The sequence below is a fragment of the Pseudonocardia petroleophila genome, assembly GCF_014235185.1.
GTDB lineage: Bacteria > Actinomycetota > Actinomycetes > Mycobacteriales > Pseudonocardiaceae > Pseudonocardia > Pseudonocardia petroleophila.
Map to the genome: position 1 here is coordinate 2,533,412 of NZ_CP060131.1, position 112,495 is coordinate 2,645,906.

Below are 112,495 nucleotides of genomic sequence, written 5' to 3' on the forward strand. Positions count from 1 at the left end.
AGCTGGCGCACGGTGTAGCGGCCGCCCGGCCCGATCCCCGCACGGCTGCCGTCGATGCGCAGGTCCGCGGCGGTGCCCTCGACGACGAGATCGGGGTCGAGGTCGCGCAGTGCGACGAGCGCGGTCAGCACCTTGATCGTCGACGCCGGCCGGTGCCGCGCGTGCGGGGCGCGGACGGCCAGCACGTCACCGGTGTCGAGGTCGGCGAGCACGAACGACGCCACCTGCACCTCCGCCGGCACGGCGCCGGACCCGGCCACGAGGTCACCGCACGCCGCGACGCCCCCGACCGGCTCCGCGGGCACCGGCACCGGCGCCACGACCGGCCCGGCCGCCTCCTCCGCGGCGGGCGGGCCCGGGGGAGCGGCCTGCCCCGGACACCTGGGCGCCTGCGCGGCCGCCGCGGCCGCGATCGGCCCGACCAGCAGCCCCACCACCACCGCCAGCACCGCGACCCACCGCACGGCGCCGCACTCTACGGACGCGACCACGCCCCGACCGGGCTGCAGTGGGGTGGCTCCACTCCGAGCGGGTTGCAGCGGAGCCACCCCACTGCGGTCGAGCGGGCGGGACTCAGCGCTCCGCAGCCGCCTTCACCGCGGCCACCGTGCGGTGCATGCCGTCGACCATCAGCTGCTCGCGGTCGCGCCCCAGCAGCCCGCTCGCGACCAGCGCGCGGACGGCGACGTTCGGCGTCGCGGTGCGCTCGCGCCACTGGGTCAGCCGCGTGCCGCCGTCGACGGGCTCCAGGCGCCAGCCCCACGTCATCGCGTTCTCCGCGACGGTGAACGCGAACCGCGACGGCGCCGCGCACTCGACGACGCGGCAGTGCGTGCTCCAGCGCACCCAGCCGTTGCGGTTGCGGCCGACGAACCGGGCGCCGGGGGCCGGGCCCGTCGCCCCTCCGCTCCAGCGGCCGCCGGTGTTCTCCGGGCTCCACTCGCCCATCCGCGTGATGTCGGTGACCAGAGCCCAGACCGTGTCCGGCGGGGCGGCGATCGTCGTCGTGACCTCGTCCATGGGCCGAATGTCGCACACCCGATCACCGGGCGCGCAGGGGGCGCTCACCCACCGGAGCCGACGATTCGGTCACGGCCATGGTCAACCCCCGCCCGCCCGGTTTACGGTTCCCCGTCGCGCGCACCGCAGCGCCGCTCCCAAGGAATCCCGGGCCCACGAGGTGCACCGGCCAGAACAGGAGGCACCCTTCCGTGCGCAACAGAAGAGGTTTGGCTGTCGCAGCCGCAGTGCTGAGCAGTGCACTGGTCCTCGCGGGCTGTGCCCGCGACACCGGAACCCCCGCCGCCGGTGGTGACGCGGCCGCCACGGAGTGCGCCCGCAACCCCGCCCCCGCCGCGGCGGGCGGCGCGGCCCCGACCGCCGCCCCCATCGCCCCCAACGCCGACGCCAGCGCCCTGCGCGTCGGCCTCGCCTTCGACGTGGGCGGCCGCGGCGACCAGTCGTTCAACGACTCCGCCTACGCCGGTCTGGAGCAGGCCGTCGCCGAGCTGGGCCTGGTGCAGGCCAACACCCGCGAGGTGGCCGCGGCCACCGGCGAGAGCGAGGACGCGCGCGTCAGCCGCCTGCGCCAGCTCGCCACCGACGGCTTCAGCCCGATCGTCGCGGTCGGCTTCGCCTACTCGGAGTCCCTGACGACGGTGGCCGCGGAGTTCCCCGACACCCAGTTCGCGATCGTCGACTCGGTCGTGGACCTGCCCAACGTCACCAGCCTGACCTTCGCCGCCGAGCAGGGCTCGTTCCTGGTCGGTGCGGCGGCCGCGCTGCGCACGACGTCGTGCCAGATCGGCTTCGTCGGCGGCGTCGAGGTGCCGCTGATCCAGGCGTTCGAGGCGGGCTACGTGCAGGGCGCGAAGGCGGTGGCCCCGGACATCCAGGTCGACGTCGACTACATCTCGCCCGCGGGTGACTTCTCCGGCTTCAACGACCCGGCCCGCGGCACCGAGGTGACCCGCGGCCAGCTCGACGGCGGCGCCGACGTGGTCTACCACGCGGCGGGCGGCTCCGGCCAGGGCGTGTTCGAGGCCGTGGCCTCGGCGACCACCGCGGACGCCCCGAAGTACGCGATCGGCGTCGACTCCGACCAGTACAACACCGTCGCGGCCCCGACCAACGAGGTGATCATGACCTCGATGCTCAAGCGCGTCGACGTCGCGGTCTTCAACTACATCAACGCCGTGGCCGGCGGCGACACCACGGTGATCCCGCCGGTGTTCGACCTGTCCGTCGACGGCGTGGGCTACTCCACCACCGGCGGAGGGGTCGACGACATCGCCGCCGATCTCGACGCCTACAAGGCCGCCATCATCAGCGGCGACATCACGGTGAGCAGCACGCCGTAAGGCGCTGGGCGATAGGGCATCATCGCCGTACGCGGGGGGCCGGGGCCGATCGCCCCGGCCCCCCGACGCACGTCCGACGCCCGCACGTTCGACAAGGAGTGGCATGACGGACTACGCCGTCGAGCTGGCCGGGATCACCAAGCGCTTCCCGGGGGTGGTCGCCAACAGCGACATCCACCTCGCGGTGCGCCGCGGCGAGGTGCACGCGCTGTGCGGGGAGAACGGGGCCGGCAAGTCGACGCTGATGAAGATCCTCTACGGGATCCAGCAGCCCGACGAGGGAACGATCACCGTCGACGGCGGGCAGGTGCGGTTCCGCTCGCCGGCCGACGCGATCAGGGCCGGGATCGGCATGGTGCACCAGCACTTCATGCTGGCCGACAACCTCACCGTCGCGGAGAACATCCTGCTCGGCGCGGAGGCGCAGCTCGGCATCGGGGCGAAGGCGAAGGCCCGGATCACCGAGCTGGCCCGCACCGTCGGTCTCGACGTGCGGCCCGACACGCTCGTGGAGCGGCTCGGGGTGGCCGACCGGCAGCGCGTCGAGATCGTCAAGGTGCTCTACCGCGGCGCCCGCACGATCATCCTCGACGAGCCGACCGCCGTGCTGGTGCCGCAGGAGGTCGACGACCTGTTCGACACCCTGCGCGGCATGCGCGCCGAGGGCTTCACGTTCCTGTTCATCTCCCACAAGCTCGACGAGGTGCGCGCGATCGCCGACTCCATCACGGTGATCCGCCGCGGCACCTGTGTCGGCACCGCCGACCCGAAGGCGGTCACGAGCCGCCAGCTGGCCGAGATGATGGTCGGCAGCGAGCTGCCCAGCCCGGAGACCCGCGACTCCACCGTCACCGACCGCGAGGTGCTGCGCGTGACGGGCCTGCAGCTGGCCTCCGACGACGGGGGCCGGCCGCTGCTCTCCGACGTCGACCTCGTCGTGCACGCGGGTGAGGTGCTCGGCATCGCGGGCGTCGAGGGCAACGGGCAGACCGAGCTCGTCGAGACGATCATGGGGATGCGCCGGGCCGCGGACGGCGCGATCACGCTGTCCGGCAAGGACATCACCCGTGCGGGCACGCTGGCGCGGCGCGAGGCCGGCATCGGCTACGTCGCGGAGGACCGCACCCGCTACGGCCTGCTGGCCACGCAGCCGCTGTGGGCCAACCGGATCCTGGGCTACCAGAGCCGCCGCCCGGTGGCGCACGGCGGCCTGATCGACCGCGAGGCGGCCCGCCGCGACACCCAGCGCATCGTCGAGGAGTTCGACGTGCGCACGCCCGGCGTCGACGTCGCCGCGGCCGCGCTGTCCGGCGGCAACCAGCAGAAGCTGATCGTCGGGCGCGAGCTGTCCGGCGACCCCGTGCTGCTGATCGCCTCGCACCCCACCCGCGGCGTCGACGTCGGGGCGCAGGCGGGGATCTGGGAGGTGCTGCGCCGGGCGCGCGCGAACGGCCTCGCGGTGCTGCTGATCAGCGCCGACCTGGACGAGCTGATCGGTCTGTCCGACACGATCAAGGTGATGCTGCGCGGGCGCCTGGTGGCCGACGCCGACCCCGCCACGGTCACCCCCGAGGAGCTGGGAACCGCCATGACCGGTGCCGACGGAGCCGCGGCATGACCGTCAGCCGCATCCGCACCGCGCTGCTGCCCCCCGTACTGGCGATCCTGTTCGCCGCCGCGCTGTGCGCCGTGGCGCTGGTGATCAGCGGGGCGTCGCCCCTGACGGCGCTGGGCGTCATGATCGGCCAGGTCGGGCAGGGCACCACGGCCGTCGACATCGTCAACAGCGCCGCCATCTACTACTTCGTCGCGCTGGCCGCGGCGATCGGCTTCCAGATGAAGCTGTTCAACATCGGGATCGAGGGCCAGTACCGGCTCGCGGCGTGCGTGGCCGCGATCGTCGGCGGCCTGATCGTCCTGCCGCCGGTGCTGCACACGCTGGTGATCATCGTCGTGGCGGTGCTCGTCGGGGCGGTCTGGGCCGGGATCCCCGCGCTGCTCAAGGCCTACCGCGGCGTCAGCGAGGTGATCTCCACGATCATGCTGAACGCCGTCTCGCTCGGCCTGATCGCGTTCCTCATCCGCCCCGACTCGTTCGGGGTGCTGCAGGGCAACAACATCTCCACGAAGCCGATCGAGCCGAGCGGGCAGTTCCCGGGCGTCGACACCGGAGCGGGCACCGTCTTCGGGATGGTGTTCGTGGCCGTGCTGCTCGGCATCGGCTACTGGTTCCTGCTCAACCGCACGCGGTTCGGGTTCGAGCTCAAGGCGTCCGGCGAGTCGGCGACGGCGGCCACCGCAGGCGGTGTCGACGCGAAGCGGATGGTGATCATCGCGCTCGTCCTGTCGGGGGCGGTGGCCGGACTGGCCGGTCTGCCGGAGGTGCTCGGGCGCGACTTCGCCTACACGCTGACCTCGCCGCAGGGCTACGGCTTCACCGGCCTCGCCGTCGCGCTGCTGGGGCGCAACCACCCCGCGGGCATCGCGTTCGGCGCGCTGCTGTGGGCGTTCCTGGACAAGTCGGCGATCGCGCTCGACAACGTCGGCGTGCCCCGCGACATCGTCCTGATCATGCAGGGCTCGGTGGTGCTGTCGGTGGTCGTCGCGTACGAGATCGTGCGGCGCTACGAGCTCGCCGCCGAGCAGCGCCGGGTGGCCGCGCAGCTGCGCGGCGTCCCCGGGACCGAGAACACGTCAGCGACCGAGAAGGAGCCGTCGGCATGACCGCCACCCTCGCGAAGGCGGGCCGCAGCTTCGGCGCGCTGCCCGGCTGGGCGCGCTCGGCGATCGTCGTGGCGATCGGCGTCGGGCTGCTGGCGGTCACGGCCACGCTCACCGGCCAGATCCAGCTGACCTCCAGCGGCACCACCCAGGCCGCGGTGCGGCTGCTGCTGCCGATCCTGTTCGCCGCGCTGGGCGGGCTGTGGGCCGAGCGCGCGGGCGTCATCAACATCGGGCTCGAGGGCATGATGATCCTCGGGACCTGGGGCGCGGCATGGGCCGGCTACCAGTGGGGCCCGTACGCCGCCGTCGTCGGCGGGCTGGTGTTCGGGGTGCTCGGCGGGCTGCTGCACGCCGTCGCGACCGTGACGTTCGGCGTCAACCACATCGTCTCCGGCGTCGCCATCACGCTGCTCGGCCTCGGCGTCACCAAGTACCTCTCGACGCTGGTCTTCCTCCCGATCTCCGGCAACCCGCGGCAGAGCCCGCGGGTGGAGGGTTTCGAGACGTTCTCGGTGCAGCCGCTGGCCGACGGGCTCGCCGCCGTCGAGCGCGAGCAGCGGGTCGTGCTCTCCGACGTCGCGGGGCTCCTCGGCGGGCTGCTGTCCGGGCTGACCCCGCTCGTCGTGCTCGGGTTCGTGCTGGTGCCCGCGAGCTACCTGCTGCTGTGGCGCACCAGCTTCGGGCTGCGGCTGCGCTCGTGCGGGGAGAACCCGGTGGCTGCGGAGTCGCTGGGCGTGCAGGTCTACTTCTACAAGTACGTCGCGCTGATCGTGTCCGGCGGGCTCGCGGGGCTCGGCGGCGCCGCGCTCACCCTCAACCCCGGGCAGCTCGGCTACCTGGAGGGGCAGACCGGCGGCCGCGGCTACATCGGACTCGCCGCGATGATCTTCGGCAACTGGCGGCCCGGCGGGCTGCTCGCCGGCTCGGCGCTGTTCGGCTACGTCGACGGCGTGCAGCTGCGCGCGGGCGGCGAGGCGGTGCACGCTCTGCTCTACGGGGCGTCGATCCTGGCCGTCGGGCTGGCCGTCGTGTGGGTGCTGCGCCGGCGGTGGCAGACCGCGGCGATCGCGCTCGGTGCGGGGGCCGTGGTCTACGCGATCTACTTCTCGACCGAGACGGTGCCGCGCGAGTTCGCCTCCTACGCGCCGCAGATCGTCACGCTGCTGGTGCTGGCGGTGGCGTCGCAACGGCTGCGGCCGCCCGCCGCGATCGGCGTCGAGTACCGGAGGGGCGAGGGTGACTGACCGTGGATGTGACTGACTGGGAGGCGCTCCGGTCCGCCGCGGTCTCCGCGGCGGGGTCGGCGTACGCGCCCTACTCGCACCTGCAGGTCGGCGCGGCGGCGGTCTGCGACGACGGCCGCGTCGTCACCGGGTGCAACGTCGAGAACGCCTCCTACGGGCTCGGGCTGTGCGCGGAGTGCACGATGGCCGGGCAGCTGCGGCTCACCGGCGGCGGCCGGTTCGTCGCGGTCGCGTGCCGGTCGGGCACGGGGGAGCTGCTCATGCCGTGCGGCCGGTGCCGGCAGGTGCTCTACGAGTTCGGCGGGCCCGACTGCCTGCTCGACACCCCCCGCGGCGTCCGGCCGCTGAGCGAGGTCCTGCCCGACGCGTTCGGCCCGGAGCACCTCCCCACCTGACCCTGCAGGGTGCGCGCGGGGTGCGACGGGGCGGGTCGTACGGTCGGCGCATGAGCTTCTCGACCGTCGACGTGATCACCGCCAAGCGCGACGGGCGCCGGCTCACCGACGAGCAGATCGACTGGGTGCTGGCCGCCTACACCCGCGGCGACGTCGCCGACGAGCAGATGTCAGCGCTGGCGATGGCGATCCTGCTCAACGGCATGGACGCCGCCGAGATCGCCCGCTGGACCCAGGCCATGATCGACTCCGGCGAGACGCTGTCGTTCGGGGACATCGGCCGCCCGCTGGTGGACAAGCACTCCACCGGCGGCGTCGGCGACAAGATCACACTGCCGCTCGCGCCGCTCGTCGCGGCCTGCGGGGCGGCGGTCCCGCAGCTGTCCGGGCGCGGGCTCGGGCACACCGGCGGCACGCTGGACAAGCTGGAGTCGATCCCCGGCTGGCGGGCGTCGCTGACGCTCGACGAGATCGCGGCCCAGCTCGCGGCGGTCGGCGCGGTCGTCTGCGCCACCACCCCGACGCTCGCCCCGGCCGACCGCAAGCTCTACGCCCTGCGCGACGTCACCGGCACCGTCGAGTCCATCCCGCTCATCGCGAGCTCGATCATGAGCAAGAAGATCGCGGAGGGCACGGGCGGGCTGGTGCTCGACGTCAAGGTCGGGTCGGGGGCGTTCATGAAGACCCTCGACCGGGCCCGGGAGCTCGCGCGCACGATGGTCGACATCGGTGGGGCCCACGGCCTCGCCACCACGGCGCTGGTCACCGACATGTCGGTGCCGCTCGGGCGGGCCGCCGGCAACGCGCTGGAGGTCGCCGAGTCCGTCGAGGTGCTGCGCGGGGGCGGGCCGGCCGACGTCGTCGCGCTGACGGTCGCGCTGGCCCGGGAGATGCTCGCGCTCGCCGGGATCACCGACGTCGACCCGGCGCAGGTGCTCGCGTCGGGCGCCGCGTACCCGGTGTGGGAGGCCATGATCGCGGCCCAGGGCGGCGACCCGTCCGCGGCGCTGCCGGTGGCCTCGCACGTGGAGACGGTCGCGGCCGACCGGTCCGGCACGTTCACCCCCGACGCCCTCGCCGTCGGCGTGGCGGCCTGGCGCCTCGGGGCCGGGCGGGCGCGCAAGGAGGACGCGGTGCAGGCCGGGGCCGGGGTGCTGCTGCTCGTCGACCCGGGGGCCGAGGTGGGGGCCGGGACGCCGCTGCTGGAGCTGCACACCGACACCCCCGCCGCCGTGGCCGGGGCCCGCGCCGCCCTCGACGGGGGGCTGCGGATCACCGACGGCCCCGCCGAGCGCCCGGAGCTGCTCCTGGACACGATCCGCCCCTGACGCGCGGCCGCCGGGATCGCCACCCGCGGCGGACTCGCGGGGTGGCGTCGGCCGACTCGCCGGGTGGGAGCGGCACACTCGCGGGGACGACGGAGGGCCCCGACTCCGTCGAGTCGGGGCCCTCCGTGGTGCGTGCCGCGGTCAGTCGTCGTCGGGGTCGTCGGTGACGGTGTCGCCCGCGCTCGCCCCGTTCGACGACTTCACCGTGACCTTGCGCGAGCGGCGCTGGGTCGGGCGGGGCGGCGGGGGCGGGGACTGCGGCTGCCCGCCCCGGCCCAGGATGAGCTCGGCGAAGGTGGCCATCGCCTCGTCGAGCTGGCCGCCGTTGCGCCGCTCGGACTCCTCGTTGGCCCGCTCCACCAGCGCGCGCACCTCGGCGGCGTCGGGGCGCTCGACGAGCACGGCGTCGATGCGGCCGAGCTTCTCGTCGAGGCGGCCGTCGAGCGAGCCGAACTTGCCGTCGACGGCCTTGTCGAGCGACTCCAGCCGGTCGGTGACGGCCTGGTCGACCGCGTCGAGCCGGGCCGCGAGGGCCTCCAGGCGGGCGGCGAGCCCGTCGAGCGGCTCCGTCGGGTCGACGGCGGGGCGCCCGGCCAGGTCCTCCAGGCGGCGGTGCAGGCCGACGCTGGTGTCGCCGAGCAGGTTGCGCAGGCCCTCGCCGGTCTCGTCGAACGCACGGGAGGCGCCGTCGAGCTGCTCGCGGACCACGCGCTCGATGCCGTCGATCCGCTCCTTGATCGGCGTGCCGACCGAGGACGGCATCGCGTCGAGGCGCATCTCGTGGCGGTCGAGCCGGTTGTCGAGGTCGTCGAGGCGCTTGTGCAGCCCGCCGAGGCGGTCGTCGAGCCCGTCCATCCGCCCGGAGATGCCCTCCATGCGCCCGGCCATGCCGTCGAGGCGGCCGTCGAGCTGGGCGAACGGCTTCGCCAGCTTGTCGGGCAGCGCCTCCAGTGCCCGCATCACCGAGGCGAGGGTGGCGTCCTGGGCGTCGAGCTTGGCGACGGTCTCGTCGAGGCGCTCGGCGAGGACGCTGACCTCGGTGCGGTCGGGCAGCTCGGTGAGGCGCTTGCGCACCGTGCCCAGCGCGTCGAGGGCGGCGAGGCGGGCGTGGATCTCGTCGAGCGAGTCGAAGATCTGCTGCTGCTCGCTGTCGCGGATCTCGGCGGCGCGCACGAGCATTCCGCGCATGCGGTCGAACGACTGGATGGAGTCATTGCTCATGGCGGCGGGGAGCTTCCTCTGAGCGGACGGGGAGCACTCAGCGTAGCGATGGCCGGTGATCACCCGTCCGCGGCTCCCCGTTCGGCGGTGGCGTCGCCCGTACGGACGAGTCCGACCGGCCGGGGAGGGCGCCGTGACGTGGTGTTCTAGGTTCAGCACGTGCCCGTACCCCTGAACCTCGAGACCGTCCGCGACGCGCCCAAGGTCCTGCTCCACGACCACCTCGACGGCGGCCTGCGCCCGGTCACGGTGGTCGAGCTCGCCGACGCCGTCGGTTACGGCCCGCTACCGACCGTCGACGTTCCGGCGCTGGGCCGCTGGTTCCTCGACGCCGCGCACTCCGGGTCGCTGGTGCGCTACCTGGAGACGTTCGGGCACACCGTCGGCGTGATGCAGACCGCCGACGCGCTCGTCCGGGTCGCCGCCGAGTGCGCCGAGGACCTCGCCGACGACGGCGTCGTCTACGCGGAGGTGCGGTTCGCCCCCGAGCTGCACGTGGACGGGGGGCTGGAGCTGCCCGCCGTCGTCGAGGCGGTGCTGGAGGGCTTCCGCGTCGGCTGCGCGCGGGCGGCGCAGCGGGGTCGCCGGATCCGCGTCGGCTGCCTGCTCACCGCGATGCGCCACGCCGCCCGCAGCCGCGAGATCGCCGAGCTCGCGATCCGCTACCGCGACGTCGGCGTGGTGGGCTTCGACATCGCCGGGGCCGAGGCCGGGTTCCCGCCCACGCGCCACCTCGACGCGTTCGAGTACGTCCGCCAGCAGAACGGGCACTTCACGATCCACGCGGGCGAGGCGTTCGGGCTGCCGTCGATCTGGGAGGCGCTGCAGTGGTGCGGCGCCGACCGCCTCGGGCACGGCGTCCGGATCGTCGACGACATCACCGTCGACGACAACGGCGACGCCTCGCTCGGCCGGCTCGCCGCGTACGTCCGGGACATGCGGATCCCGCTGGAGATGTGCCCGACGTCGAACCTGCACACCGGCGCGGCGAAGTCGCTCGCGGAGCACCCGATCGGCCTGCTGGCGAAGCTGCGGTTCCGGGTCACGGTCAACACCGACAACCGGCTGATGTCCGACATCTCGATGAGCCGGGAGATGGCCGGGCTCGCCGAGACGTTCGGCTACGACTGGGCCGACCTGCAGTGGTTCACCGTCAACGCGATGAAGTCGGCGTTCATCGGGTTCGACGAGCGGCTGGCCCTGATCAACGACGTGATCAAACCCGGCTACGCGGCGCTGCAGGCCTAGTTCTGGTGCAGGCGCCCGGACAGGTCCTCGACGAGCTCGCGGAACCGCGCCGACTCCCGGTCGAACGGCGGGCTCGGGGCCAGGCGGGTCGGGTTCGGGCGCACCACGAACGACACGAGCCAGCCCAGCGGCTGGTTCTCCGCCAGCGCCTCGGCGGGCTCGTCGTCGCCCGCCCACTCGGCGACGTCGCGCAGCAGCTCGGTGGCCTGCTCCAGCTGCGTCGCGTCGACCGCGACGACACCCTCGGCGATGTCGTCGGCCAGCCCGGTGAGGACGTAGGTGTCGAGCTCGTGGACCTCGACCTCCAGCTCGCCCACCGCCGCCTTCGCGACGACGTCGGGCCAGGTGGACGCGACCGTCAGGTCGTGCCCCTCGGCCCCGTCCTCGCCGATCCAGCGGGCCAGCGCGCGCTCGCTGCCGAACACCTCGACGGTGCCGCCGCTGCCCAGGAACACCGGCTTGTCGTCGAGGAAGCAGCGCAGCGAGACGAACTCGCCGTCGCGGGTGGTGATCCGGATCGGGTGGATGCCGACCTCGTCCCAGAAGCCCGCCGCGGCGTCCTCGTCGTCGGCGGTGTCGTCGTCGGTGTCGACCGAGTCGTCGGCGGGGAGGACGGCGTCGACGTCCTCGACCGGCACGACCTCCTTCTCCGCGACCGCGAGCGCCGCGGCGTCGACCTCGGGGGTGTCGACGAGGTCGTCGAGCGCGTCGATCACGTCGTCCCAGCGCGCGGCGATCACGCCGACCATCTCGGTCCACAGCCGGGCGCCCTCGCGCCCGACGAACGGCTGGGTGCCCTGGCGGAGCAGGTCGAAGCCCGGCGCGGAGTCGAGCACCTCGGTGACGACGTCGAGCCCGCAGACGTCGGAGATCGAGCGCAGCATCTCGACGATCTCGCTCAGCTCGCCGATCGTCCACTGGTCGGCGTCCTCGGCGGCGATCTCGGGCACGCCGATGACGTCGTAGACCTGGGTGTCCTCCGGCGTCAGCTCGGCGACCGTGAGGTCGGGGACCACCGACCACGCCGGGTGGTCGATCAGGTCGTGCTCGCGGACCGTGCGGACGAACGCCGCGAGCTGCGCGACCTCGGGGAAGGCGAACAGCGCGTCGTCGTCGCCGAGGAAGGCCTCCCACTCCTCGCCGTCCTCGCGCCACCTCGGCGCCCACAGGGTGACGAGGTCGCCCTCGGTGAGGGAGAGCTGGATCGGGACGATGTCGCTGGCCACGGCGAGAGCCTAGGACCCGCCCCGGTCAGCGACCGACCGGGTGCCAGACGGTCTTGATCTCGGCGAACGCGCGCAGCCGGCCGATGCCCGGTGCGCGAGCCGGATCCGGTTCGGCGGCCGGGCGGGGCAGCACCCGCTTCACGGTGCCCGCCGCGGCCCGCTCGCAGTCGGCCGCGACCTCCTCCGGCGCGCCGACGAGGTCGAGCGCCTGCACGTCGCCGTGCGCGGCGAGCCAGGGGGCCAGCTCCGCGGTGGAACCGGTGAGGACGTTGACGACGCCGCCCGGGACGTCGGAGGTGGCGAGCACCTCGCCGAGGCCGACCGCGGGCAGCGGCCGCTCCTGCGACGCCACCACCACGACGGTGCAGCCGGTGGCCAGCACCGGGGCGACGACGTCGACGAGGCCCAGCAGCGACGACGACTGCGGCGCCAGCACGCCGACCACGCCCGTCGGCTCGGGGGTGGACCAGTTGACCAGCGGCCCCGCGACCGGGTTGACCGAGCCCAGCACGGAGGCGATCTTGTCGGTCCAGCCCGCGTACCAGACCCAGCGGTCGATCGCGGCGTCGACGAGGCCCGACGCCTTCCGGCGCGTCCCGCCCTCGGCGGCCAGCACGTCGTCGACGAACTGGTCGTGGCGGGCCTGCAGCATCTCGGCGACGCGGTAGAGGACCTGGCCGCGGTTGTAGGCCGTCGCCCCGGACCAGCCGCCGAACGCGCCGCGGGCGGCGGAGACGGCGTCGCGGAGGTCCTTGCGGCTCGCCTGCGCGGCGTGGGCCAGCAGCCGGCCCTTCGTGTCGGAGACCGGGTAGACGCGGCCGGACTCCGACCGGGGGAAGGCACCGCCCACGTACAGCTTGAACGTCTTGGCCACGGGGAGGCGGCCGTCGACGGCGGGGGAGAGGCTCACGGGGTCAGCCTACGGCCGGGCGCCGACGGGGTCAGGCGGAGAGGTAGGCCTCCAGGCCCGCCCGCCCGCCCTCGCGGCCGAAGCCGGACTCCCGGTAGCCGCCGAAGGGGGAGGTGGGGTCGAAGCGGTTGAAGGTGTTGGTCCAGACCACCCCGGCCCGCAGGCGCTGCGCGGTCCACATCGCCTTCGCGCCCTTCTCCGTCCAGATCCCCGCCGATAGTCCGTAGGGGGTGTTGTTGGCCTTCGCCACGGCCTCCTCCGGCGTGCGGAAGGTGAGGACCGAGAGCACCGGGCCGAAGATCTCCTCGCGGGCCACCCGCATCGTCTGCTCGACGCCGGAGAACACCGTGGGCGGGAAGTACAGGCCGCGCTCGGGCAGCGGGCAGGAGCTGGTCCAGCGCACGGCGCCCTCGGCGTCGCCCGCGGCGGCGAGGTCGACGATCCGGCCCAGCTGGGCGCGGGAGTTGATCGCGCCGACGTCGGTGTTCTTGTCCAGCGGGTCGCCGACGCGCAGGGTCTCGACGCGGCGCAGCAGCAGCTCGGAGAACTCCTCGGCGATCGACTCCTGCACGAGCAGCCGCGACCCGGCGCAGCAGACGTGGCCCTGGTTGAAGAAGATCCCGTCGACGACGCCCTCGACGGCCTGGTCGATGGCCGCGTCGTCGTAGACGATGTTGGCGGCCTTGCCGCCGAGCTCCAGGGTGAGGCGGCGGCCGGTGCCCGCCAGCGTCCGCTGGATCTCCTTGCCGACGTCGGTGGATCCGGTGAACGCCACCTTGTCGAGCCCGGCGTGCCCGACGAGCGCCGCGCCGACGTCGCCCGCCCCGGGCAGCACGTTGAGCACGCCGGCGGGCAGCCCGGCCTCGGCGGCGATCTCGGCGAGGACCAGCGCGGTGAGCGGGGTGGTCTCGGCGGGCTTGAGGACGATCGTGTTGCCGCAGGCCAGTGCGGGGGCGATCTTCCAGGCGGCCATCAGCAGCGGGAAGTTCCACGGGATCACCGCGCCCACGACGCCGACCGGGCGGGGATCGGGGCCGAGCCCGGCGTAGCCGAGCTTGTCGGCCCAGCCGGCGTGGTGGAACAGGTGCGCCGACGCGGTGGGCACGTCGACGTCGCGGGACTCGCGGATCGGCTTGCCGTTGTCGAGCGTCTCCAGCACGGCCAGCTCGCGGGAGCGCTCGGCGACGATGCGCGCGATCCGGTAGAGGTACTTGGCCCGCTCGGCGCCCGGCATCGGGCCCCAGGTCTTCTCGAACGCGCGTCGGGCGGCGGCGACGGCCCGGTCGACGTCCTGCGCCGACGCGGTGCCGACCTCGGCGAGCACCTCCTCGGTGGCCGGGTTGACCGTCTTCAGCGCCTCGCCGCCCCCGTCGACGAACGCGCCGTCGACGAAGGGGCGGTAGGTGGGCGCCAGGTTCGCCAGCGCCGCGGACTCGGGGGCGGGGGCGTAGTCCCAGGTGGTCATCAGGCGGTGCCGATCCGGTCGGTGTTCTCGTAGTGTCCGAGCGCCTGGGTGCGGCGCTGCCGGAGCAGGTCGCCCAGCAGGGACGACGCCCCGAACCGGAACAGGTCGGGCGTCAGCCACTGCGGTCCGGCGACCTCGTTGACGGCGACGAGGTGCCGGATCGCGTCCTTGCTGGTGCGGATCCCGCCCGCGGCCTTGACCCCGCGCAGCTCGCCGGTGGCCCGGTGCCAGTCGCGGACGGCCTGCAGCATCACCTGCACGACCGGCAGGGTGGCGGCGGGGGAGATCTTGCCGGTGGAGGTCTTGATGACGTCGGCCCCGGCGAGCAGTGCGAGCCAGGAGGCGCGGCGCACGTCGTCGTAGCCGGCGAGCTCGCCGGTCTCCAGGATGACCTTGAGGTGGGCCGGCCCGCAGGCCGCCTTGACGGCGACGATCTCGTCGAACACCTGGCCGTAGCGGCCGGACAGCCACGCGCCGCGGTCGATCACCATGTCGATCTCCGACGCCCCCGCGTCGACGGCGAGGGCGGTGTCGGCCAGCTTCACCGCGCGCGACGAGCGCCCGGCGGGGAACGCGGTGGCGACGGCGGCGACGGCCACCCCGGACCCCCGCAGCGCCTCGACGGCCGTGCCCGCGAGGTCGGGGTAGACGCAGACGGCGGCGACCGGGGGCACCTCGGGGTGGTCGGGGTCCGGGCGGCGCGCCTGGGCGCACAGCGAGCGGACCTTGCCCGGGGTGTCCGAGCCCTCCAGCGTCGTCAGGTCGATCATCGAGATCGCCGCGTCGAGCGCCCGGAGCTTGGACTCCTTCTTGATGCTGCGGGTGGCCAGCGCCGCCGAGCGGCGTTCGAGGCCCACCTGGTCGACGCCCGGCAGGCCGCGCAGGAACCGGCGCAGGGACCCGTCGTCGCGCACGGCGTCGGCCAGGTCCAGCGAGGCCCGCGGGGCCGGAACGGTCGTCGTCACGCGGCGAGTCTAGGCGGGATCGACGCGGCCGACCCCGGACGCACCACGCCCGCCGCACGGGACGGGCGGCGGGCGTGTGCGGTGATGCGGGCGGAGCGGTGTGTCAGGTCGAGCTGGGCCTCACGTGGAGCTGTGCAGGCGGACGACGCCGACCGTGACGTCCTCCAGGCCGCCGCGGTCGAAGTCGCGGCGGAGCTGGTCGGCCTTGATCGTGGCCGTCAATCCGTCGAACGGCCCGTGGGCGTCGACCTCCCCGGTCTGGGGGTCGACGGCGAGCACCACGTATCCGTCGCACTGCGTGAGCTTCTCGGCCGCTGCGACGAGCGTCGCCTCGTCGGAAGTCGTGTTCTCCGGCACCGGATCACCTCCTAGTCATCTAGTACAGCGTCGGAAGGGCCTCCGGCGTGACAGTCTTTGCGACGTACCACCCGTTCGGGTCAGGGTGAATGTCGAAGTCGATCACCGATCGTGCCGGATCCACGACAGGGGGCGCATGAACCGGGCGACTCGTGCCGTCAACGTCACCATCCTGATACTCCTGGTGACGACGACGGCCACCGGCGTGCTCGCCTTCGCGGTGGGGGCCCCGGGGCCCGCCCGGTGGGTCACGGGGGTCCACGGGGCGTCCGGACTGGGCCTGCTGCTGCTCGTCCCGGCGAAGTCGCGCATCGCCCGGCGGGGTCTGCGGCGGCCCGGACGGTCGCGGAAGGTGATCGGCTGGGCGTTCGTGGGGCTCGTGGCGCTGGCCGTCGGCAGCGGGCTGCTGCACGCGCTGTGGGGCTGGGCGCCGGTGGTGCTCGGGCTGCTGCCGATGCAGGTCCACGTCGGCGCCGCGGTGGGGGTCGTCGTGCTGCTGGCGGCGCACCTGCGGGTGCACCGCAGGCGGCCGCTGCTGCGCCGCACCGACCTGGACCGCCGCCGCGCGCTGCTCGGCACCGGGGTCGTCGCGGGGTCGGCGCTGCTGTGGGTGCTCGCGCCGGGCCGGGCGCGGCGGGAGACCGGGTCGCACGAGGTCCCGACGGTCCCCGTCACCCAGTGGATGTTCGACCCGGTGCCCCGCCTGCCCGACCGCCCGCTGCGGACGCCCGCCGGGGAGGTCGACCTCGCGGCGCTGCCGACGGCCTCGGTCCGGGCCGTCCTGGACTGCACCGGCGGCTGGTACTCCGAGCAGGAGTGGCGCGGGGTGCCGGTCTCCGCGCTGGGCCTGCCGGCGTCCGCGTCGATCGACGTCGTCTCGGCCACCGGGTACCGGCGGCGCTTCCCGGCGTCGGGGGCCGGGTCGCTGCTGCTCGCCACGCACCTCGCCGGGCGGCCGCTGTCGGCCGGGCACGGCGCGCCGGTGCGGCTGGTGGCGCCGGGGCGGCGCGGGTTCTGGTGGGTGAAGTGGGTGGTGGCCGTCGAGGTCGTCGACGAGCCGTGGTGGTGGCAGCCGCCGTTCCCGCTGCAGTAGTCACCGCGCCGGTGGTCACCGCGCCGCGGGCTCCCCGCCGAGCGGGCGGAACATGACCGTCAGGCCGACGTCGCCGTGCACGGGGTGGGCGAACGCCCCGGGCACCACGCCGACGGTCGCGAACCCGAGCGAGTGCCACAGCGCCAGCGCGCGGGTGTTCGTCTCGACGACGGCGTTGAACTGGATCCCGCGGAACCCCTGCGCCGCCGACCAGGCGACCACGTGCTCGCCCAGCGCCCGGCCCACCCCGCGGCGCGAGGCCGCCGGGTCGACCATGAAGCTGCCCGTGCCGACGTGCGACCCCGGCCCCCGCTGGTTGGGGCCCGCCTTGGCGCTGCCGAGCACCGTGCCGTCGTCGTCGACGGCGACGAACGTCGCACCCGGGGGCCGGAGCATCCACGTCGCGCGGGCGTCGTCCTCGGTGATGTCGCGGGGGAGCGTGTAGGTCTCGCCCGCCGCCACGATCTCGCGCAGGAACGGCCAGATCGCGGGCCAGTCGTCGGGGGTCGCGTCACGGATCAGCACGGGTGCCAGGATCGCGGGCATGCGCATCCTCCGCACCCCCGATCCGCGCTTCGCCGACCTCCCCGGCTTCCCGTACGAGCCCCGCTACGCCGACGTGCCCGACGGCGACGGCGGCACGCTGCGGATGGCGTGGGTCGAGGACGGCCCCGCCGACGGGCCGGTGGCCCTGCTGCTGCACGGGGAGCCGAGCTGGTCGTTCCTCCACCGGACGATGATCCCCGTCCTGGCCGCGGCCGGGCTGCGGGTCCTCGCGCCCGACCTCGTCGGGTTCGGCCGCTCCGACAAGCCCGCCGAGATCGGCGACCACTCCTACGCGCGGCACGTCGAGTGGGTGCGGGCGCTGCTGTTCGACGTGCTCGACCTGCGCGGCGTCACGCTCGTCGGGCAGGACTGGGGCGGGCTGATCGGGCTGCGGCTGGTGGCCGAGCACCCGGACCGGTTCGCGGGCGTCGTCGCGGCCAACACCGGGCTGCCCACCGGGGACGTCGACATGCCCGAGGTGTGGTGGCGGTTCCGCCGCGCCGTGGAGGGCGCGCAGACGCTGGACGTCGCGCGGCTGGTGCAGTCGGGCTGCCGGACGCGGTTCACCGACGCGGTGCGCGCGGCCTACGACGCCCCGTTCCCCGACGAGTCGCACAAGGCGGGCCCGCGGGCGATGCCGCTGCTCGTCCCGACCCGGCCCGACGACCCGGCGACGGAGGCCAACCGGGCCGCCTGGTCCGTCCTGCGCGGGCTGGACCTGCCGTTCCTCTGCGCGTTCAGCGACGGCGACCCGATCACCGCGGCGATGGAGCCGGTGCTGCGCGCGGAGCTGCCCGGCGCCGCGGGCCGGCGGCACCCGACGATCACCGGCGCCGGGCACTTCCTGCAGGAGGACGCCGGCCCGGAGCTGGCCGCGGCGGTGCTGAGCCTGGTGCGGGGATGACCGGGGCCGGGGTGGGGCGGGGGATAACCTCCGCGGCATGGATGTCCGCGTCGTCGACCACCCGCTGGCCCTCGCCCGCCTCTCCACGATGCGGGACGCCCGCACCGACAACGCGGCCTTCCGGGCCGCGCTGCGCGACCTCACCCTCATGCTCATCTACGAGGCCACCCGCGACGCCCCCGTCGCCACCGCGCCGCTGCACACCCCGGTCGCCCGCACCACCGGCTACCGGCTGGCCAGCCCGCCGCTGCTGGTGCCGGTGCTGCGGGCCGGGCTCGGGATGGTCGACGCCGCGCAGGCCCTGATGCCCGAGGCGCAGATGGGGTTCGTCGGGCTGGCCCGCGACGAGCAGACCCACCAGCCCGTGCCCTACATGGAGTCGCTGCCCGAGTCGCTGGCCGGGCGGCCGGTGTTCGTGCTCGACCCGATGCTCGCCACCGGCGGCTCGATGGAGCACACGATCCGGATGCTCACCGAGCGCGGCGCCACCGACGTCACCGCGATCTGCGTGCTGGCGGCCCCGGAGGGCATCGCGCACCTGGAGCGCAGCGGCCTGCCGGTCCGCGTCGTCACCGGCAGCGTCGACGAGCGGCTCAACGACTCGGCGTACATCGTCCCGGGTCTGGGGGACGCGGGGGACCGGCAGTTCGGCGCGGTGCCCTAACCCCGCCCGTCCCGCCCCGCCCCGCCCCGCCCCCCGCATTGCAGGAAGGCCACCTTGCCGCCATGAGGTGGCGGGATGGTGGCCTTCCTGCGACGGGGACGGGCCGCCGCCTCAGGGATCGGCCCGCAGCCAGCCGTCCAGCGCGGCGTGCAGGGCGGCGGGGAAGCCGCCCGCCGCGGCGAGCCCGTGCCGCTCCAGGTCGACGAGCCCGTGCACCAGCGCCTGCACGGCCAGGGCGATCGTCGACGGGTCGGCGTCGGGGCGCGGGGCCCGGGCCGCCAGCGCCCGGCACACGGCGTGGGCGAAGGACGGCAGGACCGCGGTGGTCAGGGCGGTGCCGTGCAGGTGCGGGTCGGCGAGCGCGGTGTCGCGGTAGGCCAGCGCGAGGCGGCCGAGGTGCTCGACCGGGTCGGCCGCGGGTTCGACGGCATCGAGGCGCTCGGCGAGGTCGTGCACGGCACGGGTGTGCAGGACGTCGAGCAGCGCGGGCTTGCCGCCGAACAGCGCGTAGACCGCGGTGGTGGACGTCCCGCAGTCCTGGGCGAGCGTGCGCAGGCTCAGCGCCTCGGGGCCGCCGCCGGAGAGCAGCGTGCCCGCACGGTCGAGCAGGCGCTCGCGCAGCGCCGCGTCGTGGACCTTCGGGCGGGGCATCGCGGCACAGTAGCGCCGGTGGTGCTCAGCCGCCGGGCGCGATCGTCGCGGCGAGGGTGCCGCCGAGCTCCGCGCAGGCCGCCAGGTCGGACGGGCCCGGTGCCCCGGTGACCAGGACGTGGGCCGCGGTCTGCGTCCACCCCAGCCCGCCCGTGACGGTCTCGACCGAGCGCACCGCCCCCTCGACCCCCAGGTTCCCGTGCACGTAGAGGCCGAAGGGCAGGCCGCGGGTGTCGTCGGCGCAGACGTGGTAGACGGTGTCGAAGAAGTGCTTGAGCGCCCCGGACATGTACCCGATGTTGGCGGGCGTGCCGAGCACGACCGCGTCGGCGGCGAGCAGGTCGGACGCCGTGGCGGCCAGCGCCGCCCGGCGCACCACCTCCACCCCGGTGATCTCCGGGTCGTGCGCCCCGCGCAGCACGGCGTCGAGCATCTCCGCCGTCGACGGTGACGGCGTGTGGTGGACGACGAGCAGCCGGCTCACCCCGGCACCCGCGCCAGCGTCCCGGACTCCAGCGCCACCCACACCGCGCCGTCCGGGCCGACGGCGAGGCCGTGCGGTTCGCGGCCCGGCGCGAGGTCGACGCGGCGCCGCACCTCGCCCCCGGCGACGTCGACGACGTGCGCGGTGCCCCAGTCGGTGACCCGGCACCCGTCGGCCACCGCGGCGACGGCGTGCGGCTTCGCGCCGGGACCGAGCGGGACCTCGGTGACCGCGCCGTCGGCGGCGACGTGCGCGACGGAGCCCGCCAGGATCTGCGCGACCCACACCCCGTCCGCACCGGCCGCGATGCCGACCGGGCCGCCGTCCGCCGTCGGCAGCGCGACGACGTCGACCTCCCCGTCGGCGAACCGGGCCAGCGCCCCGGCGCCGTTGAGCGCGACCCAGACCGTGCCGTCGGGCGCGGCGGTCACGGCGGCGGGCCGGGATCCGGGCGGCAGCGCCCAGGTCCGCGCCGCGCCGTCGGGGGTGAGCAGCCCGAGCGCGTCGGTGCCCGTCGCGGTGAACCACACCCCGTCCGCGGCGGGCGCCACGCCGTAGGGCGCGCTGCCGGCGGGCACGGGGAAGCGGGTCGGGCGACCGTCGCGGTCGACGTGGCCGACGGCGTCGTCGCCGGTCCGGCTGAACCACACCGCGCCGTCCGGGGCGGCGCACAGGACCGACGGGCGGCAGTCCGGATCGTCCAGGTCGGTGACCCGCGGCCGCCCGGCCCGCCCGTCGGGGTGCACGGGCACCCGGGCGACGGCACCGGCGTGCACGAGCGTCACCCAGACCGCGTCCACGGTGGCGGTGACGCCGTAGGGCCCGGACCCGGGCGGGAACTCGATCGTCATCCGTCCCCCAGCAGTGCGGTGACGGTGGCCGCGAGCGCGTCGAGCCGGGCCTGCGCGCGGGCCCGGTCGCCGTGCTCGACCACCTCCAGGTACGCCTTCAGCTTGGGTTCCGTGCCCGAGGGCCGGATCACCAGCCGCTCCCCGTCGCGGCGCAGCACCAGCACGTCCGGGGCGGGCCGGGTGACGGCCCAGCCCGGCGGCGGGGCGTCGCGCAGCCGGGCCACGGCGGAGTCGCGGGGGCCGGGCTCCATCCGCACGGAGATGCCGCGGGTGAGGTGGACGCCGTGCCGGGCGGACAGCTCGTCGAGCCGGTCGAGCAGGCCCTTCCCCTCGGCGGCGAGACCGGCCGCGAGGTCGCAGGCGACGGTGGCGGCCGCGATCCCGTCCTTGTCGTTGACGGCCCCGGGGTCCACGCAGTAGCCGAGCGCCTCCTCGTAGCCGTACACCAGGCCGGGCCCGCCGCGGACGATCCACTTGAAGCCGGTGAGCGTCTCGGCGAACCGTGCGCCGTACCCGGCCGCGACCGACCGCAGCATCGACGACGACACGACCGTCGTGGCCACCAGCGGGTCGTCGTGGGAACCGGTGCGCAGCAGGTGGTCGCCGAGCAGCACGCCGGTCTCGTCGCCGGTGAGCATGCGCCAGCCCCCGGCCGCGGGGACGCCGAGGGCGCAGCGGTCGGCGTCGGGGTCCAGGGCGATCGCGAGGTCGGCCCCCACCTCCGCGGCCAGCGCGAGCAGCGCGTCGGTGGCGCCGGGCTCCTCCGGGTTGGGAAAGGTGACCGTCGGGAAGTCGGGGTCGGGCGCGGCCTGGGCCGCCACGACGTGGACGTCGGTGAACCCGGCACGGCGCAGCGCGTGCACCGCCGTGGCCCCGCCGACGCCGTGCATCGGGGTGAGTGCGACGCGCAGGGTGCGGGCGGTGCCCCGGGGGAGCCGTCCGACGCGGTCCAGGTAGGACTCCGTCACGTCCGCACCGGACACGTCACCGCCGGTGGGGACCGAGACGGCGGCCGGGGCGGCCGTGATGGCCGCCTCGATCTCCGCGTCCGACGGGGGAGCGAGCTGCGCGCCGTCGGCGAGGTAGACCTTGTAGCCGTTGTCGGCAGGCGGGTTGTGCGACGCCGTGATCTGCACCCCGGCCACCGCCCCCAGCTCCCGGACGGCGAACGCGAGCACCGGCGTCGGGAGGGGGGAGGGCAGGGTGCGCACCGCGAACCCCGCGCCCGCGAGCACGTCGGCGGCCGCCGCGGCGAACGCCTCCGACCCGTGCCGGGCGTCGCGCCCGACCACCACGGTGCCGCGGGCCCCGTCGCGGGCCAGCCAGGCCGCGAGCCCGGCCGTCGCCCGGCGGACCACGGCCACGTTCATCCCGGCCGGCCCGGCCCGCACCGGCCCGCGCAGCCCGGCGGTGCCGAAGCGCAGCATCCCGGACATCCGGTCGGCCAGATCGTCGTCGGGACCCCCCGCCATGACGTCGGCGAGCACCCGCTGCAGCTCGGCGCGCGTCGCGGGGTCGGGGTCGTCGGCGATCCAGCGCAGTGCCGCGTCCCGGAGCGCGGGCCTCATGCCCGTGCGCGGAAGGGGTCGCCGGGGCGGCCGTTCCCGCTCACGACCGCGCCACCAGCTCGCGCAGCAGCCCGCCCATCCGCCCGGCCGCCGCGGCGCCCGCCTCCAGCACCTCGTGGTGGTCCAGCGGGGCGCCGCTCAGACCCGCGGCCAGGTTCGTCACCAGCGACAGCCCGAACACCTCGACGCCGAGCGCGCGCGCCGCGATCGCCTCCAGCACCGTCGACATCCCCACGAGGTCGGCGCCCAGCCCGCGGAACATGCGGATCTCGGCGGGCGTCTCGAAGTGCGGACCGGTCAGCCCGGCGTAGACGCCCTCGGCGAGCGTCGGGTCGATCTCGCGGGCGAGCGCGCGCAGCCGGGGGGAGTAGAGGTCGGTGAGGTCGACGAACTGCGCACCGCGCAGCGGCGACGTCGCCGTCATGTTGAGCTGGTCGGAGATCAGGACCGGGTCACCGACGGCCATGCCCTCGCGGATGCCGCCCGCCGCGTTCGTCAGTACGACGGTGGAGACGCCCGCGGCGGCGGCGGTGCGCACGCCGTGCACGACCGGGTCGACGCCGTGGCCCTCGTAGAGGTGGGTGCGCCCGAGCAGCACCAGCACCCGCCGGTCGCCGACCGGGACCGACCGCACCGTGCCGCCGTGGCCCGTCACGGTGGGGGCGAGGAAGCCGGGCAGGTCGGCCATCGGGATCTCGTGGGTGGCCTCGCCGATCAGGTCGGCGGCCGGGCGCCAGCCCGACCCCAGCACCACGGCCACGTCGTGGGTGGGCACCCCGGTGGCCTCGGCCAGCGCGGCCGCCGCGCTCTCGTGCTCGCTCATGACGGGCAGCCTACGGGCCGCGCGATCAGTCCCCCGCGGTGGCGAAACCGTCCATGAGCACGTCGAACAGGGCCTCGGTGGTGCCCTCGCCGCGGTTTCCCGGGACGGTGAGCCGGGCCACCCACACCGCGTCGCCGTCGGCGGGAACCAGCGCCAGCCAGGTGGCGCGCTCCTGGCCGTGGCGCTCGGTGCGGTAGGTCAGGCGGTCGTCGAGGAGCGGGGTCTGCTCCAGCGACTCGACGCCGAGCACGTCGGTGGTGAGCCCGGCGAGCGCCGCGTCGCGGGACTCGGCCCGCTCCACCGTGAACTCCTCCGTGCCGTCCGGGCTGACGAACGACGCCGAGCGCGCGCCGTCGACGGTCTCGTGGGCGAACTGGGTCCACCCGACCGGCACGTCGGCGTCGAAGCCGAGGGGGTCGAGGTGCGAGATCAGCGCGGTGCCCGCCGAGGTCACCGTGATCGTGCCGAACGGCGACTGCCCGCCGACCATCCGCGTGATCGCCCAGCCCGCCGCCGTGCCGAGCAGCACGACCAGCGCCCCCGCGACGACGAGCGCCACGGCCTGCAGCGGCGACGCGGGCGCGGCGGGCGGCTGCGCGCGGGGGCGGGGCGGGCGCAGGAGGTCGGTGCGCGGGGGCTCGGCGTAGTGGGGGTCGCCGTAGTGCGGTTCGGCGTAGGGGGACTCGGTCCGGAGGGGGTCGGGCCGCGGCCCGAGCGGGCGTCCGGGCGGGCCGGGCAGCGGGCCGGGGTCGGCGGCGAGCGGGGCCGGGGTCGGGGCCCGCGCCTCCAGCACCGCGGAGCTGCGCTCGGGCGCGTAGTCGGGCGGCGGGTCGACCGCCGGGGTGACGAACGAGGCCAGCGTCGGCGCGTCGGGCGAGCCGGGGTACATGGGGTCGTCGGGGTCGGAGATCAGCGGCCGCAGCCGGATGCGCACCTCGTCGAGGGGCATCCGGGCGTCCGGGTCCTTCACCATCAGCGCCGCGATGACCTCCGCCACCGGGCCGCCGCTGCGGGTGCGGGGCACGTCGCCGTCGACGACCTCGGTGATCGTCTGCACCGGGTCGCCCCCGACGTCGTAGGGCGGGCGGCCCTCCACGGCGGCGAACAGCGTGGCGCCCAGGCCCCACAGGTCGGCGGCGGGCGTCACGGGCTGGCCGGCGGCCACCTCCGGCGCGATGTAGGCGGGGGAGCCGAGGACGAGGCCCGCGCTCGTCATCGGGGCGTCGGCGACGTTGCGGGCGATGCCGAAGTCGGTGAGCTTGACGCGCCCGTCGTCGGCGATGAGGACGTTGCCCGGCTTGACGTCACGGTGCGTGATCCCCGCGCGGTGCGCGGCCCGCAGACCCCCCGCGGTGGCGTAACCGACCACAGCGGCCTGCCCGACGGACAGCGCGCCGTGGTCGGCGATCATCTCCGCGAGGTTGCGCGAGGGCACCAGCTCCAGCACGACGACGGGCTCTCCGTCGGCCTCGACCACGTCGAACACCGTGATGACGTTGGGGTGCGACAGCCCGCCGACGGCCCGCGCCTCGCGCAGGATCCGTTCCCGCATGTCGAGCGCCTCGCGGTCGCCGACGCCGTGCGGGACGCGCAGCTCCTTCACCGCGACGCGGCGGCGCAGCACCTCGTCGTAGCCGGCCCAGACCGTGCCCATGGCGCCGCTGCCGATCTTGCCGGACAGCAGGTACCGCCCGCCGATGCGGCGCTGTCCGTCATCCGGCGTCGTCACCGGCCCATTCTGACGACCGCGTATCGCCCGGGTGCACGGGGTACTCCTGCCCGCATGACTCCCGCGGAACGTGCCGAGGTGAGACGAACGGCGAAACGGGCCGTTCGTCGCCGACGTGGATCACCACTCGTCGCGGCCCCGACGCCCGTCCGCAGCAGATCCGCGACACCTCGGCGAGCGTTTCCCTACGTGACCGATTTGCGCTTGGTACACCGCCGTCCGGGTGAGCACCATGGCCCGATGCAGGACAGAGCAGAGATGCACGTCCGGAGCGGGGGTGTGCAGTGACCTTGCTGGAATCCTCCCCGGTCATGCCCACCGCGCCCGCCGTGGTCGACCTCGGTGCGGGCACCGGACCGGCCTGGCTCGACAGCTGGCTCGCCGCCCACGCCGACGACGTCGTCGGCTGGCGCCGCACCCTGCACTCGGTACCCGAGCTCGGCCGCGCCGAGCACCGCACCACCGCGCTCGTCGCCCGGCAGCTGCTCGCCGCCGGTCTCGAACCCCGCACGCTCCCCGGCGGCACCGGCCTGGTCTGCGACATCGGCTACGGCGACCGCTGCGTCGCCCTGCGCGCCGACCTCGACGCGCTCCCGCTGCAGGAGGACACCGGCCTGCCGTTCGCGTCCACCGTCGACGGCGTCATGCACGCCTGCGGCCACGACGCCCACACCGCGGTCGTGCTCGGGGCGGGCCTCGCGCTCGCCTCGGCCCCCAACCTCCCCGGCCGCGTCCGGCTGATCTTCCAGCCGGCCGAGGAGGTGCAGCCCGGCGGCGCGCTCGACGTGGTCGCCGACGGGGCGATGGAGGGCGTGCAGCGGATCTTCGCGCTGCACTGCGACCCGCGCCTGGAGGTCGGCAGGCTCGGCACCCGCGTCGGCCCGATCACCTCGGCCTGCGACCTGCTGGAGATCCGGCTGACGTCGCCGGGCGGCCACACGGCCCGCCCGCACCTCACGGCCGACCTCGTCGAGGCGCTCGGCCTGCTGGTCACCCAGCTGCCGCTGCTGCTCGGCCGCCAGGTCGACCCCCGCTCGGGCACCGTCCTGGTCTGGGGTGCGGTGCAGGCGGGAGAGGCGGCCAACGCGATCCCGCAGCACGGCCTGCTGCGCGGCACGCTGCGCACCGCCGACCACGCCACGTGGAACGAGCTCGAGGACAAGATGCGCACGCTCGTGGCCGCGGTCCTCGCGCCCACCGGCGTCGGCTACGTCCTGGAGCACATCCGCGGCGTCCCGCCGGTGGTGAACGAGGCGGCGAGCAGCGCGATGCTGGCCGACGCCGCCGCCACGGTGCTGGGCCCGGAGGCGTCCGTCGGCACAGAGCAGTCCAGCGGTGGCGAGGACTTCGCCTGGTACCTGGAGCACGTCCCCGGCGCGATGGCCCGGCTCGGGGTGTGGCCCGGCCACGGCCCGATGCGCGACATCCACCAGCCCACGTTCGACCTCGACGAGCGCGCCCTCCCCTTCGGCGTGCGGGTACTGGCCCAGACGGCCCTGAACGCCCTGACGTCCACGGACTGACCTCGACCCGCCCCGCGCCCCGACCCGCCCCCGCGAGTCGGGGCGCAGCGCTGCGGCACCCCACCCCGCGAGTCTGCCGCCGCCACCCGGCGAGTCTGCCGCTGCCACCCGGCGAGTTCGCCGCTTCCGCTCGGCGAGTGTGCGGCTGCCGCCCGGCGAGTTCGCCGTTGGTGCCCGCTGAGCTGTCCACATCGGCCCGGGGCTGTCCACAGGATCGTGACTCGTCGCCGCAGCGGTGCCTATCGGCCCCATCGTCGGGGCCATGGACATCCCGATACCGGGTCTGCACGGTGCCTACCGCCGCAGGGACCTGACCGCCGCGGCCGGGCGGAGATCCGTCGAGAACGCACTCCGGTCGGGGCAGCTGCGTCCCCTGTGGACGGTGACGCTCGTCGAGTCCGCCCGGTTCCTCGACCCGTGCACGCGGGCCGCCGCCGCGCAGCTGGCCACCGCCGACGGGTCGGTGCTCGTCGACACCACGGCGGCGTACCTGCACGGCTGCCGTTCCGTCGACCGGTCGACGACGCACGTCCGCATCCCGTACGGCCGGGAGTTCCGCAGCCGTCCGGGGCTCGCCGTCCACCACGGGCGTTCCTTCGCCGCCGACGTCGAGGAGATCGACGGTCTCCGCGTGCTGGCGCTGGACCGCGTCGTCGCCGACCTGCTCTGCACGCCGGACGGACCGGCGGCCCTCGCCGTCACCGACGAGGCGCTCCGCATGGCGCGGCCGCAGCACGAGCGGTTCCGGTCGGCGGTCAGGACGCGTCTGCGCCGCCGTGAGGACCCACGGGGCACCGTCCGCGGAGGGGTGCTGCTCGGGCTGGCCTCGGCGGAGGCGGAGTCCCCGCCGGAGAGTTGGATCCGGTACCGGCTGCTGGAGGACGGGTTCCCGATCCCGGAGGTGAACTGGCGGATCCTCCACGACGGACGCGAGGTGTTCCGGATCGACCTGGCCTGGCCCGATCTGCGGATCGCACTGGAGTACGACGGCTACGAACCGCACCTCGGGCGCGGTGAGCAGGACGCTGTGCGTCAGGGGGAGCTGGAGCGTCGCGGCTGGATCGTGGTGCGCGCCGACAAGGAGGACCTGCGCAGCGCGGCCCGGGTCCACGCCGAGCTCCGGGCGGCCTTCGCCCGGCGTGGCTACACGTGGTGAAGTCGGGCCGGAGGGTGCCGGCGGCGCGAGATGCCGGGACACGTCGCGTCGTCGGCCGGTCCACAGGTCAGATCGGTGCGGGTCGGCCACCTCGCCGGGCGTTGTCGGCCAACTCGCCGGGTGGGGATGGCCGACTCGCCGGGTGGGGATGGCCAACTCGCCGGGCCTGAGCGGCCAACTCGCCGGGCGGCAGCGGCAAACTCGCCGGGTGGGGTCGGCCAACTCGCCGGGCGGGGTCGGCAAACTCGGCGGGGGGTGGGGCGGGGTGGGGCGGGCGACTCGCGCGCACGGCCCCCTCGGCCCGTGCGCGCGAGCCGTCAGGGGCGGGGCGCGCCCGTCGGGAGGCCCAGGAACGTCCGGCTCTCGTGGCAGACCGTCTTGCACGCCTTGTCCGTCGTGCAGCACAGCGAGCAGAGGCGGGCGCTGTGGAAGCTGCAGTCGACCATGTCCGGGCGCTCGTAGGTGAGGCCGCAGACCGCGCAGTCCAGCGTGGTGGTGGCCGGGCTGCCGTCGGGGGTGAACCGGGGCTCGGGCTGCAGGTCGGGGCGCTTGAGGTAGTACTTCCCCTTCGTCGCCACGGCCAGCAGCGGGGTGAGCACCAGCGCCAGGCCCAGGGCCAGGAACGGCGACCACGCCTTCGCCGGCTCGCCGAACGCCCCGAAGAACGCCGCGAACGACACCCCGGTCGCCACCAGGAACGACCCGACTCCGACGGGGTTGACCGCGTAGAGGTACGCGCGCCGGAACTCCGGCTCCTTCGGCGAGACGCCCAGCAGGTACTTGTTGATCGCGATGTCCGCCGCCACCGTCGTCACCCAGGCGATGGCGCAGTTGGCGTAGAAGCCGAGCAGGTAGTTCAGCGAGGCGAACATGTTCGCCTCCATCAGCGTCAGCGCGAACGCGAGGTTGACGAAGACGAACACGATGCGGCGCGGGTAGCGCTTGGTGACGCGGGTGAAGGAGTTGGTCCAGGCCAGCGAGCCGGAGTAGGCGTTCGTCGCATTGATCTTGATCTGGCTGATCACCACGAGGACCACGGCGAGCAGCACGGCGAGCCATCCGGGGACGATCTCGGAGAACGTCGCGTTGAACTGCTGCACCGGCTCCACGGCGGCGACCGCGCCGATCTGCCCGACGATGTAGACGGCCAGGAACGCGCCCGCGGCCTGCTTGATCCCGCCGAGGAGCACCCAGCCGGGCCCGGCGGCGATCACGGCGGCCCACCACGACCGCTTGTTGGCCTCGGTCTTCGCGGGCATGAAGCGCAGGTAGTCGACCTGCTCGCCGATCTGCGCCATCAGCGACAGCGCCACGCCCGCACCGAGCGCGATCGCGGTGATGCTGATGCCGCCACCGGCGCTGCCCTGGTACGCCAGCCAGGTCCCCACCGAGCTCGGCTCGGCGACGACCAGGTAGACGAACGGCCCGACCATGAGGATCAGCCACAGCGGCGTCGTCCACACCTGCATCGTCGACAGCGCCGACATCCCGAAGACCACGATCGGGATGATGATCAGCGTGGAGAGCAGGTACCCGAGCCACAGCGGGATGCCGAGCCCGAGCAGCAGCCCCTGGGCCATGATCGAGCCCTCGAGGGCGAAGAAGATGAAGGTGAACGTCGCGAAGATGACGTTGGTGAGCACCGAGCCGTAGTAGCCGAAGCCCGCGCCGCGGCTGACGAGGTCGAGGTCGATGTTGTAGCGGGCGCCGTAGTAGGCGAGCGGCAGGCCGGTCGTGAAGATCACCACCACCCCCACGAGGATGGCGATCAGCGCGTTCCCGGTGCCGTAGGTGAGCCCGATGCTGCCGCCGATCGCGAAGTCGGCGAGGTAGGCGATGCCGCCGAGCGCGGTCGTCGCCACCACCCCGGGCGTCCACTTCCGGTACGTGCTGGGCGCGTACCGCAGCGTGTAGTCCTCCAGCGTCTCGCTGGTCGCGGTCGTCGGGGAGGGACCGGTGGTGGTCCCGACGTCGTCGATGCTCATCGCATGCCTCCGGGGCACGGTGGTGGGGCGGCGGCGGGGGCGTCGCTGACCCCGCACGCAGGCAACACCGGACCGCTAAACGGCCGCCAAGCGCAGCCGGCGCAGGGCGTCGACGACGCGCCCGTGCTCGGCCGCGATCGCGTCGACGGTCCCCGCGGTCGCGCCGGTGGTCTCGGCGCGCAGGCACAGCTGCGCCAGCCTCGTGGCGCCGAAGACGGCGCCGACGCCGCGCAGGGTGTGGGCGGCCCGGCGGGCTGCCGCGGCGTCGCCGGACGCGACGGCGGTGCGCAGCGCGTCGAGCAGGGGAGGGGTCTCGGCTAGGAAGTCCTCGACGAGCCCGGAGAGCGCCTCGGGGTCGCCACCGACCAGTTCGCGCAGGTCGTCGAGCGCCGAGGGGTCGAGCACCGGCGGGTGGGGCGCCGGGAGGTCGGGCGTCGGCGGATCGGCTGCCGGCGGCACGCACCGGCGCAGCGCCGCCGCCAGCTCGGCGGGCCGCAGCGGCTTGGACAGGTGGTCGTCCATCCCCGCGGCGAGGCAGGCCTCCCGGTCGCCGGGCAGCGCGTCGGCGGTGACGGCGACGATCCGCGGCCCGCGCCCGCGCATCCGTCGACGGATCCGCCGGGTCGCCTCCAGCCCGTCGAGCTCCGGCATGCCGACGTCCATCAGCACGACGTCGTACTCCCGGCGCGCGACGGCGGCGAGCGCCTCCACCCCGTCGCTGACGACGTCGGCCCGCTGCCCCAGCTTCGCGAGCAGCAGCTGTACGACGCGCTGGTTCACCGGGTGGTCCTCGGCGACGAGGATCCGCAGCGGCGGGACGGTGTCCGGGACGGCCGCGGGCGTCGGGTCGGCGGGGCCGTGCAGCACCTCGACCAGCGTCCGCAGCAGCTGCGCGGGGCTCACCGGCTTCGTCAGGGCGACGTGGCCGGGGACGCGCGGCTGCCCGAGCGTGGTCAGCAGGACGACCGGCGGGTCGTGCGCGGTGGCCCGGGCGGCGGCGGCGAGATCCGGGCCGGGCGTGCGGACGTCGAGCAGGACCACGTCGAACCGCTCCGCCGTGAGGCGCCGCAGCGCCTCCGCGGGCGACCCGGTCGCCTCGCCCGACATGCCCCAGGACCCGGTGTGGCGCAGCAGGATCTGCCGGTTCACGGCGTTGTCGTCGACGACGAGCACGCGCCGGCCCGCGAGCAGCGGCGCCGCGTCCGGTGGGGGCTCGCGGCGGGGCAGCGCCGTCCCCGGCGCCCGGACGGTGAACGTGACGGTCGTGCCGACGCCGACGGTGCTGATGGCGGAGACCGAGCCGCCCATGAGGTCGCACAGGCGCCGGCAGATGGCCAGGCCCAGACCGGTGCCCCCGAACCGCCGGGCCGTCGACACCTCGGCCTGGCTGAACGACTCGAACACCGGCCCGATCCGGTCGGGCGCGATGCCGACCCCGGTGTCGCGCACCGCGAAGCTCCACTCGTGGACGCCGTCCGGGAGCGGGTGGGCCCGCACCGTCACCTGCACCTCGCCCGCCGCGGTGAACCGGACGGCGTTGGAGAGCAGGTTGAGCAGGACCTGCCGGACGCGGGTGACGTCGCCGACGAGCGCGTCGGGCACGCCGGGGTCGACGACGCAGAGCAGCTCGACGTCCTTGCGCGCCGCGTCGGCGGCCACCAGCTCCAGGGCCCCCTCGACGCACTCCGCCACGTGGAACGGCGTGCGGTCCAGGTCGAGCCGCCCGGCCTCGATCTTGGAGAAGTCGAGGATGTCGTTGATGAGCAGCAGCAGGGAGTCGGCGCTGTCGCGCACGATCCCGGCGAACTGGCGCTGCTCGGGGGTCAGGTCGGTGTCCAGGAGCAGGCCGGACATGCCGATGACGGCGTTCATCGGGGTGCGGATCTCGTGGCTCATCGTCGCCAGGAACGCGCTCTTGGCGGTGTTGGCGCTCTCCGCGGCCGCGGCGGCGTCGCGCAGCGCGTCGGCCACCCGGACGCGGTCGACGACCCGCCCGAGCTGCGCCCCGACCTCGGACAGCAGCGCGAGCAGCCGGTCGTCGCGCTCGGCGGGGGTGGCGGAGAAGAACTCCAGCACCGCGACGACCTCGTCCCCGGCGAGGACCGGGAACGCCATCCCGGCCCCCAGCCCGTCCGCGGCCGCGGCGCGCGAGAAGCCGGGGTCGCGCCGGACGTCGGGGATCCACGCCGCCGCGCCGGTAGCCAGGACCCGCCCCGGGAGCCCGGCCCCGACGGACGGCGGCGTGCCGGCGGTGGCGGCGCGGAACCCGGGCGACCCGCCGACCCAGAGGCCCGAGGGCACCAGCGCGCCCGAATCCTGCCAGTACACGTGGCTCACCGGCCAGCCGGTGTGGGCGCACACCAGGTGCAGCACCTCCGCGGTGGCGGTGGGCAGGTCGGCGGCCTGGTGCGCGGTGGCGGCCACCCGGTGCAGCAGGGCCAGCTCGGCGGTGCGCTCCCGCACCCGCTCGGCCATGCCGTTGAACCGGGTGGCCAGTGCCCGGATCTCGCCGACGCCGCCGACCCCGGCCCGCGCGTCGGGGTCGCCGTCGGCGATGCGGGCGGTGGCCTCGTCGAGGTCCTGGACCGGCCGGATCACCGCCCGCCGGGTCACGGCCGCGAACACGCCCATCCCGGCGAGCAGCAGCAGCGCCACCGCGACGGCGGCCGCCGACCAGGCCCGGGCCCGATCGACGCCCAGCGCGGTCTCGCGGGCGGTGCGGGCGTCGACGAGTGCGAACACCTCCCCGATGGGCTCCATGATCTGCGCCTTCGCGCGCAGGTAGCCGGTGTCGTGGAGCAGCGCGGTGGCCCGGTCGCCGTCACCGATCAGGGCGAACGCCTGCTGCTCGATCCCGGCGAGCGCGTCGGACCGCGCCTGCGCGACCGCGAGCAGTTCCAGCTCGGCCGGCTCGAAGCCGGCGCGGGCGGCGAGCGTCGCGAAGCTCACCGGAGGCCCGGACGGCGTCGGCCGCAGACCCGTGTCGGTGACGACGTCCCAGTAGATCTCGTCGTAGTCCTCCGGCCGCGGCGCGGTGCCGGCCCGGATGGCGAGGATCTCCTCGAACCACTCCCGGTACCGCGGCTCCCCGGTCGCGACGTAGCTGCGGGCCATCCGCGTCAGGTCGTCGGAGGTCTGGCGCAGCTCGTCGGCCAGGCGGAGCGAGGTCGAGCGCCGCGACTCCGCGTCGGCCGAGTCGTGGGTGCTGCGCTCCGCGGCCAGGCTCACCAGCAGCAGCACCGCGAGCAGGGCGACCCCGGTCCCGATGCCGATCCGGACGAGCCCGCGCAGCGAGGTCACGACGCCGACCTCCCCAGCTCCGCGCGCAGCGCCGCGATCTCCGCCCGCAGCGCCGACTCCCGGTCGGTGACGTCGCGGTGGAGCTGGTCGAGCCGCCGCGCGAGCCGGCCCACGACGTCGTCGCGCGCGGTCTCGTCGCCCCGGCCCGATCCGGAGACGACCTCGTCGACCCGGCGCAGGTGGTCGCGCTCGATGTCGCGCAGGCGCTTCGCCGCGAGCGAGGAGCGCAGGCGGGCCCGCAGCACGACCGCGCTGAACGGCTTGGGCAGGTAGTCGGTGGCGCCGAGGTCGATGCAGCGCACCACGGCGTCCAGCTCCTGCACGGCCGACACCATGATCACCGGGAGGTGGTCGAGCCGGGGGTCGGCCTTGATCGCCGCGAGCGTGGCGAAGCCGTCCAGCACGGGCATGACGACGTCGAGCAGCACGACGTCGACCTCCTCGGTGCGCAGCAGCTCCAGCGCCCGGCGGCCGTTCTCGACGGCCAGGACCTCGTGGCCCAGCCCGGTCAGCGCGGTGCCGAGCAGCCGCCGGTTCACCCCCGAGTCGTCGACGACGAGCACCCGGCCCGGCTCGTCGTCGGGCTCGGCGGGCACCGGACCGTCGAGCACGGGGCGCGGCGGCGCCCAGCCCAGCGCGGGGTCCTGGTGCAGCACGCCGCGCTGCAGCTCCCGCAGCGGGGAGCCCGGTTCCAGCCCGAGCTCGTCGCGGAGCAGGCGGCGGCCCGCGGTGTAGACGGCGAGCGCGTCGGCCTGGCGGCCCGAGCGGTACAGCGCCAGCATCAGCTGCGCCCGCACGCGCTCCCGCAGCGGGTGGGCGTCGACGCGCTGCTCCAGCTCGGCGACGAGCGCCGCGTGCCTGCCGAGCCCGAGCTCGGCGTCGACGCGGTCCTCCGCGCAGGTCAGGCGCAGCTCGTCGAGCCGGGCGGCCTCGGCGCGGGCGAACGGGGCGTCGGCGACGTCGGCCAGCGCGGCGTCGCGCCACAGCGCCTCGGCCCGGGCCAGCAGCCCGGCCGCCGGCTCGGCGTCGTCGTCGCGCAGGGCGGCCCGGCCGGCCGCGGCGAGCCGGACGAACTCGACGGCGTCGATCGCGTCCGTGCGCAGCACGTACCCCGGGGCGGCGGTGACCAACAGGTCGGCGGGTGCCCCGCGCGGCCGGTCGGGTTCGAGCGCCCGGCGCAGGTTGGAGACGAACACCTGCACGGTCGCGGCCGCCCGCGGGGGCGGGTCGTGCGGCCACAGGTCGTCGATGAGCTGGTCGAGCGAGACCACCCGGCCGGCCCGCACCAGCAGCGCGCAGAGCAGCGCGCGCTGCTTGCGGCCCCCGAGCTCCACCCGGCGGCCGTCGCGCCACGCCTCGACCGGCCCGAGCAGCCGGAACTCGATCAGCACGCGGCCCTCCCGTCCGACGACGGCCAGCCAAGTACGGACGTGTGTCGCCCGGGTTACGGGAGGGGAACGTCCCGCACCTCGTCGCCCGCCCACTCCTGCACGCGGACGAGGTGCCGCCCGAGATCGGGGATCCCGCCGGTCACGGCCAGCTCGACGGGCCGGTCACGGGCCGGGAACCCGTCGATCCCGCGGAACGTGGCGGTGCCGCGGCGGCCGCTGGGGAACAGCGCGGCCCCGGAGTTGATCCGGGTCAGCGCGATGCGGTCGCGGTGCGCGGCCACGAGCGACGCAGTGTCGAGGGTGAGCACGACGTGGGCGCTCGCGGCGTAGCGCGGCAGGCGGCGCAGCCGGTCCAGCCGGTCCCGGTCGGCCCACAGGAACACCATCGCGTTGATCCGGGCCAGGTACCCGGCGACGGTCATGTCGTCGAGCATCCGGGCGAGGTGCGTCTCGTTCATCGGGCGCTGGTCCCGGAGCCAGACCGCGCCGTGTTCGGGATCGACGAACCGGACGTCGGTGGGACGGCGGCGGGTCAGCAGCCGCTCGCGCTCGTCGGCGTCGAGGTGCGCGGTCAGGGCCGCGACGGGCAGCAGGCCGCGGCGCCGGATGCCCGGCCACGCCTGCGCGGGAGCGGTGTGGAAGACCTGCGGGGCTCGCCGGAGCAGCTCGTCGACGCGCAGGTCAGAAGGACTTGCTGCTGGGACGGCTGCGCAGGGCGGCGACGTAGTCGTCGGGGGCGCCGGCCTGCTCGGCGGCGTCGGCGAGCACCCCGAGGTAGCGGGCGCTGGGCTCGCCGCCCTCGTAGTCGTTGAGCACGTAGATCCACGCGAGGACGTCGCCCTCGAGCGTGTGCACGCGCAGGCGCAGCTTCTTGTGCATCCCGAGCTCGCCGCCCTCCCAGCGGTCGAGCTGCGAGGCGTCCTGGTCGGTGACGTCGTAGATGACGACGAACACCTGCTCACCCGGCGCCTCGACGACGGTGGAGAGAGCGCCCTCCCAGGCGTAGTCGGTGCCGCCGAAGGTCAGGCGCCACCCCTGCAACCAGCCCGTGCCCGCCATCGGCGAGTGGGGGGCGCGCTGCTTCATCTGGGCGGGGTCCATGTTCGACCCGTAAGCGGCGTAGAGCGGCACCGGCACAGGGTAGTGCTCATCCGCCCGCGTACGGTGATCGGGTGACTCGCATCGTGATCATGGGCGGTGGCCCGGCCGGATACGAGGCGGCGCTGGTGGCGGCGCAGCACGGCAGCGACGTCACCGTCGTCGAGCAGGAGGGCATGGGCGGCGCCTGCGTCCTGCACGACTGCGTGCCGTCCAAGACGTTCATCTCCTCCGCCGGCATCCGCGTCGACCTGCACCGGGCGCCCGAGCTCGGCCTCACCGCCGGCCCCGACTCGGTGGGCGTCGACCTGCCCCGGGTCAACAGCCGCGTCAAGGGCCTCGCGCTGGCCCAGTCGGCCGACGTCCGGGCGCGCGTCGAGCGGGAGGGCGTGCGGATCGTCCGCGGCACCGCGACCTTCACCGACGAGCCCGCGGCCCGCGCCCCGCACGTCGTCGAGTCGCGCACGGCCGACGGCAGCCGCGAGATCCACCCCGCCGACGTCGTGCTGATCGCCACCGGCGCCACCCCGCGCATCCTCGACGACGCCCGGCCCGACGGCGAGCGCATCCTCACCTGGCGCGACCTCTACGACCTCCCCGAGCTGCCCGAGCACCTGATCGTCGTCGGGTCGGGCGTCACGGGGGCGGAGTTCGTGTCGGCCTACGTCGAGATCGGGGTGCGGGTCACGCTGGTCTCCAGCCGCGACCGCGTGCTCCCCGGCGAGGACGCCGACGCCTCCGCCGTCCTGCAGGACGTGTTCGCCGAGCGCGGTGTGGAGATCCTCGGGCAGGCGCGGGCCGACTCGGTCCGCCGCTCCGAGGACGGCGACGGCGTCGTGGTGACCCTGGCCGACGGTCGCACCGTCACCGGCTCGCACGCGCTGATGACGGTCGGGTCGGTGCCCAACACCGCCGACCTCGGGCTGGAGAAGATCGGCGTCGAGACCGACCGCGGCGGGTTCATCCCCGTCGACCGGGTGTCGCGGACGAGCGTGCCCGGCGTCTACGCGGCGGGCGACTGCACCGGCCTGCTCATGCTCGCCTCCGTCGCCGCGATGCAGGGGCGGATCGCGATGTGGCACGCGCTGGGCGAGGGCGTCGCGCCGATCAAGCTGAAGACGGTGGCCTCGGCGGTGTTCACCCGCCCGGAGATCGCGACCGTCGGGATCAGCCAGCGGGCGATCGACGCGGGCGAGGTCCCGGCGCGCACGATCATGCTCCCGCTCTCGACGAACCCCCGCGCGAAGATGCAGGGGCTGCGGCGCGGGTTCGTGAAGCTGTTCTGCCGCCCGGCCACCGGCGTGGTCGTCGGCGGGGTCGTCGTGGCCCCGGTGGCGAGCGAGCTGATCCTGCCGATCGCGCTGGCCGTGCAGAACGGGCTCACCGTCGACGACCTGGCGTACACGTTCTCCGTGTACCCCTCGCTGTCCGGCTCGATCACCGAGGCCGGGCGCCAGCTGATGCGGCACGGCGACCTCGACTGAGGGTCGACTCGGGGGTTTCCCCGATACCACTGGCCCGGTGACCGCCCGACGATGGACGGCATGAGCATCCAGCCCGTCACGTCGTCGAAGATCCCCGTCGCCCCGGTCGCCGTGGCCGCGGTCGGTGCCCAGCTCGTGGACGACGCGGCGATCTTCCTGATCCCGCCGACCGCGTTCGTGCTCGGCCCGCTCGCCGGGCTGCTCGCGATCGCGCTGACCGCCGCGGGCGCCCGCGCGGTCACCCGCGGCCGCACCGGGCCCGTCGTGGCCCGCACCGGCCTGGCCGTGGGGGCCGGGTCCGCGTTCCTCGGGCTGCTGATCGGCGGGCTGGGGTTCGTGACCCTGCTGCTGGCCGGGATCACGGTGCTCGCCGGGGTCGCGGGTGCCGTCGCCGGGCGCGGGCTGACGTCCTCGCGCCTGCCCTGAACCCCTCGTGCGCGGAAACGGCGGCCGGGGCCGCCGTTTCCGCGCACGGGTCTCAGCGCAGCACGCCGGCCGCCCGTGCCGCGGTGATCCAGGACGGGAACTCGGCGAGCAGCCGGTCGTAGAGGTCGGCGTCGGGGACGTCGTCGATGTCGTCGACGGCGAAGAAGCCGACGTTGTCGACGCGGCGCCCGGTCATCGTGTCGAGCTTCTCCAGCACGCCGAACCGGTTGTGCCGCCCGAGCCCGACGAACTGCCAGAACACCGGCTCGTCGACGGCGTCGCGCAGCTCGCGCTCGATCTCGCGGTTGCGGGTGATCCCGCCGTCGGAGAAGAACAGCACGAGCGTCGGGACGGTGGTGGGTGTCGAGCGGACGTAGGAGCGGATCTGCGCGATCACCTTCGGCTCGTCGTTGGCCCCGCCCACCGCCCCCATGTCGACCTGCCCGGGTTCGAGGTTCCGCGCCGGGCGCCTGCGGATCCGGAACTCCCCGACCCGCACGTGCAGCCGGATCCACTCCGGCAGGTCGTCGACGGCGAGGTCGGGCAGCCGCGCCGGGTTCGTGGCGAACGTCCAGGCCTGCATGGCCCCGTCGTCGTCCAGGGCCGCGGCGACCGCGGCCATCCGCTCCACCACCCGCCCGACGACCCCGTCGCGGTAGAGCCGGCTCATCGAGCCCGACGCGTCCAGGGCCAGCACGACCCGGGCGGTGACCCCGCGGGCCCCGCGCTTCTCCAGCGACACCACGACCTGGCGCTTGCGCAGGTCCAGCCGCTCGCGCACGTCGACCGGCAACCGGTCCTCGACGACCGGCGGTGCGGGCTCGTCGTCGACGGTGATCCCGTAGTCCGTGGCGAGCCCGGCCAGGCCCGACGCGTAGCCCTGCCCGACCGCCCGGAACCTCCACGCGCCGCCGCGGCGGTACAGCTCGCCGCCGACGAACGCGGTCTCCGTCGACGCCGTCATGGCGAACTCGGCGACGGTCCCGCCGCCGTCGGCGTCGGTGAGCCGGAGCGTCAGGCCGGGGACGTCGCCGAACGTGCCGCCGTCGGCCGACGCGGCCAGCACCACCCGGTCGACGCCGTCCTCGACCCGCCCGAGGTCGACGCGCAGCGTGTCGGTGCCCGCGGACCTCCCGGTGTGGTGCACCGCGCCCGAGGGGTGCCCGGGCTGGTTGTAGAAGACCATGTCGGCGTCGGAGCGGACGCGGCCGCCGGTGTCGAGCAGCAGGGCGGAGGCGTCGATGTCGGGCAGGCCGGGCCCGGCCGACCAGGTCAGGGCCACGTCGAGGCGGCGGGCGGCGACGCCGGTGTTGGCGCCCTTCGTCAGCGCGGTCATGGGATGAGCATGCCGTGCGCGGGGACCGTGGTCCGGACCACGGTCCCCGCGCACGGGTCTCAGCTGGCCAGGGGCACTCGGCACGAGGCCAGCGAGCAGAACGCCGAGCAGTCGAGCCGGTCGTGCAGACCCGGGTCGAGGAGGGTGCCCGCGAACGGCCAGCGGCCGACGAAGCGCTGCAGGTACCAGTAGACGAACACGTAGTCCGGTCGTGCGGGGTCGGCGACGAACGTCGGGCTCCCGGGGAGCTCGTCGAGCCAGCGGGAGTAGTCGGTCATCGCGGGGGCGGGGGGACGGGAGGCCCGGCGGGTGTGCAGCCAGTCGTCGGCCCTGGCCCGCCAGTGGGACAGGGCGATCGGGTGGAGCGTGGCGCCGGGCAGTTCGCGCACGTTCGCGGTGAACGTGCTGATCGGGACCCCGTCGCCGGTGACGGCCGCGGAGGTCAGGGTGAGCAGGGAGTGCGGGCCCGGGATGGGCCCGTCGGTGTGGATGTGGGTCGTGACGAACGGGTCGGGGGGCATGACGGATCCTGGTCGCCTGGTGGGCCGGAGCCCTGTTGATCGGGGGCGTCCGCACGGCGCGGCCTGAGCCTGCGTGGTGCGGGGGATCCGCGGCGCGGTCGTCCGCGTGGCGGAGGAACCGGGCCCCGTGGACGTGGACACACGGGTGCTTCACTGCTGTCCGCTATGCACTTGTCCAGCACGGTGCGGGGTCGCTGTGGGTTGACCTGGCCCGACGACGTTAAGTGCGTGTGTGGTCGGCCGTCAACGGTCCGTCGCCAGGATGCTCGTGACGATGACGTCGTGGTAGGTGCCGTCGGCGAGCCAGGCGTCGCGCATCCGCCCCTCGGTCCGGAACCCGCACTTCTCGGCGACCCGCCCGGACGCGGCGTTGCCCGCGGCCCACAGGTAGCCGACGCGGTGCAGACCCAGCCCGGCGAAGGCGAAGCGCAGCACGGCCGACAGCGCCGTGGTGGTCATGCCGGTGCCGCGGGCGGCGGGCAGGGCCCAGCACGCGGCCTCGGCCTGCGCCATCGGCAGGTCGACGTGGTCGAGCGAGACCTCGCCGAGCATCTCGCCGGTCGTGGGTTCGCAGACGGCCCAGGTGTAGCGCTCGTCGCGGGCCCAGTCCAGGGCGCGGCGCCGGATGTAGGCGTCGGCCTCGGCCGGGTCGGCGGGCGGGCGGTGCCGCCAGCGCCGGATCTCCGGGTCGAGGCACGACGCGACGACGGCCGGGCCGTCGTCCATGCGATCGTCGGCGCGTGGCACCCGCAGGTACCACGCGCCGGCGTTGATCTCCACCGCGTCCAGGGAACTAGTCCTTGATCTCGCAGATCACGGTGCCCTGCGTGACCGAGGCGCCCTGCTCGGCGGACAGGCCGGTGACCGTGCCGTCCTTGTGCGCGGTGACCGGGTTCTCCATCTTCATGGCCTCCAGCACGACGACGAGGTCGCCCGCGGAGACGGTGTCGCCGTCGGCCACGGCCACCTTGATGATCGTGCCCTGCATCGGCGCGGTGACCGAGTCGCCCGACGCCGCGCCGCCGCTCTTGCCGCCGCCGCGCTTGCGCGGGGCCTTGGCCGCCGCCGCGGCGCCGCCGCCCCCGCCGCCGAACGCGATGTCGCCGGGCAGGGACACCTCCAGGCGCCGCCCGCCGACCTCGACGACGACCGACTGCCGGGGGGCGGTCTCCTCGTCGGCGCCCTCGCCGCCCTCGAACGGCGGGACGGTGTTGTCCCACTCGGTCTCGATCCAGCGGGTGTGGACGGTGAACTCCTCCTCGGAGGTACCCGTGAACGCCGGGTCCTCGACGACGAGGCGGTGGAAGTCCAGGACGGTGGCCATGCCCTCGACCCGGAACTCCTTGAGCGCGCGGCGCGAGCGCTCCAGCGCCTGGGCCCGGTCGGAACCGGTGACGATCAGCTTGGCCAGCAGCGAGTCGAACTGCCCGCCGATGACGGAGCCGGCCTCGACCCCCGCGTCGACGCGCACGCCCGGACCGGCCGGGAACGAGATCGCGCTGACCGTGCCGGGAGCGGGCAGGAAGTTGCGGCCCGCGTCCTCGCCGTTGATCCGGAACTCGATCGAGTGACCGCGCGGCTCCGGGTCCTCCAGCAGGTTGAGCTCGAGGCCCTCGGCGATGCGGAACTGCTCGCGGACGAGGTCGAGCCCGCTGGTCTCCTCGGAGACGGGGTGCTCCACCTGCAGCCGCGTGTTGACCTCCAGGAACGAGATCAGCCCGTCCTGCCCGACGAGGAACTCGACGGTGCCCGCGCCGTGGTACTCGGCCTCCTTGCAAATCGCCTTGGAGGCCTCGTGGATGGTGGAGCGCTGCTCGTCGGTGAGGAACGGCGCGGGCGCCTCCTCGACGAGCTTCTGGAACCGGCGCTGCAGCGAGCAGTCGCGGGTGCCGACGACGATCACGTTGCCGTGGGTGTCGGCCAGCACCTGGGCCTCGACGTGGCGGGGCTTGTCGAGGTAGCGCTCGACGAAGCACTCGCCGCGCCCGAACGCCGCGGTGGCCTCGCGGACCGCCGAGTCGTACAGCTCGGCGATCTCCTTCTCCTCGCGCGCGACCTTCATGCCGCGCCCGCCGCCGCCGAACGCCGCCTTGATCGCGACCGGGAGACCGTGCTCCTTGGCGAACGCGATCACCTCGTCGGAGCCCTGGACGGGGTCGTTCGTGCCGGGGACGAGCGGGGCGCCGGCGCGGGTGGCGATGTGCCGGGCGGTGACCTTGTCCCCGAGGTCGCGGATGGCCTGCGGCGTCGGCCCGATCCAGGTGATCTCCGCGTCGATGACGGCCTGGGCGAAGTCGGCGTTCTCCGACAGGAAGCCGTACCCGGGGTGGATGCCGTCGGCGCCGGCCTGCTTGGCGGCGTCGATGACCTTCTGGATGTCGAGGTAGGACTCGGCGGCGGTGGACCCACCGAGCGCGAACGCCTCGTCGGCCAGCCGGACGAACGGGGCGTCCCGGTCGGGGTCGGCGTAGACCGCGACGCTGCCGATCCCGGCGTCGGCGCAGGCCCGGATGACGCGGACGGCGATCTCCCCGCGGTTCGCGACGAGGACCTTGGTCAAGCGCGGCACGTTTCGGCCTCCCTGTCGATGACCGGGGATCCCGTGCCCCGGCGCAAGTTACCGGGGAGTCTAGGCATGACGCCGTCACGCGCCGGACGAAGGCGGGTGTGGCGTGGACGACGTTCAGCCGCCGAGCCGTCGCCGGAGCCGTGTGCGCAGCCGGGGGAGCGGGGTGCTCCGGCCGTCGTAGCGCAGCGCGGACTCGCGCCCGGCGAGCTCGCGGGCGGCGGCCGGGCCCAGGTCGTCGAGGGCGCGGGCCACGTCCCAGCCGTCGCGCAGCGCCCCGACGGGCTCGCACCCGTCGCGGTGCTCGGCGAAGACCGCGGGCCACCGGTCGCCGTGGGACGCGGCGAGCAGGGGCCACTGCTTCGCGGCCTCCCCGGCCCGCTTGCGCAGCAGCGCGCGGCGGACGGCGTCGAGGCGGGCGGGGTCGTGGCCCGCGGGGTACGGCCCGTCCGCGACCAGGCCCGCGACGAGCGCGGCCTGCCGGTCGGCGAGGCCGGTGGGCGGCCCCGACCCGTGCGCCGCGGGAGCGCGGTCCGTGGGCGGGGAGGCCGCGCCACGGTCCGCCGGCCCGCGCGGCGCCGCGCCCCGGCCCGCCGGGGAGGTGACGGCCCGGATCGCGGCCAGCTCGGCGAGCAGGGCCGCGGCCGGCGGGTAGCGACCGTCGCGTTCGAGCATCACCGCGGGCGGGGCGGGAAGGCGGTCGACGAGCGCGCCGAGGAGCCCGAGCACGGCGTCGGGGACGGGGGCGGTGTGCGTGTCGTGGTAGAGCCCGTCGTGCTCCGCGCCGCCTGCGACGTGCACGTACGCGATGCGGTCGAGCGGGAACGTCCCCAGCACCGCCTCCGGGTCCTGTCCGCGGTTGACGGCGTTGGCGTGCACGTTGGCGACGTCGAGCAGCAGCAGCGCGCCGGTGCGGTCGAGCAGCGCGGTGAGGAACTCGCCCTCGGTGTACTCGTCGTCGGGCCAGTCGTGCAGCGCCGCGATCGGTTCCAGGGCGAGCGGGACGTCCAGTTCGACCCGGGTCCTGGCCACGTTCGCGACGAGGACGTCGAGCGCGTCGCGGGAGCGGGGCAGCGGCAGCAGGTGCCCGGCGTCGCGGCCCCCGGCCCGGACGAACGCGACGTGCTCGCTCACCAGCGGCGCGCCCAGCGCCGCGGCGCACGCCGCGAGGTGGGTGACGCGGGCGGGATCGAGCGGGTCGGTGCCGCCCAGCGACAGCCGCACGCCGTGCGGCACGACCGGGACACCTCGCTCCCGCAGATCCGCCACCCCTCGAGGCGGATCCGCGGGAGCGAGAGACTCGGCGACGACCTCGCTGAACCCGAGGCCCTCGACCGCGGACACCACTCCGGCGATCTCGGACCGCCAGCCGATGCCCGTGCCGGTGAGGGCGTCAGCCCCCGCAGCCGCCGCCACCACCGCAGCCTCCACCGCCGCCGCAGCTCCCGCCGCCCCCACCGTCGCCGCCCCCGCCGACGTAGCCGCCGTCGCCCGACCCGGAGGTCACGCGCTGCACGGCGAGCTCCTCGGCGAACGCCGGGTCGGAGGCCCACAGCGCGCTCGCCCCGAAGATCCCGACGCCGAGCGCGGCCGTGGCCGGGCCGTAGGCGACCCAGTCGGGGCGCTGGGCGGGGGCGAGGGCGTGGTGCTCCTGCGCGAGTCGGGCCAGCAGGCGGTCACCGGCCCGGGTGCGCCGCGGGGCGCGCACCAGCAGCACGACGGTGACGAGCGAGACGCCGAGCAGGGCGACGACCAGGAACCCCACCGGCCGGCTCTCGGCCACCCCGGCCAGCAGGCGCAGCAGCCCGAGCAGCGCGACGGCCCCCAGCCACCAGCCCGTCGCCCGGATCGCCCGGCGCCGCGGTTCGGACAGCAGCAGGCCCGCGGCGACCAGGCGCCCGTGGATGCCGTCGAGGGCGGAGCGGACGGGCCCGTGCAGCGGCAGCCGCGACCGCTGCACGGGGCTGCCGGTGGTGAAGTGGACGGCCCGCTCCAGCGCGTCGGCGCCCGGGGCGAGCCGGCCGACCGCGTGGATCGAGCCCTTCGCGGGCGCGACCGTGCCGGTGAGGTGCATCGCCGTGAGCGCCGAGGTGACGGCGAGCTCGGCCCCGCCGTTGAGGTAGGCCACGTCGTGCCCGCCCAGGTCGTGGGCGGGACGATCGGGACCCTCGCCCAGCGCGCGGCGGTGGCGCACGGCCGCGACCCACACCACTGCGGCGAGCAGCAGGTAGCCGAGCAGGAAGGTGGGACCGCTGATCCCCCAGGTGTCGCCGTTCATCGCACACCTCCTGAAGCACGTCCTCATGAGACGTCTCACAGTGTTGCGACGGGCCCGGCGTCAGGGAACGTTCTTCACCAGAACTTGAGCTACCCGGTGGCGGCGCGCACCTGCTTCTTGATCCGGCCGAGCATCGCCGCCATCCCGCGCAGCCGCAGCGGGCTCACGGCCTGGGCCAGCCCGAGCGCGGTGTAGAAGTCGTCGGGCACGGCGAGCACGTCGGCGGCGGGCTCGCCGTCGAGGCCCGTGTGCATGATCGACGCGAACCCCCGGGTCGTCGGGGACTCCGGCGGGGCGGAGAAGAACAGGTGCACGTGCTCGGTGTCGTCGACCTCCACCGCCAGGAACAGCGGCGACTGGCACTCGTGCACCTGCTCCATGGTGTCGGCGGCGTCGGCGAACCGCTCCGGCAGCTCCGGGAGCTCGCGGGAGAGCTCCAGCAGCAGCTCGAGGCGCTGCTTCGGGGTGACGTCGGCGAAGTCGTCGACGAGCTCCTGGAGCTGGGGCGGGAGGGTCACACGGAGCCCCGGTCGGAGCCCTGCACGATCGGGACGCGCACGGCGTTGCCCCACTCGGTCCAGCTGCCGTCGTAGTTGCGGACCTTGTCGAAGCCGAGCAGGTGGGTGAGCACGAACCAGGTGTGGCTGGAGCGCTCGCCGATGCGGCAGTAGGCCACGACGTCGTCGGACGCGGAGAGCCCCTGCTCCTCCAGGTAGATGGCCTCCAGCTCGGCGCGGGTGCGGAAGGTGGCGTCCTCGGCGGCCGCGCGGGCCCACGGCACGCTCGCCGCGCCGGGGATGTGGCCGCCGCGGACGGCGCCCTCCTGCGGGTAGTCGGGCATGTGCAGCAGCTCGCCGGAGTACTCGCCGGGGGACCGGACGTCGACCATCGGCTTGCCGAGGTGGGCGAGCACGTCGTCCTTGAACGCGCGGATCGCGGTGTCGTCGCGCTCGACGACCGGGTACTCGACGGCCTCGGGCTTCGGCTGGTCGGTCGTCATCTCGCGGCCCTCGGCCACCCACTTCGCGCGGCCGCCGTCGAGCATCCGGACGTCGGCGTGGCCGAACAGGCTGAACACCCACAGCGCGTAGGTGGCCCACCAGTTGTTGCGGTCGCCGTAGAAGACGACGGTGGTGTCGCGGGTGATGCCGCGCTCGCCGCAGATCTGCGCGAACCGCTCGCCGTCGACGTAGTCGCGGGTGGTCGGGTCGTTCAGCTCGGTGTGCCAGTCGACCTTGACCGAGCCGGGGATGTGGCCGGTGTCGTAGAGCAGGACGTCCTCGTCGGACTCGACGACCACGAGCCCGGGGCTGCCCAGGTGCTCCGCGAGCCAGGAGGTGGTGACCAGGCGCTCGGGGTGGGCGTACTCGGCCAGCTTCGGATCGGTGTCGTTCGGGAGTGCCATGCCCCGGAGGTTAGTCCGGGTGGGACGCCCCTCGCAGGGCGTCCCACCCCGCGTCACGCCGTGACCGGTGCGGGCAGCAGGCCGAGCTGGGTGAGCAGCGCGAGGTCGTCGAGCCGGTTCCAGCGCTCGGCGACCCGGTCGCCCTCGAAGCGGAGCACCGTGATGCCCTCGACGTCGACGGCCTGGCCCGTGCCGTCGGCGCCCAGCAGCCCGCCGCGGTGGGTGCCGGTCAGGGCGAACCGCACGGCCACCCGGTCACCGTCGACGAGCAGGTCGCGGGCGGTGACGCAGGTGTCCGGCACAGCGTCGACCAGCGCGCGGAAGAACGCGGTGATGCCGTCGCGGTCGGTCCCGACCTCGGCGGGGAAGCCGTGGAACGTGGCGTGCGGGTGGTAGAGCGTCGTGACGTAGCCGTCGACGTCGCCGGCGTTGAGCCGGCCCACGGCGGTGGCGATGGTGGTGGCGTGATCGGACATGGTCGCTCCTCAGGACGTGGCGAGTGCGTGACGACCGGCGAGCTCGACGGTCGCGTCGGGGGTGAGCGGGTGGAACGGGCCGCCGCGCACGTCGCGGTAGGCGCGCTCGATCGGCGAGCCGCGGAAGAACGCGGGCCCGCCCGCCACCTCCATGGCCAGGTCGGTGACGGCCCGGGCCTCGGTGACGGCGTGCCGCTTCGCGGTCATGAAGGCGAGCAGCGTGGCCTCGTCGGCCGGGGGGTCCTCGCCGATCTCGGCGACCGCGGCGTGCAGGGCCCACCGGGCGACGCGCAGCCGGGCCGTCATCTCCCCGACGGCCCGCACGGACGTCGCGGGGCGGCGGGCCGCGAGCCGGACGGCCTCCTCGACGGCCCCCCGCGCGACGCCGAGGTAGGCGGCGGAGACGACCGGCGCGAAGTGGATCGCCGCGACGAGCAGCGGCCCGGCCAGCACCCCGTACGGCCGCTTCCCCATGATCTTCCCCTCGGGCACGAACACGCCGTCGAACACCACGTCGTGGCTGGCCGTGCCGCGCATGCCGAGCGTGTCCCAGGTCTCCTCGATCCGGACGCCCGGTGCGGCCATCGGCACGCCCATGTGCAGCACGACGGCGTCCGGGCCCGGCCGGCCCAGGACGGCGGAGGTCGAGATCACCCCCGCCGCGGGCGCCTGGGAGCAGAAGACCTTGCGGCCGTCGAGCCGGTAGCCGCCCTCGACCGGCACGGCCGTGGTCGTGGGGGAGACCCAGTCGGAGCCGCCGCTGGTGGCCAGCACCAGCCCCTCGTCGGCCACGCGGCGCAGCACGGCCTCGGCGTCGGCGGCGCCGTGGCGCAGGCGCCAGCCCTGCAGCAGGGTGAGGTAGAGGTGCATGGCGGCCGACAGCGCGGCCGAGCCGGACCACCGACCGAGCTCCTCCTCGGCCAGCAGCACCTGGCGCATCGACGCGCCGAGGCCGCCGAGCTCGGCGGGCACCGCCAGGCGCAGGTAGCCGTGCTCGGCCATCGCGGCGTAGGCCTCGACGACGAAGGTGGCGTCGCGGTCGTGGACGGCGTCGTGGGCGGCGGCGACGCGGCCGATCTCCGCGGCGAGCGCGCGGACGTCGGCATCGGTCGGGGCGAGGATCTGGGTCGTGGTCATGGACATCACGGTCGACCTGTCGACGCCTCACGGGAAGTTCACAAACTGCACCGCACGCGCGACCATCTCCCTGTGTCCCGCTATGGCCAGTACTGCCCCATCACGCGATCCCTGGAGCTGCTCGGGGACCGCTGGACCCTGCTCGTCGTCCGGGACCTCCTGGTCGGCGCCACGCGCTTTAACGAGCTGGCCCGCGGCCTGCCCGGGTGCTCGCGCGGGTTGCTGTCCAAGCGGCTCGGCCAGCTGGAGCGCGCCGGTCTCGTCGTCCACGACGGCGACGGGGACTACCGGCCGACGCCCGCCTGCGAGGACCTGCGCGGGGTCATCTTCGGCCTGGCGGAGTGGGGCGCCCGCTGGGCGTTCGGTGAGCCGCGCGCCGACGAGCTGGACCCCACCGTGCTGATGTGGTGGATCCGCGGCGGGATCGACCCGGCCCCGTTCGGCGACCGGCGCACCGTGCTGCACGTCCGCGTGCCCGACGCCCGGCGCTCCCGGTTCTGGTTCGTCGTGCAGCCGCACGACGTGTCGCTGTGCTTCACCGACCCCGGCCACGAGGTCGACCTGACGCTGGAGTCGTCGCTGTCGGTGCTCTACCAGGTGTGGGAGGCGGTGATCGAGCTCCCGGCGGCCGTCCGCGACGGGCTGGTCACCCTGCACGGCCGCCGCGACCTGGTGCTGCTGCTGCCCGACGCGCTGCGGTTCTCGCCGGTGGCGCCGTACGTCAGGCGGGCCCGGCTGGCCACAGCTCCGTGACCGTCACGCCCACGCCCGCGAGCAGCCGGCGGGTGAGCGGCAGGCTGATCCCGATGACGTTGGACGGGTCGCCGTCGACGCCCTCGACGAACCAACCGCCGAGCCCGTCGAGGGTGAACGCGCCCGCCACCTGCATCGGCTCGCCGGTACCGAGGTAGGCGTCGAGCTCGGCGTCGGTCGGCTCGCCGAAGCGGACCACGGTGACGGCGTGCCCCTCGGCGACGCGGTCGATCTCCCCGTCGACGACGCGGAGCACGGCGTGCCCGGTGACCAGCTCCCCGGTGCCGCCCGCCATCGCCCGCCAGCGGGCCCGGGCCTCGTCGGCGTCGGCGGGCTTGCCGACCAGGTCGCCGTCGATGTGCAGCATGGAGTCGCAGCCGACGACGACCGCGTCGGCCAGGTCGATCCGGCGCGCCACCGTGGTGGCCTTCGCCCCGGCGAGCGTCGTGACCTTCTCGGCGGGGGTGGCGTCGGGGACGGAGGCGAGCAGGGCGTCCTCGTCGACGCCCGCCACCTCGACGAGCGGGTCGAGCCCCGCCGCTAGCAGGACCGACAGTCGGGCGGGGGAGGCGGAGGCCAGAACGAGGAGCACGACGCCGGACCCTACGGACCCGGCACCGGGGCTCAGCCGGTGGCCGTGCCGCCGCCTGTCGGGGTCCGGTCGATCGGGCCGCCGCCCCGCCGGGCCGTCCAGCGCCGGTGCACCGCGGCGGGGACCTCCATCCAGACGAACGGGACGACGAGGGCGGCGACGAGCACGACGACGAGCAGGGTGAAGGCGGTCACGGTCGGTCCCTCCGGGCCGGGCGGTGTCGGGACGAGTGTGTCCCGGATCACGGGCCGGCGCCAGAGGGAGCCGGGTCAGCAGCCGCCGCCCCCGCCGTCGCCTCCACCGCAGGAGCCGCCGTCGCCGCCTCCCCAGCCGCCACCGGCCCAGATGCCGGCGGATCCGCCGTCACGGGAGGGACGGCCGGAGGAGCGGGTCGCACCTGTGCGCACGGCGGCCCTGGTGATCCCGACGACGGCGGCGATGAGCACCAGCGCGACGAACGCGACGATCGCGAGGACGCCCAGTACGGATGCGTTCATGTGCCACCTCCTCGGGCCGCGCCCCGCGTCCCCCCGGACGCCGGGCTGCTGCGGCCCTCGACCCCGAGTGTGGGCCCGGTCACCCGGCGGGACCAGGAACTTGATCAGGACTTAGGGAGTGACCGTGACGCCCTTCCGGAACGCGTAGTGGTCCGCTCGCGGTGCCCGGACCACGGGCGAGATCGACACCAGCAGGCTTTCCCGCTCCTCGAACCCCGCTGACGTCGGTCTCACCGGTCAGCGCGGCCAGTGGCTCGTGCGCCAGGCTCCGGGGCCCGCCGTCAAGGGGGTGCGCATCGCGGCGGCCGGGTCGGACCAGCGGTCGCGGGCCTTCACCGGGGCGTCGCCGCCGCCGGACGCGGCCGCCGCGAGCACGACGGTGAGCGCGGCCAGCTCGGCGTCCGACGGCTCGCCGCGCACCACGTGGAACAGCGCGCGTCGCTCCTCGGGAGTCGTCACGTCGGCCCTCCTGCGTCGGGCTCGTTCTCCGCGCACGGGCGGCGGAGCCGCGTCACAGCGGGATGTTCCCGTGCTTGCGGGCCGGCACGGCCTCGCGCTTGGTCTGCAGCGTGCGCAGCGCCCGCCCGACGTAGCCGCGGGTGTGCGAGGGCGGGATGACGCCGTCGATGTAGCCGCGGTCGGCCGCGATGTAGGGGTTGGCGAGGGTGTCCTCGTACTCCTGCTGCAGCTCCGTGCGGCGGTTCGCGAGCTCGTCGCCCTCCAGGTCCTTGAGCTCCTTGCGGTACAGGATGCTCACCGCGCCCGCGGCGCCCGTCACCGCGATCTGGGCGGTCGGCCAGGCCACGTTGATGTCGGCGCCCAGGTGCTTGGACCCCATCACGTCGTACGCGCCGCCGTAGGCCTTGCGCGTGATCACCGTGACCTTCGGGACGGTGGCCTCGGCGTAGGCGTAGATCAGCTTGGCGCCGCGGCGGATGATGCCGTCCCACTCCTGCTCGGTGCCGGGCAGGAAGCCGGGGACGTCGACGAACGTGACGACCGGGATGTTGAACGCGTCGCAGGTGCGCACGAACCGCGCGGCCTTCTCCGAGGCGTCGATGTCGAGGCAGCCGGCGAACTGCGTCGGCTGGTTGGCGACGATCCCGACCGACCGGCCCTCGATGCGCCCGTAGCCGCACACGATGTTGGGCGCGAACAGCTCGTGCACCTCGAGGAACTCGCCCTCGTCGACGACCCGCTCGATCACGCCGCGGATGTCGTAGGGGGTGTTCGCCGAGTCCGGGACGATCGTGTCCAGCTCCAGGTCGGAGTCGGTGAGGCCGTCGGCGATCGAACCCGCGACGGGCTCGGGCGCCGGGTAGACCGGCGGTTCGGAGAGGTTGTTGCTGGGCAGGTAGCCCAGCAGCTCCTTGACGTAGTCGATCGCGTCGGACTCGTCGCTGCCCAGGTAGTGCGCCACGCCGGACTTGGTGTTGTGGGCCCGGCCGCCGCCGAGGTCCTCCATCTCGACGTCCTCGCCCGTGACCGTCTTGATCACGTCGGGGCCGGTGATGAACATGTTGGACGTGCCGTCGACCATCACGATGAAGTCGGTGAGCGCGGGGGAGTACACCGCTCCACCGGCCGACGGGCCCATGACCAGCGAGATCTGCGGGATGACGCCGGAGCTGCGGACGTTGCGGACGAAGATCTCGCCGTAGAGGCCGAGCGCGACCACGCCCTCCTGGATGCGGGCCCCGCCGCCGTCGTTGATGCCGATCATCGGGACGCCGGTCTTCAGCGCCAGGTCCATGACCTTGACGATCTTCTCGCCGTACACCTCGCCGAGCGCCCCGCCGAACACGGTGGCGTCCTGGCTGAAGATCGCGACGGGTCGGCCGTCGATGGTGCCGGTCCCGGTGACGACGCCGTCGCCGAAGGGGCGCTTGGCGTCCATCCCGAAGTTGGTGGACCGGTGGCGCGTCAGCGCGTCCAGCTCGACGAAGGACCCCTCGTCGAGGAGCTGGTCGATGCGCTCGCGCGCGGTCTGGCGGCCCTTGGCGTGCTGGCGCTCGATCCCCGTCCCCGGGTCGACGGCCTCGGCGGCGCGTCGGTAGAGGTCGGCGAGCTTGCCGGCTGTGGTGTGGACGTCCGGCTCGTCGGCGGCAGCGCCGGACGCGTCCCCGATCGGCTCCGTTGCGGCGGTCATGGCCGGGGAGCCTAACCGGCCGGTAACCGGACGTCCGTGCGTGCCTGGTCACGTCCGGGCGAACCGGATCGCCCCGGTTGCACCACCGGGGTCGGCCGGGTTTGATCGCGCCGCCGGCTCCTGTGGTGCTGGTCACAGCCAGGTGTTCAACGTGAGCGGAGAGTCGCATGTCGCAGCCACCGTCCGGGCCCTACCCGGGCCAGCCGGACCAGGGGCCCCAGCAGGGCCGGCCGCCGCAGCAGGGGTACGGGCAGCAGCCGGGCTACGGGCAGCAGCCGGGTTACGGCCAGCAGCCCGGTCATGGCCAGCAGCCCGGCTACGGGCAGCAGGGCGGGTACGGCCAGCAGCCCGGCTACGGGCAGCAGGGTGGGTACGGGCAGCAGGGTGGGTACGGCCAGCAGCCCGGCTACGGGCAGCAGGGCGGCTACGGCGGCCAGCAGGGCTACGGCCAGCAGGGCGGGTACGGCCAGGGGTCTGGCGGCGGGCCCGCGACCGCCCCGCCCGAGGTGCGCACCGCGTTCCTGCTGTGGCTGGCCGACCTGGTGCTCGGCGTCATCGGCGCGGTGATCGCCTTCCTCAGCCTCGACGCGCTGATCGAGGTGGGCCTGCGCAGCGCGGGCCTGGAGGTCTCCGACGTCCCCGCGGAGGTGCTCGCCGCCGCCCGCGGTGGGGCGATCGGCGGGGTCGTCGTCTCGCTCGTCCTGCTGGCGCTGGTGGCCGCCGCGGTGTTCGCGATGCGCAACGGCCGCAACTGGGCCCGCGTCCTGCTGACCGTCCTCGGCGTGCTGACGCTGCTCAGCGGGGTGTACTCGCTGCTGACCGTCGGCACGACGCTCTCGCTCGGCGCGTTCGGGGTCGTCAGCGTGATCGCCACCGTGATCCAGATGGTCCTCGTCGCCGCGGCGATCTACTTCATGTTCCGGCCGGCGGCGAAGGCGTACTTCGCTGCGCGGTGACCGGAGGGGCGGTACTCTCTCGACTATCGAGATAGTTGAGGAGTGAGTCATGGACGAGCAGGACTGCGTGGTCGTCGGCGGCGGGCCCGGGGGTGCGGTGCTGGCCTACCTGCTCGCTCGGGCCGGGCGACGGGTGACGCTGCTGGAGGCGCGGTCGGACTTCGCGCGCCGCTTCCGCGGCGACTCGCTGGCCCCCGCCGTCATGGACTGGCTCGACGCGCTGGGCCTGGCCGACGACGTGCTCGCCCGCCCGCACGCCACGGCCGACGCGTTCACCTGGCACACGCCCACCGCGGCCTACCGGGTCGCCGACTTCTCCCGCGCCAGCGCCCGGTTCCCGCACTACGTCCTGCTCCCGCAGCCGGAGTTCCTGGGCCTGCTCACCGGGCGGGCGGCGGAGTACCCCGGCTTCCGGCTGGAGATGTCGGCGCGGGTGACCGAGCTGGTCGAGTCCGACGGCCGGGTGTGCGGGGTGCGCTACCGGGCCGCCGACGGGGGGACCCGCGAGGTCCGGGCCCCGCTCGTCGTGGGGGTCGACGGGCGGTTCTCCCAGGTCCGGCGCCTGGGCGGGTTCGAGACCGAGGAGCTCGGCGCCGGGCTCGACATCCTGTGGTTCGAGGTCCCGCGCCGCGCCGAGGACCCGCCGCTGTCGGGTCTGGACTACTTCGCCGTGCCGGGTGCGGCGATCGTCGCGCTCGGGCAGGGCGCCACCTGGCAGCTCGGCTACGTCATCCCGACGGGCACGGTCGCGCAGGCGCGGGAGGCGGGCGTCGGGCCGGTGGTGGCGCTGGCCCGCGACCGGATGCCGTGGCTGGGCGACCGCCTCGACGCCCTCACCGCGTTCACCGACCTCACCCTGCTCAACGTGCCGATCACCCGGCTGCCGAGCTGGTACCGGCCCGGGCTGCTGCTGCTCGGCGACGCCGCGCACGTCATCTCCCCGGTGGGCGGCAACGGGATCAACATCGCGATCGCCGACGCCGCCGACGCGGGCAACACCCTGGCCCCGCTCCTCGCGAACCGCTCCTCCGCCGCCCCCGCGGCGCTGGACGCCGCCTGCCGGGAGATCGAGGCGCGCCGCCGGGCGGTGTCCGACGTCGAGCAGCGCTCCCAGGTGCGCGCCGAGCGGGGGAGCGCGGGCCGGATCGAGCGGGGCGACCCGAGCCCGGTGTGGATCCTGCGCCTGGCCGCGGCGGTCCCGCCGATCGCGCGGGCGTTCGGGAGGCGGTCGGCGTCGGCCATCGCGATCCCGCCCCCGACCCCCGCGGTGCTGGGGGCCCCCGCGCCGCGCTGAGGGCCGCGGGTGCCACCGGTCCGCTCCCGGCGCGCGTCCGGCGACCCCGGGCGGCCACCGGTCGCGGATGCGGTGTTCCAGCCCACGTCGAGCGGGTGTCGCCGGTACCGTCCGTGCTCATGAACCGCACCGCGCATCCGCTCGACGCCGGGGCGCTGCGCGCCGCCCTCGTCGGACCGTGGGCGCAGCTCGACGTGGTCGAGCGCACCGGTTCCACCAACGCCGACCTGATGGCCGCCGCCCTCGCCGGGGCCCCCGACCGCAGCGTCCTCGTCGCCGAGCACCAGGAGGCGGGGCGCGGCCGGCTGGCGCGCAGCTGGGTGTCGCCGCCCGGGTCCGGGCTCACGGTCAGCGTGCTGTTCCGGCCGGTCGGGGTCTCCCCGTCGCGGTTCAGCTGGCTGCCGCTGCTGGCCGGGCTGGCCGTGCTCGACACCGTCCGCGCGTTCACCGACGTCCCGGCCGGGCTCAAGTGGCCCAACGACCTGCTCGTGGGCACCGAGCCGCGCAAGGTCGCCGGGATACTCGCGGAGGTGGCCGACCCGTCGCGGCCCGCGGTCGTCGTCGGCATCGGGCTCAACGTCGACTCGGCCCCGCCCGACCAGCCCGCCGCCACCTCGCTGGCCGCGGAGAGCGGCCGGGAGATCGACCGCACCGCGGTGCTCGTGGAGCTGCTCACCCGCCTCGTCGAGCGGGAGGCCGACTGGCGCGCTGGTCGCGGCGACCCCGACGTCACCCGCCTGCGCGCCGACTACCGCGCGGGCTGCCTGAGCCTGGGCTCCCCGGTGCGGGTGGAGCTGCCCGGCGGCACGTCGGTCAGCGGCATCGCCGAGGACGTCGACGGCGACGGCAGGCTCCTGCTGCTCGACGCCGCGGGCCACCGCCGCGCGGTCGCCGCGGGTGACGTCGTCCACCTCCGGCCGGCCGAGTAGGACCACTACGGTTGCCGGGTGGCCTATCCCGATGATCTTCTCGTCTCCGGCGAGCGGGTCGTGCTGCACAAGCACCCGCACGCGAAGATGCTCGTCGTCCCGGTCCTGGTCCTGCTGCTGGTCGTCGCGGTCTGCGTGTTCGTCGCCGCGCTCGTGCGGGAGCAGACCTGGGCGCCGGTCGCGTGGATCGCGCTCGCCGTCGTCGGGGTCGGGCTGGCCGTCTGGCTGACGCTGGTCCCCGTGATCCGGTGGCGCACCACGCACTTCGTCGTGACGACGCGCCGCGTGCTCGTCCGCGAGGGCGTGCTGTCGCGCACCGGCATCGACATCCCGATGAGCCGGATCAACAGCGTCCAGTTCCGGCACACGGCCCTGGAGCGCGTCCTGGGCTGCGGGACGCTCGTGATCGAGTCGGCGTCGGACGAGCCGCTGGAGTTCACCGACGTGCCGCAGGTCGAGAAGGTCCACGCACTGCTCTACCAGGAGGTCGCCGATGACACGTGAGCTGCCGCAGACCGTCCCGGGCACGGGTCTGCCCGGGGCCGTCTCCATCTACGATGTCGGGGCCCGCGACGGGCTGCAGAACGAGCAGGCGGTGGTCCCCGTCGAGGTGAAGGCGGAGTTCCTCGACCGCCTCGCCGGCACCGGCCTGCGCACGCTGGAGGCCACCAGCTTCGTGCACCCGAAGTGGGTCCCGCAGCTCGCCGACGCCGCCGACCTGCTCGCCCGGCTCACGCGCGCACCCGGCGTCGACTACCCGGTGCTCGTGCCGAACGAGCGCGGCCTGGACCGGGCGCTGGAGTCGGGGGTCGCGCACGTCGCGGTGTTCGCCAGCGCCACCGAGACCTTCGCGCAGCGCAACCTCAACCGCTCCCTCGACGAGCAGTTCGCGATGTTCGACGCCGTCGTCACGCGTGCCGTCGGCGAGGGGCTGCGGGTGCGCGGGTACGTCTCGATGTGCTTCGGCGACCCGTGGGAGGGGGCCGTCGACCCGGCGCAGGTGGCGGCGGTCGGGCGCCGGCTCGTCGACATGGGCTGCGACCAGCTCTCCCTGGGCGACACGATCGGCACCGGCACCCCCGGCCACGTCGACGCCGTGCTCGACGCGTGCGTCGCGGGCGGCGTGCCCGTCGACCGGATCGCGGTGCACTTCCACGACACCTACGGGCAGGCGCTGGCGAACACGCTCGCCGCGCTGCGCCGGGGCGTCACCACCGTCGACGCGAGCGCGGGCGGCCTCGGCGGCTGCCCCTACGCGGAGTCGGCGACGGGCAACCTGGCCACCGAGGACCTCGTCTGGATGCTCGACGGGCTCGGGATCGCCCACGGCGTCGACCTCGACGCGCTCGTCGCCACGAGCGCGTGGATGGCGGGGCAGCTGGGCCGGCCGTCGCCGTCGCGGGTGGTGCGGGCCCTGGCCGGGTGACCCGGCCGGCTCAGCCGCGCGTGCCGAACATGCCGGTGAACGTGCTGCGGAAGACCTCGGTGTCACCGCGGTGCAGCTGCGCGCGCAGCTGCACCAGCCCCAGCCCCGGCCGGCTCCGCGACAGCCGGGCCTCGAGGATCTCCATCGTCGCGCGCAGCTCGTCGCCGGCGAACACCGGAGCGGGCCAGGCGATGTCCTCGCCGCCGGGGGAGCCCAGCGAGGTGGCCCGGTTGAGCACGGCGTCGACGTAGAGGCGCATCCACAGCCCCGCGGTGAACCAGCCCGACGCCGCCAGCGCGCCGAACAGCGACGTCGCGGCCGCGTCGTCGTCGAGGTGGAAGGGCTGGGGGTCGAACCGGCGGGCGAACGCGACCATCTCGTCGCGGTCGACCACCGTCGTGCCCAGCTCGAACACCCGTCCGGGGACGAGGTCCTCGAAGGCCAGCTCGGTCACGGGGCCAGCGCCGCCAGACCGGCCTCGGCGACCTCCTGGTCCTGCGACCAGTGCCCGCCGCTGACGCCGATCGCGCCGACGTTCGCCCCGTCGACCTGGATCGGGTACCCGCCGCCGAAGATCACCAGCCGGTCGATGCCGGTGGGGGCGCCCGCGGCGAGCGGGGCGTCGTCCTTGATGAAGTCGTGCCAGCCGTGCGTCGGCATCCCGAACCCGACGGCGGTGTAGGCCTTGTCCTGCGCCACCTGCGTCGAGAGCAGCGGGGCGCCGTCCATCCGGGAGAACGCCTTGAGGTTGCCGCCGGGGTCGGCGACGGCGATGCACATCGGCACGCCGATCTCCGCGGCCTTCGCCTCGGCCGCCGCGATGACGCGGTGCGCGGCGTCGGTGGTGATGGTCGCGACGTTCAGGATGTCGGCCACGGTGCCTCCTGTGCTCGGGGTGGAGCCGATCTTCGCTCACGCACCGCCGAGGTGACCAGCCAGGGCGGCGTGCCGCGACGCGCTGCGGGGGTCCATGCCGGTGATCGTCACCGTGGTGTCGCGGGCCCGGTACTTCGCCGTGATGGTGTCGAGGACGGCGATCGTCGAGGCGTCCCAGACCTGCGCGCCGGAGAGGTCGACGACCACCGTCGGCGGGTCGCCCGCGTAGTCGAACGCCGTCACCAGCTCGCCGGAGGACGCGAAGAACAGCTGGCCGGTGACGCGGTAGACGGCCTTCTCCGCGTCGCGCTCCACCGCCACGTCGACGACGTGGGCGACGCGCCGCGCGAACAGCACCGACGCGACGACGACCCCCACCCCGACCCCGTAGGCCAGGTTGTGGGTGGCCACGGTGACCGCGACGGTCGACAGCATCACCGCCGTCTCGCTGTAGGGCATCCGGCGCAGGGTGGCGGGGGCGATGCTGTGCCAGTCGAACGTGCCGACCGCGACCATGATCATGACGGCGACCAGCGCGACCATCGGGATCGCGCCGACGACGTCGCCGAGCGCGAGCATCAGCACCAGCAGGAACGCACCCGCCAGGAACGTCGAGGCGCGGGTGCGGGCCCCGCCGGCCCGGACGTTGATCATCGTCTGGCCGATCATCGCGCAGCCGCCCATGCCGCCGAAGCACCCGGTGACGATGTTGGCGACGCCCTGGCCCCACGACTCGCGCGTCTTGTCCGACGGCGTGTCGGTGATCTCGTCGACGAGCTTCGCCGTCATCAGCGACTCCAGCAGCCCGACCACGGCCATCGCGAGCGCGTAGGGCGCGATGATCGCCAGGGTGTCGAGCGTGAAGGGCACGTCGGGCAGGCCGAGGACCGGCAGGCCGTCGGGCAGCTCGCCCTGGTCGCCGACCGTCGGCACGCTGACGGCGGCGAACACGGTGAACGCCGTCAGGGCGACGATCGCGACCAGTGGCGCCGGGACCGCGCTCGTGAGCCGCGGCAGCACCACCAGCACCGCGAGCGCGACGGCGAGCAGCACCCAGGCCACCCACGGCACGCCCACCAGGTACGGCAGCTGCGAGGCGAAGATCAGGATGGCCAGGGCGTTGACGAAGCCGACCATCACGCTGCGCGGCACGAACCGCATCAGCCGCGCGGTGCCGGCCAGGCCCAGCGCGACCTGGAACGCGCCGCCGAGCAGCACGGCGGCGATCAGGTACTGCAGTCCGTGGTCGCGCACCAGCGGGGCGACGACGAGCGCCACGGCCCCGGTCGCCGCGGAGATCATCGCGGGCCGCCCGCCGGTGAAGGCGATCGTGATCGCCATCGTCACCGAGGCGAACAACCCGACCCGCGGGTCGACGCCCGCGATGATCGAGAACGCGATGGCCTCGGGGATCAGGGCGAGGGCCACGACGAGGCCGGAGAGGGCCTCGGTGCGCAGGACGCGGGGAGCGAGCCAGGGAGGTCGAGACACGAGCCCGAACTCTACGGTCACGTCAGAGTTGGGCGACGGGAGGGTTCAGCGGTCGACGGCCCCCGCCAGCAACGGCTCCATCATCACGTCGGCGTGCTTGCGCCGGATCGTCTCCATCCGCCACTTGTTGACGAACACCGCGAGCAGCGCGCCGTCGACGGAGCGGTGCAGGACCTCGGTCTCGCTCTCCCGGTTCAGCACCTCCGCGCCTGCCTCGTCGGTGAGGCGGGCGACGGTGTAGTTGAGCTGCTCCAGCGTCACCGGAGCGCCGAACTCGTCGGCCAGCCGCGCGGTGACCACCTCGAACTGCAGCGGCCCGACCGCGGCCAGCACCGGCGCCTGGTCGCCGCGTCGGTCGGAGCGCAGGACCTGGATGACGCCCTCGGAGTCGAGCTGGGAGATCCCGCGGCGGAACTGCTTGTAGCGGCCCGCGTCCTTGGCCCGGACCACCGCGAAGTGCTCGGGGGCGAAGCTCGGGATCGCCGGGAACTGGACCGGGTCCTCGGCGTAGAGGGTGTCGCCGGGACGCAGTGCGCCCGCGTTGACCAGGCCGACGATGTCGCCCGGGAACGCCTCCTCCAGCGTGGTGCGCTGCTGGCCGAACACCGCCTGCGCGTACTTCGTGGCGAACGGCTTGCCCGATCCCGCGTGGGTGAGCACCATGCCGCGCTCGAAGCGCCCGGAGTTGATGCGCAGGAAGGCGGTGCGGTCGCGGTGCGAGCGGTCCATGCCCGCCTGCACCTTGAACACCAGGCCGGACAGCGGCGTGTCGAGCTCCCGCGGCGTCCCGTCGGCGTCGGGGCGCGGGGCCGGGGCGGGGGCGAGGTCGACGAGCGCGTCGAGCAGCCGCCCGACGCCGACGCCGTGCCGCGCCGCGCCGAACAGCACCGGCGTGGCCGTGCCGGCGAGGTAGTCGTCCTCGTCGAACTCGGCGCCGATCTCGCGCAGCAGCTCCAGCTCGTCGACGACCGTCTCGAGGTAGAGCGGCTCCTCCGCGGCGGCGCGGTCGGGGTCGAGCACCTCGACCTCGCCCTTCGTCGCCCCGCCCGCGGTGCGCGTGTAGCGGCGCATCTCGCCGGTGGCGCACTCGACGACGCCGCGCAGGTCGCCCGCGATCCCGACCGGCCAGGTGACGGGCATCGGCCGCAGCCCGATCGTCTGCTCCACCTCGTCGAGCAGCTCCAGGGCCTCGCGGCCGGGCACGTCCCACTTGTTGACGAAGGTGAGCACGGGGATCTTCCGGCTGCGGCAGACGTCGAAGAGCTTGAGGGTCTGCGCCTCCAGGCCCTTCGAGGCGTCGAGGAGCATCACGGCGGCGTCGACGGCGGCGAGGACGCGGTAGGTGTCCTCGGAGAAGTCGCCGTGGCCGGGGGTGTCGAGCAGGTTGATCACGTGGTCGCGGTAGCTGAACTGGAGCACCGCGGAGGTGATGGAGATGCCGCGGGCGCGCTCCATCTCCATCCAGTCCGAGGTGACGCCCTTGCGCCCGGCCTTCCCGTGCACCGCGCCCGCCGAGTCGATCACCTCGGCGTGCAGGGCCAGCGCCTCGGTGAGCGTCGACTTCCCCGCGTCGGGGTGGGAGATCACGGCGAAGGTGCGGCGGCGGTGCGCCTGGGCGGCGATCTCGGTGGCGGCGCGGGGGCGGGCGGGCGACTCGGTCATGGTGTCCCCAGGTTACGGCGACCCCGCCCGGTGCCCACCCGCGGCACGACCCCCACCCGGCGAGTGTGCGGCTGCCACCCGGCGAGTGTGCCGCCCCCGCCCGGCGAGTATGCCGCCCGCGCCCGGCGAGTTTGCCGACTCTGCCCGGCGAGTTTGCGGCTGCCGCCCGGCGAGTTTGCCGCCCGCGCCCGGCGAGTTCGCCGACTCTGCCCGGCGAGTTTGCGGCTGCCGCCCGGCGAGTTTGCCGCCCGCGCCCGGCGAGTTCGCCGACCCTGCTCGACGAGTTGGCCGGCACCCGCCCCGCAGTGTGGGCTCCGCTCCCGGCGAGGTTTGCCGCGATCGCGGGCCGAGTCGGCCGATCGGCGACGGCGGGTGCATGCGCCCTCGGCATACCCACCGAGGCGCAGCGGCCAACTCGCCGGGGTCGATCGGCAAACTCGCGCAGCGGCAGCGGCACACTCGCCGGGTGCGGGCGGCACACTCGCGGGGTGGGGGCGGGGGGTCAGGGGTCAGGGGCTGGTGAGGTGGTGCAGGGCGGCGTCGTGGAGCGTGCCGTTGCTCGACAGGCCGTCGCCGCGGGTGAAGCCGTCGACCCCGTCGAGGCCGCTCAACCGCCCGCCCGCCTCCCGGACGATCGGGACGAGGGCGGCGAGGTCCCACGGGCTCGCCCCGGCGTCGACGGCCAGGTCGATCGCGCCCTCCGCGACCAGGCAGTGCTGCCAGAAGTCGCCGAACGCGCGGGTCTCCCAGACCGCGGCCCCGAGTCGGGTCCAGCGTTCGCCGAGCCCGCGGGCGTCGGTGGTGGAGGCGTAGGCGTCGGCGAGGTCGGACACCCCGGACACCGCGATCCGCCGGGTCCCCGCGGCGTCGCGGGTCCAGGCCCCCCGCCCCGGCGCGGCCCACCAGCGCCGCCCCAGCGCCGGGGCGCTGACGACGCCGACGGTCGCCGTGCCGTCGGTCGTCAGCCCGATCAGCGTGGCCCACACGGGCACGCCGCGGGAGAAGTTCTTGGTGCCGTCGATCGGGTCGAGCACCCAGCCGCGCGCGGCCCCGTCGACGGTGCCGCCCTCCTCCTCGCCGAGCACGGCGTCGCCGGGCCGCTCGGCGGTGATCAGGGCCCGCAGCGCCTCCTCGACGGCGGTGTCGGCGTCGGTGACGGGGGTGCGGTCGGGCTTGCTCTCGACGCGGAGGTCGGCGGCGCGGAACCGGTCGAGGGTGATCGCGTCGGCGGCGTCGGCCATGCGGAGGGCGAGATCGAGATCGGAGTCGCTCACGGGGAGCAGTGTGCCGGGCCTACTGTGACGACCATGACCACCGTCCTGCTCGCCGAGGACGACGCCGCCATCGCCGAACCGCTCTCCCGCGCACTGGCGCGCGAGGGCTACACCGTCACGGTGGCGACCGACGGCGTCGCGGCGCTCGACCGGGTCCACGCCGGCCACGTCGACCTGCTCGTCCTCGATCTCGGCCTGCCCGGCATGGACGGCCTGGAGGTCTGCCGCCGCGTCCGGCTGCACCAGCCCGACCTGCCCGTCCTCATGCTCACCGCGCGCACCGACGAGGTCGACTTCGTCGTCGGCCTCGACGCGGGCGCCGACGACTACGTCGGCAAGCCCTTCCGGCTCGCGGAGCTGCTCGCCCGGGTGCGGGCGCTGCTGCGCCGGCTCACCCCGGAGGCCGTCGAGGTGGCGGGGGTGCGGATGGAGCTGTCCGGGCGCCGCGTCCTCGTCGACGGGGCGGAGGTCGGGCTCGCGAACAAGGAGTTCGAGCTGCTGCGGGTGCTGCTGCTGCGCGCCGGGCAGGTCGTCACGCGCGAGGAGATCCTGCGCGAGGTGTGGAACGACCCGGAGATGAAGACCTCCAAGACGCTGGACATGCACATGTCCTGGCTGCGTCGCAAGATCGGCGGGGAGCGCCGCATCGCGACGGTCCGCGGCGTCGGCTTCCGCTTCAACCACGACTGACCGTGCGCCGCCGCATCCTGCAGTCGACGCTGCTCGTCGTCGCCCTCACCGCGCTCGTCCTCGGCGGGCCGCTGGCCATCACCACCTGGCAGCTCGTCGACGACTTCGACCGCGCCGAGCTGACGTCGCGCCTGGAGCAGGTCGCCACCCGGCTGGAGGGCCCCGGCGCCGCCGTCGACATCGCGGGGCTGGAGCTCGCCGTGCCCCGTGGCGGGCGGCTGATCCTCGAGCAGGCCGGGCGCGCGCCGCTGGTGATCGGGTCCGACGTGGGCGACGACGCGGTCACCGAGACGCTCCCGCTCGGCTCCGGCGGCATGGCCACGATGCAGGAGCCGCGCGCGGTGCTGCTCGGCCAGCAGGTGCAGGTGACGCTGGTGGTGCTGCTGCTCGTCGTGCTGTCGGTGGCGACGGGCACGGTCGTCGCCACGCTGACGGCCCGGCGGCTGGCCGAGCCGCTGCGCGACGTCGCCGACCGCGCGGCCCGCCTCGGTGCGGGCGACTTCCGCTCCGCCCCGGCCCGCCACGGCATCCCCGAGCTCGACGCCGTGTCCGAGGTTCTCGACACCTCCGCCGCCGCGCTCGCCGAGCTGGTGCAGCGGGAGCGCCAGCTCGTCGGCGACGTCTCCCACCAGCTCCGCAGCCGTCTCACCGCGCTCCAGCTGCGCCTCGACGAGCTGACGACGCACCCGGACCCGAGCGCCCGCTCCGAGGCCCTCGCCGCGCTCGACCAGGCCGAGAAGCTCGCCGCCGTCCTCGACGAGCTGCTGGAGGCCGCCCGGGCCGCGCGCGCCGCGGGGGCCGAGCCGCTGGACCTGAGGGAGGGGCTGGAGGCCGTCGCGCAGGAGTGGCGGGCGCCGCTGCGCGCGGAGGGCCGGATTCTGAAGATGCGCGTCCCCGACGGCCTGCTGGCCCGCGTCACGCCGGCCCGCATCCGCGAGGCCGTGGGCGCGCTGCTGGACAACGCGGTGCGCCACGGCGGCGGCACGGTCGTCGTCGCGGCGCGGGCCACCGAGAAGAGCCTGGTCATCGAGGTGACCGACGCGGGCGACGGCGTGCCGGAGGAGCTGATCCCGCACGTGTTCGAGCGCGGGGTGTCGGTCGGGTCGTCGACCGGGATCGGGCTCGCGCTGGCCCGCGCGCTGGTGGAGGCCGACGGCGGCCGCCTGGAGCTCTCCCGCGCCCGCCCCCCGACGTTCACGATCTTCCTGCCGGCCGCCCGCGCCGACGACGTGGTCGGGCCCGGGCGCCGGGCGAGCAGCCCCCGCTAGCTCTCGGGGACCTGGCGGCGCACGTCCTCGTCGGGGAAGACGAAGCGGCGGAAGGCCCACCAGCGGAACGCCATGCCCAGCAGGACGCCGATGATCTGGCCGCTGACGAAGTCGGCGACCTCCTGGGTGAACAGGCTCACGTCGGGCACGCTGAGGTGCAGCAGGTAGCGCGACACCGCGAGCGGGGCGGTGTAGACGGCCACCCCGACGCCGCTGACCAGGAAGAACAGCAGGGCCTCGTGGTGGGTCTCGCGGCCGCCGCGGGTGCGGAAGGACCACTCGCGGTTGAGCACGTAGGACGCGATGGTGGCCACCAGCACCGCGATGATCTTCGCGGTGAGCGGCTTCTCGATCAGCACGGTGTTCTTGAGCAGCAGGAACACGGCGGTGTCGATGATCCAGGTGGTGCCCCCGACCATCGCGAACTTGATCAGCTCGCGGTGCTTGATCGCGACGGAGCGGTACGGCTGGGGGATCTGGGCCAGTACCGACTCGACGACGGACACCTGGTGAATCGTGCCAGAGCCCCCCGCTGGGTAGGCTCCCGGCACCGTGAACCCCTTTCCCGTCGTCGGCATGGTCGGTGCCGGCCAGCTCGCCCGGATGACCCACCAGGCCGCGATCGCGCTGGGCCAGTCGTTGCGCGTGCTCGCCGTAGGCACCGGGGAGCCGGCCGCCCAGGTGTGCGCCGACGTGCGCGCCGGGTCGGCCGACGACCTCGCCGCCGTCCGCTCCTTCGCCACCGGCTGCTCCGCGGTGACGTTCGACCACGAGCAGGTCCCGCAGGAGGTCCTGCGCGCGCTCGTCGCCGACGGCGTCACCGTCCACCCGGGCCCGGACGCGCTGCTGTTCGCCCAGGACAAGCTGGTGATGCGCCGCCGGTTGAGCGAGCTGGGTGCCGCGGTCCCGCCGTTCGCGCCGGTCGGATCGGCGGCGGACGTGAAGGCGTTCGGGGCCGAGCACGGCTGGCCCGCGGTGCTCAAGGCCGTCCGCGGCGGCTACGACGGGCGCGGGGTGTGGATGCTGGACGCCCCGGACGACGCCCTCGTCGAGGAGCTGCTCGCCGCGGGTACCCCGCTGATGGTCGAGCAGGCCGTGCCGCTGCGGCGGGAGCTGGCCGCGCTGGTCGCCCGGTCGCCGTACGGGCAGGCGGCGGCGTGGCCCGTCGTCGAGACGGTGCAGGAGGCGGGGCAGTGCGTGCAGGTGCTCGCTCCGGCCCCCGGCCTCGACGACGAGGTCGCCGCCGGGGCGCAGCGGCTCGCGCTCGGTCTGGCGGCGGAGCTGGGCGTCACCGGGCTGCTGGCCGTCGAGCTGTTCGAACGGACGGACGGCGCGCTGCTGGTCAACGAGCTGGCCATGCGCCCGCACAACTCCGGGCACTGGACGATCGAGGGCGCCCGCACGTCGCAGTTCGAGCAGCACCTGCGCGCCGTCCTCGACTACCCGCTCGGCACCACGACCCCCACCGCGCCCGCGGTGGTGATGGCGAACGTCCTGGGCGCCGACGGTCCGGTGGAGATGGGCATGGACGAGCGGGTCCACCACCTGTTCGCCCGGTTCCCCGACGTCAAGGTGCACCTGTACGGCAAGGCCGAGCGGCCCGCGCGCAAGATCGGGCACGCGACGGTGCTCGGGTCCGACATGGCGGCCGTGCGGGAGCGCGCGGCGCTCGCGGCGCACTGGCTGTCGACCGCGCAGTGGAAGGACGGATGGTCGATCCATGACTGAGCCGATCGCCGGGCCCGTCGTCGGGCTGATCATGGGCAGCGACTCGGACTGGCGCGTCATGGAGGCCGCCGCCGACGCGCTCGCCGAGTTCGACGTCCCGTTCGAGGTGGGTGTGTACTCCGCGCACCGCACCCCGCAGCGCATGCTCGACTACGCCCGCGACGCCGCCGGTCGCGGCCTGCGGGTGATCGTCGCGGGGGCGGGCGGGGCCGCGCACCTGCCGGGGATGGTCGCCTCGGCGACGCCGCTGCCGGTGATCGGCGTCCCGGTCCCGCTGGCGTACCTCGACGGGATGGACTCGCTGCTGTCGATCGTGCAGATGCCCGCCGGCGTCCCCGTGGCCACGGTGTCGGTGGGCGGGGCGCGCAACGCCGGGCTGCTGGCCGTGCGGATCCTGGCGGCGGGCGACGCCACCCTGCGCGAGCGCATGGTCACGTTCCAGGCCGAGCTGGCCGACTCCGTGCTGGCCAAGGATGCCGCGTTGCGGGCACGCACAGCCAATTCCTGACGATATCACCCGTTTGGGTGAAAACCACTCGCCGATCGACAGCGAATGACCCTTTGTCAGGCGCCCGATGAATCGATCCCAGTCCTCGGTCGATAAGGCGTGAACTAAGTTCTCGGTGTCTGCGGGAACGGCTTTCCGCCGGGGAGCGCTATTTCATGGGCACGTTTCCGCCACTGCTGGTGGACCCTGAGGACGCTGCAGCACTGCGTGCCTGGACCACGTCGGCGTCGCTCGGGCCCGCGGCCGTTCGGCGTGCCCGCATCGTCCTGCGCTCGGCCGAGGGCGTCGGTCCCACCGCGCTGGCGGCCGAGCTCGGCTGCTCCCCGCAGACGGTGCTCACCTGGCGCGAGCGCTACCGCGCCGACGGGATCGCCGGACTCGCCGACGCCCCGCGTGCCGGGCGCCCCGTCACCATCGACCAGGTCTCCGTCGTGGAGCGCACGCTGTGCGCACCGCCCCCCCGGCTGCGCATCCGCCGCTGGTCGAGCCGCCTGCTGGCCGCCGAGCTGGGCGTGAGCAACGTCGCGGTGGCCAAGGTGTGGCGCAGCTGGGGCATCAGCCCGCTCGACGGCGGGCACGTGCGTCTGAACACCGAGCCCCCGTTCGACCACTCGTCCGCGGTGTTCGCCGGGCTGCACCTGGACGCCGGAGGCGGCGTGCTCGCCCTCGTGGTCGCCACCGACCTCCCGGACGACCGCATGCCGGTGCGCGCCCGTCCCCGGCTGGGTGCCCGGTTCGGCAGCCTCGACCTCGGCGGCGCCGTCGACGCCGACGGGCTGGCCGGGTTCCTCGACGGGTTCGACGACACCCCGGGCTCGCAGCTGCGGCTGCTCGTCGACCACACCCCTGCGCAGGTCCGGGGCTGGGCGCGACGCCGGGGGGCGTCCGTGCACGTCGTGCCGTCCGGGCTGGACTGGGCGCGGATGGTCCGGGTGGCCGCGGTGCTCGCCGGGGCCACCCCGGTCGGCGCGGCCTCCGTGGCAGGGCTGCGCAGCGCCGTCATCGAGCACCGGTCGGGCCGTCCGCTGCTCTGGCGCCACCCGGAAGCTACTGCATAAAGAACGCAGTAGAACCGTGAAGATTTACCTCACGAATTCGCCGTTGCCGACCGTATCGGGTCGCACCCCGCGGATCGCCGGCGTCGTTTCCCGGTCGTCGGCCCGATCCCGGGTCGTCCATGAGGAGTCAGGTGCGCAGGCACCGTCGCCCGGGCCGGGTCCCCATCCGGTGCTCGGGAAAGGATGGAAGATGTCCCAATCCCCGCACAGGCGCCGGGCTGCCACCGCGATGATCGTCGCCGGCACCACGCTCGCCGCGACCGCACTCGCGCTGGTCCCCGGCGGTGCCGCGACCGCGTCGTCCCACCGTGAGGCCCCGCTGATCGCGGACGCCCCCGCCTACGACAACACCGACGTCTACGCGTTCGTCTCCCCGGAGAACCCGGACAAGGTGACGTTCGTGGCCAACTGGTTCGGCCTCCAGGAGCCGAACGGCGGCCCGACGTTCTACCCGTGGGCCGACGACGCGTACTACAACATCAAGATCGACTCGGACGGCGACGCGGTGGCCGACACCACCTACCGCTACGAGTTCACCACCGACAACGCGGCACAGCAGAACACGTTCCTCTACGCCAACGGCCCGGTCGAGAGCCTGGACGACGAGAACCTGCTGTTCAAGCAGTACTACACGCTGACGAAGATCGACGCCTACGGTGTGGAGACCGTCGTCGCCGAGGGTCAGGCCGCGCCGTCCAACACCGGCCCGGCGTCGGTGCCGGACTACGACGCGCTGATCGAGGACGCCACCGAGCCCGTGGGCAAGGACGGCGAGACCTTCGTCGGCCAGATCGAGGACCCGTTCTTCCTCGACCTGCGCGTGTTCGACCTGCTCTACGGGGGTGACCTGTCCGAGGTCGGCCAGGACACCCTGGCCGGCTACAACGTCAACACCACGGTGCTGGAGGTGCCGATCGACGAGGTCGCGCTCAACGGTGACGGCGCGGCCAACCCGGTCATCGGCGTGTGGAGCACCACCGACCGGGCCGCCAACGTCACCTTCGGTGGCGGTGTCGAGGAGTCGTCCGGCGACTACGTGCAGGTCTCGCGCCTGGGCAACCCGCTGGTCAACGAGGTCGTCATCCCGGTCGGGCTGAAGGACGCCTTCAACGCGATCAGCCCCGACGTCGACGCCACCATCCCGGCGGTCGTCGAGCGGGTCACCGACCCCGAGGTCCCGAAGCTCGTCGAGGCGATCTACGGCATCCCGGCCCCGGCCACCCCGCGCAACGACCTGGTCGAGATCTTCCTGACCGGCATCGCGATCGACGCGCCCACGCTCGACGGTACCGCCGCCCCCATCGCGGCCGACCTGAACAGCCAGATCCTCAACGCCGACGCCGACCCGAAGACGTTCATGCCGTCGGAGATGCTGCGGCTCAACACCGCGATCAAGGAGCCGACCACCCTGGCCGGCGAGCCGACCGAGGCCAGCCGCCTCGGCGTGTTCGGCGATGACATCCAGGGCTTCCCGAACGGCCGCCGCCTCGCCGACGACGTCGTCGACATCGGCCTGCTCGCGCTGCAGGGTGCCGCTCTCGACCCCGCGGTCGTCACCGGCCCGCTCTCCGGCGGCGACGAGGTCGACGCCAACGACAAGGGGTTCGACACCGAGTTCCCCTACGTCGTGGCCGCGAGCAACCTCAACGTCAACGACGAGGCGAACAGCCAGGGTGACGGCACCGTCGCCCAGGGTCGTACGAACGCGCCCGCCACCGACCCCGCGTCCAGCGGGGGTGGCATGTTCGACTTCCTCGGCGACCTGCTGCCGGGCGTCATGACCGGCGCGGCCGGCGTGGTCCTGATCGGTGCCGGTGCCGGCCGGCACCTGCGCGAGAAGTGACCGGCTGACACCGGTCACCGCCTGATCCACCCCGAGAGCCCCGGAGGGTCCGGCTCCGTCCGAGCCGGACCCTCCGGGTCCCGAATGAGAAGGTCGTCACATGACCGGTGAGCCCCGTTCGAGGGTCCCCGCCCTGCTGGTCGTCCTCGGCGCGCTGCTCCTGGTCGGCGCGGTGGCGGGTGCGCTGACCGCTCGCGACAGCACCACCTCCCCGGCCGCACCCACGGCGATGTCCCAGCCGTCCGCCCTGCAGCAGACGATCCAGCGCACGCAGGACGCGCTGCGGCGCAACCCCGGGAACGCCCCGTTGTGGGCGCAGCTGGGCGCCTCCTACGTCGAGCAGGCCCGGATCTCCGGGGACCCGTCGTACTACGGCCAGGCCGAGGGTGCGCTCGACCGGTCGCTGGCCGTCGAGCCCGACGGCAACGGCGAGGCCCTGATCGGACTCGCGCAGCTGGCCAACGCCCGCCACGACTTCGCCGCCGCCCGCGACCTGGGCGAGCGGGCCCGCGAGCTGCGGCCGTACACCGGTGCGGTCTACGGCGTGCTGGCCGACGCCTACACCCAGCTCGGCGACACCGCAGCCGCCTCCGCCGCTATCGAGTCCATGCTCGGTGTGGACCCCGGCCTGGCCGCGTTCACGCGCGCCTCCTACGACCTGGAGCTGCACGGGAGGGCGGACGAGGCCCGCCAGGCGATGCAGCGTGCGCTGTCCTCCGCGCTCACCCCCGCCGACGTCGCCTACTGCCGCTACTACCTCGGCGAGCTGGCCTGGAACGCGGGCGACGTCGACGGAGCGGCGGAGCACTACGCGGCCGGCCTCGTCGCGGCCCCGCACGACGTCGCGCTCGCCCAGGGACAGGCCAGGATCGCGTGGGCGCAGGGCCGCGTCGACGACGCGATCACCGCGTACGCCGACCTCACGACCCGGGTGCCGCTGCCCCAGTACCTGCTGGAGTACGGCGAGCTGCTGGAGTCGGCCGGGCGCGCCGACGAGGCCCGGGCCCAGTACGACGTGCTCGCCGCGGCGCAGCAGCTCTACGCGTCGTCCGGGTCCACCGACGACCAGGTCGCGGCGCTCGTCGCCGCCGACCACGGTGACCCGGCCGAGGCGCTGCGCCTCGCGCAGGGGGAGTGGGACCGCAGGCAGAGCATGTTCAGCGCCGACGCGCTGGCCTGGGCGCTGCACGTCAACGGCCGCGACGCCGAGGCGCTGCCCTTCGCCGAGCTGGCGTCGGCGACGGGCTGGCGGAACGCGACCCACGCCTACCACCGCGGCATGATCCTGGCCGGGCTGGACCGGCGCGAGGACGCGATCGCCGCGCTGGACGAGGCGCTCGCGATCAACCCGAACTTCCATCCGCTGCACGCCCCCGACGCCGTCGCGACCCGCACCCGGCTGGAGTCGGGCGCGTGAGGGTCCTGCGGCGGACGATGGTGCTGATCGGCACCGTCGGGGCGCTGCTCCTCGTGCCGGTCGCGGTGGCGCAAGCCCATCCGCTGGGCGACTTCACCGTCAACCACTACGCCGGGCTGACGCTGCGGACCGACGGCGTCGACGTGCTCGCCGTGCTGGACACCGCCGAGCTGCCCACCGTGCAGCAGCGCGTGGCGGTCGACACCGACGGCGACGGAACGGTGACGCCCGACGAGGCCGCTGCGCACGCCGTGGCCGAATGCGCGGACCGGGCGGCGGTCACCTCGATCACCGTCGACGGGACCTCGCTCGCGCTGGCCGTCGCCTCCTCGTCGGCGGAGTTCCCGACCGGCAACCAGGGACTCGCGACGACGCGGGTGACGTGCCGCTTCACCGCCCCGGCCGACCTCTCCGCGCCCGCCGTGGTCGGCTACACCGACGGGTTCCGTGTCGACCGGATCGGCTGGCGGGAGATCACCGCCACCGGCGACGGGCTGCGGATCTCCGCGTCCGACGTGCCGGCGACGAGCGCGTCGCAGGAGCTGCGGGTCTACCCGGAGGACCTGCTGGCGAGCCCGCTCGACCAGCGATCGGCACGGATCGAGGTGACACCGGGCAGCGGATCGGCCGCGCCGCTCGCCGCACTCCCGCCCACCGGTGTCGGCTGGCTCGACCACCTGCTGGGGCAGGCCGAGGACCTCCTGTCCGGGCTCGCCGCGCGCCCCGAGCTGACCCCGGCCGTAGGCACCCTCGCCATCCTGCTGTCACTCGTGCTCGGGGCGTCGCACGCGCTGCTGCCCGGGCACGGCAAGACGATCATGGCCGCGTACCTCGCCGGGAAGCAGGGCACGCGGCGCGACGCGGTGGCCGTCGGCGCGGCGGTGACGGTCACGCACACCGCCGGGGTCCTCGTGTTCGGTCTGCTGCTGGTCGCCGTGGCCGCGTTCGCGCCGCTGCGGGCGATGGCGTGGCTCGGCGTCGTCAGCGGGCTGCTCGTGGCGGCCGTCGGTGCAACCCTGCTGCACACCGCGGTGCGGCGGCGCCGGGAACTCGGTGCGGTGCCGCCCGCGGAGCGGGTCGGCGTGCTGGTCGGGGTCGGTGTGGGCGGCTCGTCGGCGGGCCACGGGCACGGGCACGGCCACGGTCACGGGCACGGCCACGGTCACGGGCACGGCGGCCACGGGACGGACCGGTGGAGCCGCGCGAGCCTCGTGGGCATGGGGATGGCCGGAGGTCTCGTGCCCAGTCCCACCGCACTGCTGGTGCTGCTCGGAGCCGTGAACCTCGGCCGCACGTGGTTCGGTGTGGCGCTCGTGGTCTGCTACGGAGTGGGCATGGCGGGCACGCTGACCGCGGCCGGGTTGCTGCTGGTGTCGGTGCGTGACCGCCTCGCCGGCATGGAACGCACCCGCGCCTGGCGGGAACGCGCCGGCAGGCTGCTCGCGGTACTGCCGGTGGCCACCGCGCTGCTCGTTCTCGTCGTCGGGATCGGGCTGGCGCTGCGCAGCCTCACCGGTGTCTGACCCGTCCCACGGAACACACAGGAGATCAGGTGCGTCGATTCGCCCCCCTCGGCCTGGCCCCGGCCGTTCTCGTCGCGGCCGTCCTCGCCGGCTGCTCGTCCGGACCCGATCTCGGGCCGCTGTTCGACGACGAGGGGGGAGCGACCGTGTCCTGCCTCGTGCACCAGACCGGCGCGCCGGGCCCGCGCTACACCGAGGTCGAGACGCGCGACACCGCCCGGGTCCTCGCGATGATGAAGTACTACACGCAGTTCGGGGCCCTGCCGTTCTGCGACGGCGACCGGGCGGGCGATGCCGACCGGGCCTGGGGGCAGGCCTACGTCGACCTCGGAGGCGCGGCCGGGAAGGTCCCCACGGTGCTGGGCTGAGGTCGGAGATTGTCGTGGCGCGAGTACCGCATCCGGTCGTAGGGTGGTGGCACACGTGAGAGGAGGTGGTCCAGCGTTGAGTAGCTTCTGGATTCGTGAGGTGGCTGTCCGCTAGCACCACAGAGGACAGTTCTTCGACCGTTGTGGAGCCGGTGTGGTGCCGGCGAGTTCCAGGCAGTCACCCGTGGTCCCCGGGCCCGAGCCCGTCCAGCTCGGCATGCGCATCCAGCGATGCGGCCCGGGGATCACGCACGTCCGGGCCCGTTCAGGACGCCGTGCCGCGCTCCAGCCGGCCGACGGCGATCTCCAGCCGTTCCGCGACGTCGAGCAGGCCGTCGTCGCCGGGGAGCAGGTCGGCGACGCGGCGGAAGCGGTCGCGGTAGGCGTCGAGCCGGTCGGCCGGGGCGCCGTCGGCGAGCCAGGCCCGCAGGGCGAGGTTGTGGGCCGCGACGACCGCGGCCCCGATGACGGCGGCACGCAGGTCGCCGTCGGCGTCGCCGGCGAACCGGCGGCGCAGGTTGCGGGTGAACAGGCGGCGGTAGTGGTCGACGCTGGCCGACTCGCGGTCGCGCAGCGCAGGCACCTGGTGGGTGAGCCGGAAGCGGTCGACCGAGAGCCGGGGGTCGTCGGTGTAGAGGTCGAACACGGTCTCGCCGGCGCGCAGCACCAGGCTCGGGACCGGCTCGTCGGGGTGTGCGGTGGCGAACACCTCCGCGATGCGGGCGAGCGCGGTCTCGTGGTCGGGCGAGATCGCGTCCTCCTTGCTCCGGAAGTAGCGGAAGAACGTCCGCCGCCCGACGCCCGCGGCCGCCGCGATGTCGTCGACGGTGGTGTCCTCGTAGCCCCGGTCCCGGAACAGCGCCACCGCGGCGGCCACGAGATCGCGCCGCACCTCGGCGCGGCCCTCGACGGACCGGCCTCTCCGCGTGGCGCCTGTCATGGCACGCAGGGTAACAGCGAGCTTGCTCAACGGCACGCAGTGCCGTTACGATCCCGGCCATGAACTCCGACTTCGACAGCTACCGGCTCAGCGACGAGCACGAGGCCCTCCGCGACGCCGTGCGCACGCTGGCCGAGAAGGAGATCGCGCCGTACGCGGCCGAGGTCGACGAGCAGGGCCGCTACCCGGTCGAGGCGCAGGACGCCCTGACGAAGGCGGGCTTCCACGCCATCACGATCCCCGAGCAGTTCGGCGGCGAGGGCGCCGACGAGCTCGCCGGCTGCATCGTCATCGAGGAGGTCGCGCGGGTCTGCGCGTCCTCGTCGCTGATCCCCGGCGTCAACGGGCTGGGGCTCACGCCGATCCTGCTCTCCGCGTCCGACGAGCTGAAGCAGCAGGTCTTCCCGTCGATCGCGTCCGGCGAGGCGATGATCAGCTACGCGCTCTCCGAGCGCGAGGCCGGCTCCGACGCCGCCTCGATGAAGACCCGCGCGGTCCGCCAGGGCGACGAGTGGGTCCTCAACGGCACCAAGTGCTGGATCACCAACGCGGGCGTCTCCTCCTGGTACACGGTCATGGCCGTCACCGACCCGGACAAGAAGGCCAACGGCATCTCCGCGTTCGTCGTGCACAAGGACGACCCGGGCTTCGAGGTCGGCCCGAAGGAGCGCAAGCTCGGCATCAACGGCTCGCCCACCCGCGAGATCTACTTCCAGAACTGCACGATCCCCGGCGACCGGATCATCGGTGAGCCCGGCACGGGCTTCAAGACCGCGCTGCAGACGCTCGACCACACCCGCCCGACGATCGGCGCGCAGGCCGTCGGCATCGCGCAGGGTGCGCTCGACATCGCGATCTCCTACGTCAAGGAGCGCAAGCAGTTCGGCAAGCACCTCGCCGAGTTCCAGGGCCTCCAGTTCATGATCGCCGACATGGCGATGAAGGTGGAGTCCGCGCGCCAGCTCGTCTACGTCGCCACCTCGCGCGCCGAGCGGGGCGAGAAGAACCTCGGCTTCATCTCCAGTGCCGCCAAGTGCCTGGCCTCCGACGTGGCCATGTCGGTCACCACCGACGCCGTGCAGCTCCTGGGCGGCGCGGGCTACACCAAGGACTTCCCGGTGGAGCGGATGATGCGCGACGCGAAGATCACCCAGATCTACGAGGGCACCAACCAGGTGCAGCGTCTGGTCATGGCCCGGTCGCTGCTGCGCTGACCGGGGCGGCGACGTCCGCGACGGGCTGGCCGGGTAGGTGGTGGAGGCGCTGCCGTCCGGACGGTTCGTCGTGGACGGGGCTGTTCTGTCGTGTGGTGGTCGGGTTCACCGATGTGCTGCCGCGCCGCTTCCGGTCCTCGACGCCTGGCGGCGTCTGCGGTCCGGGTCGGCTTGCCATCGGATCCCGTGGTGGCGTTTGCTACTGCACCTTTCTTCGGCCGATTCGTAGGTCTGCGCACGTCAGGCCGGTAGAATCGAACGCATGTTCCCATCCGTTCTCGATCCCGGTCCATCGCCGGGTTCTTTGTCCGAGGCCGTTCCCTCCGGGACGTTCGGGCTCGAACTCGATCTCGCCACCACCGATGTCTCCCTGCTGACCGACGCCGATCTGGTGGATGCCGTGGTCGGGTTCGAGGCGATGGTGTCGTGGGCTGCGGCCCGCCAGTTCGCGGTTCTGGCCGAGTTCGCCCGGCGGGGCGGGGACGGATCCATCCGGCCGGTGACCACTGCGGTTCCGGCGCGGGAGTGGGCCGGGCCCGAGGTGGCGATGGCGCTGACCTTGTCGCCGGGGGCCGGGGAGGTACGACTCGCGCAGGCGATCCGGCTCGACGGGGTGCTGCGCCCGACCAGAGACCTGCTGGAAGCCGGCCGGCTCGATGTGTCGCGGGTGCGGCTGATCCTGGACCGGCTCGCCGTCCTGTCCGACGAGAACGCGGTCGCGGTGCAGGAACGGGTGCTGCCTGCCGCACCCGGTCAGACGTGGGCGCAGTTGTCCGCGGCGCTGCGCCGGGCGATCCTCACCGTCGACCCTGACGGGGCCGTCGAACGCCATCAGGCGGCGCGGAAGGAACGCCGGGTCGACGTGTTCCGCGGTGAGGACGGGATGGCGACGGTGTGGGCGCGGATGTCCGCCCCGGACGCCGCATCCTCCTTCGAGTGGCTGACCCGTCTGGCCCGCGGCATGGGCGCCGACGACCCGCGGACGCTGGATCAGCGTCGCGCCGACCTCGCCGCCGCCGCGCTGACCGGGAAGCTGGTCATTCGCGACCCGTCCGCGACGGATGTCGTGACGACGGCTCCGGTGACGCCGGGGAAGCCGTTGATCACCGTCGTGGTCCCGTACTCGACGTTGATCGGGGTGGATGAGGGGCCGTGTGAGATCGCCGGGTACGGCCCGATCCCGGCCCATCTGGCCCGGGACGTGGCCGCGGACGCGGTGTGGCGCAGGCTCGTCACCGACCCGCTCTCGGGCGCGGTGCTCGATCACGGCCGCACCACCTACCGACCGCCCGCCGGGCTGGCCGACCACGTCCGCGCCCGTGACCTCACCTGCCGGGCCCCGGGCTGCCGCCGGGCCGCGACCACCTGCGAACTCGACCACGTCATAGCCTGGGCCGACGACGGCGCCACCGCCGAGGACAACCTGGCCTGCCTGTGCACCGCCCACCACGACCTCAAGGAGCAGCCGGGCTGGCAGGTCACGCTGCACCCGGACCGGTCACTGGAGTGGACCACCCCGACCGGACACCGCTACCGGACCGAGCCCCACCGGTACGCCTGAATGCGGCCCGGGTCGTGGGGGTGCCGACCACTCCGGGGCGCACCGCGAGGGCTGCGGGCGTCGGGCGGGTCAGCCCAGGCGGGTGGTGGTGCGCTCCGACTCGGCGCGACGGGCCAGGGCGGCCTCGTCGGCGTTGCGGACCTGCACCAGCGACGCGCCCGCGGCGAGCACGGCGAGCAGCCCGTCGGACAGGCCGCCGGGGGAGGACCACTCCAGCGTCGACAGCACCCGGTCCGCGCCCGACAGGCCCAGCGCGGCCGCCCGGCTGCGGGCCGAGTCGCGGACCCGATCGACCGGGACGCCGTCGAGGGCGGGGGCGGAGTCCGGCACGGGTTCCCACGGCACGAAGTCGTCACCGTGCAGCCGCACCTCGGTGGCGTAGTCGACGACACCGGCGGGCAGGCCGTCGATACCCGCGCCGAAGGCGTGCAGCGAGAGGGCGACGACGCCCAGCGGCGGGGCGGCGGACAGCGCGAGGTCGAGGCGCTCGCGGTCGCAGAGCACCAGGTCGGCCCCCACCGGGTCACCGACGACGTCCGCCCCGCACCACCACGCGCCCAGCAGCACGGCGGCGGTCTGCCAGTGCGCGGGCAGCAGGACGGCGACGGTCGTGCCCGGCTCGACGTCGCACTCGTCGCGCAGCAGGTTGGCGGTCTTGGCGGCCCAGTTCGCCGTCGTCACCCCGGAGAGTTCGATGCGCTCGCCGGTGGCGTCGTCGTAGAAGGTGATCAGCGGGCGGGCGGACGAGCGGTCCAGGAGCGCATCGGTGAGGGACACGGGCGCCAGTGTCCCGGGGGCGGCTCAGTCGATGCAGGGCACCCCGGCCGCGGTGATCGGGGCGGCCACGGGCGGGGGCGGCGCGCTCGCGTCGACGACGGGGGCGGGCGCGGGCAGCACCGACGGGTCGAAGTCGCCGCCCAGCACCACGAGGAGATGGCCCTGCGGGACGGTGTCGTCGCGCTCGACCTCGATGCCGCCGAGCTGGTCGGCCACCGACTGCGCGGCCTCGCCGTCGGCGCGGGAGAACCGCACGACGCTCGTCTCGGCGGGCTCGGTGTTGTCGACGGTCCCGCCGGTGAAGCCGAGGCCGGTCAGGTAGCTGCGCGCGTCGCCGGCGAGGCCGCCCGCCTCCGAGCCGTTGCGGACGTTGACGATGTAGCGCGAGGCGATGACGGTGACCGGCGGCGGGGGCTCGGCCCGGCGCACCTCGGCGGCGGCCTCGGCCGCGACGCGCTGCGCCTCGATCCGCTCCTCGATGAAGCCCTGCACGACGTCGGGGTCGACGAGGACCACGTCACCGCGGTTGTTCCGCTCCTGCCCGGAGGTCGGGATCGTCACGAACTCGAGGTTGCCCGCGGCGATGTCGGAGGCCTGCTGGGCGAACGCGAGCAGGTCCCAGCCCTCGTCGAGCACGACCGACTGCTGCACGACCTCGATCAACGAGGCCAGGGCCGTCGGGTCGGTCAGCGTGCCGGCGGACAGCACCTTGTCGGCCACGGCGGCGAGGAACACCTGCTGGCGCCGGATCCGGGACAGGTCGCCGTCGGGCAGACCGTGGCGCTGCCGGACGAACGCGAGCGCGTCGCGGCCGGAGATCGTCTGCGGCCCCGCGGCGAAGCGGGCACCGGAGAGCTCCTCGTCGACAGGGGCGGTGAGGCAGACGTCGACGCCGCCGATCGCGCGGGTCAGGTTGTAGAAGCCGACGAGGTTGAGCTCCGCGTAGTGGTCGATCTGCTGGCCGGTCAGCCGCTCGACGGCGCCGATGAGCGCGCTGCGCCCGGCGCGGGCGGCCTCGGCCTCGACCTGCGCGGAGTTGTGGATCCCGTCGGCGACCAGCCGCTCCGCGGTGAGGGCCTTCACCGCGGGGTAGGCGGCGTTGATCTTGTCGGTGCGGTACCCGGGGATGTCGACGTAGGCGTCGCGCGGGATCGAGAACGCCGCGGCGGCCCCGCCGTCCTCCGGGATGTGCAGCATCATGATCGTGTCGGAGTTCAGGACGCCGGTGTCGGCGCCGCTGTTGAGCTCGCGCAGGATCTCCTCGGGCAGCGGGTTGCCCTGCGCGTCGGTGCGGCTGTCGACGCCGACGAGCAGGATGTTCTGGTCACCCCCGTCGCTGCCACCGGCGATGACGTCGGTGGTGACGATGCCGGCGGTGATGTCGCGGTAGAGGCCCCACGCCGTGCCGGTGACGGTGAGCACGAGCACCGACGCGACCACGGTGGCCGTCCGCAGCCGCCGCACGAACCGGCCCGGGGCCGGCGGCGGGGCCGGGGTGCGGACCGGCCGGCGCCGCGCGGCCGGCGCGCCGGCGGGCGGCGTCGAGGGGGTGCGCGGCGCGGGCGCCCACGGGGCGGAGGCCCGGGGCGACCCCGCGGACGACCGGGCCGAGCCGGTACGAGATGATCCACTTCGGACAGGGGACGCGGTGCGGGTGGAGGCGACGCGCGAGGCCGCCGCCCGGGCGTCGCGCTCGCGGGTGGCGCGCGCCAGCCAGGGCGGTTCGGGCAGTGCGGCAGCCGAGAAGCCTGCGTCGCGCGGGTCCATGCTCCACCTCACTCCATCCCCGACGGCGTGACCGGTGTGTCCGGCCTTCTAGGGTGCAGCATCGGGCGCGGCGTCGCGGGAGGCTGCGGGCGTGTCGCGGGTGACCGTCGTCGCCCGGTGCCCCGGCACGGAACGTGACGATGCAGGAGAGTCGGAGGACCCGGAGTTGCCCGAACAGTTCTCGCTGCTGCTGCCGGTGTGGGCCGGTGACCGGGCCGACTTCCTCACCGAGGCGTTCCGGTCGAGCGTGGAGGGGCAGACCCGCCGTCCCGACCACGTCGTCATCGTCCGTGACGGGCCGGTGCCGGCGCCGCTGGAGGCGACGATCGCCGGGCTGGCGGCCGCGAGCCCCGTCCCGGTCGACGTGCTCGAGGGCGCGCGGAACGTCGGGCTCGGCCCGGCGCTGGACGCCGGGCTGGACGCCTGCCGCCACGACGTCGTCGCGCGGATGGACGCCGACGACATCTCGCTCCCGCACCGGTTCGCGGTGCAGCTGCCGATCATCGAGTCGGGGGTCGACCTGGTCGGGTCGGGTCTGCAGGAGTTCGGCGACGACCCGGACGAGATCGTCGGCACGCGCACGCCGCCGGTCGACGCGCACGACATCGCGGTCCGGGCGCGCTTCGCCGACCCGTTCAACCACCCCACCGTCGTCTACCGCCGCGACCTCGTCCGCGCGGTCGGCGGCTACAGCGACTTCGCGCTGATGGAGGACTACCTGCTCTGGGCGAAGATGCTCGTCGCGGGCGCGCGGGTGGCGAACGTGGCCGAGCCGCTGGTCAAGTACCGGGTCGGCTCCGGGGCCTACGCCCGCCGCGGCGGGATGGGACAGCTGCGCGCCGAGCTGGCCGTGCAGCGCCGGTTCCGGGAGCTGGGGTTCACCACGCGCGGGCAGTTCGCGCGCAACGTCGTCGTGCGCGGCGGGTACCGGCTGGTGCCCGAGGCGCTGCGCCGAATGGCGTATCGGAGAGTGATCGCTACCTACAGAGGGTGACGAAGCCGGATCGAGCTGACAGCATGGGTCACTCCACCGAGGAGGTTCCATGACGTCGCTTCCGGTCGAGCCCCTCGCCGCGGAGGGCGCCGCCCTGCTGGAGTCCGGGCGCCCGCTGGAGGCCGTCGACGTGCTCCGGCAGGCCGTCGCCTCCGGGGAGCAGACGGCCCCCGACCTGCTCGTCCGCGCCTACCTCGACAGCGGCAACTGGCACGCCGCCGTCGAGTGGCTCACCCCGCTGGTGGAGCAGGGGCACGTGCGGTTCGCCGGCCGGCTCGGGGTGGCGCTGAGCGAGCTCGGCGACCGGGTGCGGGCCGAGGAGGTGCTCCGGCTGGCCGTGTCGTCGGGCGAGCTGGGCGCGGCCAACGACCTCGGGATCCTGCTGCGCGACGATGGCCGCACCGCCGAGGGGGTCCTCGTGCTCGCCCGGGCCGCGGAGCAGGGCGACCCGCTCGCCCCGGCCAACCTCGTGGCCCTGCACCTGGAGGACGGCGACCTGCCCGCCGCCGCCGAGGCCGCCGAGCGGTACGCCGACCCGGCCCGTCCCGACACCGTGCTCGCCCTGGCCGAGGTGCGGGCCGCCCAGGCGCGCCTGGACGAGGCCGACGGGCTGTTCCGGCAGGCCGGCGAGCTCGGGGCGATCCGCGCGCACACCGCGTACGGGCAGTTCCTGCTCACCGAGCGCGGCGACGTCCTGGGCGCGCAGCGGGAGTTCCTCGAGGCCCGGCGGCACGCCGAGCCCGGGTGGGCGTGGACGATGGGCCGCTTCCTGCTCGACGTCGGCCGCCCCGACGACGCCCGCGAGTTCCTCCAGGTCGCCGCCGACGGCGGTGACCGGGTCGCGGCCGAGACCCTGGCCGAGCTCGACGGGCTGGACCCGGCCGACGACTGACGCGCCCGGGCGCGGGTCGGTCGTCCCGCGCACGTCCGGCGGTGCGCGGGCCGACGCACGGTGCGCGGGATCGGGGCGGCCCGGTCCGCATAGGGTGGCCGCGTGCAGTTCGGCATCGTGACGTGGGCGACGCCCGGCGACCGGTTCCGCGCCGGTCTGCCCGACGGCGAGCTCGTCGTGGTCTCCGCCGACACCGTCGCCGACGCCGCCCCGGTGCCCGGGGCCCGGGTGGTGGCCGTCGGCGAGCTGTTGGCGCGCGCCGCCGCCGTCAACCGCGGGGTGGTGGCGCTGGGTGCGGACGTCGACTGGGTGCTGGTGGCCGATCCGCGCGCGGAGCTCTGCCCCGGGGCGGTCGAGGCGCTGAGCGCCGCGGCGGCCCGCTTCCCCAGGGCCGGGGTGCTCGGGCCGCGCCTGCGGGGTCCCGACGGGTCCGTCCGGCCGTCGGCCGGGGCCCTGCCGACCGCCCGTGACCTGCGGCGGGGTCGCGTCCCGTTCGGTGCGCCGCGGCACACCGCCCCGGTCGGCTGGGTCGCGGGCGAGTGCTTGCTGGTGCGCCGCGCGGCCTGGGAGTCCGTCGACGGGTTCGACGCGCGGCACCTCGGGCCCGTCGACGCCGTCGACCTCGGGGCGCGGCTGGTCCGGGCGGGCTGGCTGGTCGTGCACGTGCCCGCGGCGGAGGTCGTCGTCGGGGCCGGACCGGCGACCGGCATGCTGGAGGCCGTCGACCGCGGCCTGCGCCGCTACGCGAAGGGGTTCCGCCATGCATGACGTCGAGGCCGTGGTGCTGGTGGGCGGCAGGGGCACCCGGCTCCGCCCGCTCACCCTCTCCGCGCCGAAGCCGATGCTGCCCACGGCCGGGGTCCCGTTCCTCGCGCACCTGCTCTCGCGCATCCGCGCGGCCGGCGTCCGGCACGTCGTGCTCGGCACGTCCTACCTCGCGGAGACCTTCTCCGAGCACTTCGGTGACGGGGCGGCGCTCGACCTGCGGCTGACCTACGTCGTCGAGGAGGAGCCGCTGGGCACCGGCGGCGGGATCCGCAACGTCGCCGAGCACCTCAGCGCCGAGCACGTGCTCGTGTTCAACGGCGACGTCCTGGCGGGCACCGACCTGACCGCCGTCGTCGACACCCACCGCCGCACGGAGGCCGACGTCACGCTGCACCTGGTGCGCGTGCCCGACCCCCGCGCGTTCGGCTGCGTCCCCACCGACGCCGACGGGCGCGTCACGGCGTTCCTGGAGAAGACGCCGGATCCGCCGACCGACCAGATCAACGCCGGGTGCTACGTCTTCCGCCGCTCGGTGATCGACTCCATCCCGGCGGGCCGGGCGGTGTCGGTGGAGCGCGAGACGTTCCCCGGGCTGCTGGCCGCAGGGCGCCGCGTCTCCGGGCACGTCGACTCGGCGTACTGGCGCGACATGGGCACGCCCGCCGACCTGGTGCACGGGTCCGCCGACCTGGTCCGCGGCCTCGCCCCGTCCGACGCCCTGCCCGGCCCGACCGGGGACGCGATGATCCTCGACGGCGCGCAGGTCGACCCGTCGGCGAAGGTGTTCGGCGGATCGACCGTCGGGCGCGGGGCGCGCGTCGGGGCCGGGGCGTCGGTCGAGGGCGCGATGCTGTTCGACGGGGCCGTCGTGGGGGCCGGGGCCGTCGTCGAGCACTCCGTCGTGGGGGCGGGCGCGGTCGTGGAGGACGGCGCGGTCGTCGTCGACACCGTGCTCGGCGACCGCGCGGTGGTCGGGAGCGGGTGCGAGCTGCGCGGCGGCGCCCGGGTGTGGCCCGACGCGCAGGTCCGCGGCATCCGCTTCTCCCCGGATGCCTGAGCCGGCCGGACCGCTGCGGCGGGAGTGGACCCCGGGCCACCCCGTCGACCTCTCCGGTGTCCTCGCCCCGCTGCGGCGCGGCCGGGGCGACCCGACCTGGCAGCAGGACGACGACGGCATCTGGCTCGTCGGCACCACCCCCGACGGCCCCGCGACGACGCTGCTGCGCCGCCGCGCCGACGGGTCCGTGCTCGCCAGGGCGTGGGGCCCGGGGGCGGAGTGGTCGCTCGACGGGCTGCCTGCCCTGCTCGGCGCCGACGACCGGCCCGAGGAGTTCGTGGCGCACCACCCGCTCGTCGCCGACGCCCACCGCCGCCATCCCGGCCTGCGCTTCGGCAGCTCGCGGCGGGTGTGGGACCAGCTGGTGCCGGCGATCCTGGAGCAGAAGGTCACCGGCACCGAGGCGCGGCGGTCCTGGCGCGAGCTGTGCCGGCGCTTCGGCGACGCCCCGCCCGGACCGGCCCCGGCCGGCATGCGCGTGCCGCCCACCCCGGCCCAGATCCGGGCGGTGCCCGACTGGGAGTGGCACCGCGCCGGCGTCGACTCGGCCCGCCGCCGCGCGATCCTGTCCTGCGCCGCCGTCGCGCACCGGCTGGAGAACGCGGCCGTGCTCGGGGGCAGCGCCGGGCGCGAGCTGCTGCGCCGCGTCCCGGGCATCGGGGTGTGGACCGCGGCCGAGGTGGCGCAGCGCGTCTGGGGCGATCCCGACGCCGTCAGCTTCGGCGACTTCCACATCCCCACCCTCGTCGGCTGGGCCCTGGTCGGGCGCCCGCTCGACGACGCCGGGATGCTCGACGTGCTCGCCCCGTACGCCCCCCAGCGCCAGCGGGCCGTCCGGTACGTCGAGATCAGCGGGTTCCGCCGGCCCCGGTTCGGTCCCCGCTTCTCCCCGCGCGACTACCGGGCGATGTGATCCGGGGCGACCATTTCCGCCCGGCGGTCGACTTCGGTCGATGCCCGCCGCCCCTACGCTGACGGCATGCGGGAGCTGCCACGGCGGGAACGGCTGGGCGACGTCGCCGCGCTCGTCTGCACCGCAGCGGGCGGGGCGCTGGGGGTGTCCACGGACGTCCTGCCCGGCGGGGTCGACCCGCTCGAGGGGCTGGGGCTCGCGCTGGGCGCCGGGGCGCTCGTCGCGATCTTCTGGCGTCGCCGTGCCCCGGTGCTGTTCGCCGTCGGCGCGCTGCTGCTCGGCACCTGGACGCCGCTGGCCGGGTTCGTCGGGCTGGTCGGGGTCTACACGGTCGCGGTGTACCGCACGCGGCTCGTGGCGGTGTGGGTCACCGCGTTCGCGCTGGTCGTGTCGGCCGTCGACCTGTGGTTCGACGTGCCGGACCCGGTCGAGTTCCGCTGGGTCGCCGGGGTCGTGCTCGGCCTCACGCTGGCCGCGGCCGGATGGGGCCTGTTCGTCGGGGCGCGGCGCGAGCTGATGGCGTCGCTGTGGGAGCGGGCCGAACGCGCGGAGGCCGACCTGGCGCAGCGCGCCGAGCGGGCCAGGGCCGCGGAGCGCGCCCGGATCGCCCGCGAGATGCACGACGTGCTGGGCCACCGGCTCTCCCTGCTGTCCGTGCACGCCGGGGCGCTGGAGCTGCGCGGCGACCTGCCGGCCGCCGACGTCCGGCGCACCGCGGGCGTGCTGCGCGAGACCGCCACCGCCGCGCTCGACGACCTGCGCGGCATCCTGCTCGTCCTGCGCGAGGAGGGCCCCGGCGCCGACGCGCCCCAGCCGCGGCTCGCCGACGTGCCCGACCTGGTGACGCAGTCGCGCACCGCCGGGGTCGCCGTCGAGCTCACCCACGACGTCCCCGGCGCGCCGCCCGACCAGCTGGGCCGCACCGCGTACCGGATCGTCCAGGAGGGGCTGACGAACGCGCGACGGCACGCCGCGGGGGCGCCGGTGCACGTGGAGGTGGCCGGGCGTCCGGGGGCGGAGCTGTCGGTGCGGGTCGTGTCCGGGCCGGGGGGCGCCGGCCCGGACCGCGGCTCGGGCACCGGGCTGATCGGGCTGCGCGAGCGCGTCGCGCTGGCCGGAGGCGAGCTGGCCGACGCCGTCGACGACACCGGCCGGCACGTCCTGACCGCGCGGATGCCGTGGCCGACGTGATCCGCGTCCTGCTCGTCGACGACGACGCGCTCGTCCGCGCCGGCCTGACCCTGATGCTCGACGGCCACGTCACCGCCGACGGCCGCACGATCGGCGTCGTGGGGGAGGCGGCCGACGGCGACGAGGTGCCCGACGCCGTCGCCCGGCACCGGCCCGACGTCGTGCTGATGGACCTGCGGATGCCGCGCGTCCACGGCGTCGCGGCCACCACCCGGCTGCGCCGCGAGCCCGGCGCACCCGCCGTCGTCGTCCTCACCACGTTCGACGCCGACGAGCACGTCGTCCGCGCGCTGCGGGCCGGCGCGTCGGGCTTCCTGCTCAAGGACACCCCGCCCGCCCGGATCGTCGACGCCGTCTGCGCGGCCGCCGACGGCGACGCGATGCTCTCGCCGACCGTCACGCGGTCGGTGATCGCGATGGTCGCGGGCACCGACGACGCGGCGGCCCGCTCCGCCCGCGCCCGCCTCGCCGGCCTCACCGCGCGCGAGCGGGAGGTGGCCGAGGCCGTCGCCCGCGGCGGCTCGAACGCGGTGATCGCCGCCGAGCTGCACATGAGCGTGGCCACGGTGAAGGCGTACGTGTCACGGCTGCTGCGCGACCTCGACCTGGACAACCGGGTGCAGGTCGCCCTGCTCGTCCGCGACGCGCAGGGGTAGCGGCCGGGCCGGTCGGGTCCGGCCCGCGTCGGCGGGTCCACCGACCGGTCGGCGGGCCGGGCTCGTAGGCTCGGGTGCGTGAAGGTAACCGTGCTGGTCGGCGGGGTCGGCGGGGCCCGATTCCTGGTCGGCGTCCGGGCCGCGTACCCGCAGGCCGAGATCACCGCCGTCGTCAACGTCGGCGACGACATCTGGCTCCACGGGCTGCGCATCTGTCCCGACCTCGACACGTGCATGTACACCCTCGGCGGCGGCATCGACCCCGAGCGCGGGTGGGGGCACGCTGGGGAGACGTGGTCGGTGCGCGACGAGCTGGCCGCCTACGGCGCCGACCCCGACTGGTTCGGGCTCGGCGACAAGGACACCGCGACGCACCTGGTGCGGTCCCGGATGCTGCGCGCGGGCTACCCGCTCTCCGACGTCACCACGGCGCTGTGCCACCGCTGGCAGCCCGGCGTCACGCTGCTGCCCGTCACCGACGACCGCGTCGAGACCCACGTCGTCGTCGACGACCCGGCGAACGGGCCCAAGGCGCAGAAGGCCATCCACTTCCAGGAGTGGTGGATCCGGCACAAGGGCGAGCTGCCGGCGCACCGCTTCGCCTCCATCGGCGCCGACGAGGCCACGATCCTGCCCGCCGCGCGCGAGGCGATCACCGGCGCCGACGTCGTCCTGATGGCGCCGTCCAACCCGGTCGTCAGCATCGGGGCGCTGCTGGAGGTCCCCGGCGCCCGCGACGCCCTGCGCGCCACCGCCGCGAAGGTCATCGGGGTCTCGCCGATCGTCGGGGGGCGCCCGCTGCGCGGCATGGCCGACCGCTGCCTCACCGCGATCGGCGTCGAGACCTCCGCGGAGGCCGTCGGGCGGCACTACGGCGCGCGCTCCGCCGGCGGGATCCTCGACGGCTGGCTGGTCCACTCCGGCGAGACCGCCGACGTGCCGGGCGTCGCCGTGCGCTCGGTGCCGCTGCTGATGTCCGACACCGAGGCCACCGCGCAGATGGCCCGCGACGCGGTGGAGCTCGCCGGTGCCTGACCCCCGGCTGCCCGACCACCGGCTGCCCGACCACGCCGCGCCCGACGGGATCGTCGTCCGGCCCGTGCGGGGGCTGCCGGAGTTCCGGCCGGGCGACGACCTGGCCGCGGCCCTCGTCACGGCCGCGCCCTGGATCGAGACCGGCGACGTCGTCGTCGTGACGTCGAAGGTGTTCTCCAAGACCGAGGGCCGGCTCGTCGCCGCCCCCACCGACCCGGCCGAGCGCGACGCCCTGCGCCGCGAGCTGATCGACGCCGAGACCGAGCGGGTCGTCGCCCGCCGCGGCCCGACGTCGATCGTCGTCGGCAAGCTGGGGATCGTGCAGGCCGCCGCCGGGATCGACGGCTCCAACGTCCGCCGCGACGAGCTCGCGCTGCTGCCCGCCGACCCCGACGCCAGCGCGTCGCGGCTGCGGTCGGAGCTGCGCGAGCGCCTGGGCGTCGACGTCGCGGTGGTCGTCACCGACACGCTGGGCCGGTCGTGGCGGATCGGGCAGACCGACATCGCGATCGGGTCGGCCGGGATCGCGGTGCTGCACGGCTACGACGGGCAGAGCGACGAGCAGGGCAACGAGCTGCTGGTCACCCAGGTGGCGATGGCCGACGAGCTGGCCGCGGCGGCCGACCTCGCCAAGGGCAAGCTCGGCGGCGTCCCGGTCGCGGTGGTGCGCGGCCTCGTCCCCGTCGACGACGGCACGACCGCCCGTGACCTCGTGCGCCCCGTCCAGGACGACATGTTCTGGCTGGGCACCGCGGAGGCGATCGCCCGCGGCCGCTCCGAGGCCGTGCTGCTGCGGCGCAGCACCCGCGAGTTCGCCGACACCCCCGTCGACCTGGCCGCGGTGCGCCGCGCGGTCGGGGTCGCGCAGACGGCCCCCGCGCCGCACCACAGCACGCCGTTCCGCTTCGGGGTGGTCCGGGCCAGGCGCGCCGCGCTGCTCGACGCCATGGCCGCCCGCTGGCGCGAGCACCTCGTCGCCGACGGGCGCCCGGCCGAGGAGGTCGCGCGGCGGATGGCCCGCGGCGACCTGCTGCGCCGGGCCCCCGAGCTCGTCCTCGCCTTCCGCACCGGCGACGGCATGCACACCTACCCCGACGAGGCCCGGCGCCTCGGCGAGCGCACGATGTTCACCGTCGCGGGCGGGGCGGCGGTGCAGTCGCTGCTCGTCGCGCTGGCCGCGGAGGGGCTGGCGTCCTGCTGGGTCGGGTCCACGATCTTCGCCGCCGACGTGGTGCGCTCCGTGCTCGACCTCCCGCCGGACTGGCAGCCGCTCGGGGCGATCGCCGTGGGGCACCCGGTGGAGCCGCTGGCCCCGCGGGCGGCGCGCGACGGGGAGCTGGTCGAGTGGTAGCCGCGGCGACGGCGGCGGCGGAGCTCCGCGCCTGGGAGCCCGAGGGAGCCGACCAGCGCGGCCTGAAGCACGCGCTGCTGGCGTTCCTGGCCGCCCGCCCCGACGCGTGCGAGCGGTCCTGCGAGCCCGGGCACCTCACGGCGTCGGCTCTCCTCCTCGACGCCGCGGGCACGCACACCCTGCTGACGCTGCACCCGCGCGTCGGGAAGTGGATCCAGCTCGGCGGGCACTGCGAGCCCGGCGACGACTCGCTGGTCGCGGCGGCGCTGCGGGAGGCGCAGGAGGAGTCCGGGATCGAGGACCTGACGATCGACCCCGTGCCGCTGCACGTCGACGTCCACCCGATCACCTGCTCGCTCGGCGTGCCCACCCACCACCTCGACGTCCGGTTCCTGGTGCGGGCCCCGGCCGGGGCGGTGGAGACGATCAGCGACGAGTCCGACGACCTGCGCTGGTGGCCGGTCGACGCCCTGCCCGACGACAGCCCCACCGTCGCGGCGATGGTGGCGGCGGCCCGCCGCCGGGTGGTCGGCGCCGACCGCACCTGAGGGCGGTCACCGCCAGAACAGCAGCTCGCCGTACCCCGCCGACGCCAGCCGGCCACTGCCGCCGACCGCGTCGAAGACGGTGTAGGCGAGGTCGAAGAACGCCCCCGCCACCCCGGGCACCCCGATGAGCAGCACGAACAGCACCAGCGGTGCCCACGGCCTGACCCGGGCGGCGAGCCGCCGCGCGGGCGTCGACAGGTAGGGCTCCAGCACGCCGAAACCGTCGAGACCGGGCACGGGGAGGATGTTGAGGACGAACGCGATGACCTGGATCAGCGCCAGGCAGGACAGGCCGACCGCCAGACCGACGGGCATCGCGACCGTGGCCACCAGCACCGTCAGGACCGCCCCGAGCACCAGGTTGGTGGCCGGTCCGGCGAGCGAGACGAGGCTCCGCGCGGCCCGGGAGCGGATCGCCCCGTGGTTGATCCACACCGCGCCGCCGGGCAGCGGGATGCCGCCGAGGAGCAGGAACACCACCGGCAGCCCGAAGGACAGCACCGGGTCGGTGTAGCGGCGGATGTCGAGGGTCAGGTAGCCCTTCTCGCGCACGGAGAGGTCGCCGCTGCGGTAGGCCACGAACGCGTGTCCGAACTCGTGCAGGCACAGCGACACGGCCCAGCCGCCGAGCACGAGGAGTACGACACCGGCCGTGAGCGACACTGGAGTCCCCAGCGTGGTGAGAACCCCACCACCCACAGTAACCAACACCAGCACCAGGAACCACGGACTGATCCGATCCGACACACCGCGCATCCGCCCATTCTGCTGAACGGGGGACCGAAGGGGTGGACCGCGTCACCCGGTTGGCAGCTTCAGCTTGCCAACCCCCAACCCACAGCGCTGTACTTACACCGCTGTGATTCGCGGGGGCACGTGGATCGCGCCAGGGGTTGCGGGGAGGTGGGCGAGTGAACATCGTTGCAGGAGTCCTGAACGAGGGACCTTTCGAGGCCGGTGTGGGTTCCGGGATCGTGGGTCTGCTCCCCGATCGCCTCTCCGGTCCCTTCACCGTCATCGACGGTGGGGGCGAGGAGGAGCCGGAGTGGCAGGAGCGGGCGCTGTGCGCCCAGACCGACCCCGAGGCGTTCTTCCCCGAGAAGGGCGGCTCCACCCGCGAGGCCAAGCGCATCTGCGGCGGCTGCGACGTGCGGGCCGAGTGCCTGGACTACGCGCTCGCCCACGACGAGCGCTTCGGCATCTGGGGCGGTCTGTCCGAGCGGGAGCGCCGCCGGCTGCGCCGCGGTGAGCTCGGCGCCGTCATCTAGGCCCGACCTCCCTCAGGGAGCCCCGCCGTCGACGGCGTCGGGCTCGATGTTGAGGTACTCCGCCACCTGCTCCACGAGGACCTCGTGCAGCAGGTCGGCGAGCTCGGCCCCGCCCTTGGCGCGGGCCTCGAGCGGCCTGCGGTAGACGACGATCCGGGCGCGCGACGGCATCCCGTCCGGGTCCACGCCCGCCGGCACCAGCTGCGCGAGCGGGACGCCCGCGTCGGCGAGCGTGCCCGCGGCCCAGCTGACCTCGTCGGGCGAGGTGCGGTCGACCTCCGGCACGTCGTCGACGGCCAGGTCGAGGTCGGTCAGCTCGGACCCCCAGCGCAGCTCGATCGGCTCCAGGGCCTCCAGCACCAGCGCGTCGAACTTCTCCGCGCGGGTGCGCGCGACGGGCGTGGTGGTGGGGTAGAGCAGCCCGCGCAGCCCCCGGCCCCTGCGGTCCCGCCGTCGGGGGGACCGGCGCAGCGTGCGTCGCGCGGTGGTCATCGGAGGATCGTAGAACGCGCCGGGGCCCCGTAGCGCGCCGACGCGGCCCCGCGCGTCGGACGGGCGCGACGGCGGGCACGCGCTATCGTCGTCGACGTGCTGAGTGTGCGGCGGTGTTCGCGGACCGGGTGCACCGAGCTCGCGGTGGCCACTCTCACGTACGTCTATGCCGATTCCACGGCCGTCGTCGGACCGCTCGCCACGCAGGCCGAACCGCACTCCTACGACCTGTGCAACCGGCACGCCCACCGCCTCACCGCCCCCCGGGGCTGGGAGGTCGTGCGGTTCGAGGGCGAGTTCGCCCCGCCGCAGCACTCCAGCGACGACCTGACGGCCCTGGCCGAGGCCGTCCGCGAGGCGGGGCGCGCCGACCGGCACGTCGAGGCCGCCCCGGCCACCGGCACCGGCCGTCGCGGGCACCTGCGCGTGCTGCCGGGTCCCGCCGAGCACTGACGGGTCGTCCGGCCCCCGACGGGCCGTCGATAGGGTCACCCCCATGAGCGACCTCTCCGCCGTCATCAAGGCCTACGACATCCGTGGCGTGGTCGGCGAGGGCATCGACGAGCCGACGGTCCGCGCGATCGGTGCCGCGCTGGCCCGCCTGCTGCGCTCCGAGGACGCCGCGACCAGGGCCGTCGTCGTCGGGCACGACATGCGCGACTCCTCGCCGGGCCTCGCCGCCGCGTTCGCCGCCGGCGTCACCGACCAGGGCCTCGACGTCGTCCACATCGGTCTGGCCAGCACCGACCAGCTCTACTTCGCCTCCGGCCGCCTCGGCCTGCCCGGCGCGATGTTCACCGCCAGCCACAACCCGGCGAGGTACAACGGCATCAAGCTGTGCCGTGCGGGGGCCACACCGATCGGGCAGGACACCGGGCTCTCGGCGATCCGCGCCGCCGTCGAGCAGGGCGTGCCGGACGGCCCGGGCGGCGGCTCCGAGACCCGGCGCGACGTCCTCGCCGACTACGCCGCGTACCTGCGCGAGCTCGTCGACCTCTCGGCGAGCCGGCCGCTGCGGGTCGTCGTCGACGCCGGCAACGGGATGGGCGGGCACACGGTGCCCGCCGTGCTGAGCGCCCCGATCGACGTCGTGCCGCTGTACTTCGAGCTCGACGGGACCTTTCCGAACCACGAGGCCAACCCGCTGGAGCCGGCCAACCTCGTCGACCTGCAGAAGGCCGTCGTCGCGGAGGGGGCCGACCTGGGCCTGGCCTTCGACGGCGACGCCGACCGCTGCTTCGTCGTCGACGAGCGGGGCGAGCCGGTCAGCCCGAGCGCGATCACCGCGCTGGTGGCGGTCCGGGCGCTGGCCGTCGACCCGGGCAGCACCGTCATCCACAACCTCATCACCTCCCTCGCCGTGCCGGAGATCGTCGCCGAGCACGGCGGCACGGCGGTCCGCACCCGCGTCGGGCACTCGTTCATCAAGCAGACGATGGCCGAGACCGGGGCGGTGTTCGGCGGGGAGCACTCCGCGCACTACTACTTCCGCGACTTCTGGAAGGCCGACTCCGGGATGCTCGCGGCGCTGCACGTGCTCGCCGCGCTCGGCGAGTCGGGCGGCACCGCGTCGGACCTGATGCGCGCCTACGAGCGCTACGCCGCCTCCGGCGAGGTCAACTCGACGGTGGCCGACGTCCCCGGGCGCATCGCCGCGGTCCGCGAGGCCTACGCCGACGCCGAGCTCGACGAGCTCGACGGCCTCACGGTCAGCCTGCCCGACCGGTCCTGGTTCAACCTGCGCCCGTCCAACACCGAGCCGCTGCTGCGGCTGAACGTGGAGGCGGCCGACGAGGCCGCCGTCGCCCGGTTGCGCGACGAGGTGCTGGCGATCGTCCGGGCGTGAGCCGCGGCCACGGGCGGTGAGGACGGGCGGCACCCGGACGGATCCGGCGCCCGACCCGCCGCACTGGCAGAGTCGACAGAGCACGAACCCCCAGGAGGATCGCGTGATCGAGCGTGCGGGATCACCATTCGGCGCGGCACCGTCGGACACGGCGGCGCCCGGCGCCAGCGAGGAGACGACATGACCGTCCGGCTCGACCCCCAGCTGATGGACGTCCTCGCCTGCCCGTCCGACGACCACGCGCCGCTGCGCGCAGGCACGCCAGCGGATCCGCAGGCGGACGTGCTGACGTGCACGGCGTGCGGCCGCGGTTTCCCCGTCGTCGACGGGATCCCGGTCCTGCTCCTCGAGGAGGCGACCCCGCCGGTCCCGGCCGGGGAAGCGGACTAGTGCTCGACGACACGCTGCTGGCCGACCCCCGCGCGCTGGCCGCACTCGACACCCGCGGGGTGCTGCGCTCCGCGGCGACGGCGGGGGCCCAGGTGCGCTCCGCCGCGCACGGCGCCCAGGAGGCCGGGGTCGCCGACCTGGGCGGCTCGCGGCCGCGCGCGCTCGTGCTGGTGCGCAGGCCGGGCGCGTCCACGTCGTCCTCGGCGCTGCTGTCGGCGCTGCTCGGGCCGGCCTGCCCGGTGCCGGTCGTCGTCGCCGAGACGGTGCCGAGCTGGATCGGGCCGCTCGACGTCGTGGTCGCCCACACCGACGACGCCACCGACGTCGACCTCGCCGACTCCGTCGCCCGGTCCGTGCGCCGCGGGGCCGAGGTCGTGCTCTCCGCCCCCGCCGACGGGCCCGTCGCCTCGGCCGGGGCGGGCCGGATGCGGCTGGTGGAGCCGCGGATCCCGGTGCCGCCCGGACTGGACCTGCCGCGCTCGCTCGCCGTGGGGCTCGCGGTGCTGCGGGCGCTCGGGCTGCTCACCGCGCCCCTGGACCCGGCGATGGACGTGCTCGCCGACCTGCTCGACGCCGAGGCCGAGCGCAACCAGCCGGGGCACGAGCCGTTCATGAACCCGGCGAAGTCGCTCGCGCTGCGCCTGGCCGAGCACACGCCGCTGCTGTGGGGCACCGACCCGCTCGCCGCCGCCGTCGCCCGGCACGGTGCGGCGTCGCTGGCCACGCACGCGGGGGTCGTCGCGCACGCGGGGGACGTGGGCGAGGGCGTCGCCGCCACCGGGCTGCTCGCCGCGCTGGACCGCGCGGGCGTCGAGCGCGACGTCTTCCACGACCCGTTCGACGACCCTGCCCCGGAGCACGAGGCGCTGCCCCCGAGGCTGGTGCTGGTGGCCACGGGGGAGGACGATCCCGGTCAGGCGGTGCTGCGTCGCACCGGCCGCCCGCTGCCCGACGGCGACCTGCTGCACCCGGTCGACGAGATCGCCAGGGGCACGCCGCACTCCGCCCTGCTGAGGGCGGCGCTGCTGGCCTCGCGCGTCGACGTCGCCGCGGTCTACCTCGGGCTGGCCACCCGCACCATCGCCCCCGCCTGATCCGCCGACAGCGCCGACCGACAGGAGTACCCGACCGCCGTGGAGCTGCTGGACAACCCGGTGCGGCCCTACTCGTGGGGCTCGCGCACCGTCATCGCCGACCTCCTGGGTCAGGAGGTGCCCTCGCCGCACCCGCAGGCCGAGCTGTGGCTGGGGGCGCACCCCGGCGCCCCGTCGCACCTCGTCGGGGTCGACGGGACCCGCAGGTCGCTGCTGGACGCGATCACCGCCGACCCGGCCGGGCGGCTCGGGGCCGCCCGGTCCGAGCGCTGGGGCGCGCGGCTGCCGTTCCTGTTCAAGGTCCTCGCGGCCGACGAGCCGCTGTCGCTGCAGGCGCACCCGAGCGCGCAGCAGGCGGCCGAGGGCTTCGCCCGCGAGGAGGCCACCGGCATCCCCCGCGACGCCCCGGACCGCAACTACCGCGACGCCAACCACAAGCCCGAGCTCGTCTGCGCGCTCACCGAGTTCCACGCGCTCGTCGGGTTCCGGGAGCCGACGGCCACCGTCGCCCTGCTGCGCGCCCTCGACGTGCCCGCGCTCGCCGCGCACACCGAGCTGCTCGCGGCCCAGCCCGACCACCACGGCCTGCGCGCGCTGTTCACCACCTGGATCACGCTGCCGCAGTCCTCGCTCGACGCGCTCGTGCCCGCCCTGCAGGAGGGCTGCGTCCGGCTCGCCGGTGCGGGGCAGGAGTTCAGCGCGGAGGCCCGCACCGTCCTGGAGCTCTCCGAGCGCTACCCGGGCGACGCGGGGGTGCTCGCCGCCCTCATGCTCCAGCGCGTCACCCTCGCCCCCGGCGAGGCGCTGTACCTGCCCGCCGGCAACCTGCACGCCTACCTCGCCGGGGCCGCCGTCGAGCTGATGGCCAACTCCGACAACGTCCTGCGCGGCGGGCTCACCCCCAAGCACGTCGACGTGCCGGAGCTGCTGCGCGTGCTCGACTTCACCGCGCCCGCCGCCCCCGTCCTGCACGGCACCCGCGACGCCGGGTGGTGCCGCTACGACACCCCCGCCACCGAGTTCCTGCTGCGCCGCTGGCAGGGCGGCCCCGACGAGGTCCGCGTCCCGGACGGCGGGCCGCGCATCCTGCTCTGCACGTCCGGCGCGGCGGCGGTCCGCGGCGGGGGAGCGGAGCTGGCCGTCAAGCGGGGCACGTCGCTGTGGCTGGGGGCGGGCGACGTCGACGTCACGGTCTCCGCCCGCGCCGAGGGCACCCAGCTGTTCCTGGCCGGCGACGGGCTCTGACCGTTTCGCCGCCGACGCTCTGATCAGGCGTTATGTCCGTTCCGGCCGGCCCTCTGATCCTGCGCGGGCGGCCCGTCGCTGGGTAGTGTTCCGCCGGATCGACCGGTGGAGCAGGGGGACGTCGTGGCTGGACATGGTGGGACCCGGGCGATCGTGGCGGCGCTGCTCGCCAACGCCGGGATCGCGGTCGCGAAGTTCGTCGGCTGGCTGATCACCGGCTCGTCGTCGATGCTGGCCGAGGCGGTGCACTCGGTCGCCGACACCTCCAACCAGGGGCTGCTGCTGCTCGGCGGCCGCCAGGCCAAGCGGGCGGCGACGGCCGAGCACCCGTTCGGCTACGGCCGCGACCGCTACTTCTACTCGTTCGTCGTGGCGCTGCTGCTGTTCAGCCTCGGCTCGGTGTTCGCCCTCTACGAGGGCATCCACAAGCTGGAGTCGCACGAGCCGCTGACCTCGCCGCTGGTCGCCGTCGCGATCCTGGTCATCGCGATCGGGCTGGAGTCGTTCTCCTTCCGCACCGCGATCGTCGAGTCCCGCCCGCTCAAGGGCGGCGGCACGTGGTGGCAGTTCATCCGCCAGTCCAAGGTGCCCGAGCTGCCCGTCGTGCTGCTGGAGGACTTCGGCGCGCTGATCGGGCTGGTGCTCGCCCTGCTCGGCGTCGGGCTCACGGTGGCCACCGGCGACTCCGTCTTCGACGCGCTGGGCACCATCGCGATCGGCCTGCTGCTCGGCGCCATCGCGATCGTGCTGATCGTGGAGATGAAGTCGCTGCTGATCGGCGAGGGGGCGACCCCGCCCGTGCTCTCCCGCGTCACCGACGGCCTGGTCGGCGGCGACGTGCAGCGCGTCATCCACGTCCGCACCCAGTACATCGGGCCCGAGGAGCTGCTGGTCGCGGCGAAGATCGCGATGACGCCCGGGCTCCCGGTCGAGGCCGTCGCCCGCGCCATCGACGAGGCGGAGGCCCGCGTCCGCGCGGCCGTCCCGGACGCCCGGCTGATCTACCTCGAGCCCGACCTGGACCGGACGCCCGCCGCGGTCTGAGCCCGGCCACCATCCCCCCCGGCAACGAGAGGAGGCGCGCCGTGGCGGTGCGCGACAGGCAGACAGGGATCTTCCGCACGAAGTCGGTGGAGCAGTCCATCGCCGACACCGACGAGCCGGACACCCGGCTCCGCAAGGACCTCGGCACCTGGGACCTGATCGTCTTCGGCGTCGCCGTCGTCGTCGGGGCGGGCATCTTCACCCTCGCCGCGAGCACCGCGGGCGACGTCGCCGGGCCGTCGGTGTCGCTCGCGTTCGTGCTCGCCGCGATCGCCTGCGGGCTCGCCGCGCTGTGCTACGCCGAGTTCGCCTCCACCGTCCCGGTCGCCGGCAGCGCGTACACGTTCTCCTACGCCACGTTCGGCGAGTTCGTCGCGTGGATCATCGGCTGGGACCTCGTGCTGGAGTTCGCCGTCGGCTCGTCGGTCGTGGCGAAGGGCTGGTCGGAGTACCTGGCCACGGTGTTCGCCCAGTTCGGCCTGCAGGTGCGCACCTCGATCCCGCTGGGGCCGCTGACGATGGACTGGGGCGCGCTGCTGCTCGTCGTCGTCCTCGCGACGCTGCTGGTGCTCGGCACGAAGCTCTCCAGCCGGGTCAGCCTGGTCTTCACCACGATCAAGGTCGCGATCGTGCTGCTCGTGATCGTCGTCGGGCTCCTCTACGTCAACCCGGCCAACTACTCGCCGTTCATCCCGCCGCCCGCGACCGGCGGGGAGGCCGAGGGCGGGATCACCCAGTCGCTGCTGTCGCTGTTCGGCGGCGAGGGCGGCAGCGTCTACGGCATCTACGGCCTGCTGGCCGCCGCGTCGCTGGTGTTCTTCGCCTTCATCGGCTTCGACGTCGTGGCCACCACCGCGGAGGAGACGCGGAACCCGCAGAAGTCGCTGCCGCGCGGCATCCTCGGCTCGCTGGTCATCGTGACGGTGCTCTACGTCGGCGTCTCGCTCGTCCTGACCGGGATGGTGCCCTACACCGAGCTGCAGACGGCCGAGGACGGCACCGGGGCCACGCTGGCCACCGCCTTCGCCTCGCTCGGGGTGGACTGGGCGGCCACCGTCATCGCGATCGGCGCGCTCGTCGGGCTCACGACCGTCGTCATGGTGCTCATGCTCGGGCAGATCCGCGTGCTGTTCGCGATGTCGCGCGACGGCCTGCTCCCGCGCGGCCTGTCGCGCACGGGCGAGCGCGGTACCCCGGCCCGGGCCACGCTGCTGGTCGGTGTCGTCGTCGCGCTGGTGGCCACGTTCTTCCCGGCGGGCGACCTGGAGCAGATGGTCAACATCGGCACCCTGTTCGCGTTCGTGCTGGTCTCGGTCGGGGTGGTCGTGCTGCGGCGCACCCGGCCCGACCTGCCGCGCGCGTTCCGGACGCCGCTCGTGCCGCTGGTGCCGGTCCTGGCCGTGCTCGCGTGCCTGTGGCTGATGCTCAACCTGTCGGTGGAGACCTGGCTGCGGTTCGTCATCTGGATGGTGGTGGGCGTCGTCGTCTACTTCGCCTACGGGCGGCACCACTCCCGGCTCGGGGCGCGGATCGGCCGGGGCGAGCAGGGCTGAACATCCCCTTCCGGTTATATGCCTGTTGCGGTATGTTCGCGGCGTGACGTTCGCAGTGCTCGCCGAGCCGGCCCGGCGGCGGATCCTGGACCTGCTCCGGGAGCGCCCGCGTTCGGTCGGCGAGCTGACCGACGCGCTCGGGCTCAGCCAGCCCGGCACGTCGAAGCACCTGAAGGTGCTGCGCGAGGCCGGGCTGGTCCGCGTCCGCGCGGAGGCGCAGCGGCGCGTCTACGAGCTCGACCCGGCCCCGCTGGCCGAGGTCGACGCGTGGCTCGCGCCCTACCGCTGGATGTGGGCCGACCGGCTCGACGCGCTCGAACGCCACCTCGACGACCGTCTCGACGATCCCCGGGAGGCCCCGTGACGACCCGACTGACCACCACCGACGGACGGTCGGTGCTCCGGATGGAGCGCCGGCTCGCCCACCCGCCCGAGCGGGTCTGGTCCGCGCTCGTCGAGGCCGACCGCCTCGCGACCTGGTTCCCCAGCGGGGCGACGATCGAGCCCCGCGTCGGCGGGAAGGTCGTGTTCGGGTTCGGCGGCGACGGCGTCGTCACCGACCTGGACCCGCCGCGGCTGATCGCGTTCACCTGGGAGACCGACCACCTGCGCTTCGAGCTGAGCCCCGACGGCGACGGCTCGCTCCTGCTGCTCGTCCACACCTTCGACGACCGCGCGGGCGCGGCGAGCTTCGCCGCGGGGTGGGACTCCTGCCTCGCCGTGCTCGACGGGGCCGGTCCCGTCGACCACCGCGTGCTGCACGAGCGCTACGTCGAGGAGCTCGGGCTGTCGGAGCCCGCCGTCACCGGCACCGCGCAGGCGTGGGAGGTGCGCGTCGAGCGCCAGCTGGTGCATCCCGTCGACGAGGTGCGGGCCGTGCTGGACGGCGAGCCGTGGGAGTTCCTCGAGGGCACCGGGCACGGCGCGCGGGTGCGACTCGTCCGCTCGGGTGCCGGGGCGGCGGAGCGCGACCGCGCGGTCCGGGACCTGCGCTCGGCGGTGACGGCGCTCGTCGAGCGGCTCGGCGGCGCCCCGGTGACCCGGGAGCCGGCCGTCCCGTGACCGGCGGCCCGCACCGCACCCGGTGATCCCGTCCCTGCGGTGGCGGAGCAGGTCCGGCGGACGCAGGATCGCGTGATGATCGCCGACCCGGTCACCGTCCGCCCCGCCCGGCCCGACGAGGGGCCCGCCGTGCTCGCCGTGCTCGACGACGCCGCGGCCTGGCTCGCCGCCCGCGGCGTCGCGCAGTGGCCGGCCGCCTTCCGGCCGGAGTACGTCGAGCCGTCGCTGGGATCGGGGCGGATGTGGCTGGCCGAGTCGGGCGACGCGGCGGTGGCGACGTTCGCGCTGGAGTGGACCGATCCGCTCTGGGTCGACGCCGCGGGCGAGGACGACGGGAGCGCCGGGTACCTGCACCGCTTCGCCGTCCGCCGCGGGCACGCCGGGATCGGCGGCACGCTGCTCGACTGGATCGACGGCGAGATCCGCCGCCACGGCCGCGACCGGATGCGGCTGGACTGCGACGCCGCCAACACCCGGCTGCGCGCCTACTACGCCGACGCCGGGTTCGAGCACCGCGGCGACGTGCTCATCCCGCTGGAGCACGTGCGCTGGTCGTCGGGGCAGCCGCTGGTCAGCCGCTATGAGCGCCCGGTGGTGCGCTGAGCAGGGCCGGTGTCGAGGACGACGTCGGCCCGGTCGCGGGTGCCCTCGGCGGAGAAGTGCGCCTCCTCCTGCGCGGCCCAGCGCTCCCAGTGCGGCCGGTAGGTCTCCCCGTCGCGGGCGATGCCGCGCCGGAACCGCTCGGCCCGCGGCGCCTCCAGCCACACCAGCAGCACCGCGTGCGCGGCGATGACCCGCGCCCCGCTGCCCGCGCCCTCCACGACCAGCACCTCCGGGCGGCCGATCGTCACGGTCCCGGCGAACCCGTTCCGCGTCCAGTCCCAGCGCCGGTACGTCGCCGTCCGGCCCGCGACCAGCGGTGCGACGACCCCGTCGTGCAGCAGCGGCACCGCGGCGGCGAGGCCGTCCCAGCCGGGGTAGACGTCGTCGAGGTGCAGGACGGGGCAGGCCAGCTCCGCGGCCAGCCGCCCGGCGAGGGTCGTCTTCCCGGACCCCGACGGCCCGTCGACGCACACCAGCCGGGTGCCGCCGCACCGCGGCGCGGCGGCCCGGACCCGGGCGACGAGCGGGTCGAGGTCCACGGGGGGAGGTTAGTGTCGCCGGTCGTGAGCGCCTTCGACGACCGCTTCCCGCCCCCGGAGCTGGACCGGTCGGTCTGGACCCCCTCCTACCTCCCGGCGTGGAGCTCGCGGGCCGCGGCCGCGGCGAGCTACCGGGTCGACGAGGAGGGCCTGCGGCTGTCGATCCCCGACGACCATCCCGTGTGGTGCCCCGACCTGCACCACCCGCCCCTGCGCGTGTCGGCCGTCCAGTCGGGTAACTGGTCCGGCCCGGTCGGGAGCACGCGGGGCCAGCAGCCCTTCCGCGAGGGCCTGGTGGTGCGCGAGGAGCAGCCGGAGTCGCGCGGCTTCGTGCCGCTCCACGGGAGGGTGGAGGTCGAGTGCCGCGCCGTGCTCGGGCCGCGGTCGATGTTCTCCGCCTGGCTGATCGGCATGGAGGACCGGCCCGACCGGTGCGGCGAGATCTGCCTCGTCGAGGTCTTCGGGGACGCGATCGACGACCGCGGCGCCGCGCTGGGGACCGGCATCCACCCGTTCCGGGACCCGGCGCTGCACGAGGAGTTCTCCGCCGAGCACCGCGCGATCGACGTGGCGCAGCTCCACCGGTACGCGGTCGACCGGCGCCCCGACGGCGTCGACTTCCTCGTCGACGGCGAGGTCGTCCGCCGCTCGGCGCAGTCGCCGGCGTACCCGATGCTGCTGATCATCGGCCTGTTCGACTTCCCGGACCGGGCGGTCCCCGGGACCGTCGAGCCGCCGCCGGAGCTGGTCGTGCGCCGGGTGGTCGGGACCGGCCCGCCGATCCGGCCGCCGGACGGCGACCCGCCCCCGGCCCAGCCGCCCACGAGGAGGACCGCGTGACCGCCGCCGATCCGCCGACCCGCCGGCTCGGCCACGGCAGCGTCGTGCAGCGGGTCGAGAACGCCCTGCGCGACGACCTCGCCTACGGCCGGTGGCAGCCCGGTGAGCGGCTGCCGTCGGAGGCCGCGCTCGCCCGCGACCTGGGGGTGGGCCGGTCGTCGCTGCGGGAGGCGATCGGGGTGCTCAGCCGCGAGGGGCTGCTGGTCGTGCGGCAGGGTTCCGGGACGTTCGCCGCCGAGGACCCGCCCCGGCCCGAGGTCCCCGGGCTGACGCGCGACGACCACGCGCACACCTCCCAGCTGGTGCGCCGGGCCCGGATCGTGGAGGTCTACCAGGTCCGGCGGGCGCTGGAGGTCGAGGCGGCGCGGCTGGCGGCGGAGAACGCCGGGCCGGACGACGTGCTGGCCCTGAAGGCGGCGCTGGAGCGGCGCCAGCGCTCGGTCGGCGGCGACACGGCGGCCTTCGTCGAGGCCGACACCGAGTTCCACCGGTGCGTCGTCGCCATCACGGGCAACTCCCTGCTGCTGGCGCTGTTCGACCAGTTCCGCGAACCGCTGGGCCACGCCCTCGCCGCGCTGGTGGACCAGGAGCCGCTGCCGGACACCGCCGACGAGCACGCCGCTCTGTTCGACGCGATCAGCGCGGGGGACCCGGCCGCGGCGGCCGCGGCCACGATCGAGAACTTCGACGTGATCATCGAGCTGTTCCGCTCGACCTGACCAGACATCTGATGAGTGTCGCTTTTATCACATAGCGAGAAGGAAGCGGGTTGTCAGACGTCTGAGGACTGACTGTCATGGGTGCCGGGAACCACCACCGACGCGAGGAGCCCCCATGTACGAGAAGAACGGCGAGAAGTACTTCGTCGTCGACTCCCACAGCCACTTCTGGAACGCCGGACGGGACAACTGGGTGCCCGGCGCCGAGCACTACGCCAAGGGCTGGATCGACTGCTTCTACGGCTACCACCAGCTCGGCCCGCCCGAGACCCACTGGGACTACGAGAAGTTCCTCCGGCCGACGCCGGAGGACGTCGAGCGGGACGTCTTCGTCGAGGGCCACGTCGACCACACGGTCTTCCAGTCGACCTACCTGCGGGAGTGGTACCGCGACGGCTTCAACACCGCCGACCAGAACGCGGCGCTGCTGGAGAAGTACGGCGACCGGTGGATCGTCAACGGCCGCTGGGACGCCCGCGACGGCGAGGCGAGCTGGACGGAGTTCACCGAGGACCACGAGAGGTTCGGGTTCAAGGGCGTGAAGCTCTACACCGCGGAGTGGAACGGCGACTCCCGCGGCTACAAGCTCACCGACCCCGAGTGCTACCGCTTCCTCGAGCGGACCCAGGAGCTCGGCATCCGCAACATCCACGTCCACAAGGGCCCGACGATCTGGCCGCTGGACAAGGACGCGTTCGACGTCGCCGACGTCGACCACGCCGCCACCGACTTCCCGGAGCTCAACTTCATCGTCGAGCACGTGGGGCTGCCGCGCATCGAGGACTTCTGCTTCATGGCGGTGCAGGAGCCCAACGTCTACGCGGGGCTCTCGGTCGTCGTCGGCGGCCTGATGCACGCCCGGCCCAAGATGTTCGCGAAGGTCATGGGCGAGCTGCTGTTCTGGGTCGGCGAGGACAAGATGCTCTTCGGCGGCGACTACAACATCTGGACCCCGAAGTGGCAGGTCGAGGGCCTGGTCGACTGGCAGATGCCCGACGACGAGCAGTTCGCCGACTACGCGAAGCTCACCACGGCAACCAAGAAGAAGATCCTCGGCCTCAACGCCGCGCGCCTCTACGACATCCCGGTGCCGGCCGAGCTGCGGCTCGACGAGGCCGCGGGGGCCATGGCGTGAACGACCTGCGCGCCCGGGTGTGGCGCGCGCTGGACACGGTGCTCGACCCGGAGCTGGACGAGCCCGTCACCGGGCTCGGCTTCGTCGAGTCGTGCGCCGTGTCCGGGGACGGGGTGGCCACCGTCGTGCTGCGGCTGCCCACGTTCTTCTGCGCGCCGAACTTCTCGTTCCTCATGGTCGCCGACGCCTACGACGCGGTGTCGGCGGTCGCGGGCGTCACGCGCGCCGACGTCACCCTGGCCGACCACCACGCCTCCACCGAGATCAACGGCGGCGTGGCGGCGCAGTCCGGGTTCGTCGGGGCGTTCGCGGGCTCCGACCAGGGCGAGGCCACCGCCGAGCTCGACGAGCTGCGGCGGCGGTTCTTCCGCAAGGCCGCGCTGGCCGGTCAGGACCGGGTGGCGCGGAGCCTCGTCGACGGCGGGGCCGGGCCGGACGAGCTGGCCGCCACCGTGCTCGGTGACGTGCCGGCGTCGGCCGAGCTGGACCGGATGCGGCACCGCCGCGCCGTACTGGGGCTGCCGCACGGCGACGACGCGCCGCTGCTGCTGCACGCCGACGGCACGGGCGTCACCGCGGCGCAGGTGCCGCTGCACCTGCGCCGGGCGCGGCTGCAGCGCGTCGGCATCGAGGCGAACGGGGCGTACTGCAGGGACCTGCTGCGCACCCGCTACCCGGCCGTCGGATCCTGACCGGGTGGTCCCCGCGGGCTCAGCCCGCGTGGGCCGCCCGGACGAGGTAGACGACCGCCAGGCCCACGGCCAGCGCGCCGAGCAGGACGCGCAGCGCCGTCTCGGGGACCCGCGGCTGCAGGCGGGCCCCGAGGTAGCCCCCGATCAGCCCGCCGGCCCCGCAGAGGAGCCCGACGCCCCAGTCCGGGCCGACCGGGCCCTGCGTCGTCAGCGACAGCAGCCCGTAGGTGCCGACCCCGGCGACCGAGGTGACGAAGGTGGTCGCGAGGGCCGCCGGGGCGACGGTCGCGACGGAGAGCCCCGCCCCCACCAGGAGCGGCCCGAGCAGGGACCCGCCGCCGATGCCGTAGACGCCCCCGACGACGCCCGCGGCGAGGCCCATCGCCGTGACGGCCCGGGAGCCGATCGGGTGCGCCCGCGGTGGCCGGTCCCGGCGGCGGGTGCACAGCCACAGGCCCAGCGGCAGCAGGACCGCGGCGGCGAGCACCCGGAAGACGCGGTCGCCGGGGGCCAGGTGGACCCGCGCCACCGTCCCGATCACGACGCCGGGCAGCGTCCCCGCCAGTAGCCGGCGGGTCAGCGGCCCGGTGAGCGACCCGGTGCTGCGGTGGCGCAGCAGCGCCCCGGGCGTGGAGACGACGTTGAACAGCAGGTTGGTCGGGGTGACGGCGGGACTCGGGACGCGCAGGACGTCGAGCTGGACCGGGAGCAGGAACACCGCGCCGGAGACGCCGACCGGGGTCGTGACGACGGCCACGACCAGGCCGGCGCCGAACGCCAGCAGCGCGACCCGCGGATCCATGCCGCGGATCCTCGCCCAGCGGATCCCCGGTCCCGCGGCCCGCCCCGTGGGCGCGGGCGGTCAGGCCCCGTCGTGGCTCGTCGGCCCGGCCACCTGGTACCCGCCGAACTTCTCGCGCAGCGTCTTCTTCGAGAACTTGCCGACGCTCGTCTTCGGCACCTCGTCGATGAACTCCACCGCGTCGGGCAGCCACCACTTCGCGACCCGCGGCGTGAGGAACTCGATGATCTCCTCGGCCGTGACGGTCTCCCCGGGCGCCACCACGACGCAGGCGAGCGGGCGCTCGACCCACCGCTCGCTCGGGATCGCGATGACCGCGGCCTCGGCGACCTTGGGGTGCGCCATGATCTCGTTCTCCAGCTCGACCGAGCCGATCCACTCGCCGCCGGACTTGATGAGGTCCTTGGTGCGGTCGACCAGCCGGACGAAGCCGTAGCGGTCGCCGGTGCCGACGTCGCCGGTGCGCAGCCAGCCGTCCTCGGTGAACTGGGCCCCGCCGCCCTCGCCGCGGTAGTACTCCTTGGCGATCCACGCCCCGGCGGCCTGGATCTCGCCGGTGGCGACGTCGTCCCAGGGCTGGACCTCGCCGGTGTCGGGGTCGACGAGCCGGATGTCGACGAACGGCGCCGGCTGGCCCTGACGGGCGCGGACGTCGGCGCGCTGGTCCTCGGTGAGGGCGTCGTGGTGGCTGCGCGGGGTGGACATCGTCGCGATCGGGCTGGTCTCGGTCATGCCCCAGGCCTGCGTGATCGGGATGCCGACCTTCTCCCGGTAGGACTCCGACAGCGACCGCGGCACCGCCGAGCCGCCGCAGAGGATCTGGCGCAGCGCCGACAGGTCGCGGCCCTCGGTCAGCGGCAGCATCCCCATCCAGATGGTGGGGACCCCTCCGGTGATCGTGACGCGGTGCCGCTCCAGCATCGAGACGATCGCCTGCGGGGTCATGTTGGGCCCGGGGAAGACCATCGTCGCGCCGGCGAGCAGGCAGCCGTAGGGCAGGCCCCAGGCGTTCGCGTGGAACATCGGGACCACCGGCAGCACGACGTCGCGCTCGGACAGGCCGAACGCGTCGGCCGTCAGCGTGATCAGCGAGTGCAGCACCGCCGAGCGGTGGCTGTAGACCACGCCCTTGGGGTTGCCCGTGGTGCCGGAGGTGTAGCACATGGCCGCTGCGGTGTTCTCGTCCTCGACGACGAACGTGCCCGCGAAGGGCTCGGCCGCGGCGAGCAGCTCCTCGTAGTCGAGCCAGCCGTCGGGGACCGGCACGTCGGCGCCGTCGTCGATCACGACGAAGGTCCGGACCGTCTCCAGCTTGTCGGCCAGCGGCGCGAGCAGCGGGACCAGCGAGCGGTCGACGAAGACGACCTCGTCCTCGGCGTGGTTGGCGATGTAGACGAGCTGCTCGGGGAACAGCCGGATGTTGAGGGTGTGCAGCACGCGGCCGGTGCACGGCGCGGCCAGGTAGAGCTCCAGGTGGCGGCCCGTGTTCCAGCAGAACGTGCCGACCCGGCCGTCGCCCGACACGCCGAGGGTGTCGAGGACGGTCGCGAGCCTGCGCACCCGCACCGCCCACTCGGCGATGGTCGTGCTCGACTCGCCGTCGGCGGCCGCGGTGACGACGTCCTTGTGCCCGAAGTACTGCTCGGCCCGGTGGAACACGTGGGTGAGGGTGAGGGGGCGGTCCTGCATGAGGCCGAGCATCGTGACTCCCGGGCGGCGAGATGTGAACCAGGTCTCCGCGGAACCTACCCGGGTCGCCGGAGGCTGACCATGCGCTCACCGGGCCCGGGCCCGTTAGGCTCGACCGTCGTGACGCCCGCCCGCCCCCGCACCGCCGCCGCGGTGTGCCTCGACGTGGGGTCGACGTGGACCAAGGCGGTGCTCGTCCACCCCGACGGCGGGCTGGGCGGGTTCGCCGAGCACCCCACCACCACCGGTGACGTCCTGGCCGGCATGGACGCGACGGTCCGCGCGGTCTCGGCGGTCGGCGGGTCGGCCGACGAGCCGGAGCTGCTGGCCTGCTCGTCGGCGGGCGGCGGCCTGCGGCTGGCCGTCGTCGGGTCCGACCGGCTCACGGCCACCGAGGCCGGGCACCGCGTCGCGGTGTCGGCGGGGGCGCACGTCGTGCACGTCCACTCGGGCCCGCTCGAGCCGGCCGACGTCCGCGCGCTGCGCAACGCCAAGCCCGGCGTGGTCCTGCTCCTCGGCGGGTCCGACGGCGACGACCCGGCCCCGCTGCTGCACAACGCGGGCCGCCTCGCCAGGGCCCGGATCCGCCCGCCGATCCTGCTCGCCGGCAACGCCGACGGCCGCGCCGAGGCCCTCGCCACCCTGCTCGCCACCGGCCGCACCGTCGTGAGCTGCGAGAACGTGCTGCCCCGCCTCGGGGAGATCGTGCCCGGCCCGGCCCGCGCCGCACTCGTCGCGCTCTACCAGCGCCACGCCCTCGGCGGCCGCGGCCCGGCCGTCGCCCCCCGCTTCCGGCGGCTGGTGCGGGTGGTCACCCCCGACGCCGTGGGCCGCGGCGCCGCGGAGCTCGCGCGCATCCGGCGCGACCGCGTCCTGCTCGTCGACGTCGGGTGCGCCACGACCGACGTCCACTCCGCCGACGGCCGCGACGGCGCCGAGGGCGGCGCACGGCGCACCGTCGAGGGCGATCTCGGCGTCCGCGCCGCGGCGGGCGGGGTGCTCCTGGAGGGCCAGGCCGAGGGCGTCGTCGACCCGGTGGAGGCCGACCTGCTGGCCCCCACCGTCGCGCGGATGGCCAGCGAGGTCGGCTACGTGCCGAGCAACGCGGGCAGCGCAGCGGAGGACCGCCGGATCGCCGCGCTCGCGTCGGTCGTCGCCGTGCGCAGGCACCTGCGGGCCGAGGCCGGGGCGGCCGACGGCATCGGGCTCGTCGTGCTCACCGGGGGCGTGTTCCGCCAGCGCGGGCCGGGCAACGGCCTCGCCGCGGTGATCGCCACCCTGCGGTCGGACCCGGTGCTCGCCTCCGCGCTCGCCGACGTCGAGGTGGTCGTCGACTCCGACTTCACCGTGGCGCCGGCCGGGCTGCTCGCCACGCACGGCCGCACCGACGCGGCGGAGGCCCTGCTGCGCGACCACCTGCTGGGCTGAGCCCGCCGGCGGCCCCGGACGTCGGCTCCGCCACGTCGGGTTGACACGGCGGCGCGCCCGCGGCCAGGCTTGTCGTGCACTGGCGTAGCCGTTCCCCGAGAGGCGCTGCGACGGACCCCACGGGTCCGCCACGCTCGGGGAAGTTCGGGCCGGGGTGAGAAGGGCGCCTCTGACCACAGAGGCTGCCCGCACCCTTCCCGCGAGCCGCCGTCATCGAAGTACTCCAGGAGGCGTCACACCGTCATGTCCGTCGACACCACCGCCGACCCCACCGGCAAGCTGCAGAACCGCAACGGCATCGACTTCGCCGTCGCCGACCTCTCGCTCCACGAGTTCGGCCGCAAGGAGATCCGGCTGGCCGAGAACGAGATGCCCGGTCTGATGGAGCTGCGCACCGAGTACGCCGAGGCGCGTCCGCTGCACGGCGCCCGGATCGTCGGCTCGCTGCACATGACCATCCAGACCGCGGTGCTCATCGAGACCCTGGTCAGCCTGGGCGCGGAGGTCCGCTGGGTCTCCTGCAACATCTTCTCCACCCAGGACCACGCCGCGGCGGCGATCGTCGTCGGCTCCGGTACCCCCGAGGAGCCCAAGGGCGTCCCGGTGTTCGCCTGGAAGGGCGAGACGCTGGAGGAGTACTGGTGGTGCACCGAGCAGCTGTTCCTGTTCCGTGACGAGTCCGGCGAGGTCGTCGGCCCGAACATGATCCTCGACGACGGCGGCGACGCGACCCTGCTGATCCACAAGGGCGTCGAGTACGAGAAGACCGGTGTGGTCCCGACCGTCGAGGACGAGGACCTGACGGTCTCCGACGAGTACCGGATCATCCTCGACACGCTGCGCCGCTCGCTGACCGCCGACCCGCAGCGCTGGACGAAGGTCGCCTCCGACATCCGGGGCGTGACCGAGGAGACCACCACCGGCGTCCACCGGCTCTACCAGCTGGCCGAGCAGGGGTCGCTGCTGTTCCCGGCGATCAACGTCAACGACTCGGTCACCAAGAGCAAGTTCGACAACGTCTACGGCATCCGGCACTCGCTGGTCGACGGTCTCAACCGGGCCACCGACGTCCTGATCGGCGGCAAGGTGGCGCTGGTCTGCGGCTTCGGCGACGTGGGCAAGGGCTCGGCGGCCGCGCTGGCCGGGCAGGGTGCACGGGTGATCGTGTCCGAGGTCGACCCGATCTGCGCGCTGCAGGCGCTGCTGCAGGGCTTCCAGGTCGCGACGCTGGACTCGGTGATCGAGAAGGCCGACATCGTCGTGACGACCACGGGCAACAAGGACATCATCACGACCGACGCGATGAAGCGGATGAAGCACCAGGCGATCGTGGCCAACGTGGGTCACTTCGACAACGAGATCGACGTGGCCGGGCTGGGCCGGATCCCGGGCATCATCAAGATCAACATCAAGCCGCAGGTCGACGAGTGGGTGTTCCCGGACGGGCACTCGATCATCCTGCTGTCCGAGGGCCGCCTGATGAACCTGGGCAACGCCACCGGCCACCCGTCGTTCGTGATGAGCAACAGCTTCGCCAACCAGGTCATCGCCCAGGTGGAGCTGTTCACCAAGCACGAGGAGTACAACAACGACGTCTACCGCCTGCCCAAGCACCTCGACGAGAAGGTCGCGAAGATCCACGTCCTGGCGCTGGGCGGCGAGCTGACGAAGCTGTCGAAGGACCAGGCCGAGTACATCGGCGTGGACGTCGAGGGCCCGTTCAAGCCGGAGCACTACCGCTACTGATCGACCCCGGCCCCGGAGGGCACCCCGTCGTAGTCTGGCGGGGTGCTCTTCCCCTCTGGTGACGGTGACGGCTGGACCCGCTGCGAGCAGGGGCACCGGCACTGGGGGGTCTACGGGGCCGCGGGCCTGCTGCTCTGGCACGAGGACCGCGTCCTGCTGCAGCACCGCGCACTGTGGAGCCACCACGGCGGCACCTGGGGGATCCTCGGCGGCGCCCGCAACCGCGACGAGACCGCCGAGCAGGCGGCCCTGCGCGAGGCGGGGGAGGAGGCGGGCCTCGACCCCGCCGACGTCGCGACGACGGGCTGCTACGTCGACGACCACGGCGGCTGGAGCTACACCACGGTGATCGCCCGCGTCGCCGCCCCGGTGCACCTGACGGCCCTCACCGCGGAGACGATCGAGGTGCGCTGGGTGCCCGCCGACGCGATGCACGGGCTGCCGCTGCACCCGGGTTTCGCGGCGAGCTGGGGGCAGGTCAGCGCGGCGGTTCCGCCGGGTCGGGGCTGACCGCGCGACGGCGGTAGCGTCCCGGACGTGTTCGACGGATTCCAGCGGGTCGTGACCGAGATCGACGGGGTGCCGATCCACGCGGTGCACGGGGGCTCCGGCCCGCCGGTGCTGCTGCTGCACGGCTTCCCCCAGACCCACGCGATGTGGCACGTGATCGGGCCGGAGCTGGCCCGCGACCACACCGTCGTCGCGCCCGACCTGCGCGGCTACGGCGACTCCGGCCGCCCGGCGTCGGGGGAGGACCACGCCGGGTACTCCTTCCGCGCGATGGCCGCCGACCAGGTCGGGCTGATGCGCGCGCTCGGCCACGAGGAGTTCGCGGTCGTCGCCCACGACCGCGGCGCGCGGGTGGCGCACCGGACGGCGCTGGACCACCCCGCCGCCGTCACGCGCGCGGCGCTGCTCGACATCCTCCCGACGACGCACGTCTACGACCACGTCACCCAGGCCGTGGCCACCGCGTACTACCACTGGTTCTTCTTCATCCAGCCCGCCGACCTGCCCGAACGCCTCATCGCGGCCGATCCCGTCGGGTACCTGCACTCGCTGCTCGGCGGCTGGGGATCGGGGCTCGACGCGTTCGCCCCGGAGGCGCTGGCCGAGTACGAGCGCTGCTTCGCCGACCCCGACGCCCGGCACGCGATGCTGGAGGACTACCGGGCGGGCGCGTCGATCGACCTGGAGCACGACCGCGCCGACGCCGGCCGCCGCGTCACCGCCCCGCTGCTCGCGCTGTGGGGGTCGCGCAGCGTGGTCGGGGCGAGCCCGATCGACCCGCTGGAGGTCTGGCGCGGGTACGGCGAGGACGTGCGCGGCGCCACGGTCGACGCGGGCCACTTCCTGGTGGAGGAGCAGCCGGGGGCGACCCTGGCGGCCCTGCGCACCTTCCTGCGCCCGTGACCCCGGGCCGGATGGTCGTCGTCGAGGGGCTGGACGGCGCCGGCAAGCGCACGTTCGCCGACCGCCTGACGGCCGCGCTGCACGCCCGCGGCGCCCGCACCCACGGCCTCGCGTTCCCCCGCTACGACGACGACGTCCACGCGGAGCTGGTCCGCGACGCCCTCTACGGCCGCCTCGGCGACCTCACCGACTCGGTGCACGGCATGGAGGTGCTCTACGCGCTCGACCGCCGCGCCGCCGCCGACGGCCTGCGCGCCGCGGTCGCCGAGCACGACGTCGTGCTCGTCGACCGCTACGTCGCCTCCGGAGCCGCCTACGGCGCCGCGCGGCTGCACCAGGACGCCGCGGGGGAGTTCGTGGAGTGGGTGCGGGCGCTGGAGATCGACCGGTTCGGCATCCCCGTGCCCGACCAGCACCTGCTGCTCGCCGTGCCGCAGCAGGTGGCGGCCGACCGCGCCGCGCACCGCGAGCGCACCGAGCCCGGCCGCGACCGCGACGTCTACGAGTCCGACGGCGGGCTGCAGGAGCGCACCGGCGCCGTGTACGCCCAGCTCGCGGCGGCGTCCTGGCTGGCGCCGTGGACCGTCCTGGACGGGAGCACGGAGATCGACACCGCGGCGCTGGCCGATCGGCTGCTGGGGTAGGCCCGACGCCCACCGGCCCGGTCGGGCCACCCGCCGTCGGCGGCGCGCCGCACGCGTCGGACGGGTCGGCGCGGGGGTGCGACCAGCGGGTGGGATGCTGGCCCGCATGAAGTCGCGCGTGCTCGTCGTCGACGACGACCCGGCCCTGGCCGAGATGCTCACCATCGTGCTGCGGGGCGAGGGCTTCGACACCGCCGTCGTCGCCGACGGCACCCGCGCGCTCCCCGCCGTGCGCGAGCTGCGCCCGGACGTGGTCCTGCTCGACCTGATGCTCCCCGGCATGAACGGCATCGACGTCTGCCGGGCCATCCGGTCGGAGTCCGGCGTGCCGATCGTCATGCTGACGGCGAAGACCGACACCGTCGACATCGTCCTGGGCCTGGAGTCCGGCGCCGACGACTACGTCGTGAAGCCGTTCAAGCCCAAGGAGCTCGTCGCCCGCATCCGGGCCAGGGTCCGGCGCACCGAGAACGAGCCGGCCGAGCAGCTCGCCATCGGCGACGTCACGATCGACGTCCCGGCCCACCAGGTGCAGCGCCAGGGCGAGCAGATCGCCCTGACCCCGCTGGAGTTCGACCTGCTGGTGGCGCTGGCGCGCAAGCCGCGGCAGGTGTTCACCCGCGAGGTGCTGCTGGAGCAGGTCTGGGGCTACCGGCACGCCGCCGACACCCGGCTGGTCAACGTGCACGTCCAGCGGCTGCGGTCGAAGGTCGAGCGCGACCCGGAGCACCCGGAGGTCGTGCTGACCGTCCGCGGTGTCGGCTACAAGGCCGGCCCGCCGTGACCGCCGGCTGATGCCCTGCCGCGTGCGCCACGGGCTGGCCCAGGCCCGCCAGCTCGGGGCCGAGGTGGCCGAGGCGTCCGGAGCGGTCTGGCGGCGGTCGCTGCAGCTGCGGGTCGTCATCAGCACGCTCGCCCTGTCCACCGCCGTCGTGCTGGTGCTGGGCCTGGTCCTGCAGACCCAGATCGCGCAGCGGCTGGTGCAGGGCAAGGAGGCCGACACCCTGCTGCGCTTCGAGGCGGGCGTGTCGCTGCTGGAGCGCGACCTGTCCGGCGTCGACCCCGACCGCGAGGGCGCCGAGGGCGAGCTCAACAACGCCCTCGCCCAGCTCACCAGCGCCGACTCCGACGGCGAGGCCACCGCGGCGGGCGAGTTCCGCGCCGTGCTCACCACCGGGCGGCGCGACGGCGGCGAGGAGGTCTCGTCCGGCCCGGTCGACGAGGTGCCCCTCGAGCTGCGCCGCGACGTCGGCGACGACGGCACGCTGGCCCGCCAGTACGTCACGATCGTCCAGGACGGGGCGGCGGTGCCGACGCTCGTCGTCGGGCAGCCGGTGCGCACCGCCGGGCCGCGGGTCCTCGAGTTCTACATGCTGTTCCCGCTCGACTCCGAGCAGCGCACGATCGGCCTGGTGCAGAGCACGCTGATCGTCGGCGGGCTGCTGCTGCTCGCGGGGATCGCCAGCATCGTGACGCGGCTGGTCGTCCGCCCGGTCCGGGAGGCCGCGGAGATCGCCGAGCGCTTCGCCGACGGCCACCTCGACGAGCGGATGCGCGTGCAGGGCGACGACGAGCTCGCGCGGCTGGGCGAGTCCTACAACGAGATGGCGCAGAGCATCCAGACCCAGATCCGCCAGCTGGAGGAGTTCGGCGCGCTGCAGCGCCGGTTCACCTCCGACGTCAGCCACGAGCTGCGCACCCCGCTGACGACCGTGCGGATGGCGGCCGACGTCCTCTACGCCTCCCGGGAGGAGCTGCTGCCCGCGCTGCGCCGCAGCTCGGAGCTGCTGGTCACCGAGCTGGACCGGTTCGAGGCGCTGCTCGCCGACCTGCTGGAGATCAGCCGGCTCGACGCCGGGGTCGCCGACCTCGTCGCCGAGCGCGTCGACGTGCGGTCGGTGGTCCTGCGCGCGGTCGAGGCCGTCCGCGGCATCGCCGACGAGACCGGCACCGAGCTCGACCTCGACCTCCCCGACGGCGTCTACGCCGAGATCGACAACCGGCGCGTGGAGCGGATCGTGCGCAACCTGGTGGCCAACGCCGTCGACCACGGGGAGGGGCGCCCGGTGCGCGTCCACCTCGCCGCCGACGACCGGGCGGTGGCCGTGCTGGTCCGCGACCAGGGCGTCGGGCTGCGGCCCGGCGAGGCCGCGCTGGTGTTCAACCGGTTCTGGCGGGCGGAGGAGAGCCGGGCGCGGCGCAGCGGCGGCAGCGGGCTGGGGCTGTCGATCAGCGTCGAGGACGCCCGGCTGCACGGCGGCTGGCTGCAGGCCTGGGGGGAGATCGGGCGGGGCGCGGCGTTCCGGCTGACGCTGCCGCGCGTCGCGGGGGAGCCGCTGGTCGAGAGCCCGCTCCCGCTCGGCCCCGACGCGGACACCCCGCCCGGTCCGGTCCCGACGCCGCCGCGCGGGCGACCCGTCGTCGAGCCCGCGCCGCAGTGGCTGCCCGGCGACGACGTGGCCGGGGACGACCTGGACGGGGCCGGGGACGGGGTCGACGTGGCCGAGCTGGAGGAGCAGCGATGACCCGCGGGAGGCGCGCGACCGTCGCGCTGGCCCTGCTCCTCGCGCTGGCGGGCGTCGCCGGCTGCGCGAGCGTGCCGGGCAGCTCGCCGGTGCAGATCCTGCGGCGCGTCACCGACGGCGAGACGCCGGTGCTCCCGCCGGGCCCGGTCGACGGGACCGACGCGGGCGGCCTGGTCCGCGGGTTCGTCGAGGCGTCCGGCAGCAGCACCGACGACCACGCGGCGGCCCGGCAGTTCCTCGCCGACGGCACCGCGCAGGACTGGGACGCCGGGGCGGGCTTCACCGTGCTGGACTCCCAGTTCGACACCGTCCCCTCGCCCGGCGCCCCCGACCCGTCCACCGACCTCACGCGCATCCGGATCCGGGGCAGCTCGGTGGGCCGGGTGACGCCGTCGGGGGCCTTCGAGCCCGAGCAGTCCCCGGTGCAGATCGACGTCACGGTCGTGCGGACCGACGGGCAGTGGCGCATCTCCGAGCTCCCCGACGGCGTCGTCGTCCCGCTCGACGAGTTCCGCACGAGCTACCGCGACGTCCGGACCTGGTTCGTCGACCCCACCCGCCGCGTCGTGGTGCCCGACCTGCGCTACCTGCCCGCGTTCCCCTCGCGCGCGCAGGCCGCGCGGGTGATGGAGCTGCTGCTGGCCGGGCCGTCGGGGGCGCTGCTCGGGGCCGCCGGCTCGCAGCTCGGCCCGGAGGCGCGGCTGCGGTCCAACGTGGCGCTCGCCGAGTCCGGTGCGCTGATCGTCGACCTGACGCGCGTCGGCGACCTCGACGAGGTCGGCCGCAGGCTGCTCGCCGCCCAGGTCGTGCTGTCCCTCGCCGACGTCAACGTCGCGCGCGTCCGGCTGCTCGTCGACGGCATCGCGCTGCTGCCCGACCGGCCCGAGATCAGCCGCGAGGACCTCGCCGACCTCACCGGCGA

General features: G+C 74.7%; 113 protein-coding genes and 1 riboswitch (2 of these 114 cut by a window edge). Of the genes, 64 read left to right on the forward strand and 49 right to left on the reverse strand.

Annotated features, from left to right (window positions below; all coding sequences use genetic code 11):
- Nucleotides 1-464, reverse strand: partial view of a D-alanyl-D-alanine carboxypeptidase family protein gene (locus H6H00_RS12805; RefSeq protein ID WP_185721479.1) — the beginning only. Its footprint begins 691 nt before the window's first position; only the first 464 of its 1,155 coding nucleotides appear in the window; the start codon lies at nt 462-464; its stop codon lies off the left edge, out of view.
- 109 nt (nt 465-573) lie between these two features.
- Nucleotides 574-1,020 (reverse strand): SRPBCC family protein, encoded by a 447-nt coding sequence (locus H6H00_RS12810; protein ID WP_185721480.1) that lies wholly within the window; start codon nt 1,018-1,020, stop codon nt 574-576.
- 209 nt (nt 1,021-1,229) lie between these two features.
- On the opposite strand from H6H00_RS12810, the gene H6H00_RS12815 reads away from it, so the two are divergent.
- From H6H00_RS12815 to H6H00_RS12840, 6 genes are all read left to right on the forward strand, one after another.
- A complete protein-coding gene (locus tag H6H00_RS12815; RefSeq protein ID WP_255425720.1) occupies nt 1,230-2,360 on the forward strand; it encodes a BMP family lipoprotein in 1,131 nt (376 codons plus the stop codon).
- 103 nt (nt 2,361-2,463) lie between these two features.
- Nucleotides 2,464-3,978: an ABC transporter ATP-binding protein gene (locus H6H00_RS12820; protein ID WP_185721482.1), complete on the forward strand. Its 1,515-nt coding sequence runs from the start codon at nt 2,464-2,466 to the stop codon at nt 3,976-3,978.
- Nucleotides 3,975-5,084, forward strand: coding sequence for an ABC transporter permease (locus H6H00_RS12825; protein WP_185721483.1), 1,110 nt, complete (start codon nt 3,975-3,977; stop codon nt 5,082-5,084). Before H6H00_RS12820 ends, H6H00_RS12825 begins: the two co-directional genes overlap by 4 nt.
- Nucleotides 5,081-6,328, forward strand: coding sequence for an ABC transporter permease (locus H6H00_RS12830; RefSeq protein WP_185721484.1), 1,248 nt, complete (start codon nt 5,081-5,083; stop codon nt 6,326-6,328). Before H6H00_RS12825 ends, H6H00_RS12830 begins: the two co-directional genes overlap by 4 nt.
- Before the next feature lie 2 nt (nt 6,329-6,330).
- On the forward strand, nt 6,331-6,723 hold the full coding sequence (locus tag H6H00_RS12835) for a cytidine deaminase (RefSeq protein ID WP_185721485.1): 393 nt from the start codon (nt 6,331-6,333) through the stop codon (nt 6,721-6,723).
- 50 nt (nt 6,724-6,773) lie between these two features.
- Nucleotides 6,774-8,051 carry a thymidine phosphorylase gene (locus H6H00_RS12840; RefSeq protein WP_185721486.1) on the forward strand — a complete coding sequence of 426 codons (1,278 nt, stop codon included), beginning with the start codon at nt 6,774-6,776 and terminating at the stop codon, nt 8,049-8,051.
- A 141-nt stretch (nt 8,052-8,192) separates the two neighbouring features.
- On the opposite strand, the gene H6H00_RS12845 is transcribed toward H6H00_RS12840, so the two are convergent.
- Complete coding sequence (locus H6H00_RS12845) at nt 8,193-9,272, reverse strand: PA containing protein (protein WP_185721487.1); 1,080 nt, start codon at nt 9,270-9,272, stop codon at nt 8,193-8,195.
- Between the two features lie 159 nt (nt 9,273-9,431).
- Here H6H00_RS12845 and H6H00_RS12850 point away from each other — a divergent pair, with 159 nt between their 5' ends.
- Complete coding sequence (locus H6H00_RS12850) at nt 9,432-10,520, forward strand: adenosine deaminase (protein WP_185721488.1); 1,089 nt, start codon at nt 9,432-9,434, stop codon at nt 10,518-10,520.
- Here H6H00_RS12850 and H6H00_RS12855 read toward each other — a convergent pair.
- From H6H00_RS12855 to H6H00_RS12875, 5 genes are all read right to left on the reverse strand, one after another.
- A complete protein-coding gene (locus tag H6H00_RS12855; RefSeq protein WP_185721489.1) occupies nt 10,517-11,746 on the reverse strand; it encodes a SatS C-terminal domain-containing protein in 1,230 nt (409 codons plus the stop codon). The genes H6H00_RS12850 and H6H00_RS12855 overlap by 4 nt on opposite strands.
- 25 nt (nt 11,747-11,771) lie before the next feature.
- A complete protein-coding gene (locus H6H00_RS12860; protein WP_255425721.1) occupies nt 11,772-12,656 on the reverse strand; it encodes an aldehyde dehydrogenase family protein in 885 nt (294 codons plus the stop codon).
- 31 nt (nt 12,657-12,687) lie between these two features.
- Nucleotides 12,688-14,121, reverse strand: coding sequence for an aldehyde dehydrogenase family protein (locus H6H00_RS12865; protein WP_185721490.1), 1,434 nt, complete (start codon nt 14,119-14,121; stop codon nt 12,688-12,690).
- A complete protein-coding gene (gene deoC, locus H6H00_RS12870) occupies nt 14,121-15,086 on the reverse strand; it encodes a deoxyribose-phosphate aldolase (RefSeq protein WP_185721491.1) in 966 nt (321 codons plus the stop codon). Before deoC ends, H6H00_RS12865 begins: the two co-directional genes overlap by 1 nt.
- A 120-nt stretch (nt 15,087-15,206) precedes the next feature.
- Entirely contained in the window at nt 15,207-15,443 is a 237-nt protein-coding gene (locus tag H6H00_RS12875; RefSeq protein ID WP_141279019.1) for a hypothetical protein, read from the reverse strand.
- Nucleotides 15,444-15,627: 184 nt separating this feature from the next.
- Between H6H00_RS12875 and H6H00_RS12880 the strand changes: the two genes are divergently transcribed.
- Complete coding sequence (locus H6H00_RS12880; protein ID WP_185721492.1) at nt 15,628-16,536, forward strand: molybdopterin-dependent oxidoreductase; 909 nt, start codon at nt 15,628-15,630, stop codon at nt 16,534-16,536.
- 15 nt (nt 16,537-16,551) lie between these two features.
- Here the strand turns inward: H6H00_RS12880 and H6H00_RS12885 are convergent, their stop codons facing one another.
- A complete protein-coding gene (locus tag H6H00_RS12885; RefSeq protein WP_255425722.1) occupies nt 16,552-17,082 on the reverse strand; it encodes a GNAT family N-acetyltransferase in 531 nt (176 codons plus the stop codon).
- On the opposite strand from H6H00_RS12885, the gene H6H00_RS12890 reads away from it, so the two are divergent.
- Together H6H00_RS12890 and upp are read left to right on the forward strand one after the other, a co-directional pair.
- Entirely contained in the window at nt 17,081-17,986 is a 906-nt protein-coding gene (locus H6H00_RS12890; protein ID WP_185721494.1) for a haloalkane dehalogenase, read from the forward strand. The genes H6H00_RS12885 and H6H00_RS12890 overlap by 2 nt on opposite strands.
- Before the next feature lie 37 nt (nt 17,987-18,023).
- Nucleotides 18,024-18,650, forward strand: a complete 627-nt coding sequence (upp, locus tag H6H00_RS12895) for a uracil phosphoribosyltransferase (protein WP_185721495.1) — start codon at nt 18,024-18,026, stop codon at nt 18,648-18,650.
- A 111-nt stretch (nt 18,651-18,761) separates the two neighbouring features.
- On the opposite strand, the gene H6H00_RS12900 is transcribed toward upp, so the two are convergent.
- The 6 genes from H6H00_RS12900 to H6H00_RS12925 are packed head-to-tail and all read right to left on the reverse strand — an operon-like array spanning nt 18,762 to nt 24,756.
- Nucleotides 18,762-19,301 carry a TetR/AcrR family transcriptional regulator gene (locus H6H00_RS12900; protein WP_185721496.1) on the reverse strand — a complete coding sequence of 180 codons (540 nt, stop codon included), beginning with the start codon at nt 19,299-19,301 and terminating at the stop codon, nt 18,762-18,764.
- A gap of 25 nt (nt 19,302-19,326) precedes the next feature.
- Nucleotides 19,327-19,785, reverse strand: a complete 459-nt coding sequence (locus H6H00_RS12905; RefSeq protein ID WP_185721497.1) for a flavodoxin family protein — start codon at nt 19,783-19,785, stop codon at nt 19,327-19,329.
- Nucleotides 19,782-20,636, reverse strand: coding sequence for a Vgb family protein (locus H6H00_RS12910; protein ID WP_185721498.1), 855 nt, complete (start codon nt 20,634-20,636; stop codon nt 19,782-19,784). Before H6H00_RS12910 ends, H6H00_RS12905 begins: the two co-directional genes overlap by 4 nt.
- Entirely contained in the window at nt 20,633-22,204 is a 1,572-nt protein-coding gene (locus H6H00_RS12915) for a phospho-sugar mutase (RefSeq protein ID WP_185721499.1), read from the reverse strand. The genes H6H00_RS12910 and H6H00_RS12915 overlap by 4 nt, the downstream gene beginning before the upstream one ends.
- 40 nt (nt 22,205-22,244) lie before the next feature.
- Nucleotides 22,245-23,027 (reverse strand): purine-nucleoside phosphorylase, encoded by a 783-nt coding sequence (locus H6H00_RS12920; RefSeq protein ID WP_185721500.1) that lies wholly within the window; start codon nt 23,025-23,027, stop codon nt 22,245-22,247.
- Nucleotides 23,028-23,052: 25 nt separating this feature from the next.
- Nucleotides 23,053-24,756, reverse strand: a complete 1,704-nt coding sequence (locus H6H00_RS12925) for a serine/threonine-protein kinase (protein ID WP_255425723.1) — start codon at nt 24,754-24,756, stop codon at nt 23,053-23,055.
- Nucleotides 24,757-25,067: 311 nt separating this feature from the next.
- Here H6H00_RS12925 and H6H00_RS12930 point away from each other — a divergent pair, with 311 nt between their 5' ends.
- Both H6H00_RS12930 and H6H00_RS12935 read left to right on the forward strand, forming a co-directional pair.
- A complete protein-coding gene (locus H6H00_RS12930) occupies nt 25,068-26,279 on the forward strand; it encodes an amidohydrolase (protein WP_185721501.1) in 1,212 nt (403 codons plus the stop codon).
- Nucleotides 26,280-26,541: 262 nt separating this feature from the next.
- The gene (locus H6H00_RS12935; RefSeq protein WP_185721502.1) at nt 26,542-27,435 is read left to right on the forward strand and encodes a putative endonuclease domain-containing protein; all 894 of its coding nucleotides are present in this window, start codon (nt 26,542-26,544) and stop codon (nt 27,433-27,435) included.
- 317 nt (nt 27,436-27,752) lie between these two features.
- Here H6H00_RS12935 and H6H00_RS12940 read toward each other — a convergent pair whose 3' ends face one another.
- The 5 genes from H6H00_RS12940 to H6H00_RS12960 form a co-directional block, all read right to left on the reverse strand.
- On the reverse strand, nt 27,753-29,420 hold the full coding sequence (locus H6H00_RS12940; protein ID WP_255425724.1) for a purine-cytosine permease family protein: 1,668 nt from the start codon (nt 29,418-29,420) through the stop codon (nt 27,753-27,755).
- Nucleotides 29,421-29,495: 75 nt separating this feature from the next.
- On the reverse strand, nt 29,496-32,720 hold the full coding sequence (locus H6H00_RS12945) for a response regulator (RefSeq protein WP_185721503.1): 3,225 nt from the start codon (nt 32,718-32,720) through the stop codon (nt 29,496-29,498).
- Nucleotides 32,717-34,111, reverse strand: coding sequence for a BTAD domain-containing putative transcriptional regulator (locus H6H00_RS12950; RefSeq protein WP_185721504.1), 1,395 nt, complete (start codon nt 34,109-34,111; stop codon nt 32,717-32,719). Before H6H00_RS12950 ends, H6H00_RS12945 begins: the two co-directional genes overlap by 4 nt.
- Before the next feature lie 53 nt (nt 34,112-34,164).
- Entirely contained in the window at nt 34,165-34,791 is a 627-nt protein-coding gene (locus H6H00_RS32990) for a DUF7002 family protein (RefSeq protein ID WP_439653259.1), read from the reverse strand.
- Nucleotide 34,792: 1 nt separating this feature from the next.
- On the reverse strand, nt 34,793-35,242 hold the full coding sequence (locus H6H00_RS12960; protein ID WP_185721506.1) for a gamma-glutamylcyclotransferase family protein: 450 nt from the start codon (nt 35,240-35,242) through the stop codon (nt 34,793-34,795).
- A 41-nt stretch (nt 35,243-35,283) separates the two neighbouring features.
- Between H6H00_RS12960 and H6H00_RS12965 the strand changes: the two genes are divergently transcribed.
- A complete protein-coding gene (locus H6H00_RS12965) occupies nt 35,284-36,693 on the forward strand; it encodes an NAD(P)H-quinone dehydrogenase (protein WP_185721507.1) in 1,410 nt (469 codons plus the stop codon).
- Between the two features lie 60 nt (nt 36,694-36,753).
- Nucleotides 36,754-37,119, forward strand: coding sequence for a hypothetical protein (locus H6H00_RS12970; RefSeq protein ID WP_185721508.1), 366 nt, complete (start codon nt 36,754-36,756; stop codon nt 37,117-37,119).
- Between the two features lie 52 nt (nt 37,120-37,171).
- Here H6H00_RS12970 and H6H00_RS12975 read toward each other — a convergent pair whose 3' ends face one another.
- The 10 genes from H6H00_RS12975 to H6H00_RS13020 all read right to left on the reverse strand — a co-directional run bounded on the left by H6H00_RS12975 (nt 37,172) and on the right by H6H00_RS13020 (nt 46,838).
- Nucleotides 37,172-38,455 carry a VWA domain-containing protein gene (locus tag H6H00_RS12975; RefSeq protein ID WP_185721509.1) on the reverse strand — a complete coding sequence of 428 codons (1,284 nt, stop codon included), beginning with the start codon at nt 38,453-38,455 and terminating at the stop codon, nt 37,172-37,174.
- Nucleotides 38,456-38,514: 59 nt separating this feature from the next.
- The gene (locus H6H00_RS12980) at nt 38,515-38,976 is read right to left on the reverse strand and encodes a hypothetical protein (protein WP_185721510.1); all 462 of its coding nucleotides are present in this window, start codon (nt 38,974-38,976) and stop codon (nt 38,515-38,517) included.
- A 243-nt stretch (nt 38,977-39,219) separates the two neighbouring features.
- Nucleotides 39,220-39,756 (reverse strand): GNAT family N-acetyltransferase, encoded by a 537-nt coding sequence (locus tag H6H00_RS12985; RefSeq protein WP_255425725.1) that lies wholly within the window; start codon nt 39,754-39,756, stop codon nt 39,220-39,222.
- A gap of 13 nt (nt 39,757-39,769) precedes the next feature.
- Nucleotides 39,770-41,545 carry an acetyl/propionyl/methylcrotonyl-CoA carboxylase subunit alpha gene (locus H6H00_RS12990; protein WP_185721511.1) on the reverse strand — a complete coding sequence of 592 codons (1,776 nt, stop codon included), beginning with the start codon at nt 41,543-41,545 and terminating at the stop codon, nt 39,770-39,772.
- A 114-nt stretch (nt 41,546-41,659) separates the two neighbouring features.
- Complete coding sequence (locus H6H00_RS32830) at nt 41,660-43,000, reverse strand: MbnB/TglH/ChrH family RiPP precursor modification enzyme (RefSeq protein ID WP_369408065.1); 1,341 nt, start codon at nt 42,998-43,000, stop codon at nt 41,660-41,662.
- Entirely contained in the window at nt 42,936-43,820 is an 885-nt protein-coding gene (locus H6H00_RS13000; protein ID WP_185721513.1) for a TIGR04222 domain-containing membrane protein, read from the reverse strand. Before H6H00_RS13000 ends, H6H00_RS32830 begins: the two co-directional genes overlap by 65 nt.
- Before the next feature lie 89 nt (nt 43,821-43,909).
- A complete protein-coding gene (locus tag H6H00_RS13005) occupies nt 43,910-44,338 on the reverse strand; it encodes a SufE family protein (RefSeq protein WP_185721514.1) in 429 nt (142 codons plus the stop codon).
- Nucleotides 44,335-45,225 carry a sulfurtransferase gene (locus H6H00_RS13010; protein ID WP_185721515.1) on the reverse strand — a complete coding sequence of 297 codons (891 nt, stop codon included), beginning with the start codon at nt 45,223-45,225 and terminating at the stop codon, nt 44,335-44,337. Before H6H00_RS13010 ends, H6H00_RS13005 begins: the two co-directional genes overlap by 4 nt.
- 53 nt (nt 45,226-45,278) lie before the next feature.
- Nucleotides 45,279-45,701: an ester cyclase gene (locus H6H00_RS13015; protein WP_185721516.1), complete on the reverse strand. Its 423-nt coding sequence runs from the start codon at nt 45,699-45,701 to the stop codon at nt 45,279-45,281.
- A 9-nt stretch (nt 45,702-45,710) separates the two neighbouring features.
- Nucleotides 45,711-46,838: an acyl-CoA dehydrogenase family protein gene (locus H6H00_RS13020; RefSeq protein WP_221775863.1), complete on the reverse strand. Its 1,128-nt coding sequence runs from the start codon at nt 46,836-46,838 to the stop codon at nt 45,711-45,713.
- Nucleotides 46,839-46,910: 72 nt separating this feature from the next.
- Here H6H00_RS13020 and H6H00_RS13025 point away from each other — a divergent pair, with 72 nt between their 5' ends.
- Nucleotides 46,911-47,591, forward strand: coding sequence for a winged helix-turn-helix transcriptional regulator (locus H6H00_RS13025; RefSeq protein WP_185721518.1), 681 nt, complete (start codon nt 46,911-46,913; stop codon nt 47,589-47,591).
- Here H6H00_RS13025 and H6H00_RS13030 read toward each other — a convergent pair.
- The 5 genes from H6H00_RS13030 to H6H00_RS13050 all read right to left on the reverse strand — a co-directional run bounded on the left by H6H00_RS13030 (nt 47,560) and on the right by H6H00_RS13050 (nt 50,829).
- A complete protein-coding gene (locus tag H6H00_RS13030; protein WP_185721519.1) occupies nt 47,560-48,183 on the reverse strand; it encodes a Maf family protein in 624 nt (207 codons plus the stop codon). The two genes, H6H00_RS13025 and H6H00_RS13030, sit on opposite strands and share 32 nt — an antisense overlap.
- 32 nt (nt 48,184-48,215) lie before the next feature.
- Nucleotides 48,216-48,377 carry a hypothetical protein gene (locus tag H6H00_RS13035; RefSeq protein ID WP_185721520.1) on the reverse strand — a complete coding sequence of 54 codons (162 nt, stop codon included), beginning with the start codon at nt 48,375-48,377 and terminating at the stop codon, nt 48,216-48,218.
- A 75-nt stretch (nt 48,378-48,452) separates the two neighbouring features.
- Nucleotides 48,453-48,680: a hypothetical protein gene (locus tag H6H00_RS13040; protein ID WP_185721521.1), complete on the reverse strand. Its 228-nt coding sequence runs from the start codon at nt 48,678-48,680 to the stop codon at nt 48,453-48,455.
- Nucleotides 48,681-48,917: 237 nt separating this feature from the next.
- Nucleotides 48,918-49,139 (reverse strand): acyl-CoA carboxylase epsilon subunit, encoded by a 222-nt coding sequence (locus tag H6H00_RS13045; protein WP_185721522.1) that lies wholly within the window; start codon nt 49,137-49,139, stop codon nt 48,918-48,920.
- Between the two features lie 52 nt (nt 49,140-49,191).
- On the reverse strand, nt 49,192-50,829 hold the full coding sequence (locus H6H00_RS13050; RefSeq protein WP_185721523.1) for an acyl-CoA carboxylase subunit beta: 1,638 nt from the start codon (nt 50,827-50,829) through the stop codon (nt 49,192-49,194).
- A 167-nt stretch (nt 50,830-50,996) separates the two neighbouring features.
- Here H6H00_RS13050 and H6H00_RS13055 point away from each other — a divergent pair, with 167 nt between their 5' ends.
- The 5 genes from H6H00_RS13055 to H6H00_RS13075 all read left to right on the forward strand — a co-directional run bounded on the left by H6H00_RS13055 (nt 50,997) and on the right by H6H00_RS13075 (nt 55,434).
- Nucleotides 50,997-51,785: a hypothetical protein gene (locus H6H00_RS13055; protein ID WP_185721524.1), complete on the forward strand. Its 789-nt coding sequence runs from the start codon at nt 50,997-50,999 to the stop codon at nt 51,783-51,785.
- Between the two features lie 49 nt (nt 51,786-51,834).
- Nucleotides 51,835-53,079, forward strand: a complete 1,245-nt coding sequence (locus H6H00_RS13060) for an FAD-dependent monooxygenase (RefSeq protein WP_185721525.1) — start codon at nt 51,835-51,837, stop codon at nt 53,077-53,079.
- Between the two features lie 119 nt (nt 53,080-53,198).
- Nucleotides 53,199-54,008: a biotin--[acetyl-CoA-carboxylase] ligase gene (locus H6H00_RS13065; RefSeq protein ID WP_185721526.1), complete on the forward strand. Its 810-nt coding sequence runs from the start codon at nt 53,199-53,201 to the stop codon at nt 54,006-54,008.
- 18 nt (nt 54,009-54,026) lie between these two features.
- Entirely contained in the window at nt 54,027-54,512 is a 486-nt protein-coding gene (locus tag H6H00_RS13070) for a PH domain-containing protein (protein ID WP_185721527.1), read from the forward strand.
- Nucleotides 54,502-55,434, forward strand: a complete 933-nt coding sequence (locus H6H00_RS13075) for a hydroxymethylglutaryl-CoA lyase (RefSeq protein ID WP_185721528.1) — start codon at nt 54,502-54,504, stop codon at nt 55,432-55,434. The genes H6H00_RS13070 and H6H00_RS13075 overlap by 11 nt, the downstream gene beginning before the upstream one ends.
- A gap of 10 nt (nt 55,435-55,444) precedes the next feature.
- Here the strand turns inward: H6H00_RS13075 and H6H00_RS13080 are convergent, their stop codons facing one another.
- From H6H00_RS13080 to H6H00_RS13100, 5 genes are all read right to left on the reverse strand, one after another.
- Nucleotides 55,445-55,888 carry a MaoC family dehydratase gene (locus tag H6H00_RS13080; RefSeq protein WP_185721529.1) on the reverse strand — a complete coding sequence of 148 codons (444 nt, stop codon included), beginning with the start codon at nt 55,886-55,888 and terminating at the stop codon, nt 55,445-55,447.
- Nucleotides 55,885-56,310 carry a GlcG/HbpS family heme-binding protein gene (locus H6H00_RS13085; protein WP_185721530.1) on the reverse strand — a complete coding sequence of 142 codons (426 nt, stop codon included), beginning with the start codon at nt 56,308-56,310 and terminating at the stop codon, nt 55,885-55,887. Before H6H00_RS13085 ends, H6H00_RS13080 begins: the two co-directional genes overlap by 4 nt.
- 36 nt (nt 56,311-56,346) lie before the next feature.
- Nucleotides 56,347-57,801, reverse strand: a complete 1,455-nt coding sequence (locus H6H00_RS13090; protein WP_255425726.1) for a SulP family inorganic anion transporter — start codon at nt 57,799-57,801, stop codon at nt 56,347-56,349.
- A gap of 45 nt (nt 57,802-57,846) precedes the next feature.
- Complete coding sequence (locus H6H00_RS13095; protein WP_185721532.1) at nt 57,847-59,463, reverse strand: peptide chain release factor 3; 1,617 nt, start codon at nt 59,461-59,463, stop codon at nt 57,847-57,849.
- A 509-nt stretch (nt 59,464-59,972) separates the two neighbouring features.
- Nucleotides 59,973-60,704 carry an inositol monophosphatase family protein gene (locus H6H00_RS13100; protein WP_185722405.1) on the reverse strand — a complete coding sequence of 244 codons (732 nt, stop codon included), beginning with the start codon at nt 60,702-60,704 and terminating at the stop codon, nt 59,973-59,975.
- Nucleotides 60,705-60,770: 66 nt separating this feature from the next.
- On the opposite strand from H6H00_RS13100, the gene H6H00_RS13105 reads away from it, so the two are divergent.
- The gene (locus tag H6H00_RS13105) at nt 60,771-61,427 is read left to right on the forward strand and encodes a response regulator transcription factor (protein ID WP_185721533.1); all 657 of its coding nucleotides are present in this window, start codon (nt 60,771-60,773) and stop codon (nt 61,425-61,427) included.
- Nucleotides 61,428-61,429: 2 nt separating this feature from the next.
- Nucleotides 61,430-62,695: an ATP-binding protein gene (locus H6H00_RS13110; protein ID WP_185721534.1), complete on the forward strand. Its 1,266-nt coding sequence runs from the start codon at nt 61,430-61,432 to the stop codon at nt 62,693-62,695.
- Here the strand turns inward: H6H00_RS13110 and H6H00_RS13115 are convergent.
- Nucleotides 62,692-63,201 carry a GtrA family protein gene (locus H6H00_RS13115; RefSeq protein ID WP_185721535.1) on the reverse strand — a complete coding sequence of 170 codons (510 nt, stop codon included), beginning with the start codon at nt 63,199-63,201 and terminating at the stop codon, nt 62,692-62,694. The two genes, H6H00_RS13110 and H6H00_RS13115, sit on opposite strands and share 4 nt — an antisense overlap.
- A gap of 46 nt (nt 63,202-63,247) precedes the next feature.
- On the opposite strand from H6H00_RS13115, the gene H6H00_RS13120 reads away from it, so the two are divergent.
- The 7 genes from H6H00_RS13120 (at nt 63,248) to H6H00_RS13150 (ending at nt 71,140) form a co-directional block, all read left to right on the forward strand.
- On the forward strand, nt 63,248-64,423 hold the full coding sequence (locus tag H6H00_RS13120) for a 5-(carboxyamino)imidazole ribonucleotide synthase (protein WP_255425727.1): 1,176 nt from the start codon (nt 63,248-63,250) through the stop codon (nt 64,421-64,423).
- On the forward strand, nt 64,416-64,931 hold the full coding sequence (purE, locus tag H6H00_RS13125; protein ID WP_185721536.1) for a 5-(carboxyamino)imidazole ribonucleotide mutase: 516 nt from the start codon (nt 64,416-64,418) through the stop codon (nt 64,929-64,931). The genes H6H00_RS13120 and purE overlap by 8 nt, the downstream gene beginning before the upstream one ends.
- A 179-nt stretch (nt 64,932-65,110) precedes the next feature.
- Nucleotides 65,111-65,989, forward strand: a complete 879-nt coding sequence (locus H6H00_RS13130) for a helix-turn-helix domain-containing protein (protein ID WP_185721537.1) — start codon at nt 65,111-65,113, stop codon at nt 65,987-65,989.
- 190 nt (nt 65,990-66,179) lie between these two features.
- Nucleotides 66,180-67,832, forward strand: coding sequence for a DUF4331 domain-containing protein (locus H6H00_RS13135; protein ID WP_185721538.1), 1,653 nt, complete (start codon nt 66,180-66,182; stop codon nt 67,830-67,832).
- Nucleotides 67,833-67,932: 100 nt separating this feature from the next.
- A complete protein-coding gene (locus H6H00_RS13140; RefSeq protein ID WP_185721539.1) occupies nt 67,933-69,249 on the forward strand; it encodes a tetratricopeptide repeat protein in 1,317 nt (438 codons plus the stop codon).
- Nucleotides 69,246-70,772: a nickel/cobalt transporter gene (locus H6H00_RS13145; protein WP_255425728.1), complete on the forward strand. Its 1,527-nt coding sequence runs from the start codon at nt 69,246-69,248 to the stop codon at nt 70,770-70,772. Before H6H00_RS13140 ends, H6H00_RS13145 begins: the two co-directional genes overlap by 4 nt.
- A 29-nt stretch (nt 70,773-70,801) precedes the next feature.
- On the forward strand, nt 70,802-71,140 hold the full coding sequence (locus H6H00_RS13150) for a hypothetical protein (protein ID WP_185721540.1): 339 nt from the start codon (nt 70,802-70,804) through the stop codon (nt 71,138-71,140).
- 265 nt (nt 71,141-71,405) lie between these two features.
- On the opposite strand, the gene H6H00_RS13155 is transcribed toward H6H00_RS13150, so the two are convergent.
- A complete protein-coding gene (locus H6H00_RS13155) occupies nt 71,406-72,080 on the reverse strand; it encodes a TetR family transcriptional regulator (RefSeq protein WP_185721541.1) in 675 nt (224 codons plus the stop codon).
- Between the two features lie 59 nt (nt 72,081-72,139).
- Here H6H00_RS13155 and H6H00_RS13160 point away from each other — a divergent pair, with 59 nt between their 5' ends.
- Nucleotides 72,140-73,294: an acyl-CoA dehydrogenase gene (locus H6H00_RS13160; protein WP_185721542.1), complete on the forward strand. Its 1,155-nt coding sequence runs from the start codon at nt 72,140-72,142 to the stop codon at nt 73,292-73,294.
- Between the two features lie 262 nt (nt 73,295-73,556).
- A complete protein-coding gene (locus tag H6H00_RS13165) occupies nt 73,557-74,855 on the forward strand; it encodes an HNH endonuclease signature motif containing protein (RefSeq protein ID WP_185721543.1) in 1,299 nt (432 codons plus the stop codon).
- A gap of 69 nt (nt 74,856-74,924) precedes the next feature.
- Here the strand turns inward: H6H00_RS13165 and H6H00_RS13170 are convergent, their stop codons facing one another.
- Nucleotides 74,925-75,632 carry a TIGR03089 family protein gene (locus H6H00_RS13170; protein WP_185721544.1) on the reverse strand — a complete coding sequence of 236 codons (708 nt, stop codon included), beginning with the start codon at nt 75,630-75,632 and terminating at the stop codon, nt 74,925-74,927.
- A 24-nt stretch (nt 75,633-75,656) separates the two neighbouring features.
- Nucleotides 75,657-77,399, reverse strand: a complete 1,743-nt coding sequence (locus H6H00_RS13175; protein WP_185721545.1) for an LCP family protein — start codon at nt 77,397-77,399, stop codon at nt 75,657-75,659.
- Between the two features lie 166 nt (nt 77,400-77,565).
- Here H6H00_RS13175 and H6H00_RS13180 point away from each other — a divergent pair, with 166 nt between their 5' ends.
- From H6H00_RS13180 to H6H00_RS13225, 10 genes are all read left to right on the forward strand, one after another.
- Nucleotides 77,566-78,393 (forward strand): glycosyltransferase, encoded by an 828-nt coding sequence (locus H6H00_RS13180; protein ID WP_185721546.1) that lies wholly within the window; start codon nt 77,566-77,568, stop codon nt 78,391-78,393.
- A gap of 49 nt (nt 78,394-78,442) precedes the next feature.
- A complete protein-coding gene (locus tag H6H00_RS13185) occupies nt 78,443-79,285 on the forward strand; it encodes a tetratricopeptide repeat protein (RefSeq protein ID WP_185721547.1) in 843 nt (280 codons plus the stop codon).
- Nucleotides 79,286-79,387: 102 nt separating this feature from the next.
- Entirely contained in the window at nt 79,388-80,053 is a 666-nt protein-coding gene (locus H6H00_RS13190) for a glycosyltransferase (protein ID WP_185721548.1), read from the forward strand.
- Nucleotides 80,046-81,110 carry a mannose-1-phosphate guanylyltransferase gene (gene manB / locus H6H00_RS13195; protein WP_185721549.1) on the forward strand — a complete coding sequence of 355 codons (1,065 nt, stop codon included), beginning with the start codon at nt 80,046-80,048 and terminating at the stop codon, nt 81,108-81,110. Before H6H00_RS13190 ends, manB begins: the two co-directional genes overlap by 8 nt.
- Complete coding sequence (locus H6H00_RS13200; protein WP_185721550.1) at nt 81,103-82,023, forward strand: DNA-3-methyladenine glycosylase family protein; 921 nt, start codon at nt 81,103-81,105, stop codon at nt 82,021-82,023. Before manB ends, H6H00_RS13200 begins: the two co-directional genes overlap by 8 nt.
- Before the next feature lie 66 nt (nt 82,024-82,089).
- A complete protein-coding gene (locus tag H6H00_RS13205) occupies nt 82,090-83,214 on the forward strand; it encodes a sensor histidine kinase (RefSeq protein WP_185721551.1) in 1,125 nt (374 codons plus the stop codon).
- The gene (locus H6H00_RS13210) at nt 83,202-83,870 is read left to right on the forward strand and encodes a response regulator (RefSeq protein ID WP_185721552.1); all 669 of its coding nucleotides are present in this window, start codon (nt 83,202-83,204) and stop codon (nt 83,868-83,870) included. The genes H6H00_RS13205 and H6H00_RS13210 overlap by 13 nt, the downstream gene beginning before the upstream one ends.
- A gap of 78 nt (nt 83,871-83,948) precedes the next feature.
- A complete protein-coding gene (gene cofD / locus H6H00_RS13215; RefSeq protein WP_185721553.1) occupies nt 83,949-84,905 on the forward strand; it encodes a 2-phospho-L-lactate transferase in 957 nt (318 codons plus the stop codon).
- Between the two features lie 22 nt (nt 84,906-84,927).
- The gene (locus tag H6H00_RS13220) at nt 84,928-86,256 is read left to right on the forward strand and encodes a coenzyme F420-0:L-glutamate ligase (protein WP_185722410.1); all 1,329 of its coding nucleotides are present in this window, start codon (nt 84,928-84,930) and stop codon (nt 86,254-86,256) included.
- On the forward strand, nt 86,250-86,804 hold the full coding sequence (locus tag H6H00_RS13225; RefSeq protein WP_185721554.1) for an NUDIX hydrolase: 555 nt from the start codon (nt 86,250-86,252) through the stop codon (nt 86,802-86,804). Before H6H00_RS13220 ends, H6H00_RS13225 begins: the two co-directional genes overlap by 7 nt.
- A gap of 6 nt (nt 86,805-86,810) precedes the next feature.
- Here H6H00_RS13225 and H6H00_RS13230 read toward each other — a convergent pair whose 3' ends face one another.
- A complete protein-coding gene (locus tag H6H00_RS13230; protein WP_185721555.1) occupies nt 86,811-87,560 on the reverse strand; it encodes a site-2 protease family protein in 750 nt (249 codons plus the stop codon).
- A gap of 260 nt (nt 87,561-87,820) precedes the next feature.
- Here H6H00_RS13230 and H6H00_RS13235 point away from each other — a divergent pair, with 260 nt between their 5' ends.
- On the forward strand, nt 87,821-88,072 hold the full coding sequence (locus H6H00_RS13235; protein ID WP_185722412.1) for a WhiB family transcriptional regulator: 252 nt from the start codon (nt 87,821-87,823) through the stop codon (nt 88,070-88,072).
- Nucleotides 88,073-88,084: 12 nt separating this feature from the next.
- Here H6H00_RS13235 and H6H00_RS13240 read toward each other — a convergent pair whose 3' ends face one another.
- A complete protein-coding gene (locus H6H00_RS13240; RefSeq protein WP_185721556.1) occupies nt 88,085-88,564 on the reverse strand; it encodes a metallopeptidase family protein in 480 nt (159 codons plus the stop codon).
- A 105-nt stretch (nt 88,565-88,669) separates the two neighbouring features.
- Between H6H00_RS13240 and H6H00_RS13245 the strand changes: the two genes are divergently transcribed.
- From H6H00_RS13245 to H6H00_RS13290, 10 genes are all read left to right on the forward strand, one after another.
- Nucleotides 88,670-89,017 carry a DUF3499 domain-containing protein gene (locus H6H00_RS13245; RefSeq protein ID WP_185722414.1) on the forward strand — a complete coding sequence of 116 codons (348 nt, stop codon included), beginning with the start codon at nt 88,670-88,672 and terminating at the stop codon, nt 89,015-89,017.
- A 43-nt stretch (nt 89,018-89,060) separates the two neighbouring features.
- Nucleotides 89,061-90,410 carry a phosphomannomutase/phosphoglucomutase gene (locus tag H6H00_RS13250; RefSeq protein WP_185721557.1) on the forward strand — a complete coding sequence of 450 codons (1,350 nt, stop codon included), beginning with the start codon at nt 89,061-89,063 and terminating at the stop codon, nt 90,408-90,410.
- 180 nt (nt 90,411-90,590) lie between these two features.
- A complete protein-coding gene (locus tag H6H00_RS13255; RefSeq protein WP_185721558.1) occupies nt 90,591-90,800 on the forward strand; it encodes a Trm112 family protein in 210 nt (69 codons plus the stop codon).
- Nucleotides 90,800-91,894 carry an SIS domain-containing protein gene (locus H6H00_RS13260; protein WP_185721559.1) on the forward strand — a complete coding sequence of 365 codons (1,095 nt, stop codon included), beginning with the start codon at nt 90,800-90,802 and terminating at the stop codon, nt 91,892-91,894. The genes H6H00_RS13255 and H6H00_RS13260 overlap by 1 nt, the downstream gene beginning before the upstream one ends.
- A gap of 39 nt (nt 91,895-91,933) precedes the next feature.
- Nucleotides 91,934-93,139, forward strand: coding sequence for a mannose-6-phosphate isomerase, class I (manA, locus tag H6H00_RS13265; RefSeq protein ID WP_185721560.1), 1,206 nt, complete (start codon nt 91,934-91,936; stop codon nt 93,137-93,139).
- Nucleotides 93,140-93,262: 123 nt separating this feature from the next.
- Nucleotides 93,263-94,183: a cation diffusion facilitator family transporter gene (locus H6H00_RS13270; RefSeq protein WP_185721561.1), complete on the forward strand. Its 921-nt coding sequence runs from the start codon at nt 93,263-93,265 to the stop codon at nt 94,181-94,183.
- 41 nt (nt 94,184-94,224) lie between these two features.
- On the forward strand, nt 94,225-95,736 hold the full coding sequence (locus H6H00_RS13275) for an amino acid permease (protein WP_255425729.1): 1,512 nt from the start codon (nt 94,225-94,227) through the stop codon (nt 95,734-95,736).
- A 43-nt stretch (nt 95,737-95,779) separates the two neighbouring features.
- Entirely contained in the window at nt 95,780-96,100 is a 321-nt protein-coding gene (locus tag H6H00_RS13280) for an ArsR/SmtB family transcription factor (RefSeq protein ID WP_185721562.1), read from the forward strand.
- The gene (locus H6H00_RS13285; RefSeq protein ID WP_221775864.1) at nt 96,097-96,798 is read left to right on the forward strand and encodes an SRPBCC family protein; all 702 of its coding nucleotides are present in this window, start codon (nt 96,097-96,099) and stop codon (nt 96,796-96,798) included. The genes H6H00_RS13280 and H6H00_RS13285 overlap by 4 nt, the downstream gene beginning before the upstream one ends.
- Before the next feature lie 75 nt (nt 96,799-96,873).
- On the forward strand, nt 96,874-97,401 hold the full coding sequence (locus tag H6H00_RS13290; protein ID WP_185721563.1) for a GNAT family N-acetyltransferase: 528 nt from the start codon (nt 96,874-96,876) through the stop codon (nt 97,399-97,401).
- On the opposite strand, the gene H6H00_RS13295 is transcribed toward H6H00_RS13290, so the two are convergent.
- Nucleotides 97,377-97,940 carry a nucleoside/nucleotide kinase family protein gene (locus H6H00_RS13295; RefSeq protein ID WP_185721564.1) on the reverse strand — a complete coding sequence of 188 codons (564 nt, stop codon included), beginning with the start codon at nt 97,938-97,940 and terminating at the stop codon, nt 97,377-97,379. The genes H6H00_RS13290 and H6H00_RS13295 overlap by 25 nt on opposite strands.
- 24 nt (nt 97,941-97,964) lie before the next feature.
- On the opposite strand from H6H00_RS13295, the gene H6H00_RS13300 reads away from it, so the two are divergent.
- The 4 genes from H6H00_RS13300 (at nt 97,965) to H6H00_RS13315 (ending at nt 101,326) form a co-directional block, all read left to right on the forward strand.
- Complete coding sequence (locus H6H00_RS13300) at nt 97,965-98,780, forward strand: glycoside hydrolase family 16 protein (protein ID WP_185721565.1); 816 nt, start codon at nt 97,965-97,967, stop codon at nt 98,778-98,780.
- Nucleotides 98,777-99,499 carry a FadR/GntR family transcriptional regulator gene (locus H6H00_RS13305; RefSeq protein WP_185721566.1) on the forward strand — a complete coding sequence of 241 codons (723 nt, stop codon included), beginning with the start codon at nt 98,777-98,779 and terminating at the stop codon, nt 99,497-99,499. Before H6H00_RS13300 ends, H6H00_RS13305 begins: the two co-directional genes overlap by 4 nt.
- Nucleotides 99,500-99,614: 115 nt before the next feature.
- Nucleotides 99,615-100,634: an amidohydrolase family protein gene (locus tag H6H00_RS13310; RefSeq protein WP_185721567.1), complete on the forward strand. Its 1,020-nt coding sequence runs from the start codon at nt 99,615-99,617 to the stop codon at nt 100,632-100,634.
- Entirely contained in the window at nt 100,631-101,326 is a 696-nt protein-coding gene (locus tag H6H00_RS13315) for an iron-sulfur cluster assembly protein (RefSeq protein WP_185721568.1), read from the forward strand. Before H6H00_RS13310 ends, H6H00_RS13315 begins: the two co-directional genes overlap by 4 nt.
- Before the next feature lie 19 nt (nt 101,327-101,345).
- On the opposite strand, the gene H6H00_RS13320 is transcribed toward H6H00_RS13315, so the two are convergent.
- Nucleotides 101,346-102,128 carry a sulfite exporter TauE/SafE family protein gene (locus H6H00_RS13320; RefSeq protein WP_185721569.1) on the reverse strand — a complete coding sequence of 261 codons (783 nt, stop codon included), beginning with the start codon at nt 102,126-102,128 and terminating at the stop codon, nt 101,346-101,348.
- A gap of 60 nt (nt 102,129-102,188) precedes the next feature.
- On the reverse strand, nt 102,189-103,829 hold the full coding sequence (locus tag H6H00_RS13325; RefSeq protein ID WP_185721570.1) for a long-chain fatty acid--CoA ligase: 1,641 nt from the start codon (nt 103,827-103,829) through the stop codon (nt 102,189-102,191).
- A gap of 108 nt (nt 103,830-103,937) precedes the next feature.
- Between H6H00_RS13325 and H6H00_RS13330 the strand changes: the two genes are divergently transcribed.
- The 8 genes from H6H00_RS13330 to H6H00_RS13365 all read left to right on the forward strand — a co-directional run.
- Nucleotides 103,938-105,245, forward strand: coding sequence for a glutamate mutase L (locus tag H6H00_RS13330; RefSeq protein WP_255425730.1), 1,308 nt, complete (start codon nt 103,938-103,940; stop codon nt 105,243-105,245).
- Between the two features lie 91 nt (nt 105,246-105,336).
- A riboswitch (S-adenosyl-L-homocysteine riboswitch) is annotated at nt 105,337-105,421 on the forward strand.
- A gap of 67 nt (nt 105,422-105,488) precedes the next feature.
- Entirely contained in the window at nt 105,489-106,991 is a 1,503-nt protein-coding gene (gene ahcY / locus H6H00_RS13335) for an adenosylhomocysteinase (RefSeq protein ID WP_185721572.1), read from the forward strand.
- Nucleotides 106,992-107,033: 42 nt separating this feature from the next.
- Nucleotides 107,034-107,501: an NUDIX hydrolase gene (locus tag H6H00_RS13340; RefSeq protein ID WP_185721573.1), complete on the forward strand. Its 468-nt coding sequence runs from the start codon at nt 107,034-107,036 to the stop codon at nt 107,499-107,501.
- Nucleotides 107,502-107,528: 27 nt separating this feature from the next.
- Nucleotides 107,529-108,404, forward strand: coding sequence for an alpha/beta fold hydrolase (locus H6H00_RS13345; RefSeq protein ID WP_185721574.1), 876 nt, complete (start codon nt 107,529-107,531; stop codon nt 108,402-108,404).
- A gap of 11 nt (nt 108,405-108,415) precedes the next feature.
- Complete coding sequence (locus tag H6H00_RS13350; protein WP_185722420.1) at nt 108,416-109,048, forward strand: dTMP kinase; 633 nt, start codon at nt 108,416-108,418, stop codon at nt 109,046-109,048.
- A 106-nt stretch (nt 109,049-109,154) separates the two neighbouring features.
- Nucleotides 109,155-109,832, forward strand: a complete 678-nt coding sequence (mtrA, locus tag H6H00_RS13355; protein WP_221775865.1) for an MtrAB system response regulator MtrA — start codon at nt 109,155-109,157, stop codon at nt 109,830-109,832.
- Between the two features lie 10 nt (nt 109,833-109,842).
- Nucleotides 109,843-111,573, forward strand: coding sequence for an MtrAB system histidine kinase MtrB (mtrB, locus tag H6H00_RS13360; protein ID WP_185721575.1), 1,731 nt, complete (start codon nt 109,843-109,845; stop codon nt 111,571-111,573).
- Nucleotides 111,570-112,495: the 5' portion of an LpqB family beta-propeller domain-containing protein gene (locus H6H00_RS13365; protein WP_185721576.1), read on the forward strand. Its footprint extends 811 nt past the window's final position; only the first 926 of its 1,737 coding nucleotides appear in the window; the start codon lies at nt 111,570-111,572; the stop codon falls past the right edge of the window. Before mtrB ends, H6H00_RS13365 begins: the two co-directional genes overlap by 4 nt.

What these genes read in the sequence shown, in the direction of transcription:
- H6H00_RS13230 (WP_185721555.1), bottom strand. Translation starts at nt 87,560, where the DNA reads ATGCGCGGTGTGTCGGATCGGATCAGTCCGTGGTTCCTGGTGCTGGTG.
- H6H00_RS12900 (WP_185721496.1), bottom strand. Translation starts at nt 19,301, where the DNA reads ATGCCCCGCCCGAAGGTCCACGACGCGGCGCTGCGCGAGCGCCTGCTC.
- H6H00_RS13105 (WP_185721533.1), top strand. Translation starts at nt 60,771, where the DNA reads ATGACCACCGTCCTGCTCGCCGAGGACGACGCCGCCATCGCCGAACCG.
- H6H00_RS12890 (WP_185721494.1), top strand. Translation starts at nt 17,081, where the DNA reads ATGCGCATCCTCCGCACCCCCGATCCGCGCTTCGCCGACCTCCCCGGC.
- H6H00_RS13310 (WP_185721567.1), top strand. Translation starts at nt 99,615, where the DNA reads ATGTACGAGAAGAACGGCGAGAAGTACTTCGTCGTCGACTCCCACAGC.
- H6H00_RS13140 (WP_185721539.1), top strand. Translation starts at nt 67,933, where the DNA reads ATGACCGGTGAGCCCCGTTCGAGGGTCCCCGCCCTGCTGGTCGTCCTC.
- H6H00_RS12970 (WP_185721508.1), top strand. Translation starts at nt 36,754, where the DNA reads ATGAGCATCCAGCCCGTCACGTCGTCGAAGATCCCCGTCGCCCCGGTC.
- H6H00_RS12885 (WP_255425722.1), bottom strand. Translation starts at nt 17,082, where the DNA reads ATGCCCGCGATCCTGGCACCCGTGCTGATCCGTGACGCGACCCCCGAC.
- H6H00_RS13060 (WP_185721525.1), top strand. Translation starts at nt 51,835, where the DNA reads ATGGACGAGCAGGACTGCGTGGTCGTCGGCGGCGGGCCCGGGGGTGCG.
- H6H00_RS13320 (WP_185721569.1), bottom strand. Translation starts at nt 102,128, where the DNA reads ATGGATCCGCGGGTCGCGCTGCTGGCGTTCGGCGCCGGCCTGGTCGTG.
- H6H00_RS13095 (WP_185721532.1), bottom strand. Translation starts at nt 59,463, where the DNA reads ATGACCGAGTCGCCCGCCCGCCCCCGCGCCGCCACCGAGATCGCCGCC.
- H6H00_RS12975 (WP_185721509.1), bottom strand. Translation starts at nt 38,455, where the DNA reads ATGACCGCGCTGACGAAGGGCGCCAACACCGGCGTCGCCGCCCGCCGC.
- H6H00_RS12820 (WP_185721482.1), top strand. Translation starts at nt 2,464, where the DNA reads ATGACGGACTACGCCGTCGAGCTGGCCGGGATCACCAAGCGCTTCCCG.
- H6H00_RS13205 (WP_185721551.1), top strand. Translation starts at nt 82,090, where the DNA reads ATGCGGGAGCTGCCACGGCGGGAACGGCTGGGCGACGTCGCCGCGCTC.
- H6H00_RS12830 (WP_185721484.1), top strand. Translation starts at nt 5,081, where the DNA reads ATGACCGCCACCCTCGCGAAGGCGGGCCGCAGCTTCGGCGCGCTGCCC.
- H6H00_RS13065 (WP_185721526.1), top strand. Translation starts at nt 53,199, where the DNA reads ATGAACCGCACCGCGCATCCGCTCGACGCCGGGGCGCTGCGCGCCGCC.
- H6H00_RS13185 (WP_185721547.1), top strand. Translation starts at nt 78,443, where the DNA reads ATGACGTCGCTTCCGGTCGAGCCCCTCGCCGCGGAGGGCGCCGCCCTG.
- H6H00_RS13255 (WP_185721558.1), top strand. Translation starts at nt 90,591, where the DNA reads ATGACCGTCCGGCTCGACCCCCAGCTGATGGACGTCCTCGCCTGCCCG.
- H6H00_RS12935 (WP_185721502.1), top strand. Translation starts at nt 26,542, where the DNA reads ATGGACATCCCGATACCGGGTCTGCACGGTGCCTACCGCCGCAGGGAC.
- mtrB (WP_185721575.1), top strand. Translation starts at nt 109,843, where the DNA reads ATGCCCTGCCGCGTGCGCCACGGGCTGGCCCAGGCCCGCCAGCTCGGG.
- H6H00_RS13250 (WP_185721557.1), top strand. Translation starts at nt 89,061, where the DNA reads ATGAGCGACCTCTCCGCCGTCATCAAGGCCTACGACATCCGTGGCGTG.
- H6H00_RS13325 (WP_185721570.1), bottom strand. Translation starts at nt 103,829, where the DNA reads ATGCTCGGCCTCATGCAGGACCGCCCCCTCACCCTCACCCACGTGTTC.
- manB (WP_185721549.1), top strand. Translation starts at nt 80,046, where the DNA reads ATGCATGACGTCGAGGCCGTGGTGCTGGTGGGCGGCAGGGGCACCCGG.
- H6H00_RS12845 (WP_185721487.1), bottom strand. Translation starts at nt 9,272, where the DNA reads ATGAGCAATGACTCCATCCAGTCGTTCGACCGCATGCGCGGAATGCTC.
- H6H00_RS13200 (WP_185721550.1), top strand. Translation starts at nt 81,103, where the DNA reads ATGCCTGAGCCGGCCGGACCGCTGCGGCGGGAGTGGACCCCGGGCCAC.
- H6H00_RS13175 (WP_185721545.1), bottom strand. Translation starts at nt 77,399, where the DNA reads ATGGACCCGCGCGACGCAGGCTTCTCGGCTGCCGCACTGCCCGAACCG.
- H6H00_RS12940 (WP_255425724.1), bottom strand. Translation starts at nt 29,420, where the DNA reads ATGAGCATCGACGACGTCGGGACCACCACCGGTCCCTCCCCGACGACC.
- H6H00_RS13055 (WP_185721524.1), top strand. Translation starts at nt 50,997, where the DNA reads ATGTCGCAGCCACCGTCCGGGCCCTACCCGGGCCAGCCGGACCAGGGG.
- H6H00_RS12915 (WP_185721499.1), bottom strand. Translation starts at nt 22,204, where the DNA reads ATGAGGCCCGCGCTCCGGGACGCGGCACTGCGCTGGATCGCCGACGAC.
- H6H00_RS12920 (WP_185721500.1), bottom strand. Translation starts at nt 23,027, where the DNA reads ATGAGCGAGCACGAGAGCGCGGCGGCCGCGCTGGCCGAGGCCACCGGG.
- H6H00_RS12930 (WP_185721501.1), top strand. Translation starts at nt 25,068, where the DNA reads ATGCCCACCGCGCCCGCCGTGGTCGACCTCGGTGCGGGCACCGGACCG.
- H6H00_RS13350 (WP_185722420.1), top strand. Translation starts at nt 108,416, where the DNA reads ATGGTCGTCGTCGAGGGGCTGGACGGCGCCGGCAAGCGCACGTTCGCC.
- H6H00_RS13155 (WP_185721541.1), bottom strand. Translation starts at nt 72,080, where the DNA reads ATGACAGGCGCCACGCGGAGAGGCCGGTCCGTCGAGGGCCGCGCCGAG.
- H6H00_RS13000 (WP_185721513.1), bottom strand. Translation starts at nt 43,820, where the DNA reads ATGAACGGCGACACCTGGGGGATCAGCGGTCCCACCTTCCTGCTCGGC.
- H6H00_RS13240 (WP_185721556.1), bottom strand. Translation starts at nt 88,564, where the DNA reads ATGACCACCGCGCGACGCACGCTGCGCCGGTCCCCCCGACGGCGGGAC.
- H6H00_RS13165 (WP_185721543.1), top strand. Translation starts at nt 73,557, where the DNA reads ATGTTCCCATCCGTTCTCGATCCCGGTCCATCGCCGGGTTCTTTGTCC.
- H6H00_RS13100 (WP_185722405.1), bottom strand. Translation starts at nt 60,704, where the DNA reads ATGGCCGACGCCGCCGACGCGATCACCCTCGACCGGTTCCGCGCCGCC.
- H6H00_RS13040 (WP_185721521.1), bottom strand. Translation starts at nt 48,680, where the DNA reads ATGAACGCATCCGTACTGGGCGTCCTCGCGATCGTCGCGTTCGTCGCG.
- H6H00_RS12825 (WP_185721483.1), top strand. Translation starts at nt 3,975, where the DNA reads ATGACCGTCAGCCGCATCCGCACCGCGCTGCTGCCCCCCGTACTGGCG.
- H6H00_RS13015 (WP_185721516.1), bottom strand. Translation starts at nt 45,701, where the DNA reads ATGTCCGATCACGCCACCACCATCGCCACCGCCGTGGGCCGGCTCAAC.
- mtrA (WP_221775865.1), top strand. Translation starts at nt 109,155, where the DNA reads ATGAAGTCGCGCGTGCTCGTCGTCGACGACGACCCGGCCCTGGCCGAG.
- H6H00_RS12910 (WP_185721498.1), bottom strand. Translation starts at nt 20,636, where the DNA reads ATGACGATCGAGTTCCCGCCCGGGTCCGGGCCCTACGGCGTCACCGCC.
- H6H00_RS12810 (WP_185721480.1), bottom strand. Translation starts at nt 1,020, where the DNA reads ATGGACGAGGTCACGACGACGATCGCCGCCCCGCCGGACACGGTCTGG.
- H6H00_RS13050 (WP_185721523.1), bottom strand. Translation starts at nt 50,829, where the DNA reads ATGACCGCCGCAACGGAGCCGATCGGGGACGCGTCCGGCGCTGCCGCC.
- upp (WP_185721495.1), top strand. Translation starts at nt 18,024, where the DNA reads ATGGATGTCCGCGTCGTCGACCACCCGCTGGCCCTCGCCCGCCTCTCC.
- H6H00_RS13010 (WP_185721515.1), bottom strand. Translation starts at nt 45,225, where the DNA reads ATGGCACTCCCGAACGACACCGATCCGAAGCTGGCCGAGTACGCCCAC.
- H6H00_RS13075 (WP_185721528.1), top strand. Translation starts at nt 54,502, where the DNA reads ATGACACGTGAGCTGCCGCAGACCGTCCCGGGCACGGGTCTGCCCGGG.
- ahcY (WP_185721572.1), top strand. Translation starts at nt 105,489, where the DNA reads ATGTCCGTCGACACCACCGCCGACCCCACCGGCAAGCTGCAGAACCGC.
- H6H00_RS13135 (WP_185721538.1), top strand. Translation starts at nt 66,180, where the DNA reads ATGTCCCAATCCCCGCACAGGCGCCGGGCTGCCACCGCGATGATCGTC.
- H6H00_RS13020 (WP_221775863.1), bottom strand. Translation starts at nt 46,838, where the DNA reads ATGACCACGACCCAGATCCTCGCCCCGACCGATGCCGACGTCCGCGCG.
- H6H00_RS13160 (WP_185721542.1), top strand. Translation starts at nt 72,140, where the DNA reads ATGAACTCCGACTTCGACAGCTACCGGCTCAGCGACGAGCACGAGGCC.
- purE (WP_185721536.1), top strand. Translation starts at nt 64,416, where the DNA reads ATGACTGAGCCGATCGCCGGGCCCGTCGTCGGGCTGATCATGGGCAGC.
- H6H00_RS13290 (WP_185721563.1), top strand. Translation starts at nt 96,874, where the DNA reads ATGATCGCCGACCCGGTCACCGTCCGCCCCGCCCGGCCCGACGAGGGG.
- H6H00_RS12980 (WP_185721510.1), bottom strand. Translation starts at nt 38,976, where the DNA reads ATGCCCCCCGACCCGTTCGTCACGACCCACATCCACACCGACGGGCCC.
- H6H00_RS12865 (WP_185721490.1), bottom strand. Translation starts at nt 14,121, where the DNA reads ATGACCACCTGGGACTACGCCCCCGCCCCCGAGTCCGCGGCGCTGGCG.
- H6H00_RS12840 (WP_185721486.1), top strand. Translation starts at nt 6,774, where the DNA reads ATGAGCTTCTCGACCGTCGACGTGATCACCGCCAAGCGCGACGGGCGC.